This window comes from Acinetobacter sp. AG3 (genome assembly GCF_022343575.1).
Classification (GTDB): Bacteria; Pseudomonadota; Gammaproteobacteria; order Pseudomonadales; family Moraxellaceae; genus Acinetobacter; species Acinetobacter guillouiae.
Genome location: NZ_JAKQZD010000001.1, coordinates 980,418 through 1,095,760, shown reverse-complemented (window position 1 = coordinate 1,095,760; position 115,343 = coordinate 980,418). Strand labels below are relative to the sequence as shown.

Annotated in this window: 74 protein-coding genes and 1 pseudogene (1 of these 75 only partly in view); 16 read left to right on the top strand and 59 right to left on the bottom strand. The window is 39.8% G+C overall.

Translation table 11 applies throughout. The features are described from left to right. The 13 genes in view from L3V46_RS05120 to L3V46_RS05060 are tightly spaced (at most 42 nt apart) and all read right to left on the bottom strand, a layout consistent with a single transcriptional unit that may run on beyond the window. Nucleotides 1-413: the start of a thiamine pyrophosphate-binding protein gene (locus L3V46_RS05120; protein WP_239045107.1), read on the bottom strand. Its footprint begins 1,228 nt before the window's first position; 413 of the gene's 1,641 nt are visible here — the first part of the coding sequence; its start codon is at nucleotides 411-413; its stop codon lies off the left edge, out of view. A 38-nt stretch (nucleotides 414-451) separates the two neighbouring features. Continuing rightward, nucleotides 452-1,918 (bottom strand): aldehyde dehydrogenase, encoded by a 1,467-nt coding sequence (locus L3V46_RS05115; RefSeq protein ID WP_004717613.1) that lies wholly within the window; start codon nucleotides 1,916-1,918, stop codon nucleotides 452-454. Nucleotides 1,919-1,930: 12 nt separating this feature from the next. Further along, nucleotides 1,931-2,722 carry an aspartate dehydrogenase gene (locus L3V46_RS05110; RefSeq protein WP_239045106.1) on the bottom strand — a complete coding sequence of 264 codons (792 nt, stop codon included), beginning with the start codon at nucleotides 2,720-2,722 and terminating at the stop codon, nucleotides 1,931-1,933. Between the two features lie 9 nt (nucleotides 2,723-2,731). After that, entirely contained in the window at nucleotides 2,732-3,526 is a 795-nt protein-coding gene (locus L3V46_RS05105; RefSeq protein WP_239045105.1) for an SDR family oxidoreductase, read from the bottom strand. A gap of 20 nt (nucleotides 3,527-3,546) precedes the next feature. Beyond that, a complete protein-coding gene (locus L3V46_RS05100) occupies nucleotides 3,547-4,359 on the bottom strand; it encodes an alpha/beta hydrolase (protein ID WP_239045104.1) in 813 nt (270 codons plus the stop codon). 42 nt (nucleotides 4,360-4,401) lie between these two features. After that, nucleotides 4,402-4,923 (bottom strand): cupin domain-containing protein, encoded by a 522-nt coding sequence (locus tag L3V46_RS05095; protein ID WP_004717620.1) that lies wholly within the window; start codon nucleotides 4,921-4,923, stop codon nucleotides 4,402-4,404. 23 nt (nucleotides 4,924-4,946) lie between these two features. Next, nucleotides 4,947-6,170, bottom strand: a complete 1,224-nt coding sequence (locus L3V46_RS05090; RefSeq protein ID WP_004823455.1) for an MFS transporter — start codon at nucleotides 6,168-6,170, stop codon at nucleotides 4,947-4,949. Nucleotides 6,171-6,210: 40 nt separating this feature from the next. Then, the gene (locus tag L3V46_RS05085; protein ID WP_239045103.1) at nucleotides 6,211-7,422 is read right to left on the bottom strand and encodes an FAD-dependent oxidoreductase; all 1,212 of its coding nucleotides are present in this window, start codon (nucleotides 7,420-7,422) and stop codon (nucleotides 6,211-6,213) included. A gap of 25 nt (nucleotides 7,423-7,447) precedes the next feature. Then, a complete protein-coding gene (locus L3V46_RS05080) occupies nucleotides 7,448-8,380 on the bottom strand; it encodes a VOC family protein (RefSeq protein ID WP_239045102.1) in 933 nt (310 codons plus the stop codon). A gap of 11 nt (nucleotides 8,381-8,391) precedes the next feature. Beyond that, on the bottom strand, nucleotides 8,392-9,156 hold the full coding sequence (locus tag L3V46_RS05075) for an SDR family oxidoreductase (RefSeq protein WP_239045101.1): 765 nt from the start codon (nucleotides 9,154-9,156) through the stop codon (nucleotides 8,392-8,394). Next, nucleotides 9,149-10,216 (bottom strand): aromatic ring-hydroxylating dioxygenase subunit alpha, encoded by a 1,068-nt coding sequence (locus L3V46_RS05070; protein WP_239045100.1) that lies wholly within the window; start codon nucleotides 10,214-10,216, stop codon nucleotides 9,149-9,151. Before L3V46_RS05070 ends, L3V46_RS05075 begins: the two co-directional genes overlap by 8 nt. Before the next feature lie 17 nt (nucleotides 10,217-10,233). Beyond that, nucleotides 10,234-10,533 carry a recombinase-like helix-turn-helix domain-containing protein gene (locus L3V46_RS05065; RefSeq protein ID WP_004823462.1) on the bottom strand — a complete coding sequence of 100 codons (300 nt, stop codon included), beginning with the start codon at nucleotides 10,531-10,533 and terminating at the stop codon, nucleotides 10,234-10,236. 25 nt (nucleotides 10,534-10,558) lie between these two features. After that, nucleotides 10,559-10,864, bottom strand: coding sequence for a non-heme iron oxygenase ferredoxin subunit (locus L3V46_RS05060; protein ID WP_034615827.1), 306 nt, complete (start codon nucleotides 10,862-10,864; stop codon nucleotides 10,559-10,561). Between the two features lie 258 nt (nucleotides 10,865-11,122). On the opposite strand from L3V46_RS05060, the gene L3V46_RS05055 reads away from it, so the two are divergent. Then, entirely contained in the window at nucleotides 11,123-11,938 is an 816-nt protein-coding gene (locus L3V46_RS05055) for an IclR family transcriptional regulator (protein ID WP_239045099.1), read from the top strand. A 239-nt stretch (nucleotides 11,939-12,177) separates the two neighbouring features. Here the strand turns inward: L3V46_RS05055 and L3V46_RS05050 are convergent, their stop codons facing one another. The 4 genes from L3V46_RS05050 to L3V46_RS05035 all read right to left on the bottom strand — a co-directional run bounded on the left by L3V46_RS05050 (nucleotide 12,178) and on the right by L3V46_RS05035 (nucleotide 15,925). Then, nucleotides 12,178-12,915, bottom strand: a complete 738-nt coding sequence (locus L3V46_RS05050; RefSeq protein ID WP_004823465.1) for a PA1136 family autoinducer-binding transcriptional regulator — start codon at nucleotides 12,913-12,915, stop codon at nucleotides 12,178-12,180. Nucleotides 12,916-13,043: 128 nt separating this feature from the next. Further along, nucleotides 13,044-13,913: a glyoxalase III HchA gene (gene hchA, locus L3V46_RS05045; RefSeq protein ID WP_004823466.1), complete on the bottom strand. Its 870-nt coding sequence runs from the start codon at nucleotides 13,911-13,913 to the stop codon at nucleotides 13,044-13,046. A gap of 469 nt (nucleotides 13,914-14,382) precedes the next feature. Beyond that, entirely contained in the window at nucleotides 14,383-15,243 is an 861-nt protein-coding gene (locus L3V46_RS05040; protein ID WP_096734909.1) for a Vmh family MBL fold metallo-hydrolase, read from the bottom strand. Nucleotides 15,244-15,268: 25 nt separating this feature from the next. Further along, entirely contained in the window at nucleotides 15,269-15,925 is a 657-nt protein-coding gene (locus L3V46_RS05035) for a DsbA family protein (protein WP_239045098.1), read from the bottom strand. A 142-nt stretch (nucleotides 15,926-16,067) separates the two neighbouring features. Between L3V46_RS05035 and L3V46_RS05030 the strand changes: the two genes are divergently transcribed. Further along, complete coding sequence (locus L3V46_RS05030; protein WP_004717650.1) at nucleotides 16,068-16,409, top strand: helix-turn-helix domain-containing protein; 342 nt, start codon at nucleotides 16,068-16,070, stop codon at nucleotides 16,407-16,409. A 177-nt stretch (nucleotides 16,410-16,586) separates the two neighbouring features. Here L3V46_RS05030 and L3V46_RS05025 read toward each other — a convergent pair whose 3' ends face one another. From L3V46_RS05025 to soxR, 4 genes are all read right to left on the bottom strand, one after another. Next, complete coding sequence (locus L3V46_RS05025; protein WP_151802862.1) at nucleotides 16,587-17,126, bottom strand: SUKH-3 domain-containing protein; 540 nt, start codon at nucleotides 17,124-17,126, stop codon at nucleotides 16,587-16,589. Further along, nucleotides 17,127-22,070: an RHS repeat-associated core domain-containing protein gene (locus tag L3V46_RS05020; RefSeq protein ID WP_239045097.1), complete on the bottom strand. Its 4,944-nt coding sequence runs from the start codon at nucleotides 22,068-22,070 to the stop codon at nucleotides 17,127-17,129. 10 nt (nucleotides 22,071-22,080) lie between these two features. Then, nucleotides 22,081-25,014: a type VI secretion system Vgr family protein gene (locus tag L3V46_RS05015; RefSeq protein ID WP_239045096.1), complete on the bottom strand. Its 2,934-nt coding sequence runs from the start codon at nucleotides 25,012-25,014 to the stop codon at nucleotides 22,081-22,083. A 272-nt stretch (nucleotides 25,015-25,286) separates the two neighbouring features. Continuing rightward, the gene (gene soxR, locus L3V46_RS05010) at nucleotides 25,287-25,748 is read right to left on the bottom strand and encodes a redox-sensitive transcriptional activator SoxR (RefSeq protein WP_151957730.1); all 462 of its coding nucleotides are present in this window, start codon (nucleotides 25,746-25,748) and stop codon (nucleotides 25,287-25,289) included. A 290-nt stretch (nucleotides 25,749-26,038) separates the two neighbouring features. Between soxR and L3V46_RS05005 the strand changes: the two genes are divergently transcribed. From L3V46_RS05005 to L3V46_RS04995, 3 genes are read left to right on the top strand one after another with little or no spacing between them, the layout of a single operon-like run. Further along, nucleotides 26,039-26,467 (top strand): DoxX family protein, encoded by a 429-nt coding sequence (locus L3V46_RS05005; protein ID WP_239045095.1) that lies wholly within the window; start codon nucleotides 26,039-26,041, stop codon nucleotides 26,465-26,467. Further along, nucleotides 26,464-27,567 (top strand): efflux RND transporter periplasmic adaptor subunit, encoded by a 1,104-nt coding sequence (locus L3V46_RS05000; protein ID WP_239045094.1) that lies wholly within the window; start codon nucleotides 26,464-26,466, stop codon nucleotides 27,565-27,567. The genes L3V46_RS05005 and L3V46_RS05000 overlap by 4 nt, the downstream gene beginning before the upstream one ends. 12 nt (nucleotides 27,568-27,579) lie before the next feature. Then, entirely contained in the window at nucleotides 27,580-30,669 is a 3,090-nt protein-coding gene (locus tag L3V46_RS04995) for a MexW/MexI family multidrug efflux RND transporter permease subunit (RefSeq protein ID WP_239045093.1), read from the top strand. 234 nt (nucleotides 30,670-30,903) lie between these two features. On the opposite strand, the gene L3V46_RS04990 is transcribed toward L3V46_RS04995, so the two are convergent. From L3V46_RS04990 to dsdC (L3V46_RS04960), 7 genes are all read right to left on the bottom strand, one after another. Beyond that, on the bottom strand, nucleotides 30,904-33,612 hold the full coding sequence (locus L3V46_RS04990; RefSeq protein WP_239045092.1) for a TonB-dependent receptor: 2,709 nt from the start codon (nucleotides 33,610-33,612) through the stop codon (nucleotides 30,904-30,906). A gap of 78 nt (nucleotides 33,613-33,690) precedes the next feature. Then, entirely contained in the window at nucleotides 33,691-34,155 is a 465-nt protein-coding gene (locus tag L3V46_RS04985) for a YbaN family protein (RefSeq protein WP_034615503.1), read from the bottom strand. Further along, the gene (locus L3V46_RS04980) at nucleotides 34,152-34,736 is read right to left on the bottom strand and encodes a biliverdin-producing heme oxygenase (protein WP_239045091.1); all 585 of its coding nucleotides are present in this window, start codon (nucleotides 34,734-34,736) and stop codon (nucleotides 34,152-34,154) included. The genes L3V46_RS04985 and L3V46_RS04980 overlap by 4 nt, the downstream gene beginning before the upstream one ends. Before the next feature lie 67 nt (nucleotides 34,737-34,803). Next, on the bottom strand, nucleotides 34,804-35,784 hold the full coding sequence (locus L3V46_RS04975; protein ID WP_239045090.1) for a FecR family protein: 981 nt from the start codon (nucleotides 35,782-35,784) through the stop codon (nucleotides 34,804-34,806). A gap of 7 nt (nucleotides 35,785-35,791) precedes the next feature. Further along, on the bottom strand, nucleotides 35,792-36,277 hold the full coding sequence (locus L3V46_RS04970; RefSeq protein ID WP_239045089.1) for a sigma-70 family RNA polymerase sigma factor: 486 nt from the start codon (nucleotides 36,275-36,277) through the stop codon (nucleotides 35,792-35,794). Between the two features lie 270 nt (nucleotides 36,278-36,547). Beyond that, complete coding sequence (locus tag L3V46_RS04965) at nucleotides 36,548-37,354, bottom strand: hypothetical protein (protein ID WP_004823491.1); 807 nt, start codon at nucleotides 37,352-37,354, stop codon at nucleotides 36,548-36,550. Nucleotides 37,355-38,333: 979 nt separating this feature from the next. After that, on the bottom strand, nucleotides 38,334-39,266 hold the full coding sequence (dsdC, locus tag L3V46_RS04960; RefSeq protein WP_004717679.1) for a DNA-binding transcriptional regulator DsdC: 933 nt from the start codon (nucleotides 39,264-39,266) through the stop codon (nucleotides 38,334-38,336). Between the two features lie 220 nt (nucleotides 39,267-39,486). On the opposite strand from dsdC (L3V46_RS04960), the gene dsdX reads away from it, so the two are divergent. Next, the gene (dsdX, locus tag L3V46_RS04955) at nucleotides 39,487-40,824 is read left to right on the top strand and encodes a D-serine transporter DsdX (protein ID WP_239045088.1); all 1,338 of its coding nucleotides are present in this window, start codon (nucleotides 39,487-39,489) and stop codon (nucleotides 40,822-40,824) included. A gap of 17 nt (nucleotides 40,825-40,841) precedes the next feature. Next, nucleotides 40,842-42,182: a D-serine ammonia-lyase gene (locus L3V46_RS04950; RefSeq protein WP_239045087.1), complete on the top strand. Its 1,341-nt coding sequence runs from the start codon at nucleotides 40,842-40,844 to the stop codon at nucleotides 42,180-42,182. 124 nt (nucleotides 42,183-42,306) lie between these two features. Here the strand turns inward: L3V46_RS04950 and L3V46_RS04945 are convergent, their stop codons facing one another. Next, nucleotides 42,307-43,059 (bottom strand): SDR family oxidoreductase, encoded by a 753-nt coding sequence (locus tag L3V46_RS04945; RefSeq protein WP_004823497.1) that lies wholly within the window; start codon nucleotides 43,057-43,059, stop codon nucleotides 42,307-42,309. A gap of 123 nt (nucleotides 43,060-43,182) precedes the next feature. Here L3V46_RS04945 and L3V46_RS04940 point away from each other — a divergent pair, with 123 nt between their 5' ends. Further along, nucleotides 43,183-44,079: a LysR family transcriptional regulator gene (locus L3V46_RS04940; protein WP_239045086.1), complete on the top strand. Its 897-nt coding sequence runs from the start codon at nucleotides 43,183-43,185 to the stop codon at nucleotides 44,077-44,079. 66 nt (nucleotides 44,080-44,145) lie between these two features. Here L3V46_RS04940 and L3V46_RS04935 read toward each other — a convergent pair whose 3' ends face one another. The 5 genes from L3V46_RS04935 to L3V46_RS04915 form a co-directional block, all read right to left on the bottom strand. Further along, nucleotides 44,146-44,835, bottom strand: coding sequence for an oxidoreductase (locus L3V46_RS04935; protein ID WP_239045085.1), 690 nt, complete (start codon nucleotides 44,833-44,835; stop codon nucleotides 44,146-44,148). A 1-nt stretch (nucleotide 44,836) separates the two neighbouring features. Further along, nucleotides 44,837-45,610, bottom strand: coding sequence for an SDR family NAD(P)-dependent oxidoreductase (locus L3V46_RS04930; RefSeq protein ID WP_239045084.1), 774 nt, complete (start codon nucleotides 45,608-45,610; stop codon nucleotides 44,837-44,839). After that, complete coding sequence (locus L3V46_RS04925) at nucleotides 45,607-46,287, bottom strand: glutathione S-transferase family protein (protein WP_239045083.1); 681 nt, start codon at nucleotides 46,285-46,287, stop codon at nucleotides 45,607-45,609. Before L3V46_RS04925 ends, L3V46_RS04930 begins: the two co-directional genes overlap by 4 nt. A 171-nt stretch (nucleotides 46,288-46,458) precedes the next feature. After that, entirely contained in the window at nucleotides 46,459-46,896 is a 438-nt protein-coding gene (locus L3V46_RS04920; RefSeq protein ID WP_004717695.1) for a PaaI family thioesterase, read from the bottom strand. Between the two features lie 30 nt (nucleotides 46,897-46,926). Further along, nucleotides 46,927-47,793 carry a metal-dependent hydrolase gene (locus L3V46_RS04915; RefSeq protein ID WP_239045082.1) on the bottom strand — a complete coding sequence of 289 codons (867 nt, stop codon included), beginning with the start codon at nucleotides 47,791-47,793 and terminating at the stop codon, nucleotides 46,927-46,929. Between the two features lie 665 nt (nucleotides 47,794-48,458). On the opposite strand from L3V46_RS04915, the gene L3V46_RS04910 reads away from it, so the two are divergent. Then, nucleotides 48,459-50,687: a phospholipase C, phosphocholine-specific gene (locus L3V46_RS04910; RefSeq protein WP_239045081.1), complete on the top strand. Its 2,229-nt coding sequence runs from the start codon at nucleotides 48,459-48,461 to the stop codon at nucleotides 50,685-50,687. A 107-nt stretch (nucleotides 50,688-50,794) separates the two neighbouring features. Here the strand turns inward: L3V46_RS04910 and L3V46_RS04905 are convergent, their stop codons facing one another. The 5 genes from L3V46_RS04905 to L3V46_RS04885 form a co-directional block, all read right to left on the bottom strand. After that, the gene (locus L3V46_RS04905; protein WP_239045080.1) at nucleotides 50,795-51,538 is read right to left on the bottom strand and encodes an ABC-type transport auxiliary lipoprotein family protein; all 744 of its coding nucleotides are present in this window, start codon (nucleotides 51,536-51,538) and stop codon (nucleotides 50,795-50,797) included. After that, nucleotides 51,528-53,195 (bottom strand): MlaD family protein, encoded by a 1,668-nt coding sequence (locus L3V46_RS04900; protein WP_167468956.1) that lies wholly within the window; start codon nucleotides 53,193-53,195, stop codon nucleotides 51,528-51,530. The genes L3V46_RS04905 and L3V46_RS04900 overlap by 11 nt, the downstream gene beginning before the upstream one ends. Nucleotides 53,196-53,206: 11 nt before the next feature. After that, entirely contained in the window at nucleotides 53,207-54,013 is an 807-nt protein-coding gene (locus L3V46_RS04895; protein WP_239045079.1) for a paraquat-inducible protein A, read from the bottom strand. Next, nucleotides 54,010-54,651 (bottom strand): paraquat-inducible protein A, encoded by a 642-nt coding sequence (locus L3V46_RS04890; protein ID WP_239046750.1) that lies wholly within the window; start codon nucleotides 54,649-54,651, stop codon nucleotides 54,010-54,012. The genes L3V46_RS04895 and L3V46_RS04890 overlap by 4 nt, the downstream gene beginning before the upstream one ends. A 241-nt stretch (nucleotides 54,652-54,892) precedes the next feature. Next, a complete protein-coding gene (locus tag L3V46_RS04885) occupies nucleotides 54,893-55,786 on the bottom strand; it encodes a LysR family transcriptional regulator (protein WP_239045078.1) in 894 nt (297 codons plus the stop codon). A 100-nt stretch (nucleotides 55,787-55,886) separates the two neighbouring features. Between L3V46_RS04885 and L3V46_RS04880 the strand changes: the two genes are divergently transcribed. After that, entirely contained in the window at nucleotides 55,887-57,227 is a 1,341-nt protein-coding gene (locus L3V46_RS04880; RefSeq protein ID WP_239045077.1) for an MFS transporter, read from the top strand. Next, complete coding sequence (locus L3V46_RS04875) at nucleotides 57,220-57,612, top strand: hypothetical protein (protein WP_239045076.1); 393 nt, start codon at nucleotides 57,220-57,222, stop codon at nucleotides 57,610-57,612. The genes L3V46_RS04880 and L3V46_RS04875 overlap by 8 nt, the downstream gene beginning before the upstream one ends. A 178-nt stretch (nucleotides 57,613-57,790) precedes the next feature. Here L3V46_RS04875 and L3V46_RS04870 read toward each other — a convergent pair whose 3' ends face one another. From L3V46_RS04870 to L3V46_RS04830, 9 genes and pseudogenes are all read right to left on the bottom strand, one after another. Beyond that, nucleotides 57,791-58,099, bottom strand: a complete 309-nt coding sequence (locus L3V46_RS04870; protein ID WP_239045075.1) for a hypothetical protein — start codon at nucleotides 58,097-58,099, stop codon at nucleotides 57,791-57,793. A gap of 191 nt (nucleotides 58,100-58,290) precedes the next feature. Further along, complete coding sequence (locus L3V46_RS04865) at nucleotides 58,291-58,914, bottom strand: hypothetical protein (protein WP_239045074.1); 624 nt, start codon at nucleotides 58,912-58,914, stop codon at nucleotides 58,291-58,293. Then, nucleotides 58,904-78,583 (bottom strand): ESPR-type extended signal peptide-containing protein, encoded by a 19,680-nt coding sequence (locus L3V46_RS04860; protein WP_239045073.1) that lies wholly within the window; start codon nucleotides 78,581-78,583, stop codon nucleotides 58,904-58,906. The genes L3V46_RS04865 and L3V46_RS04860 overlap by 11 nt, the downstream gene beginning before the upstream one ends. Before the next feature lie 70 nt (nucleotides 78,584-78,653). Further along, nucleotides 78,654-80,399: pseudogene (locus L3V46_RS04855) on the bottom strand (ShlB/FhaC/HecB family hemolysin secretion/activation protein). Nucleotides 80,400-80,620: 221 nt separating this feature from the next. After that, on the bottom strand, nucleotides 80,621-81,853 hold the full coding sequence (locus L3V46_RS04850) for an HlyD family efflux transporter periplasmic adaptor subunit (RefSeq protein WP_004817233.1): 1,233 nt from the start codon (nucleotides 81,851-81,853) through the stop codon (nucleotides 80,621-80,623). A gap of 79 nt (nucleotides 81,854-81,932) precedes the next feature. Further along, on the bottom strand, nucleotides 81,933-84,116 hold the full coding sequence (locus L3V46_RS04845; RefSeq protein ID WP_239045072.1) for a type I secretion system permease/ATPase: 2,184 nt from the start codon (nucleotides 84,114-84,116) through the stop codon (nucleotides 81,933-81,935). Nucleotides 84,117-84,162: 46 nt separating this feature from the next. Beyond that, nucleotides 84,163-85,371 carry a TolC family protein gene (locus tag L3V46_RS04840; protein WP_239045071.1) on the bottom strand — a complete coding sequence of 403 codons (1,209 nt, stop codon included), beginning with the start codon at nucleotides 85,369-85,371 and terminating at the stop codon, nucleotides 84,163-84,165. A gap of 269 nt (nucleotides 85,372-85,640) precedes the next feature. Next, the gene (locus tag L3V46_RS04835; protein WP_239045070.1) at nucleotides 85,641-91,646 is read right to left on the bottom strand and encodes an Ig-like domain-containing protein; all 6,006 of its coding nucleotides are present in this window, start codon (nucleotides 91,644-91,646) and stop codon (nucleotides 85,641-85,643) included. Nucleotides 91,647-91,720: 74 nt separating this feature from the next. After that, nucleotides 91,721-92,650, bottom strand: a complete 930-nt coding sequence (locus L3V46_RS04830) for an OmpA family protein (RefSeq protein ID WP_239045069.1) — start codon at nucleotides 92,648-92,650, stop codon at nucleotides 91,721-91,723. A 370-nt stretch (nucleotides 92,651-93,020) separates the two neighbouring features. Between L3V46_RS04830 and dsdC (L3V46_RS04825) the strand changes: the two genes are divergently transcribed. After that, nucleotides 93,021-93,944: a DNA-binding transcriptional regulator DsdC gene (gene dsdC, locus L3V46_RS04825; protein ID WP_314340592.1), complete on the top strand. Its 924-nt coding sequence runs from the start codon at nucleotides 93,021-93,023 to the stop codon at nucleotides 93,942-93,944. A gap of 225 nt (nucleotides 93,945-94,169) precedes the next feature. Here dsdC (L3V46_RS04825) and L3V46_RS04820 read toward each other — a convergent pair whose 3' ends face one another. Continuing rightward, nucleotides 94,170-95,453, bottom strand: coding sequence for an OprD family outer membrane porin (locus L3V46_RS04820; RefSeq protein WP_239045067.1), 1,284 nt, complete (start codon nucleotides 95,451-95,453; stop codon nucleotides 94,170-94,172). Between the two features lie 32 nt (nucleotides 95,454-95,485). Next, the gene (locus tag L3V46_RS04815; RefSeq protein WP_239045066.1) at nucleotides 95,486-96,832 is read right to left on the bottom strand and encodes an MFS transporter; all 1,347 of its coding nucleotides are present in this window, start codon (nucleotides 96,830-96,832) and stop codon (nucleotides 95,486-95,488) included. Between the two features lie 645 nt (nucleotides 96,833-97,477). Between L3V46_RS04815 and L3V46_RS04810 the strand changes: the two genes are divergently transcribed. Further along, nucleotides 97,478-98,554: an aromatic ring-hydroxylating dioxygenase subunit alpha gene (locus L3V46_RS04810; RefSeq protein WP_239045065.1), complete on the top strand. Its 1,077-nt coding sequence runs from the start codon at nucleotides 97,478-97,480 to the stop codon at nucleotides 98,552-98,554. Nucleotides 98,555-98,566: 12 nt separating this feature from the next. Further along, nucleotides 98,567-99,511 carry a PDR/VanB family oxidoreductase gene (locus L3V46_RS04805; RefSeq protein ID WP_239045064.1) on the top strand — a complete coding sequence of 315 codons (945 nt, stop codon included), beginning with the start codon at nucleotides 98,567-98,569 and terminating at the stop codon, nucleotides 99,509-99,511. Nucleotides 99,512-99,576: 65 nt separating this feature from the next. Here L3V46_RS04805 and L3V46_RS04800 read toward each other — a convergent pair whose 3' ends face one another. The 5 genes from L3V46_RS04800 to pobA form a co-directional block, all read right to left on the bottom strand. Further along, nucleotides 99,577-100,257, bottom strand: coding sequence for a GntR family transcriptional regulator (locus L3V46_RS04800; RefSeq protein ID WP_004717728.1), 681 nt, complete (start codon nucleotides 100,255-100,257; stop codon nucleotides 99,577-99,579). A gap of 380 nt (nucleotides 100,258-100,637) precedes the next feature. Beyond that, nucleotides 100,638-100,994, bottom strand: a complete 357-nt coding sequence (locus L3V46_RS04795) for a hypothetical protein (RefSeq protein WP_239045063.1) — start codon at nucleotides 100,992-100,994, stop codon at nucleotides 100,638-100,640. Between the two features lie 432 nt (nucleotides 100,995-101,426). Beyond that, a complete protein-coding gene (locus tag L3V46_RS04790; RefSeq protein ID WP_239045062.1) occupies nucleotides 101,427-101,891 on the bottom strand; it encodes a hypothetical protein in 465 nt (154 codons plus the stop codon). A gap of 129 nt (nucleotides 101,892-102,020) precedes the next feature. Beyond that, on the bottom strand, nucleotides 102,021-102,587 hold the full coding sequence (locus L3V46_RS04785) for a hypothetical protein (protein ID WP_239045061.1): 567 nt from the start codon (nucleotides 102,585-102,587) through the stop codon (nucleotides 102,021-102,023). Nucleotides 102,588-102,796: 209 nt separating this feature from the next. Continuing rightward, nucleotides 102,797-104,029: a 4-hydroxybenzoate 3-monooxygenase gene (gene pobA / locus L3V46_RS04780; protein ID WP_239045060.1), complete on the bottom strand. Its 1,233-nt coding sequence runs from the start codon at nucleotides 104,027-104,029 to the stop codon at nucleotides 102,797-102,799. Between the two features lie 137 nt (nucleotides 104,030-104,166). Between pobA and L3V46_RS04775 the strand changes: the two genes are divergently transcribed. Beyond that, the gene (locus L3V46_RS04775) at nucleotides 104,167-104,976 is read left to right on the top strand and encodes an IclR family transcriptional regulator C-terminal domain-containing protein (RefSeq protein ID WP_239045059.1); all 810 of its coding nucleotides are present in this window, start codon (nucleotides 104,167-104,169) and stop codon (nucleotides 104,974-104,976) included. Nucleotides 104,977-105,113: 137 nt separating this feature from the next. On the opposite strand, the gene L3V46_RS04770 is transcribed toward L3V46_RS04775, so the two are convergent. Beyond that, nucleotides 105,114-105,416, bottom strand: a complete 303-nt coding sequence (locus L3V46_RS04770) for a hypothetical protein (protein ID WP_239045058.1) — start codon at nucleotides 105,414-105,416, stop codon at nucleotides 105,114-105,116. Here L3V46_RS04770 and L3V46_RS04765 point away from each other — a divergent pair. Further along, a complete protein-coding gene (locus tag L3V46_RS04765) occupies nucleotides 105,415-106,476 on the top strand; it encodes an alpha/beta hydrolase-fold protein (protein ID WP_239045057.1) in 1,062 nt (353 codons plus the stop codon). The two genes, L3V46_RS04770 and L3V46_RS04765, sit on opposite strands and share 2 nt — an antisense overlap. Nucleotides 106,477-106,650: 174 nt before the next feature. Here L3V46_RS04765 and bamE read toward each other — a convergent pair whose 3' ends face one another. The 3 genes from bamE to L3V46_RS04750 all read right to left on the bottom strand — a co-directional run bounded on the left by bamE (nucleotide 106,651) and on the right by L3V46_RS04750 (nucleotide 114,950). Beyond that, a complete protein-coding gene (gene bamE, locus L3V46_RS04760; RefSeq protein ID WP_004717738.1) occupies nucleotides 106,651-107,067 on the bottom strand; it encodes an outer membrane protein assembly factor BamE in 417 nt (138 codons plus the stop codon). Nucleotides 107,068-107,168: 101 nt separating this feature from the next. Then, nucleotides 107,169-109,550, bottom strand: coding sequence for a YadA-like family protein (locus tag L3V46_RS04755; RefSeq protein ID WP_239045056.1), 2,382 nt, complete (start codon nucleotides 109,548-109,550; stop codon nucleotides 107,169-107,171). Between the two features lie 39 nt (nucleotides 109,551-109,589). Further along, entirely contained in the window at nucleotides 109,590-114,950 is a 5,361-nt protein-coding gene (locus L3V46_RS04750) for an ESPR-type extended signal peptide-containing protein (protein WP_239045055.1), read from the bottom strand. Between the last annotated feature and the right edge of the window lie 393 nt (nucleotides 114,951-115,343).

Sequence of the window (115,343 nt, the reverse complement as noted above, 5' to 3'; positions counted from 1 at the left end):
GGGCTGGTAATACGAAATGCAGCTTTGCTTGACGCACGTAAGAAGGTCAGTTGATCTTTGGTTTCATGGATAAAGCTAGCATCACGATCAAGATATTCACGTTCAACTTGCCCAGTTAAATGCAACACAGGGCTCCCAGCATTCATCGCTTCAATCAATGAACCTACTGCATTGCCTGCCCCTGCACCGGTACTGGTCAAAGCAACCCCTAAACCTTTAAAGCGTGAGTGACCATCTGCCATGGTGACTGCACCTGCTTCGCCACGCGCTGCCACAAAACGAATCTTTTCACGACGCCCTACGGCATCTGCAATTGGTAGGTTATGAATCGAAATCACCCCATAGATACTTTCCACTTGGTGTGCTTCTAAAACACGCGCGATTGCTTCGCCTACATTTACACGTTCTGTCATTGTTTATTCCTCAAAAACTTTTTCATTCCATGAATTTATTATTCACACCAAGGATTTGGCTGTTCGCTTAATCCCATATAAATACTTTTTTGCTGCATATAAGACAAAATACCTAAACGCCCTTTTTCACGCCCGATACCACTTTCTTTAAAGCCACCAAACGGTGCCGAAATAGAGAATTTTTTATAGGTATTAATCCAGACTGTACCGACTTCCAAAGCACGCGCAATTTGCCAAGCTTTACGGTAATTTTCAGTCCAGATTCCTGCTGCAAGCCCAAAACAACTGTCGTTGGCTTGGGTGATTAAATCAGCTTCATCGTGATACTTCATCACCACCAAGACCGGACCAAAAATCTCTTCTTGACAGGTTTGTGCAGTATTATTTAAGCCCGTGATGATGGTCGGTAAGTAATAACTTCCTTTCGCCAAATCACCATCCGTCAGCGCTTGACCACCCACTACAACTTGACCACCTTCTTGTTTGGCCAATTGCACATAGGCATCGACAGAAGCCAAATGCTTTGGATTAATTAAAGAGCCCAAATGTACACCCGCTGTTTCTGGATGTCCCACTCGTAAAGCTTTGGTAATTTCAACCAAACGCTTAAGGAACTGATCGTAAATACTGTGATGCACGAAGAGTCGTGAACCTGCAATACAGGCTTGTCCTGCGGAGCTAAAGATCCCATAAGCCACACCTTTAGCAGCCAATTCAATATCTGCATCAGGCATAACAATCGTAGGGGATTTTCCACCAAGCTCTAATGAGGTGGTAATCAATTTATCTGCGGCAAGATGAGCCAAATGACGCCCTGTAGTGGTTCCGCCAGTAAATGAAATTTTGCGGACCAAAGGATGCTTTACGATGGCATCACCAATTACAGAACCACGCCCCACTAAAACACTGAGTAAGCCTTTTGGCAGTCCTGCTTGTTCAAAGATTTTGGCGAGTTCCAAGGCAATTAAAGACGTTGCCTCTGCCGGTTTAAGGATCACCGCATTTCCAGCAGCAATCGCAGGGGCTAGTTTTTGAACTTCACTGGCAATCGGTGAATTCCACGGTGTAATCGCGGCCACCACACCGACAGGTTCATGCACACTCATGGTCATAAAGTCAGCCGCACGTTGTGTGGTGAGTTCATCATTCAGCGTTTCACATGCTGCGGCAACATAGCGTGCTGTAGCGGCAGCACTCATCACTAAACCACGTGTTTCAGCCAGTGGCTTACCATTATCACGGGTTTGTAATTTTGCAAGCTCATCTACACGCGCTTCAATAATCTCTGCCACTTTATACAAAATACGCGCACGTTCATGTGGCATGCTATTGCGCCAGCCTGCTTGTCGCCATGCCAAATCTGCTTTTTCAATTGCTTCATTGACATCATCTAAACTCGCTGTAGAAATTTCAGCATTTACAGATTGATCTGCTGGAAACAGACTTTGAATCGTATTGCCTTTACCTAATCGCCATTCACCTGCGATATAAATTTCCTTTACCATGATCAAATCCTTTTAAATCTGAATTGCTTCAACGCTATTGCGACATGCACGAATCACGCTAAGCGCAGCCAAAGTTGAGGTTTTAGGATTGCTTGCCAAAGGCACACCTACCAATTCAATGGTCATTTCACCAAACACGCCTTCTGCCACAATGGTGTGCTTGTTTTTATTGGTTTTTGGATCAACCGTAAGCTCAACCATGGTTTCATCCATGCCTAAACCTGCGAGTGCTATGGTTGCTGCAACATTGGCATTGGCTGGAAACTTCAGTGCTGCTTCTCTGGCTGTACCACGAAAAAAAACCATAGCTTCACTGACCTGATCGAGATCAACCAATTGTTCAGCATAACTGCCACGCCAACTCTTCGGACTTTTACAGCCTTTATAGGTGACCTTTTCCAAACCACCTTCTTTTGCCGCAGAGATACCATCGATCCCCGCAATCGCACCCGCTAAAAGATGTAGATGGGCATCGTATTGTTCCGCAGTCTGTTTCAGTTGAGAGAAAAATTCGCTATCGGCTAAGGTTCCCACTGAAATCAGACCAATGGTCCAACCTTTCTCTAACACCTTTTGGGCATGTTCTTTTACCGCCGCTTGGCCTGCAACTTCGATTACATAATCAGGCGTGCCAAGGCATTGATCAATCGAACTAATTACCTGTACCTGAGCGGATACTTGTGCCTGTACTTTTTCAACACTGCGTGCAGGCACCACAATCCATTTAAGCTGTAAATCTTGTGGCATATGTGCGTACACTTCTGCTGCCATTGCACCGAAACCAATCATCATCAACTGTTTCATGGGCACACCTTATAAATGTTTGTTAAATCCACCAGAGACATCCAAGGCTGCACCCGTGGTATAGGATGCCAATGGTGAAGCCAAGAACACCAAAGCGTGTGCTGGTTCTTCAGGTTTACCTAGACGTTGCATTGGAATACCACGGTTTTTTGCAATATTGCCTGTCCACTGTTCCCATGACGCTTGGCTATCTGAACGTGTTTCAAAACGGCGTTTCCACTGTGCTGACTCCACCATGCCCAATAAAATTGAATTCACCCGAATCCCATATTGGCTAAATTCATGCGCTAAGGAATGAGTTAAATTCAGCAAAGCGGCGCGTGCCGATGACGTCGCGATCATGTGTGGTTCAGGTTGCAAGGCCAGTAAGGAATTGACATTGGTGATTGATCCACACGCCGACTTTTTTAAATCATCTAAAAATGCACGAACAGGATGCAAGACACTGAAATACTTCAATTCAATTTCTTTCATCCAATCTTCATCTTGGGTGTCTTCAAAATTGGATACACGCCCTTGACCTGCGTTATTGATCAACATGTCGACATTGCCTAAATTTTGATTGACCTGTTGTGCAAAGCGTTTTACATCTTGTTTGTCTAAAACATTGCAGGCTTGAGTAAAAATATGGGCTTGCGGATACTTTTCCAAAATATAATTTTTTGATTCTGCTAGACGCTGTTCATCCCGACCACACCATGCCACTTTGGCACCTTCTGCAACTAAAATTTCGACAGCAGCCAAACCAATGCCTGACGAGCCACCTGTTACTACTGCTACTTTTCCTTCAACTTGGAAGCTCATATTTTTCTCTCGTTTGAGTCTTAACGTGCCGATAAAATAATGTCGTTAAACTGTTGTGGTTGATCGACATAACTCAGATGACCTGCATCTGTAATCAGATGACATCGGCTCAATTGCATTTCTGCGGCAAGGTCTTGAATACCTTGTGCAGATGTAATTTGGTCCTGATCGCCTGCAATCACGACGCAAGGAACACGAATATCTGTTAAATAATTTCTAATTTCGTCATAGGCCAGCAAATACGATGCATGGGTAAAACCGTCTAAGGTCAAATCCTGCATCACCGCTGTGACCAAAGCCAAAGCTTGAGCATCTTGTTTATAAATTAAATGCGGTCCACGACTTGCCGCCATGCCCGCATGACCTAAGCTTTTCAACAACATCGGTCTTTTTTGATAGACTTGTGATTTGCTTTCCTCATCTGAACGTTGATAACCTTGTGCCACATTGGCAATCAGCAAAGTCTGTACACGTTCAGGATAAAGATGAGCAAAAGCACTGGCCTGTAAAGCCCCAAGGGAATGACCAACCAGAATGGCTTGCGAAATTGCCAAAGCATCGATTAAACCCAACAAACGTTGTGCATAATCTTCTGCATTCGGTTGCGCTGTATTTAAACCTTCTGATAAGCCATAACCCGGTGCATCCCAAGCAATCACACGAAAAGACTGACGCAGTACATCGAGCTGGTTGATCCATGAAGCAGAACCCGAACTAATCCCATGTAGCAAAATCAACGGCTGGCCTTGACCTGCCTCACGATAGGCGTGTACTTGACCATCCACTACAATGGTTTTGACTGGATATTTGGCTAATCGATCAAGCAATGTCATGGCTGGATTCCTTTGCTGTAGGGCTGGGCTTTGTCGATTCAATCAACGTTTGATTTGCGACAATGGATGTTCTGGTGGATAGTTCGGAATGGTCGGTTTACCCGCACCTAACATCACACACATCAAGGCATCTTCCTGACCCGGATTAAACAAGCCACGGTAAATTCCAGGTGGAATTGAAATCAGGTCTCGCTCTTTAAGTTTGGTTTGAAATTTCTCACCGTTATGTTCGATAAACAGGTCAATCTCACCACGCAACATAAAAAACACTTCCTCAACATCATGATGAATATGCAAAGGCCCTTCGCACTGCGGAGGTAAAACCATGGTTGAAAAAGTGAAGTTTTCTGCTGGAACAGTGTTGCCATCATTGACTACACCTGTTGCACCCGTGCCCATATAACGCATTTGGGCACGGCGATATTTGGGGTCATAGTCCGCTTGGAACTTCAAGGCATCAAAATCATATTTACGTGTTTCAAAACGTGCGATACGGGTATTTAACCAATCTTGTAAGCTTGTACCTTCAGGCTGTGACCATGATTCGAATTGTTGAGTAGTCATGTTTAACTCCTAGATATCTTGAATTAATAACGTTTTAGTAAAGGAACCAAGAAGAACGATCCAATCACAGCAACTGCTGCTAAGAAGGTAATTCCTAAATTAAAACTGTGGGTTTGCATCACGATGTAACCGATCAGAACGGGTGCAATTGCACTGGCAAAATTACCCAGTCCATTAAAAATCCCACCCGCAGTCGCGCCCACATCAGCGGTGGTCACACGAGCAAGTAGTGCAAATATTGCTGCGACACCAAAGCCCCAAGCCATTGCGCTGAGAGACATTGCTACAATCACTAAAATTGGATCTGTCATAATGACCATGACATACATAAAGATGCCGGCCACCAGTAAGCCACTGAATACCTGAATGGCACGACGACCTAACTTGTCAGAAAGAAATGCACCAATCACTTCACCAATCAACATGGCGATAAATGGGAAGCTTGAATAAATACCAAACTCTTTAAGGTTAAAGCCCTTGTCTTGAATCAGGTAGGATGGAACCCAACTGTTTAATCCCCACAGATAAGTCATCAGTGCAATATTGAAAATACACACCAACCAAAAAGAACCGTTCTGTAATAACACTTTGGTGTTGTGGATATGCCCTTTAAAATTGACACGTTTACTGGTCGATTCCAGCTCAATGGTTTTCTTGAGTTGTAAATTACGTAAGCCAAACACAATCGCAATCAGTGCAATCACAGTTAAACCAGCCATCACAAAGAAGGTGGTATGCCAATCATGCTTTGCGAGAACAGCCGCGGTAATTGGAAAACCCAAGAAAGCACCGATCGGTGTACCCAACAAAAACATGGTGGAAGCACGTGCTTGCTGACGATCTGTATAAGTTTGTTTCACGATGGTATAAGCCAAGGCAAATAATGGGCCTTCAGCTAATCCAAGCAGAACGCGGAGAATTAACATCCCTGTATAGTTGGTGGTAAAACCCATACAGAACATGAGTATTCCCCAAGATAAGACGCTCCAAAACAGCATTTTTTTAGGACTAAAAATATCGCCTAAGAAGCTTAAAAACACTGAGGAAAAACCATAAGCCAATAAAAAGCTGGTCATTAACCATCCAAGTTTTGCTTTGTCTTGGGCAATCCCCATCGCCCCCTGAAAGTGCGGGTCCGCAAATAAGACTGCGATACTAATTTTGTCGAAAAATGCCAGAACGACACAGATCATCAGGACAAAAGCAGGAACCCAATGCTTCAATCCACTTTTTTCTTCATTACTCATATTTCATTCCTTCGATTGAGTCATGAACCGGATTTAATGTTTATGGTTTTAATTTCATGACATTAAATTCAGGGTCTGCTAATAATTGGGGGTCTAACACGGTATTGGATTGCATCCAGCGCTTTGCCAGTTTGACCAGTTTTGAGTCATTGATCGCAATCATATTGATCAAACAGTTTTGCTCATCCAGATAAAGATAACTGCACTGATCTGCTGCGTTTTGACGTAGCACAATCTGCTTGGTTTTTTCAGGTTGGTAAGTCCCTAAAATCTGAATATTGTAGTGATACTGGTCTGACCATAACCAAGGAATATCCAGATATTCCGTATCCATACCTAACATTGACTTTGCCGTGGCAATGGCTTGATTTTGCGCATTGGCCCAAGACTGAATGCAATAGCCCAAACTTGGATGTATCGCCACATCACCTGCGGCATAAATGTCTTGGTCTGAAGTTTGTCCAAAACCATTGACAACAATGCCATCCTTAACGTCTAAACCCGCACTCACACCCAGCTCTTTGGCAATATCTGCACCTGCACCCACCACCACACAATCAAACAGTTCACTGGCATTTGGATGATTCACCACTTCAACTTGTTGTTGACCTGCTTCAATCAAATGCACATTTTTACTATTCAAATGGATCTGAGTACCTTGTTGTTGATGCATATTTTGCAAAAATTCAGATACATCAGGGCTAACGCTACGTGCACAAAGTCGATCACCGTATTCAAAAACATGCACTTGTTTGCCTTGTTTCCGTGCCGTTGCTGCAATTTCTAAGCCGATCCAACCACCACCAATTACTGCTAACTTTTGCGTATGTTGTAAGATTTCGGCTAAACGTTCGCAGTCTTGTACATTACGTAAAGTCACCACATTGGGAATAAATTGCCATGTATTGACTGGTACACGTGCTCGGCTTCCTGTTGCAATCAATAATTTGTCATAAGGCAAAACTTGACCGCTTTCTAAAACCACATGTTTTTGTTGGCGATCCACTTGTGTTGCCACAGCGGGTTTGTGCCACTCAATGTTAAAATCTTGCATCTGTTCAGCAGAGAACAGATGCAAACTGTCATAACTGGCTTCTTTGGAGAGGACTTGTTTTGACAGGGGTGGGCGTTCGTAAAATACCCGTTCCTCATTGGATACCACATGAATTTCACCTAGAAATCCATGTTGACGGAGTGTGCTTACTGCCCAACCCGCAGCTTGTCCTGCGCCAACGATGACTATTCTTTGCATAGCTTAATCTCCCTGTTCCAACTGCTTATACAGGTTTGACTTGGCGACGAGTATGGTCATCTAAACCACCTTCAACCGCCCACTCAGTAAAGAGTTCTAAACAATGTTCTTCAACACGTGGTTGCCATTCTTCCGTCAAATAATCATCATTGGTGTAGTATTCAAATGCACCACCCAAAGGTGAGTTGACATACCAGAAGTAAGCCGAAGAAATTGGATGACGACCTGGACCAATAAAAGTAGACCATTCAGAACGGTTCATGTTTAAGCCACCGCCAATCACTTCATGAATATCACGCACCACAAAGGCGACATGATTGAGTCCAGCAGGTTTATTGGGTACCGAAAGCAAAAACAAATCATGGTGATAGCCTTTGCCACGACAACGTAAAAAAGCACCACGATTACGATAAGCATCCGATAAGAAGAAACCGAGCTTTTCGATATAGAACGATTCTGTTTTTTCTAAATCTGGGGTAAAGAACACGACATGTCCAATCGCAACAGGTTGCCCTTTTTCATACACTGGACTGGCTGCATTGACACGAGTGATACTGCCGTATTGATTAATCCCTTCTGTTTTTAACGCAGGTAGCTCTTGGGTAAAGCTGGCTTGAAAGCGAATGGTCATCCCATTTGGGTCTAAGCATTGCAGCATGTCAGCCGTGGCTTGATAACCATCTACATCTTTCAGGCGAGTCGCTAAATCAGCCAAATCCTGTGCTGCATCATCCAAGCCCCAAGTCACTTCACGTAAAGTTGAGCCTGACTCGATGGCCTGTGGTAGACGCGGATCATCACAATCAAATAAATAAATTTTACTGCCGTTCTGGGTTTGATAAAGATCCGTACCCTCAATATCTGATTGGCTTAGCTTTAAACCAAAATCTGCCAAAAATTTATTTGAAGCAGCCCGATCCTCAACGCCAAACTTTAAAATCTCAATCCCTGTAATCATGAAACAATTCCTTAATTAAAGACAAAACCACCATTTACGGGAATATTCTGTCCAGTCACAAATGAGGACAAATCCGAAAGTAAATAAAGTGCTGTTCCGTTCAGATCCTGTGGTAACTGCTGACGTTGAATCGCACGACCATTTACATATAAATCATGACGATCTTGCGGTACATATTCTGTTGCTTCAACCAGCGTCAATCCTGGAGAAAGCGTATTGATACAAATATTAAATGGCCCTAACTCTCTTGCCATCGAACGGGTCATTGCCAGCAAAGCACCTTTACTTGCAACATAAGCCATCAAGTTAGGTGCGCCCCATAAAGCCGTATCCGATGCCACATTAATTACCTTGCCTGCATCAGACTGCTTGAGATATGGCACACATGCTTTGGTGACCAACCACGTCCCTTTGACATTGATGTTCATGACCCGGTCCCATAGATCGGCGTCATAATCCATCAAGCTTTTACCACCCACATTGGTCGCAAGTGCAGCGCAATTCACCAAACCATCTATTCCAGCTAAATGTTCAGCTGCTTGCTGAACAGCCTGTTGAATCGAATCAGCATCAGCCAAGTCAATCGTGACCGCAGTCACCTGTAGACCCTGTGCCTGCAATACTGCTGCTTCTTGTTGCACAAGATCTGTCAAGATATCCGCCATGACCACTTGAGCACCTGCTTCGGCAATGGCCTGTGCAAAGTCTCGTCCCAAGCCTCTTGCTGCGCCTGTAACAAAGACTTTCTTGCCCTGCAACAATGCGACATTAACCATGAACTTGTTCCTGCATTTCAATACGGTTTGAGCTATTCAAGCTCGCAATTTTCTTTAACTGCTTTTCCGCTTCTTTTTTCATTAAACGGCGTAAGCGCGATAAACCGACATCATGTTGATAGAGGAATTCATGTTGACGTGCGTTTGGCGCAAGATTTTCTAAAATAATTCGATCTTGTTCCAAGACATCCCAATGCAGTTTTTCTAAATGATTGCGATAAAGAAAACGCCAAACATTACGTTGCCAACCACTGACTTTACGACAACGCCAGAAGAAAACACGGGTATTTTGAGCATCAATCGGTGTGGCATAACCCACAATCCAAAACTCACCGCCTGGACCAAAATCTTTACGATAAGGAATCGAAAGACGCAACCAACTTGCACCAGTATTGGCATATTCAACCCAGTCAAAATTGACCCCTGTTTGCCCTTCTTTTTCGAAGACAAAACCATTTTCAGTTGAGCGGTGTTTCATTTCTGCAGTACGCTCACCATCCGCCATTGAGTGCGAGGTACAATGCAAATAGGTGCCATGCATTGGATCCATTACATTATCAATCGCATATTGATGATTGACCTTCCAATCCGCTTGGCATAGGAATGAACTCCATTCCTCACTCGCCAATTGTTCAGGAAAATCAAGTGGTTTAGCGACTTCATTTGGATCAATGCCAAACCACAGGAAAATTGCACCATGTTGCTCAATCACTGGGTAGCTTTTCACACAGGTTGTGCCTTTCATTGGGCATTCATGTACTGCGGGTACATCTTCAACCTTGCCATCATGGCGAACTTCAACGCCGTGATACCAACATGCCACGCGATTACCTAAGTTCCAACCTAAAGAAAGACGCGCACCACGGTGCGGACAACGATCTTCTAAAGCATGCACCTGACCTTGGTCATCACGCCAAACCACGATATTTTCACCTAAACGGGTAATACCCACAGGATTGGCTGCGACTTCCCAACTTGCCAGTACCGGATGCCATTGATCACGTAAACCTAAATCTAAATACTCCTCAACACTCGGAGTCACTGTTACTGCTGCATTCATCACTGTTCTTCCTTGAATCAATAACCTAAACGTTGCATTTCTTCAGAAAATGTTTCAGAAGTCCAAAGTTCACCAGACTCGCAACGAAAACCTTGTTGATTTAAAGATTGAACCAAATCAGTAAGTTCTGTTACGCCTGAAGAAAAGGCTTGAATTAAATGTTGAACAAAATCCTGCTCATAGACTGTTGGCACTTTATAGCGTGTTTGCCAAACCAGAAGTTCTGGCTGTCCAGGTATTTGAATATTGTTGATCCCTGCTTCGGTCGCTGGCGTGGCATGAATCCAGTTCGCTAGCTTCTCATTAAATGTTTTCATGAGATTCCATCCTTATAAATAAGACTTATAGTTGAATTTGAACGTCCTGCCCTTCAACACGTACGGGATAAGTACACAAATCACGACATCCCGGTCCACTCTTTAGCTCACCTGTTTGAATATCAAAAATTGCCTCATGTAATGGGCATTCCACGGTTTGATCTTCAATAAAGCCTTCTGTTAGCAACGCAAAGGCATGTGGGCAAACATTCTCGATCGCAAAATAATTGTCATCGATAAAAAAAACACCAATTTTCTTACCCTCGACTTCTATGGCTTTCGGCTCGTCTTCGGTAATGTCATCTTGCTGACAAACTGAGATCCAACTCATTTTTGCATCCTTATTTGTTTTATATATAAAACTTAATTTAGCATTTAAAACACAATGAATAGAATAAGCTTTGATCATTTTGCTTGTCAAATACTATATTTTTATGTTTTTCAATGAATTAATAAAAAGTTATAATTTTAGATGTTTCTTAATCAAAAAAATGTTTTATATATAAACATTGAGATTAGAAAAATTGATGATTACTATAGTGGTATTCCATGTGCAGGAATTGCAAAATAAACATAGGGCAACTTGGCAATGAACTTAATAAATGATGCTCTCTTGGAGCAAAATGCTGAACCCAATAATGATGAGCGTTATTTAGTACCGGGTTTGGTGCGTGGCTTAGCCATTTTAAAATTATTTGATCAACAGCATCAGGAAATGACCATTTCTGAAATCGCAGAAAAATTAGATGTAAACCGTTCGAGTGCTTTTCGTTTAATCCACACTTTAGAGTTTTGTGGTTATTTAAGAAAAATGTCGCAAAAGACTTATGCACTGAACAGCAACGTGATGGAACTTGGTTTTAACAGCTTATCCAAATCATCGCTGACTGATCTGGCTAGCCCCATCATGCGTGAATTACGCGATAAAATTAAAATCGCTGTGCATCTTTCGATTTTAGAAGGCACCGATATTGTCTTTATCAGCAATGCCCAATCTATTGGTTCATTTACCAGTAATGTGCATATTGGTACACGTTGGCATGCCCATGCCACCGTAATTGGACAATTAATTTTATCTCGCCTTTCTGAGGCTGAAGTGATTAAACGCTATGAACATTTTACCGATTGGAAAGTCTATTCTGATCGTACACCACGTGATTTGGCGAGTTTATTAGAACGTTTAAACTATGTCCGCAGTCAGGATTTTATGATCAGTTGGGGGCATTTTAATACTGATATGGCTGCCAGTGCTGCACCGATTTATAGTCAGGCAACTCAAGAAATTGCTGCCATATTATCTGTAAGCTGCCCATTGAGCACCTATACAGAAGATTTATTTAGAGGTGAAATTTCTCAAAATGTGGTTGAGTATGCTGATAAAATTTCAAAATTTATTTATTTTTAAGCATTGATAAATCTAATTACTTCAATTTGGGTATAGTGAAGACTAACCAAATTTTCTACACATACACGCCAAATAAGAAGTCCTTCTGGTTTTTATTTGGCGATCATTATTATTTTATTTCTTTTCTTCTTTTTTTGAGGGGGGGCTTAAAATCTCAATGCTCACGCTATGCTTCGTAAAAGAATCGCTGCGCTTTTGGCTAAACCTGAATGTTTAAAAGTCGTAAACATTGGGCTGCTTTATAATTCAATTTCTCTACTAATGATGGCAGAAGCAATTGCTTGAGCAGTAGATTTTACTCCTAAGCGCTTTCTTATACTGCGTAAATGATTTTCAACAGTTCTCTCTGAAATTTTTAAAATGTCGGCAATCTCAAAATGCTTTTGACCCACTGCTGCCCATTTTAAAACCTCTTTTTCACGTTTGGTCAGTATTTTTTTATGCGCAATTCTATGCTTTTGTTTATGTAAAATTTCACCAAAGGCAATATTACAAACCATCTGTACTGTGAGTTTAAAATCAGCACCCATATCCGAAATCTCACCCGCAAATGAAATTGCACCCTCTAAACCTGTTCGACCAAATACGGGCACTTGTATTCCATTGACCTCACCAAGATGCAGAGGGCTTTTGATAATCCGATAGGTTTCTTTTGCAGTTTTTTTATGCGAGCTCTTTGCCCAAAAAAAGGCTTCATCGTATTCAAAAATATGCTTGGTGATTGGGCAGCGGCGTAAATAAACTTCACGCTCTTCGATATTGCTTCGATCGACCCAATTGCCATGGACAAAGAAAACTTCATCAATCCATTCATGTTGGTTTTGAGGTGAAACACTACATACAATAATCCGATCAAAATTTAGCTGAGCAGCAAATCCCACCAGAATTTTAAATAGACTTTCGAGGTCCCGTGCTTGTCTCAATTGGTGAACGGTCTGAAACAATAAATCGGCCAATTGATTGCTTGCAAGTCTCATAAAGCCGTCTTCTCACTAAACTGAACACTTAAAACTAAAATATTGGAGATCAGCAGCAGATCGCCTCTAGATCTCCAATATTGAGATAAAAAATTGCGTCTAAATAGAAACAACCTCTTGATTGATGCTTATACCAATTCAGGATCAGCCAATAAGGTTTCAGCGGCTAACTTACCTAAATTATGCGATGCCAAAGGACTGTCTCCAGTCAGAAGTTTTCGGTCTTTATGGACCTGCCCTGTGATACCTTTATTTAGGATTTTAACGCCTAATTTATCGAGGTTTTCACCCACCAACCATTGTAATGGTCCTGGCATATAACCAATTTCAATATTTGCGCCTTTATCTAAAAAGTCAGGAAATACACAAATTTCATAATCTTTAAATATATAGTTTTCTGGTTTTTCATCGACGGCTGCGGCAAGTAAAGCTGCGGGTCCATGACACAGTGTAATCACATATTTATCATTGTTTATCGCCCATTCTAAAACTTTTTTTACACTTTTACTTTCAGGAATTTTCGCGAGTACACCATGACCACCGGGAATGAAAACCCCTGCATATGGCGAGTTTCCAGCAATGATCTCGTCCAAAATATCATCAAGCTTTAACGGGTTTTTAAGTTTTTCAGCATACTTTGCATAAGTATCTAAAACCACTTTATCTTCATTCGGCATCGCCCACATTTCCAACTTGGCAGGATTGCCTGAGAGCGTTGCAATATCAAACTCAAAGCCTGCATTGTCTAAATGAAATACCGGAAGTAACATTTCAACTGGATGATTTCCTGTAGAAAAGAATTTACCGTTCTGCATCAGGATATAGCGCTCATCCGTTGCAATCATCAGAATTTTTTTGTCGCCACGATATGGCTTGGGATAAGTCGTACCGTCATAATCTGTTTTCGATGCGGTGTACTGGCTTAAAGAATAAGGGGATGGAAAAAATGCATTATCTTCAGCAGTATCTGGTGTAGGTATTTTACTTAATTCAGTCATTTTTTACTCCAAGCGTTCTTATAGAGGATATATTCAACATGCACAGTATATTCTGCCCTAAAAAGATTTTTGAATGAGGGAAAACCCCTATTCCTACATTTTTAAAACATATGCTGAATTCAATTTTAATCACGCTATCGCTGCCAATAAACCCTGTTTTATTAAAATTAAGTATCTGATTTTTATTTAATTAAATTTTAAGAAAGTTTTATATTTTCTACGATCCATACTCACGCTCGATACAGAAATACAACGTAGAGATGAAATGAAATACTGTGAGAGATTTTTTAAATGTTGATTGTGTATTAGACTTTGAAACTCAAAATTCCGCTTAGAAAAAATCAATGGCTTCAATGATGAAACTTAACCGTGATCTTAGATTAAGTTTCACCTGATTAGATTAACCGATTATCCTCGTTCACAAACAATGACGAAGTTCATGAATTTAAAACAATAGGTCATTGTTAAATTATTTCCATTCCATCTCACCCGTCAACACTTTAGAGCTTAACTCCAAAGAACTTTCTTCAGCCAAGTTCGGGTATTTTTCTTTTAAAGCAGCAATCACTGATGCTGAATCTTTATGATCTTTTAAAACTTGATCAACATCCACAAGATATTGATAAGTAAAGTCGATTGCTTGAGTTCCTGTTGGAATATCACCAATATAATGTCCAGGAATCACTGCACGCGGGTTTAAACGATTCATTTGTTTTAGCGTTTTTCGCCATTCGTTACGTTCTTTTTCAGTTTGTGCATCTGCTGTCCACAGATGAATTCCTGAAGATAAACCTACACCACCTAGAATTGTACGATTGCTTGGAACCCATAGATAAGATGCATATTTACCCGGTGATTTGATCTCAATTTTTTCACCTTCTAGCACAATTGTTTTATCTTCACTAGCACTCGGTACAATCACTTGAGATGGCGCACCATTTTTTAAGATAGGTCCCCAATAAGCAAACTTGCCTTCTTTGGTTGCTTCAATATGTTTAACAACTTCTGGGGTTGCAATCACTTTTGCATCTGGAAATGCTTGAACCAGTGGCTCTAAACCAAAATAAAAATCTGGATCACCCGCTGTAATCACAATATATTTAAGGTTTTTACCGCTGTCTTGAATGATTTTAACCAAGTTCTTTGCATCGTTAACACTGAATTGCGCATCGACCAGCACTGCATCTTTTTCACCCGAAATAAGTGTAGATGTAACTGGAAAAATGCCTTGTGCTTGTGGGTTATAAACTTTATAGCTTAACTCTGCTGCAAATGCAGAAGCACTCAACATCACTGAACTTGCAAGAAGTGTTTTTAAAAATAATTTCATATTGTTGGCTCTCTTTGGAATTAAATTAAGATTTAAGTAGTTGTTGATCTAGAAAACGTACAAAATCCTCTGATTTATTATAAAAACCATGAAGCGGTATTTTGCCCATTTCACCATGTTGATTTTCATACACCAATGTTGGAAAACCTTGTCCTCGAACATGGGATAATAATTGGCGTGCATGCTGAATATATTCATCTTGTTGATCTTGATCGATCGCATCTAAATATTTTGACCATTGGTCATTATGCAGTCCTAACTCGACAGCAAATTGCGCCAGCACACTATATTGTGTGACATTTAGACCTTTTTGATAGTAGCCCTGTTGTATTAAATTTAATAACGATATCATCGCGCTATGCCCTAACCCCTGCTGAATACTCAGTAAAGCATGAGTTGCAGGGATAGAGTTCATGATCAGTGTGCTGTCTTTAAGCAAACCATTTTTATAATCATCACCAAAATCAACACCTGTGAGTTGATGGATTTGTTCATCATAGTGAATGATCTGTGTTCGCATTGCTGCTGTCATTTGTGGTTGATGATCTTCACTATAAAGTCCACCAAAATGTAGACGTTGTAGATTTGGAAATTTTTCTTCGACTGCATTAATTAAAGGCAATGCACCATAACTCCAGCCGCAGATCGGGTCGATAATCCAGTGTAGAATTGGAGAAGCCATAAATTAACTCTCATCTATAAATATATGATTCAAAATATGTGAAAAGCCACACAGTTTTGCTGATATTTGTTATAGTAAATAATAAACTTACTTTTTGTAAGTACTTACAAAAAAGTAAGTGTTTTTTAGTCGTGGAAAGTTTATGAATACTGATGAATCTTGTTTAGCCGCAAATGTGTTGTCAAAGAATTGCCCCTCTCGGGTTAAGCTTATGCATTTAACCAATCGTTGGGGCGTTTTGGTCATGTTCTGTTTAAGAAGAGGAACACATCGTTTTAGTGAGTTAAGACGTAGAATTGATGGCATCAGTGAAAAAATGTTGACTCAAACTTTACGTGATTTGGAAAATGATGGTTTTGTGATTCGTAAGGAATATCCAATTATTCCGCCACATGTAGAATATTCTTTATCTGAAAATAAAGGAGTTGAAGTCGCTGAAAAAATTTATGATTTGGTTCAATGGATTGAACAAAATGAAAATTAATTTGGAATTGTTATAAGTTTTCTATTTAAGGTTCTTTATTTTGGGGGGAAAGGCTTATTCATTTATAAATAATATTACTGAATAAGCCTTTAATGATAGCTTTTATGCAACAAAGCCATTCAGTTAGTATTTTTAAAACAGACAAAAATATATTTTTAGGTCTATTTTCAAAAACAATTAAATATCATTAATATGATATTTTTCTTGTGTTTTTTCATTAAGAAAAATACCATTTCCTAATGCTATATAACTTACCCCTTGATTATATATGAGATTATAAAGCCCTTCATAAAAACTTCCACCTAAATAATAAAGATCTCCAGAATCAGGTACTTCATAGATTCGCCCATCTATATCAATTAAAACATCACGCCCAGCTTTCGTACAAAAACATACTAATTTTTTATTACCACCTAATAACTCTATATATTCACCATTAAACTCATCACTGCAATCATAATTAGCTAGTTTTGTACTTATTTCACCAAATATATAATACGTATTTTGTAAGTCTATATCATCTAATGGCTTATTAAAATAGAACTTTTTCTTTACAAAAGTAATATACCATAGCGACCTTAAAAATAATTCAACATTAGGCTCAAATTCTTTCAAGTCAAATGGTAAGCTATCTAATAATATATCTCTTTCTGGATACCACCCTGCAAAATATAATAACTCATAAAATTCAGAACTAATTTGATGTGGAAACTTCATTTAAAACCTCAATCTACCATTTGATTTCACAGCATCTAGAACTTCAAAACTTGTTAACGCTCCAGAACATGACCCACAGGCAGGAATATACTGACCATTATCAACACGCATCGCTACTGAGACTGCCTGTTTCAGTCTTTTTTTGGAATTTACCCCTTGCCCTAGAGAACAGACTTCCGCACAATTCCCATGCCCTTTTCCTCTGTCCCCTAACTCAACATCATCATAAGCTTTTTTAACAGAATTTGGAGCTTTATCTAATAAAGTATACCCTGTTACATTCGTTCTATTATTGATACCTGTTAAAACATTACCATCTTCAGTTACGATTGCATTTACTACTCGTGCTCGTTGTGAAGCTGGTTTAGCTAATTCCTGAGCTCTAAGCCTATTAGCTGCTAATACTGCTCTGTCCTGCTGTTGACTTAATGTTAATTTTTTATTTAAACCTAAACTATCTATCCATGCTACAGGGTTAGGTGCATACGCATAAGAATTATTCCCCCCTAACAATCCAATCGGATCTTTACTTACAAACCGCCCCACATAAGGTGAATAATACCGATAACGGTTGTAATGCAACCCTGTCTCTTGATCAAAATATTGACCTTGAAAACGGATATTATTTGAAATAATTTCTGAGTTTTCAAAGAAACTGGATTTAGCTTTTTCAGACTTACCACTTCGAGCATAGCTCTCGTCTTGCGCTCGTGCAAAGCGTTGCTTTGCTGACACGAGCTCACCCCATGCCTTATATTGCGCCTTCCAAATGATTGCACCTGTATGGTCACTCATTTCCTGTGGTGTACCCAAATGGTCACAATGGTAGAACCATACATCATCAAAGCCTTTGCTTTTCTTGGTGGTTTTCCATAACGGATCACGATAAATGCTATAAGGTTTATTACTCCAATCTACACTTTGATGTACTTCTACCTCACCCAAATAAACCGCTTGAACTAAAGGAATAAAACTGCCCTTTTCATAAATATAATGTTTGGTGTAATCTTCAGTAGATTCAAAAGCAACTGTATCTCCATCCCATCCATAAAACACATTCTGTTCAGCACCTGTATGATGATGTTTACTATGTTTTTGAATGCGACGACCTAAAGCATCATAACGATATTCTGCTGTGTATTGGCTGTTGCGGCTTTTGATCATTCGACCAAATACATCCCACTCAAGATGTAAATCACCCTGAGCGTTCTTTTGTCGAACGAGCTGCCCAAATTCATCATACTGATATTGTTGTTCTAAATATTCTTTGACGACATTATTGACCAGACGGTTATAGCCATAATGTCCTTCTTCTGTATTTTGCTTAGATGACTTATCAGAAGCCATATTGTAAGGGTCGATAATATTGTTGGCTGGGTCAAAACGGAATGTTTCCTTGCCTAGTTTGCTCGTTGCGTCCAATAAACGTCCTACAGGGTCATATTTGTAGTTAATATTCCCGCGACGTGTATCTTGAATACCTGTGAGCTGTCCTGTTTTATTGTACTGATATAAACGCTGAATCAGTTGCTGGGTTTCATTGATTGCATTATTTTGCTGTTGGGTAGGAGATTGATAACCAAATTCATGACCATTGACAATTCTTTGCTGTGTTAAGCGTCCAATATCATCATATTTCTGTTCTTGGCTAATTCCATTGGCATAGTGCCGTGCGGTTTCTCTGTGTAAATCATCACGCTCAAAGCTAACAACATCTTCACCATTCAAGATCAGGCTTTGAACATGACCACTGCCATAAGTGAGCCAGTCGATATTTTGCCCATCAGGTCGAATCGTCTGAATCCGCACATTCAGCTCATCGTAAGTATGTTTCCACACGGCTGTTTTATTGGTTTTTAAATCCTGATGATGTTCACGGATTTGATTACCAACCGCATCATAGAACCAGTGTGCAGCACTGTCTGCATTTCTTGCTAAGACAAGTTGCCCATTGCTGTCATAGGCAAACTCTTCTATTTGTTGCTGTTCAACTTCATGAGAGTCGTAGCCATAACCTGCAGTACGCTGTTCAAGTCGTCCCATGCTGTCAAATACAAATTGCTGTATCCTGTCTTTCTGTGCAACACGGTCTTTTAAATCCTGACCATAAGCAGATGCAACTTCGATACTGGTTGTCAGTTGTTTAGTTCTGTCATCGTATTTATAGACTGTTTCTTTTCCATCGAAATCAATTTCTTTCAACAAACGCCCCATGACGTCATAGAAGAACTGGTAACTTGCACCATTTTCATTAATTAACCTCTGCAGGCGACCAAGCTGATCCCATTTGTACTTAAGCTTATGACCTAATGCATCTGTTCGCACAGTGATTAGACCCGACTCATCATACTCGTATCGGGTTTGTTGTTGATTTGGATCAAGGTGCGCAAGTAACCGCCCTTCGGCATCATGTACAAAATGTTCTTCAGTGCCATCAGCATGTTTGATTTTTTCAAGTTGCCCTAAAGCATTTAATGGAACACCTTTAATAATGGCCGTTCTTTGTTCAAGGCCTGATCCAGAATAAAAGTATTCAACTTTTTGTTTTAATGCATTCTCGGCAAACTTAACCCGACCACGCTCATCATATCCCCATTTGGTTTCTTTGCCTGAACAATCCTGATAACTGAGTAAATTACCCTGTGCATCATATTTAAATGATTTCGAGCCACCTTTGGCATCAATAATACTGGTCGGTAATCCTTGAGCACTATAACTGTATGAAGTTTCACGCTGTAAGGGATCTATTTCTTTGATCAGCTGATCTTTATTATCATATTCATTTTTCCAGATAGCTCCTTCAGCATTTTTAATTTCTACTGGATTACCATTTTCATATTTATATTCGACTGAACTGCCATCGGGATTGATAGATTCTAATAAATCACCCTGATCGTTATACCGATAAATATAGACTTCGCCAGTCGTTGTAAAGTGCTGAGTGATTTTTGAATTACTATCACGGATAAACCATTCTTCTAGTTCATCAGGGTAAACAATACGATAATTATAACCATCAATATCATAATGATACTGAGTTACATTACCCTCGCCATCAATTACTAAGGTACAACGCTTATCATCTAGCCATGCTAAAGATAATTCTTGGCTACCGTCATCTGCCCATTCATGAAATGCTCTGGCTTCATATGTTTCACCATCCCATTCTAGATTTATTGCTCGATTGGTTAAGTCCGTATAACGGGTAAGTAAATGTTTATGATAAGAATAGTGATAATTCGCATGATCTCGAGTGGTTGCCTGTATTAAATCACCTTGCTGATCATAAGAATAACTTGCTATATCCGAGCGCTTACCATCTTTGTTGAGAATCAGCTTTTCAATTTTTTGATTTGAATTTTTTATGCATTCAATATAACAGTCCAGTTTTTTATCATTAAAAAACTCGATCTTATTTAATATACCTTCTTCATGCCCAATAAGTATGGTGCTTTGATCAGGTTTTACAATTGCTTTCAGAATGTAGTGATCTTTATATTTTTCAAATAAATATTGTTCCTTATTTTTATACTCAATGACCAAACTATTACCAAGATTGGTAATATACAAATTTTCAGCAACAGATAAATAAGTTGTATTTTCAGCGAGTTTAGGAAGATGGATAATTCGCCCTGTCTCATCGACAAATAAAAATTTGTCATCTTCAACAAAAATTTTCAGTGTCCAAGGTGTAAGCCATCTTGCACCAAACTCACTCTTATCATAGCCTTCCAAATTAGAAGCGTAGCTTCGAGTTTGGAAAATTCCTCTTGTTGAAAATATGTCAGCATCAAGATGAGTGAGAGATTCAACACCAGTTATGAAACTAATACTTTTTTTACTTGCGACAGCCCCACCACAATTACATGGATTTGGATCTTTTTTAGGTTTTGTAACTTTTGATTTACTTTCCAAAGGCGCCGCGGGTGTAACGCTTTTAACTTGTGTTGTTGTGTTTGGTTTTACAGCACCACCTTTTGGTCTTCTTTTTAATACTGATTTTAATATTTCAATAAATTTTAATAGATACGTCTTTGCTTTTGCCTTAATTGCTTGAGCAGCTTTTGCACCAAATGTTTTTATTTTAGTTGCAACTGCTAAAAGCGCCGCTTTCCCGGCTGCCCCCAATCTTGCCAAGATTTTTTGTAAAACTTGATTTGCAACTTGTCCCACTTGCGCTGAGGCAGATAAGGTGAGTGCTTTAAACAAGTTATCAAAGGTATTTTTAGGATCTCGGATTAAACTACCTGTAGTCACCTTGCTAAAACTTTTCTGTGCATCTTTTTGAGCATTTGCAATCGCTATAGGGTTAACAGCCTGACCATTTGCAATATTGATTAAGCCCGATGAAAAATCATTAGATATTTTCATCGCATAATCCGAACAGCCATTGATTAAAGTATCAATTTGCCCTGTCGCTTTATCTACGAAAGGTTGTATTTGACCCGCAAGAGCATCATTTAAACTAGCTTGTATTGCACTTTCCACAGCCAAAGCTAAAGTTGTTTTACCTGTAGATACTGCATTTCTTGCCGCCATGACCATCGGCCTTAGGGTCATACGAGCTGTATTCATTCCTGGAGGGACTGGAATAACACCAATCAAATTAATACAAAGATCTACCCAATCTAATATGGCTGGATTTGGATTGTTAACCAAATTGATAATACCTTCGACCACATCAACAAGAGCAATAATATTACCTACTACAGGGATAACGCCTGCAACTTGAGCAAGAGTATTTAAATCAAAATCAGGACTAATATTTTGTTTTAGCCAATCATTGATGCTATTTCGACTTGATACAATATCTTGAGGTGCAATACTTTGAAGTGGGGCAACCACTACTTGTGTTTTTAAACTATTTGCTAATGTTACTATTGCTTGTTTTTGTTCTGGAGTTTGGTTTCCTGGCTTTGAAGGAACCATGCCTAATAGACCCATGTTTTATTCCTTATTTTTTTAATTTATGAAGATTAGCTACCAAACTTGAAGCATTACTAAATGCCTTAGACACATCTGATCTTGTATTTTTCATTTTTGAAATTGAATTAAATATCATATCTGGATTAAAACCTTGCAATTGTTGTGCTGTTGGCCATTCAGCTTGTCTTTTTAAATCGCTAGTTTCAGCCCAAGGGTCTCTTTGATCCCCCTCAAAAAATACTTTAACTGAGCCAGGAACAATACCTGTAACACGTGCAAAACCTTTATCATCAAGCACGCCTTGATACTCTTTACCCTTAACATCAACTACTTTAAATTTCCCTTGTTTTATCGCCTCACCATGAATATAGCTATTGAAAAGCTCCAACACACCTTTGGCATTATTTGACTTCAATGATTGCTGTGAAGCATTGATATGCGCTCCAGGTTTAAACACATGCTGCCCAGCATTCACCTCAAACTTCCCACCTGTTTTTGGGAAAATTCCTGAATTATTCAGTGCAATTTGCGATGAACCACCTGTAATCACAACCTCTTTAGGACTACTAATCACAACTTTGTCATCAGTAGATGAAATGTTAATTCCCAGTTTGGCAAATACATCTAAAGCATCTGACTGTGCTTGAATTTCAACTTTACTTTGCGCTGCAATGGCTTTAATGCCACCTTGTGCAGCAAATAAACTGAGTTTGTTTTGCGCGTGTGCAATCAAATTCTTTTGCGTACTCAAGTTGATGCTATCGCCTGCAATTTGATTGATCTGCGAATCTGCGGAGATATGAATGTCTTCAGGAGTACTTAGGGCAATCCCATCTTGTGAGCTTAATAAAAGCAAGGCTTTATTAAATTTAGCAATTTTTTGCTCGAGCTGTTCCGTAAATTCTTTGAGTTGCTCAATCGATTCTATTTCATCCGTCTTTTGATTCTTGGCAATATCGCTTAAGGCTTTACTGTTGGTCTGGCTACCTTCAAGTTGCTTTTTGGCAAGCTCTGAATCAAGGTGGTCACCTTTGGCTTGGTCTTGTTTATAGGTCGAAAGCAGTAAACCTTGCCCTGCGCGAAGTGCTCCCCATTGGTCAGTTCTCAGCTCAAAGCCTTCACCACGATCATCACTTTCCGCTTTGTCTTTAGGATGACTCAGTTTGCCCAAGTTAAGTTGGCTGGCGGCATGACTACTTTGTAACTGGCTGCTGATTTGGCCAGTAGTATCGTCAAACCTCAGTTGATTGTAACCACTGCCTTGATACTCTCGACTTTTTATTCCTGCCAGCTTCTTGGTGTCAGGCAGTTTACCTTTGTCATCAAACTTGCTTGGATGACGTTGTGCTTCATGGATGCGCCCAACCACAAATGGACGGTCAATGTTGCCATCAAAGAAATCAATAACAACAATCTCTCCTATTCTCGGTAAGAATCGCGCCCCATAGCCTTCACCTGCCCATGGAGTTAGAACATCGACCCAAGCTGAATCTGTATCGTTGTCATTAGAACCCGCACCGCCATCATGGGTATTGTCTTCATTACGGCTAAACAGGAAGCGAACTTTAATACGTCCCCATTCATCAACATGGATTTCTTCTCCACTTGGCCCCACTACTTTGGCCCGTTGTGGTGATGCAATCGGTCGGTGTTGTAATGGGTTATAGGCTGGAACCGTGCTGATATTACGACGTTGAATGGTTAAATTGCTGGCTTGATGTTCATCACTCGTGTTGCTGCTGATTTGGGTCGCTTGCCAATTGCTTTGTTGGACTAAAGCGGTGACTTGATCAGTGAGATCTTTGGGTAAGTTATTTTGGTTATAAAAGCTTTTAGCCGTGATTAAAAATTCTTTGTCTGCACCTGAGTGTTGATCTATCTCAGGGTGTTCATTTAGTTCAAACCAATAGCCAACATGTGCATCGCGCACTGTTGACGTTGCTGTAAATTGTTTGGCTTGTGAATCGTAGTAGTTGCTGATGTTTTGGTTAAATTTTTCAATCTGACTGTTGCCCGATGGCGTTGCGCCATCTTCACCATTCAAGTCTTGAATCCATGCAGGGCTAAAGTGCCATGCTTGTTCTAAAGCTAGACTGGCATTGTCATAATTTTCACTATGGCTGTGTTTACTTTGGACACTGCCAGCGCCTTCATCAATATCCAATACATCAGCTTGCCAACGCTGGATATGTACCGAAGTCGGTTGAATGGAACGCTGACCAATAAAATTGGTAATTGAATCAGTTTTTTCTACGGCGCTGCTTCTATGGAAGCGAATATTACGGCGTTCTAAGGCACTAAATTGCGAATTATCATCAATTAAACGAAGCTTTTGTGCTTGGATTTGTTCTGTTGAACTCGACACTTTAAGTTGTGCTTCATCGATCAGCCAGTTAATCCCTTCACTTCTCATCAAACGGGTCAGGAAGTCAAAGTCGCTTTCAGATGCCTGCATAATGAATGGGCGTACATCATAGTCTTTGCTTAAACCACTCTTGTCCAATGTCAGACTTGAAGCAAACAGTGGACTGCGTTGTGCCCATTCTTGGAATACGGTCTGGATCACATCCACAACCGACTTATTCATAAATACTCGAGAGTTTCTACGGTGTTTCCAAAGTGCTGTTGGGTCTTCTACAGTCAAACGATAGATGGTAAGAGAACCATCAGATGCGCCAATATCGGCTTGGGTCACAATTCCTGAAATACGGGTTAACTCGGATTTATCTGTGACGATATCAATCGCAGCTTGAGTTCCAATAAAGCTTTTTAAAGGAATACTTGCTGACGTTGCAAGACAGATGAGTTGGAGCCGAACACCCTCATTGATTTGATGTATTCCATCGATACGTTGTAGGAATACTTGCTGGCTCAACGCTGAATTAGAAAATTGTACGTGAATCGCACGTTTTTGTGCTGATAAGCCAAGCTGCTCCAAAGCAGCATAAATATTGTTAGACATGCATTATTATTTAATTTTAAATTGTGATGTATTCTACTAAAAAGTTAGGCGGACTGTCTATACAGACCTGTCTATTTATTACTGGTTATTTACACAACACTGACTAGGTTTTGAATATGCCCTTTTTAGCTCAATATCATTATTGATAATGATCATTTGCACTGATTAAAAGCTTGAAAGCGTGCTTAGAGTTTTTTCACCAAACATAAGTGATCAACAGCCCAAGATAAAAAGCTAAAATATCAAACGTATCCAATATTAATATTGGGTTCTTATTCACGCTCTAAAATACGGGGACCAGATCCTTGGTGTCTTAATATATCTTCTGGATTACGTAAAGGACATTGTTTTAGAGATAAACAACCACAACCGATACACCAATCCATTTCATCTCTTAAACGTGTTAGTTTTTGAATACGCTCATCTAAATCCTTACGCCAATGCGATGATAACACTGACCATTGTTCTGCGGTTAATTTGCTTCCCATAGGATAAACACTTAATGCATTTTTAATTTCTTCCAGAGAAATTCCGACTTTTTGTGCAACCTTAATAATTCCAATATAACGTAAGACAATTGATGGAAAACGACGCTGATTTCCATTTGTTCTGATACTTTTAATTAGCCCTTTCGACTCATAAAAATGCAAGGTTGAAACAGCTACACCACTCCGTTTAGCCACCTCTCCTACTGTCATCATTCGATTAAAATCAATTTTTTCTTCTGCCTGCATTTTGATATTTCTCAACATTACTTGATGTTTTATAATTCAGCAAAGTACATTTGTCAATTGATCTTAGCTGCCATGGCTTTTCATCATTACAACTCAAAATACAAAAAACGTTATCGCCAATTTAATCCATTGTAAAAATCTTATCCCTCTACAAATTTTCTGATCAAAGCCCATTGACCTAAATATAACTTGAGGTTTTAGACTGCTTGCCACAGCTGTTATGAATAACAACAAGCTATTCATTTTAAAGGTTTTAATTATCCAGTCTTATTTCTTCAGGAAATATTTTCATGCCATATTTCATTAAATTAAGTTTAGAAAGCCAATGGCTGTGGGCCATCAGCAGATGTTGTCTTGCGCTTCTATTTCTAAGTTCAGGACTTAGTAAAATTCTTGCTGTAGAAACAGGATTTTTGGAAATGCAGGCGGCTGGTCTAGAGCCTGCGTGGTTATTTAATTATGCTTCTGCGTTGATTCTACTTGTGGGCGCCTATTGTATTTTATTTGAGCGACATATGTGGTTTGGCACACTGATTCTTTCCGTATTTTTAGCACTGACAATTGTGATTGTGCATCACTTTTGGAGCATGACTGGTATTCAAGCCAATATCCGCTTTTACTTTGCACTTGAACATATTTCAGTGATTGGTGGTCTTTTAGCGCTGACCATTGCCAGTCATTTTCGACAACAACTCCGTAACCTTGGAGTTGTTGCATGAAAAATAACAAATGGCTCTTTCTAATCGCGATCACTTTAATTCTCGTGGGTGTCGCAATCTATTTTTATTTAAATTCTCGTTCAAGTGAAACGCATCAATCTGGCGCTTATCCTCCAGTCAAAGTGGCCTTGAGTACAGTAGTCGAACAAAATATTCCACAAGTGCTTTCCAGTATTGGTGAGTTGGAAGCAATCCGACAAGTCAAAGTGTCAACAGAAACAACAGGTATGATCAAACAGATTTATTTCCAATCTGGACAAGCTGTTCAACAAGGTCAAATACTGATTCAACTCAATACCGATGTTGAACAAGCTCAATTAGGTCGCTTGCAAGCCAAATTGAAACAAGCCGAAATGGCCTATCACCGCAGCAAACTTTTGATTGATAGTCATGCGATTTCACGGGCAGAAATGGATACGGCATTGGCTGATCGAGATATGACGCGTGCAGAAATCCAACAGCTACAAGCCAGCATAAAACAGAAAGCAATTCGTGCCCCCTTTTCTGGTGTCATAGGAATACGCCAAGTGCATCAAGGACAATATTTAGAGGCAGGCACTGGTATTGCTAATCTGGTCGACTTTCGACAAATTCTTGCCAATTTCACATTGGATGAACAATTGGCATCGAGGTTAAAAATCGGACAATCTGTACAACTCAAAATTGATGCATTTCCTGAAAAGTCCTTTACAGCTGTGGTAAGTGCAATCGAACCGATGATCACAACATCGCGAACTGTGCAGGGGCAAGCAATTTTAAATAACCATGATCAACAGTTAAAACCGGGCATGTATGCCAAATTAGACATCCAAGAATCTGAACGCCCAAGCGTGGTCGTTCCTGAAACTGCAATTACCTATACGGCTTATGGCAATACTGTCTTCCTTGCAAAACAAGACCATAACAAGCTGATTGTTCAACGTGTGGCGGTAGTGCTCGGTGAGCGCCATCAAGCCAAAGTTGTGGTCAAATCTGGGCTCAAAGCAGGTGATCAAGTTGTTGTATCAGGACAACTTAAATTAAGTGATGGTATGCAAGTTGAACCGAGCGTAAATACACTTGAGCATCCCCAATCTTCCTCGATCAAGCCCAAAGTCTAGGGAGATAAGCAAATGAAATTTACTGACCTTTTTGTAAAACGCCCAGTATTGGCCTTGGTCGTCAGCACCTTAATCTTGCTGGCAGGCTTGTTTTCCCTAAATAAACTGCCTATCCGACAGTATCCTTTACTTGAAACCTCAACGATTAGTATCAATACAGAATATCCCGGTGCATCTGCTGAACTTATGCAAGGTTTTGTCACCCAACCCATTGCTCAAGCAGTGTCTTCGGTGGAAGGCATCGACTATCTCAGTTCTTCTACTGTGCAGGGTCGCAGTGCTGTAACGTTACGCATGCAATTAAATCGAGACTCAACCCAAGCCTTAACAGAGGTGATGGCAAAGGTTAATCAAGTCCGTTACAAACTACCAGAACAGGCATTTGATCCAGTCATTGAACGTTCTTCAGGTGAATCTACCGATGTTGCCTATATCGGATTTTCCAGCGAACAACTGTCCTTGGCTGAATTAACCGATTATTTGTCTAGGGTGGTAGAGCCCATGCTGTCTACAATTGATGGCGTTGCCAAGGTACAGACCTATGGTAGTCAGCGTTTGGCTATGCGGATTTGGTTGGATGCAGATCGTTTGGCCAGTCGTGGGGTAACTGCCGCCGATGTCGCCAATGCGATCCGTCAAAATAACTATCAAGCCGCACCGGGTCAGGTCAAAGGCGAATTGGTGGTTTCAAATGTCAATGTTTCCACAGATCTCACCAGTATTCAGGACTTTAAAAATCTGGTGATACGCAATGATGCTCAAAATCTAATTCGTCTACAAGATGTGGCAACAGTTGAACTTGGTGCTGCTTCGACAGAAACAAGTGCCTCTATGGATGGTAAACCTGCAATTTTTGTCGGTCTACAAGCGACGCCTACAGGCAACCCCTTGGTGATCGTACAGGGAATTAAAGATAAATTGCCTGAGATCCAAAAAACCTTACCGCCGGGGGTTACAGTCAATCTTGCCTATGAAACAGCCCGTTTTATTGATGCCTCTATTGATGAAGTTTTACATACTTTTATCGAAGCGCTGATTATTGTTATTGCTGTGATCTATCTGTGTTTAGGTTCTTTACGTAGTGTCTTGATTCCTGTAGTGACAATTCCATTGTCAATGTTAGGTGCCTTGGGTTTAATGCTGTTATGTGGCTTTAGTATCAATTTACTCACACTTTTAGCCATGGTACTCGCCATAGGCTTGGTTGTAGATGATGCAATCGTGGTGGTTGAAAATGTCCATCGACATATTGAAGAAGGATCATCCCCAGTTGCAGCAGCTCTGATCGGGGCACGAGAAGTCGCAGGCCCTGTAATTGCAATGACCATTACACTGGCCGCAGTGTATGCTCCGATTGGTTTAATGGGTGGATTAACTGGTTCCTTATTTAAAGAATTTGCTTTTACTTTAGCCGGCGCAGTTTTGGTTTCAGGGATTATTGCCTTAACCCTATCTCCTGTTATGAGTTCATTTCTGCTTCAATCCAAACAGCAGGAAGGTAAAATGGCAAAAGCAGCCGAATGCTTCTTTGAACATTTGACTCAGCTTTACAGTAAATTGCTCAATTTTTCCTTACATCATCGTTGGATCACTGTGGTTTTTGCGATCGCTATTTTTATTAGCCTTCCATTGCTTTACCAACTTCCTCAAAAAGAATTGGCGCCCAATGAAGATCAAGCCAGTGTATTGGCAGCCATCAAAGCACCACAACATGCCAATCTCAATTATGCTGAACACTTTAATCAAAAACTTGATGAAATCTTCTGGACTTTCCCCGAAACCAGTACCACGTGGATTATTAATGGTACAGATGGGCCTGCATCAAGTTTTGGTGGAACAACCCTTTCCACATGGTCTGAGCGAGTGCATTCTGCGGATGAAATTCAACAGCAACTTCAAGCCAAAGTTGGTGATGTAGAAGGCAGCAGTATTTTTGTATTCCAAAATCCTGCGCTTCCCGGTTCAACAGGTGGTTTACCCGTACAAATGGTGTTACGTAGTGCACAAGACTATTCAACCATTTATCAGGCGATGCAGAACATCAAGCAAAAAGCCCGTGAAAGTGGCCTTTTTGTGGTGGTCGACAGTGATCTCGACTTTAATAACCCCGTGATTCGAATCGAGGTTGACCGGGCCAAAGCCAATAGTCTGGGTATTCGTATGCAAGATATCGGTGAAGCCTTGGCGACATTGGTTGGTGAGAATTATATCAATCGTTTTAGTATGCAAGGTCGTGCCTATGATGTGATTCCTCAAAGCATCAATACACAACGTTTGACAGCTCAAGCACTGACACGACAGTTTATTCGTACCGACCAAGGTACACTGATTCCCTTATCGACTGTGGTCAGTCTAAGTGAACAGGTAGAACCCAATAAACTCACTCAATTTAATCAACAAAATGCTGCAACTTTTCAAGCAATCCCTGCCGCTGGGGTTTCCTTAGGTCAAGCTTTAAGTTTTCTGAAACAGGCTGCATCTGAATTACCGACTGGATTTAGTTACGACTGGCAAGCCGATGCACGTCAGTATGTACAGGAAGGTAACGCTTTGATGTTTGCATTTTTAGCCGCGCTGATTGTGATTTATCTGGTTTTAGCCGCTCAATATGAAAGCCTAATGGATCCATTTATTATTTTAATTACGGTTCCGCTGTCGATCTGTGGCGCATTAATCCCCTTGGCTTTTGGACTTGCCACAGTCAATATCTACACTCAGATTGGTTTAGTCACACTGATTGGACTGATCAGTAAGCATGGTATTTTAATGGTTGAGTTTGCCAATGAATTACAAGTTCATGAAGGTTTAGATCGGCGAGCGGCCATTTTAAAAGCTGCTCAAATTCGTTTACGTCCAATTCTGATGACCACAGCGGCAATGGTGTTTGGGTTGATTCCTCTCCTTTTTGCCACAGGAGCTGGTGCACATAGTCGCTTTGGTCTAGGGCTTGTAATTGTCTGTGGTATGTTGATCGGGACCTTCTTTACGCTTTTTGTCTTACCTACTATTTACAGTCTGTTGGCTCGTCAACACAATCAAGACCTTCATTCTAGCCGTTTACGAGAGCTACAACAGATTGACCAACATGAGCAAAAATCATGACGTTGAGTGGGCTGAACAACCAGCATGCTGCTGTCTAAGCTTCTGTGTATGATCAGATCGCTTGAATATAATTTTTTATTGATAAAGTTCTATATCTATAGAACTTTATCAATTTTTTAATGCGTGATTCTAACCACTGATTTAGAGCTACTGATTTAGAGCGACTGATTTTTCACTACTTTGTTCACTCATATTTTTACAGTTAGGTTTTGCCGATTTGATTGTTTTATAATTCTAGAATCTCATTTCAAACCCAGCTTTGATGGTACGGCCGGGAATCGGCATACCGATCACTGTACCAGGATCAAAGTTATAACGATTGGTTAAGTTATCAACATTAAACGAGAGATTTAGATTTGGATTCAGTTTATAGCTCGCAAAAATATCAACTAAGGTTTCCGAAGAAATTTCAGTCACCGCACGCCCACTCACCCCTGTACCCTGTAACCAACCTTTAGGATTTTTCTTTTCAGAATGATATCTGGCACGTACCCCCACATTGAGTTTATTTTCAAACAAACTTTTGCCTAAACTAATATTAAAAAGTTTACGTGGTGGCAAGCGTGTTGAAATCAGACTCCAAGAATCTCCGACCTCATTACAATCATCTTTCGTCGCTGGGCATACTTTCGGTGCTTGATATAAAGTTCCGTTCATGTTCACAAAGAAACTTGGATGCTGGTAAGCAAGATTAAACTCTAAACCTTTCAATACAACTTGCTCATAATTTAGAAAAGTATATGAGGTGGTATAAGGCAAAATAAAATCAGGCGTAATCTCATTAACAATATCTTTACGTTGTACTCCTTGGGTAAGGAAATTTTGGGTTTGATTACGGAAATAATTGATATTGAATTTTAACTGATCTGCTTCAGTGAATACGTTATCGTTGTGCCCAATAAAGCCAAACTCAACGAGACGAGAATTCTCTGATTTAATCGGCAAATCTGGATCATAACTAAAGGTTTGTTTGGAAACTGTCGATTCAAACAAACTTGGACTGCGATACATATTGGAAAGTTTTGCATAGACATCAATACCATTCAGCAACTGATAATTCAGCTGCGCCATCCAGTCGATCTTTCCGTCATAATCTCGAAGCGCATAGCCTTTGTCATTTAAATCGGAATTGGCGACCGGTCTCATTGCGACATACTGGTCTCCATAATCCTTAACTTTTGCCTTATGCCATTTACTGCCTAAACTCAGGCTAAAATCTTTAAAGATATAATCGCCATTGAGAAATAGAGAGGACTCTTGACGTAATCCATCACGTGCGATTTCAGTATCAATAAGATTTTGTGGCTTCATCCGTTGCTCGTCATATGTCAGACCATAATTCAAGGTTAAAGCATCAATTTTACTGGTGTTTTCTAAATTAATCCCACTACGATAGTCTTGAAAACTTCCCCAGTATTGGTCGCCATAATGTGAATTGGCGATGCCAAGCATGCCATTGTGCTGGCGATATTTGGCATTGGTATGCCAAATCCCTAACTCTAAATCAAACCACTGATTATTCTTGGGCTTATAGGTATAGTTGGCACTGAATGCATTAATCGCTGCGGTTCCAAGGGACCATTGTGGCATGGTATATGCACCCTCTATATATTTGGGTAGAACATAATCACCATCGATGTATCCCCAAGGTGGAGAGTTGGGATCAATCACTTGCGATCTATTCCAATAAAAAGCCATGACCTCACCCGCTTTTTGTATATGGCGGCGCATATTCACTTCAACACGATGTTCGTCTGTAATATTCATACCCGCTTTGATGATGCCTGAATCACTTTTATAACTGGTGTTTACCACCTCTTGACCGGGTCCAACATCAACAATATCTCGCGCTTCATAATAATCAATGCCATGTTTTCCAGCATAGTAATTACCGACTTCGCGTTTACTATAAGCAGCCACCAGATCGAATACATCATTCCGATAAGCAGCAGCGATTGTGCCAGCGCCATTTTGAAAATTATTCGAGGACAGTTTATTACGAAGCAGATAAGACATCTGCTCACGCTCATTATCTGAGGTCTGTGGTGCTTTGTTATTGTTATAAAAACTGCCTTTTAGCATGACACCTGATTGACGATTAGGCAGCAAAATATCGTTTGCACTGAGTGTACGCATTTTCACGATTCCGCCAATACCGCCCACACTAAATTTCGCTCGCGATGCGCCTTTTTCGACTTCAATCTGACTAATCAAATCCATATCGATATAAGTTCGGTCACTCTCTCCTTGATAGCCTCGAAAGGTATGGCTGGATTGTAGGCTACCATCAATAATTACAGGAACACGCCCCTCACCTTGTACTCCACGGATGCCAATATCAATTGCACCCGCTTCGTTACGCAGGCTATTGACTTGTACACCAGCGATATCAGAAAACACATCACCATTCCCCGTGCCTCTAAATCGGCTAATGTGTTCACGATTCAGCTGTGTTGTATTGACCTTTTGTTTTTGTTGTACAGCATTGACTTTAATCTGAGGAAGCGTAACAACGTCACTGTCCGTATTATTGAAAAGTGAAGGGTTATTTAACGGAGTGCTTGTATTTGCAATCGCAGTGTTTTTCTCTGTATTCGGTTTAGCTGAGCCAGATTTAGCAATTAAGACATAAGTCGAACCTTGCTGCTCTACCCGAAAAGGGTGATCTGTAAGCAAATAATCGAAGCCTTGCTTTACACTATAATGCCCGGTAATTCCTTTACTTTTCAGCCCTTTTAAAATATTTGCATCATAACTTAAGGCAATACCCGACTGTGCTGCAAAACTTGATAATACATAGCCCAACTGATTCTCTGAAATTTGATAATATTTTTCTGGCGCTTTTTTCGCTGCCATCGAAACATTGGGAGTAATTTGTGCATAAACACCACTGATGCAAAAGCACTGTATTAACATGGCCAGAGTTTGTTTTTTAAACTTCATAGGAACGCCCACACTTGTGAATGATTTTCATTTTCAATAATCATTACCCAGTGAATTGTTAAAACATGACATGAAAATTTATATTTTTTCTGGTCTGGTCCAAATCCAGATCAACCCAATCAGCAAAATGACCAACAGACTAAGTTTTAAGTGCAGATGCAGTGAAGACACCATTAACATTGTCGTACCGAATAAAATACTCAATGTCATCATCCATTTACGTGAACGCGAAATCTGTTTAAAACCGCCATGATATTGTGCGAGCAACATTGCAATATAACGATTTTGATGTAACCAACGATGCAAGCGTGCTGAACCTTTTGAGGCAAAAATTGTTGCCAAAAAGAGAAAATCAAAAGTTGGAATCCCTGGCAATACAATGCCCACCACAGCGAGAACAAGACACAAAATTGCCAAGATGATGCAGATCACACGCACCACTGAGGATGAATGTAAATTTGCGGATGGCGTTACTGGCAAAGACGCTAACAGCGTTAAGTCTTTGCCTTGTGTGTGATTGCTGACAGAAGACGCTTTCTTCATGTTGAATGAATGTCTTTTAATAATGCGCCAAAATAATCAAAGGCTTGTTGAGCAGCGTAAATGACACGATCTTGCTCATCTTGAGTAAAGTCAGCCTGATCAAGTTCCTCAATAAAGTGTTTCCAGACTTTGGCCCGCCCTTCTGGATAAGCAGCCAAATTTCTCGCAGCAAAATCTGCGGAAAACCCCAAACTTTGTTGCGCTTGTTTAAATAAGAATGCTGCACCCATCGTAGAACCTTCTGATACATAGATCCAACCCAGCGCTTCAGGAAAGCCGATCGTTTCAGTAACCAAGGCCAACGATTCTGGTTCGATCTGAAGGTCTTCTAGGTCTAAGTAAGCTGCTTGCGAACGTCCACGAATATCTAAATCAGAAATCAAGGCTGCAACCTTGGGATGTTGAAATAAATATTCGACATTTTTTTGAAAATAATACTGTGACAAAGTAAATTTTGCATAATGTGCGACATCTTTAAATACTTGGGCTTTTTCCATTAATTGATGCATATATTCATGTTGACTGGCTGTCTCTGTTTTTAAACGAGATGCAAGGCGGTTGAGTGTGAATGACGTGCTCATCAATTTTCTCCAGTTTGTTTGGTTTAACTGTATTACCCGCCTTGTCTGTAAAAACTGACATCATTTCTTAATTATTTTTACTTTTCTGATTTTCAGCTTTAGGCTGAATGCTCAACACACGATCCCCGAAATAACGTTCTACTTTGATTGGATAGCTGAATTGCAATGCTGTTTGTAAGGTGCCAAAGTCATTGACTGGATATGAACCTGAAACTTTTAACGACTTCAATTGAGGGGCAATATCTATATATTGGTGTTGATAGCGCCCAATTTCTTGAAGCAATTTTTCCAACGGCATTTCAAAAGCCATGACCATGTGGTTTTTCCATGCCAATACATTCGGATCTAAACTTTGTAATGCTTTAAAATTGCGATCATCAAAGCAGAGCTGCTCACCAGCATGGACAATTTTAGTGTGTTTGGACTGGTTCAAGCTGACTTTCACTGCGCTTTCTATGACGCCTAGACAGGTTTGATTTTCACTGTTATTTAAATACTGAACATTAAATACAGTGCCAAGCGCTTGAAGATTTGCCGATTCAGTTTCGACCAAGAATGGGCGATAAGCATGATTTTTTTCTTTGGCCGTACGTATTTGTATTTCGCCATAATGTAATTTTACAATACGTTGTTGCGCTGTATAACGCACGTCCAAAGCCGTATGGGTATTTAATTGAAGTTGTGTCCCATCTTCCAGCTCAACCTGTTTCTGCTGACCCACCGCAGTACGATAATCCGATAACCATCTATAGCGATAATCCGAGTTCCATAACATGACACTGCCAAAACACAGAAAACAGGCAAGCACCAGTTGTTTGTTTAAATTAAATTGGGCATTTTTCTTGCCTTGCTGAATCAGCTGTTGCCCATCTTCGGGAAATTCCTCAAGGCTATACAATAAGCGTTCGGCTTTAGACCATGCAGCTTGGTGTTGGGAACTTTGCTGTTTCCATTGTTCAAATTCAAGCTGTTCAGTTTCATTCAATGGTGCGTGTTGGATTTTAATGATCCATTGCGCTGTTTCTTGATAAATTTGATCATGCAACATGCAGACATTAATCCATAACAGCTAAACATTGACTCAGTACTGAAACCAGATCACGCATCACGGTTCGGGTAGAAATATTTAAGCGTGTTGCAATTTCCTGTTGAGTCAACCCTTCTAATTGTGACCAAATAAAGACCTGTTGCTGGCGCTCAGGCAATTGATTGAGTAATTGATTAATCAAACATAAAGATTCAATTGCCGATATTTTTTGCTCAGGTGTAATTTCATCATATTCAGGTCTGCTTGAAAGCGCCTCTAAATAGGATTTTTCAATCGCTTTACGTTGATACCAATTAATCAAGATTCCCTTGGCAACAGTGGTTAAAATTGCACGCGGCTGATCAAAATACAATTCATCTTTACGCTTTAAGATACGCAGAAAAGTATCATGGGCTAAATCAGCGGCATCTTCACTATGGTTGAGGCGACGTTTTAACCATTGATATAACCAAGAATGGTGATGACGGTATAGTGTGCTAATAGGATCAGACATACTTAAAGAGAATGAGAATTATTAACAATATCTTAGCAAAAAAATAAAGAAAATGAGAGCTCAGTTTGCCCTTTTAATTGAATTTTTTAATTTATCCAACTCATTTATAAGACTACACAACATACTCAAATGGGACATATGGTAAATCTTAAACAAAATTTAATTCAAAATTATTATAATTTTATCAAAAGCTTATCGCTTTAAAATAAAAAAATTTCTCGATCATCCTCAAGATGACCGAGAAACTGTTTATCACTTATTGGCGATAATTTATTGACTGATCGCTTGATCCATATTTTTAGCAAATTGTTGAATATCACTGGCTTGAATTGTTGTTTTACCTTTGCCAATCACTTGAAATTGTTGTGCTGCCGTTTCCTGCATTTTGACTTTACCTGTTGCGATATTGGCATCAAAACGTTGCATAAACTCATCCACATATTCCTTCTCAGTGACAATATGATCACCATTCGCATCGGTTGCAAAATATTGTTTGTCACGCGCTGTGAGGTAATCTCCAAGCGTTACATAGTTTTTCCCTTGACCATATTGGCTAATAAATTCGTTGATGTTACTTGGCATGGGCATTGAAATTGGTAGTTTCACGCGGAATCCATCATGCGTTGCATTACTATTGCCCGCTAATTTGGCATCTTCTGCATTTACTAAACCATCCAAGTTTTTATCAAACTCATTAAAGGTTTTTAAACCTGTCTCCTGAAATTCCTTTAAAGTCAGTTTCTGGTCTTTATTATTATCGAGAATGCCATAACGTACATGCGCCTGTTTTTCTGACATTTCACGGCGCTGTTTAAGTAATGGCTCTAAACGTGCTTGCTCGTATTGAACAAACTGCACTTGATTGACTTTTTTATTCGCCTTAAACAATTCGGCATAGTCCTGAGTATATTGCTTAATTAAAGTGCTACTGTTCTGCTCTTTATTATTAGGATGATAAAGCACATATAATGCATATGCCTGTTGATAAGCATTGGATTGATCGACTGTAGCAGCAACCGCTGATCCAGCAGTTGCCATTGCAGTTAAACTGGTCATCCATAGCGCCAATTTTTTCATGTTCGTTTCCTTGGAGGTGAATATTTGTTGAATTAAAAAATTCTTTCCATTTTGCTATTTAAAAAATCAATATTTAAATGCGATACTTGTTATATCGATTACCCTCATCATGCCCCTATTCATATAGCTCAACAGGGTTTAGATTGATGAGGGAGAAATCTTATTCAATGATATTAATCATCATTAAATGTGTATATTTCAGGTCATCCAGTATCTTCAAATCAGAAGTAAAAATATGGATTACAAATATACACACACAATCAACAAATGAGAATAATAATCAATTACAATTTTATTTACAATAACAATGTTGCTAGATCTGCTTTTTAACCTTCAACAAAATCCATCAAAATATTGAAAAATAATAAATATTTATAATTAAACTTCACTTTTTTATAAATATTTGAACATGACTTTAGAGGGAGAATCTGTATTTTTGGATGATCTTACTGTCTTAAAATTCGTATATTTTGTTGTTGTTTATATTTTAAAATGTCATTTTCAGTTTAGCTTTTCCACCTCAATCATCCTATTGTTAATATAAAATTTATTGCATCTTTCCTTTTTATTTCTCTTTAATTTCTCGTTATATTTAGGTTTGTTTATTTTTTATTCTGATTGGCGTTATTAAAATATAAACACTCAAATATTAAAGATCTTTCATACATCAAAAAATGATCATGTGAAGTAAAGCATATTGGTATTGAAAATTCATTCTCCCTTTGGGAGAAGGCTAGGATGAGGGCGCTTTTATGTTTATTTATGGTTTTAAAAAGGACTTATGAAAGAAGTCTATTCACCATAATAATCAAGTATTATAAAAGCTCTAACAGCAAAAAATATTAATTTTTAGGTTTTAGCATAAAATTGATTTCGTGATTTTTTATTCAAGGCTTGCTCGGCTTTTTCTAGAGTTTAGGCTTTTTCTAGAGTTTAGGCTTTTTCTAGAGTTTAGGCTTTTTCTAGGGTTTAGAGTTTTTCATTGATGCCCTATTTCTGAGTTTGCTCGTGCTTTTATCCAGTCACTAAATGCTTTAACTTTAGGTAATTCATTATTTTTCAATGATGTAATATAGTAATGCTGATCACATTTTAAATACATGTTTTTAAATGGCATTACCAGCTCACCACTTTCTAAGTCTTTTTCTACTAGTTTTTTACGTCCCATGGTAATACCCAAGTGATTTTTAGCAGCAATCAAAGCCAGATCAGATCGGTCAAAACTCATCTCTGAAGAATGATCCATATTTACATTAAAATGCTGCGTCCAACTGTTCCATTCATCTGCGCCTGTGCCGTTACTCCATGCTTGGCAGTCATGCAGCAATGTGCAGTTTTTTAAGTTGTCTAGATGATCGTAGAGGTTAAATTTTTCCGCATATGCAGGACTACATACCGGGATAATATATTCGTCCATTAAATACTGATAATTCAACTGAAAAGACGGCTGATTGTCAAAATAAAGCGCAATATCAATTCCGCTACGTTGAAAATTTACATCCTCATTGCCCGTTAAAACTGAAAGTTGAATCAATGGATAGCGTTGGATGAAATCAGGCAATTGAGGAACTAACCAACACTGAGCAATCGATGGTCTTGCATAAATCGTGAGTGAGCCAACAAGTTGCTGATTTTGCAGTGCCTTAATTTCAACGTTTAACGAGTCTAATGAAAATTGTAAAGCAGCTAAAATCCGCTGTCCCTCAGTGGTTAACTTTACTTTACGATGCAAACGTAAAAACAGTTTGATATTAAGTTCTTTTTCTAACAAATTAATTTGGTGACTTACCGCACTTGGGGTTAAAGACAATTCTTCAGCAGCAAGTGCAAAAGACTCATGTCTAGCCGCAACTTCAAATGTATACAGTTTTGAGAGTTGAAAACCGGTTAGATTTTTGTGTGCGTTGGTCATGCCTTTTTCCTTTTTGCTGAAACAAAATGATTGATCACATGCTTCTTGCTGTCCTATGCCCATATAAATAACGTATAAATCATTTAAAAATCAAAATTTATTTAGGATTTATTTTTCAAGTGAATTATTTTAACCCGTAGATCAAATATGATCATTTGACGGATTTCTCTGGTTTAACTTCAATAGACAAAGAATAACTTTTGTCACAGAGATATATGGTATGGAAACCAATTTCGTGGATGTCGGTATATTATTAACCAGTATCGGGTTAATAATTTTTACTATTTTAAAATTTAAACTGCATCCCTTTTTAGCTTTGCTTCTGGCAAGCTTCTTTGTCGGTGTAGCAATGAAAATGCCATTACTGGATATGGTCAATGCAATTGAAAATGGGATTGGAAGCACCTTGGGTTTCCTTGCCACAGTCATTGCACTGGGTACCATTCTCGGCAAAATGATGGAAATCTCTGGCGCTGCTGAACGTATCGCCCTGTCTTTGCAGCGATGTCACTGGATATCCAGTGATGTGGTCATGGTGTTGATTGGGCTATTTTGTGGCATCACTTTATTTGTAGAAGTTGGTGTGGTGTTATTAATTCCCTTGGCTTTTTCTATAGCGCAGCATACCAAAACCTCTTTGTTTAAATTGGCTATTCCATTATGCACAGCATTAATGGCTGTACATTGTGTGGTACCGCCACACCCTGCCGCACTTTATGTCACCAATAAACTAGGGGCTGATGTCGGTACCGTGATTATTTTTGGCTTAATGGTGGGTTTAGCCGCCGCACTGGTTGGTGGCCCACTGTTTTTAAAATTAGTTGGTCAACGTTTACCGTTTAAAGCAGTACCTGTCGAATTTTCAAAGCTTACCTTAAAAGAAGAACACAACTTACCTTCTTTAAAAATCACCTTATTTACAGTTTTTCTTCCAATCGGATTAATGTTAATCAAAACTGTGGCTGAATTAAATAATCATACATCCACTCAGCTTTCACACATTTTAGGCTTTATCGGCAATCCGATCACCGCCATGTTTATTGCGGTATTTGTTGCCTACTACACCCTTGGTCTACGCCGTAATATGCAGATGGGAAGCTTATTAAAAGCCACAGAAGACTCATTTTCTTCAATTGCCAACATCTTATTTATCATTGGGGCTGGTGGTGCATTTAACAGTATTTTAAAAGCCAGTGGTTTAGCTGACTCAATGGCAGTTACGCTTTCCCATTTGCATATACATCCAATTTTACTCGCTTGGTTGGTTGCGCTGATTTTACATGCAGCTGTAGGTTCTGCCACTGTTGCAATGATGGGTGCAACTGCAATCGTTGCGCCAATGTTACCGCTCTATCCAGATATTAGTCCTGAAATCATGGCGATTGCGATTGGTTCAGGTGCCATCGGTTTTACCATTGTGACCGACTCTCTATTTTGGTTAGTCAAACAATACTGTGGTGCTACATTAAACGAAACCTTTAAATATTATACCTCTGCAACTTTTCTTGCCTCGCTCACAGCATTGGGCTGCACCTTCCTGCTTTCTCATTTTATTTAAGCCTTTAGGAGTATTTTATGAACGCTCAACAGATTAATCAACTGATTGCCCAATATCCGATTGTTAAAGACCTTATCGCACTCAAAGAAGTGGCGTGGTTTAATCCCAATTTTACCTCACTGGTAGAAGGGCTGCCCTATGTCGGGTTGGACCAAAAAGATATTGATGATGCCAGTGCACGTTTGACACGCTTTGCACCCTATTTGATGAAAGCCTTTCCAGAAACAGCGGCATCTCAAGGTATTATAGAATCCGAACTGGCAGCGATTCCTCAAATGCAGCAACAGTTGGAACAGTATTTTGGACAATCGATCCATGGTCAGTTATGGCTTAAAAAAGACAGTCATCTTCCTATATCGGGTTCAATTAAAGCCCGTGGTGGCATCTATGAGGTACTTTGTCATGCTGAAAAGCTTGCGATTCAAGCACAACGCCTAAACCTTGAAGATGATTATGCAAAACTGGATCGTCCAGAGTTTAAACAGTTTTTTAGTCAATACAGTATTGCGGTCGGTTCTACCGGAAATTTAGGCCTTTCTATTGGTATCATGAGTGCAAAATTAGGCTTTGATGTGACTGTGCATATGTCAGCAGATGCACGTCAATGGAAGAAAGATAAGTTACGTGCGCACAATGTCACAGTAGTTGAATATGCTGAAGATTATGGTGTTGCCGTAGAACAAGGCAGAAAGGCAGCATTAGAAAATCCAAACTGCTTTTTTATCGATGATGAAAACTCACAAACCTTATTCTTAGGTTATGCAGTTGCTGGGCAACGTTTAAAACAACAATTAGAACAAAAAAATATTTTGGTTGATCAACAACATCCTTTGTTTGTTTATTTACCTTGTGGTGTTGGCGGAGGCCCCGGTGGCGTTGCATTTGGCTTAAAAATGGCCTTTGGTGATCATGTACATTGTATTTTTGCCGAGCCAACCCATTCACCATGTATGTTACTCGGTGTTGCAACGGGTTTACATGATGAAATTTCAGTTCAAGATCTGGGTATAGACAATATCACCGCTGCTGATGGCCTCGCTGTTGGGCGAGCATCTGGCTTTGTGGGTCGAGCAATGCAAAGATTATTAGACGGTTTTTATACATTAACGGATGAAACCATGTATGTACTCTTGGGCATGCTCAATGATGCAGAACAGCTTAAATTAGAACCTTCTGCGCTGGCGGGTATGCTTGGGCCAATTTTGACCAATCAACATCAAAACTATGCCGCACTACATCACTTTAGCCAACAGCAACTGGAAAATGCCAATCATATTGTCTGGGGGACTGGAGGAGGAATGGTTCCAGATGAAGAAATGGAAAAATACATAACCCAAGCGAAAGCCTATAAAAAATAATTTGTATAGCCTTGATTCGCACAGGTCTTGATCTCATCAAAATTGGGGGCGATAGCAGATAAATAAAGTGATTATCCTCTATCGACCCCAATTAAATCCTTGGGTCAGGATTTTCCCAATGGAATTAAACGATCCCACCATTGACCCGAAGGACTTGGGCATTGACCCAATTACTCGCTTCATTTACGGCGAAATCCAACACTGCGGCAATATCTTCTACAGTGCCTAAACGCTCTAAAGGTGCAGCTTTGCTCAACTGAGCAATCAATTCATCACTTTTGCCTTCAAGAAAAAGTTCAGTTGCCGTAGGCCCAGGTGCAATTGCATTTACCGTAATATTTTTTCCTCTTAACTCTTTGGCTAAAATAGCTGTTAAGGATTCAATGGCAGCTTTTGATGCAGTATAAACACCATAGGTTTCGAGTTTCATCCCCACCACACTGCTGGATAAATTAATAATTTTACCGCCCTTTTGCAGTCGCTTAGCAGCTTCACGCATGGTATATAAAGGGCCTTTAATATTAATTGCTAAAACTTGATCAATACTTTCATCGTCTAATTGTTCAATCTTACTTAATTTCAAAATCCCTGCATTGTTGATCAGCACATCCAATCGACCATAGGTTTGAATTGCATAATCAAATAATGCAGTCACTTCATTAGAATGGCTGATGTTGGCTTTAAATAGACTCGCTGTTCCGCCTAACGCTTGAATACTGCTCAAGACATGCTCCGCCTCTTTATCGTTACTGGCATAATTGATAATGATTTTATGGCCTTGTTGTGCCAATAAGCTGGCAGTAAATGCACCAATCCCGCGAGAAGCGCCTGTAATTAAAATCACTTTTTCTTGCTGTGTATGACCTGTTGTATGCATCGTGATGACCTCATGGAATAAAATATACCTCTAATCGCTTCTATGATACTGTTCAGATAAAACCAGATAATCTAGTTAAACCTGACATCTTTATCCGAATAAATCGAACAATTGGAATGGCGTATGGATAAACTCAATGCAATGTCTGCTTTCGTCAATGTGGTTGAACAACAAAGTTTTACCAAAGCAGCACAGATCTTAAATTTGCCACGTTCAACACTGACCGATGCAATTAAACAATTAGAATTCCAACTCAATACGCGCTTATTGTTGCGTACCACTCGTCAGGTAAAAGCAACCGATGAAGGTCATATTTATTATGAGCGCTGCAAATATATCTTGGGTTATATCAATGAGTCTGATCATGATTTTCTTGATGCAAAACCTCAAGGGCCTTTAAAAATCGCAGTTCATGGTATTTTTGCTGCGCATTTTATTCTGCCAAAATTAAATGATTTTTTAGCTGAGTTTCCACAGATACAGTTGCAACTCACCGAAAGCGACCGTTATGTAGATCTGATAAAAGAAGGCATTGATTGTGTCATTCGTATAGGTCAGCTCAATAATAGTGAGTTAATTGTCAGGCATCTGGGTGATATTCAACAAGTGACATTAGCCAGTCCCAAATACTTAGAAAAATATGGCACACCACAGCGCTTAGAAGATCTACAATCACATTTTATGGTCGGATTTTATTCTTCTGCTCGACAAAAGCCACTGCCGCTTGAGTTTCTGACAGGGAAGAAAACACAGTTTTTTGAGTTGCCGTTAAAGATTCAAGTCAATGGTGCAAATACCTATGCAGCAGCAGCCAAACAGCATTTGGGGATCATCCAAGCACCGCGTTATGGTTATTTATCTGAGCTAGAGCAAGGCACACTTTGTCAAATTTTAACTGACTATCCTGTTCCATCCCTGCCTATTTCTTTACTTTATCCATCAAAAACACTGGTTTCACCACGACAAAAAGTTTTTATCGAATGGATTGTACGATTGTTTCAGGATAATCGATTGCTTTGAAGTTTCAATCACGCTGCTTGATGGATATGATTAACTAGCGCTCTCTCGCATTGATCCCCATAGTATTTATACGCCAACACTCAATTCCTGACTCCAAGTTGAATCAGGTTGTTGATAAAGATGCCAACACATATTTTTAACCGCATCCATCAAGACAACATTCTGACTATGCCAGCTTTCCAACATACAATAAGTGATATGGATGCCTTTAGGATGAAACTCTCTTGCCAAAGATTGTGCCAATGCCCGAATACTGGCAAACATACTCTGAGTTAAGCCATTATTTTCAGCGATCAAGTTGGGCTGTGTTCCTAGAAAGATCAAAGTTCCTTGTGACTTTATCAACATCTGTCGAATAATCGCTTGGGCAATATTTACCGCAGCCAAACCAGTATTTTGCCAAAGCTGTTCGACCTGTTGGGCTGAAGCATCGGAATTCGACAATGATTTTGAAAAATCAGCTTGGAAAATACACAGTTCAATTGAATGCCCTGTTCGTTGAATATAGCCAACTAAATTTTTTAAAGCAGTCGGATTGATCAGATTCAAACGAACCCGCTTTAATCCTGAATCTTGTTGCTCAATCTTTAGATTGGTTTGCATAGGATCATGCTGAACTTGATATACAGGCATTGTACTATTGTGTGCTTGATCCACAAAAAGCTGGCTGAGCGAGTGGGTTTCGTTGCCAATAACAACAATACAGCCCTGTAGTTTGGATTTTTTTCTCAGCAATGGAGGAATTAAATTGTACATATTAGAATTTCTCCTGATAAGGACGTAAATCCAGCTCATGGGTCCATAAATCACGCTTTTGTTGATAAAGCATCCAATAATTCTCAGCAATCGCTTCGATATTTAATCCACCTGTGCCTCGTGTAAGTCTCAGTAAGCGCCCTAAACCAAATACCGCCTTATTGACACGATCACCATCGACCATACCATCAACAATAATATGTGCAACATGGATATTTTGAGGCTTATACATCTGGGCGAGATGCAATGCGTAATTACGTAATGCAGATTTGCCCATGGTAAATGCCGCAAAAAAAGGTTTACCACGAAGAGATGCACTTGCCCCGGTAAAAATCAGTGTGCCATATTGCTGTTGTTCAAAGATTTTTAAGGCTTGTTGTGACACTAAAAAAGCCGATAAAAAAGTAGAACGCCACATTTGAGTAAAAAACTGAAGAGAGGTCTTTAAAAAAATTGAGGGAATATTGCCCCCCACATTATGAATAACAGCGACGAGATGCTCCTTTTGCGCATTCCTCTCCGCAAAAAAAGTCTGCACTTGTTGTTCATTTTCAGCATCCAAAGCATGTGCTACGGCGTGTCCACCTTGCGCATTGATTGAATCAGCCACGGCTTGCACTTTCGCTAAAGTACGCCCCACAACATGTACTTTTAATTTTTCTTGAGCAAAACGACGACAAACTGCTGCTCCAATTCCTTGTTCAGCACCTACGCCCATAACAACCACACATGGAAGTGTTGCTATATTTTGAGATGTTGCATTCTGCGTATTCATAGCAAGTCGATCCATTGAGCAATAGAAGGATAAGCTTTAATTTTAGTGCCCCAAATTTTACTGGTGCGGACAATCTCTAAAAGCTGCGAACCAACCGCAATATCAGCCAGTGTTTTACCCTCGCCAACCAACCACCCTGTTTGCGCCAACACCAATTCGATACGCTCTAAATGACGAATAAATTCCGCCTCAATATCCTGCGTGGCCATACGACCTGTACCCTGCATTTTAAGTTGCAGGTTTAATGTTGCTTTGAGCAAGGGTTTTAACAAATATATTTCATGTTTGGGGCGACCTTTTGCACTCATTTCAACCGCATGATCTAAGGCATCAGCATCACTGACACGAAAGTGCACCTCATAAAAATATAACAACTCGTCTGACCAATCTTCCCAAAGTTCAACATAGGCCTTTTGCAAAGGATCAGCAGGATATAATCGTGGTAAGTCTGGGTAAGCATCATCAAGATAACGTGCAATACGGGTACTGTCCTGAATACGTTGACCATCAATATCCAGAACAGGAACCTTGCCTGCTTTACTGAGCATTGGCACTTTTGCACCCAGTACACCGTTATAATCCACAGTCTGATAAGCAATCCCTTTAAATTGCAGCATCCTGGCAACTTTTTGGCAAAAAGGTGAGATTTCCCATTGATGTAATACAACTGAATTCATTTTATATTCTCAGCTTAACGTTGGGTCGATTGATATTCGATGAACTACATCACAGGATCAGCACTTAATACATCAACGGCCTGATTCAAAGGCGATAAATCAAAAAATCTGAATTAAAAGCCATGATCCAAAAAATTCTGGCTTAAAGCCATGATGCAGAAATAGAATCTTTCAACGACGGATAATCATATTGGTTGCTGTTGCATGTGCATACAATTTTCCTTCTTCATCTCGAAGATAGCCTTCTGAAATGACTAAGTTTTTCCCTACGTTGATGACTTTACCTTCAGCAATTAACTTTTTATTAAACGGCATTGGACGACACATTTTTATCGCAAGATCAGTGGTTCCATAGCCCTCACCCGCAGCCAAGACGGTATGTGTGGCACACCCTGTCACTGAATCCAATATCGTTGCGGCAAAACCACCATGTACTCCACCCAATGGGTTGCTATGACGTTCATCTGCAATGGCCATAAATACAATGCGACCATATTCAACGTCTCCTACTTCCTCCATCCCCATGGTTTTTGCAATACCAGGCGCTGGCACCAGTCCTTTTTGGAATGCTTGCATAATTTCCAGACCAGTCATATTGAGTGGATTCATCACTATTTCCTATTTTGATAAATAAAATACTTATTGGAGAAGGGTTGATTGTTCAGGAGATAAGCCAATTTTTACTTTAGTTTGTGCGACAATTTCGGATTCATCGGTATCATTCGGATGAAAATCAAACTGATAATAAGAGAAAAATTGCGGTACCAGCTTACGATAGGCTTGCACTGTAAACCCAGCAAACTTAGTCCAAGACTTAAGGTTTAATAATTGTTTATCTCTCGACATTAACACCACTTGATATACATTAGAAAATAGTGTGATCAGCACAAGACTAAATGTAAAAATCGCCACGCGAGGAATGTAGGCATCTAAGCCCTTACCATATAAGTATTCATACATGTCATAAGCCACAGCCTTGTGTTCGGTTTCTTCAACACTGTGCCATAACCATAAATTGCGAATAGTGGTATCGGTCATTAACTCATTGACATTTTTCATCATCTCTACCACCAACACTGCGGTGTAATGTTCCAGACCCACTGTGACCAAGAGATTCCATTTTTTAGGAAAAGCACGTTCTACCGCTTTTAATATGATCCCCGTGGCTTTTTCTAAGGATTCAGGATCTAAACCATATTGTTGTGCACTGAGATGAAAAGCATGATGTTCTTTAGAGTGCATGGCTTCTTGCCCAATAAAAGCACCAATATCACGATCTAATTGTGGGTTGTTTTTAATTTTTCCACGTAAAGCGCGCACTGAACGGACAAAGTACGATTCACCTTCAGGAAAAAGCGTCGATAGACCTGTGAAGTAGTGAGTAAAGGTTGGTTCGTCATTACACCAATACTTGGGCATATCCTGAAATTCATAATCCATACGACGTACTGGAAATGATGCAGGTGTTTTTTGCTTTGATTTTTCTTTCACCGCTGATATAGACATGGTTCACCTCAAGAATTTATCTTAAAATAACAAGTTCCAAAAAAGAACTTGTAAAATTAAAATAATGGTCCACGTTGATCTTGTCAATGATGTGAATACGTTAAAGCTTCAGGTTGTCCTTAAATGACAGTATCATTCCTATAAAGACAATCGATCTAAGCCAAAAACTTAAAATCTGTTTTCACCCATCGCATTTTGATCAGATGCATGATTATTCATCCCATAAAAATATAACCAATAAAATTAATTATTTAAAAAAAATACTGAATAAATATCTTAGATCTCAACAACAGTTCAAATTAAAATTAAACATTCCTCTCTAATCTCTCCATCAAAACCGATTAAGCTTTTCCAGTTTTATTTTCTATTTCTATCTAGATTTCTGTCTCGATTTCTAGCGCTATTGCCATGTCAATGATTTGTCATAAAGGTGACACCTTGCTGTCACAAGCGCTGTCTAATGTGTGGGCATCTTTATAATGGATGAAACACATGTTAAGAAAATCGAAACAATGGCTATCCTACATTTATATTTTCCCCATTTTACTGGCACTCACAGCTTGTAATGATTCAAATGATGATAAGACCAGCACACAGCCTGATGGATCTAAAAAACCATTAATGCGTTGCGCACCATAAACATAAAAATACCAAAGGGAAATATTGTGATTAATCGTCGTCAATTTTTAGCAAATACACTTAAAACAAGTTTTGGTGCTGCTGCCTTATCTACATTTCCAGCCAGCATTCAAAAAGCATTGGCTATTCCTGCAAATAATAAAACAGGAACCATTCAGGATGTCGAACATGTGGTTATCTTGATGCAGGAAAACCGTTCATTTGACCATTATTTTGGTACATTAAAAGGCGTTCGTGGTTTTGCCGACCGCTTAACCATTCCTTTGCAAAATGATCGTACTGTATGGCAACAACAACGAAGTAACGGTGCCTTATTAACCCCTTTTCATTTAGATGGATCCAGTAATAATGCACAACGTGCACCCGGTACAAATCATACTTGGGTGGATAGCCAAAAAGCTTGGGACAACGGCCGTATGTCAAATTGGCCTACCCATAAAACTGATTATGCAATGGGTTATTTTAAAGAGCAGGAAATCCCTTATCAGTTTGCTTTAGCCAATGCTTTTACCATTTGCGATGCATATCACTGTTCAATGCACACGGGTACAGATGCCAACCGTTCATTTCATTTAACTGGCACCAATGGCGCAGTACCGACCAGTACTGCGTTTGTGAATAATGAATGGGACTGGATTGATGGCGATCCCCAAAATGTAGATATCGGCTACACATGGAAAACCTATGCTGAACGTTTAGAAGAGGCAGGTGTTAACTGGATTTGCTATCAAAATATGCCGGATGAATGGGGCGATAACATGCTCGGTGCATTCCGTACCTTTAAAAAAGCCAATATTGCTTCAGGCTATCCAGTTTCAAGTGGTGGTGCGCCAAATAGTCCATACAATAAAGCAGCGCAACCATTGCCTTATAAAGCTTATGATGCCACAACCGATAATGCTAAAAATCCACTGTATAAAGGTATCGCAAACACCCTGCCCGGCAATAAACCCGAAGAGTTTTTAGATGCTTTTAAAAATGATATCAAAACAGGCAAACTCCCCCAAGTGTCTTGGATCAATGCACCTTCTATCTATTGTGAACATCCAGGTCCATCAAGCCCAGTACAAGGTTCTTGGTTTATTCAAGAAATCTTAGATGCTTTAACAGCAGTGCCAGAGGTTTGGAGTAAAACCGTTTTCTTGATCAATTTTGATGAAAATGATGGTTATTTTGACCATGTTCCGTCTCCATCAGCGCCGACCTTACAAGCAGACAATACTTATGCGGGTAAGTCCACCCTCAGCCAAGCTGATATGCAGCATGAATATTATCTACATGACGCGCCACTAGGCAGCAGTAGCCAGCCTAAAAAAGACAATGGTGTTTATGGACCGGGCCCACGGGTACCACTCTTTGTAATTTCACCATGGAGTCGTGGTGGTGTAGTTAACTCTCAAGTGTTTGATCATACGTCAGTATTAATGTTTTTAGAACAACGCTTTGGGGTAAAAGAAACGAATATCAGTCCTTATCGTCGTGCGATTTGTGGTGATTTAACCTCAGCATTTAATTTTAAAACCCCAAATGAAGATGTACTGCCAGAATTAAATGGTAAACAAACCCGTGAGCAAGCAGATCAACTTCGTTCAGCTCAGCAAAAGTTGCCCAATGTTCCGATTCCAACCAATTTACAACTTCCAATTCAAGCCAGTGGTATTCGCCCATCTAAAGCATTGCCTTATGAATTACATACCAGTGCACGTTGTCAAAATGATGGAACAGTCAAACTCTTGTTCTCGAATACAGGGACTCAAGGTGCAGTTTTTCATGTCTATGACAAGTTAAATCTCAGTCGTGTTCCGCGTCGTTACATTGTAGAAGCGGGTAAAACACTGGATGATGTTTGGAATGTGAAAAAGGATAATCAAGGCTTATACGATCTTTGGGTAATGGGACCAAATGGTTTTCATCGCCATTTCAAAGGTGATTTGAATCGTAATCAAACCCTGCAAATCAATCCTGAAATTCGAGTGTGTTATGATATTGCCAATGGTAATGTTTATTTAGACCTGACCAACACGGGCACAAAAGATGTTGAACTGGTCATTAGCCCAGTCGTCTATCGTAGTGACGCAGCGTTAAAAATCAGTGTAAAAGCAGGTCAAACATCAACGCGACATTGGGAATTGAAAGATACATGGCAATGGTATGATTTTGCCGTAACCTGTACTCAGGACACTAAGTTTTATCGACGCTTTGCAGGACGCGTTGAAACAGGTGCAGATTCTGTCAGTGATCCAGCGATGGTTTAATATTTAAAGAATTTTGAATATTCAGTTTTTTAGATTGTTAACACTGAATCAAATTTAACAGCACCCCAGATTTATTTAAAACTGGGGTGTTTTTTTATAGCGCTTGCTTAGGAACACGTCACCCCTTCCATCACCACAGCTTTATTGGCTTCTGTCGCCACAACAGAAGCGGCAATCGCTTCGACCACCTTACTCAATGACTGCCGTGAAACACTGACAATATCAACAATTTTATTGCCATCTGCACCAACTGCATCGGTAAATGCCATTCGACAACTGAGTTGTCGGTTAGGCAAAACTGCATTTTGTACACCTGTTGGCTGATTTAAGGGTCTGGCTGGATCATCACGTTTAATAATCCAAGCAACTGCCACCTCAATATCCCGATTCATCGAACCCATTAACGAACGTGTGTCGGAGTGTTCAATAATATCAAAGCGAGAAAAGTCGGTTGCAATACGGTAAGAGACTTTACCACCTGTCATACCACTGCTGTAACGATCGACAGCACCTAATTTCTGTTGCAAACCCGCAGACAATCCATCACGTAACTCTGCCCCCAATGTGGACGTCCAGCGTTCGTTATCCAATACATTAGATTTACCACTGCTGTCCTGTAAGACCAAAGGCGCCCTGTTTAAACGGTCGGGTAATCCCACTGGCAGGACTTCAATCACCCGTACATTTGAACTCACCAACGGTTTAACCGTTGGCGTCAAACTATAGTAGTTTGGTGTAGGCGAACTGGAACAGCCAGCTAAACCCACAATGGCCAGTAACAGACCACAACCTGCTCGACTAGACGGCGGCAAATAGGACAAAAAATGTGAGCTATTTTTTTTATTTAGCATTCTTAACCTCAGGCGTTTTCCCACGAATGAGTGATTCTGGGTGTTGTTCAATATAGTCAGCCATTAACTGTAAAGATGCGGCAGCACGTGTCATTTGCTGTAAAGCACGGCGGACATCCTGTTGCATTGGCGCATCACTGGATAGAATGGTTTCAGTAGAGCGCATGGTTTTACGTACATCATCCAACGTCGCCTGTAGTCCTGGCGCGACTTTCCCATCCAACTGTTTCACCAGTTTATCTGTAGAGCTAATCGCTGAATTCATATTATTGAGAGTTTTACGTACATCCTGCCCAATTTCCACCAATGGGAATTTATTCAGTTTGTCTGCAATTTGCGATACTTGTGCTTGTAATCCCTTCAACTCGGTTGGTGTGGTTGGAACCTCAATCACACCATTTGATCTGATGATTAAGTTTGCTGGTTTTGCTTTAGGGAATAAATCAAAGGCGATATAGTTCTGCCCTGTCAGTAGATTTCCAGTGCGCATCTGAGCACGCCAGCCTCTTTCGATAAAGCGTTTAAAAATCACACCATCAGGATCAAGTTCTTTGCCATTGGCTAAACGAGATGGATAAATGACCCCCTCAGCGCGCATCCGAATCTGAGTATAATTTGCATCAAACTCCGCATTAATCGACTGAATATTACCAATTTCAATCCCCATAAAGTCAATCGGTGCACCTGCCGACAAGCCACGTAAAGACTGATCAAAATACATAATGATACGATGTGGATTTCCATCTGGCTCTTTCAAAGCTTCAGTACGAGAATCCCATAAATTAAAACGACTTTGATCCGAAGCAACAGCAGCATGTGAATTCTCAGGATAACCGAAAGCAATCCCGCCAGCGATAATACTCACCAGAGACTGGGTATCTAGCTTAAATCCTGATGCACTTAAGCTGACATCGACACCACTGGCCTGCCAGAAACGCGCATCTGTGGTCACAAACTTATCATAAGGTGCTTGAATAAAGGTCTGTAACTCAACACTCTTACCATCTTTGGCCAACTGATAAGCCGTGATTTGACCCACATTGATCTGACGATAATAAATAGGAGAACCGATATCCAGTGAACCTAGGTTATTGGCTTTGAGGAAAAAGATTTTACCCGGTACATCTGATGAGATGACTGGAGGAACTTCTAAGCCAGTGAACTCATCCTGTTTTTGTTCTGCCTTACCGCCATCAACTTCAATATAAGCACCCGACAATAAGGTATCAATTCCGGAGACACCACTGGCACCAATGCGTGGGCGAACCACCCAGAAGCGTGAGTCTTTTGCAGCAAAATTACTGGCATCCTTACGCAGTTCAATTTTGGCAATGACATGTGAATGATCATCGGCAAGATCAATTTGGCGAACAAGACCGATATCCACTTGTTTAAAACGAACAGTCGTCTTACCTGCAACCAGCCCTTCAGCCGTTCTAAAAGCAACATTAATGGTCGGACCAGTATCTAATACCGCTTTGACTGCCAACGACAGTCCTATCAGCAAGGCAATAAACGGAATCAGCCAGATCAACGATGGTCGCCAGCGTCCTTTATTTTTCTCAGGTTCAGGCAAAATCTGCTGCGTTTCATCTACAGCATGAGGATCCTGATGATCTGAGCTTTCGTTATTGGTTTTATTTTCAGACATACACACCCATCATTGTTTTATTGACTGGAATTGGATAAATCATGATTCAAGGGAGCATGATCCACGTGAATCACATCTGAGCCTTGCAGGGAAAGCCCATTCTTGTTGTGCGTATTCTGGGCAGCAGAATAATTATCCCAAATAATACGCGGGTCAAAACTCAGTGAAGCAAACATGGTTAAAACCACCACTGCACCAAAAGCAACCGCGCCCGGCCCAGCGAGAATAGTTGCCAGTGATTGAATCTGAATCAGGGCGGTCAATAAAGCCACCACAAAAACATCAATCATCGACCATCGACCGATAAACTCGACAATCCGATAAAGCATTGAGCAATGCTCAGGTGAAAAATGCAAACGTTTAGAAGACTGCATTTTTACTGCAATCAACAGAAAACACAGAATTAAAAGTTTTAACATGGGAATAAAGATACTGGCCATAAAAATAACAACAGAAACCAAATAATCCCCATTCTGCCAAAAATAGATCACACCACTCATGATCGTATCTTGCTGACTGCCTAACAAAGAATCTGTGACGGTCATCGGAAGTACATTGGCTGGAATATATAAAATACTCGCCGCAATCACCAAAGCAAGGGTTCTGTCTAAGCTCTTTGGTTTACGTTGATGCAGCACACTATGACATTTCAAGCAATGTGAAGCGTGTTTTGTTTCAGCCTCTGGAACCTGTTTATTGAGTGTTCCACAGCAATGACAAAGCACCAAAGACAAATCTTTGGCTCTTGGGTATTGCAACGAATTTTTATTGTCGATATTCGCTGAGTATTTTGAAAAATTAGCCTGAGACTGTTCAGTTTTCATGAGAGTCTCCTGTCGATCTCATCCCAAAGATCTTTGACTTTTACTGAGGCAATATAAACCAGCAACACACTCAGTATGGAGAATCCCCATAATGCAACGCCCGGAATCACCACAACCATCCCGACCAGTTTAACCAAGGTGACCAATACCCCAATCAAAAATACTTCAACCATTCCCCATGTTCTAAATAAAAACAGGGTACGAAATGCTGCAACTAAATAGCGAGGCCGAACTTTAAAAAAATGAACTGATGAAAGTACATAGAACAGCAGCAATAAATCCAATAGAGGCACCACGAAAGTCGTGATAAGAATCAACACACCTACTGGCCCTTGCCCGGCATGAAACATTGCCCATGCTGCACCCAGTAATGTTGTCTGGGAATCATTCCCCTGCAATTCCACCTTAACAATCGGAAAACTATTGGCAATCACAAATACGATCAGTGATGTTGTTACCATTGCCAGTAAGACACTAAATGGTTTGCTTTGCCGATAAAGCTCAGCACCACAACAGAGACAATAAGCACGCTCACCTTGGGTCAGCTGAATTCGATGATAGAGCGTGTCACATTCCTCACAGGCAACCAGCGTTTGCGGTGCAATATCACCATTTTGAATCAATGCTTGCTGATTCATAGGGGTAGAAACTGGCGGACAGGAGGACGGTTCACGCATAGAACATCAACACCATTTTATAAATTCTTTTTAGACCGAAGCTCATCTTGCTATATTTTACTGAGCTGTATACAGATGAGTTGTGATATTTTTTGATGATATCCTGTTGGTTTTATATAAACAATTGATCTGGCGAAATCTAGTCTAACAATTGACCATGCATTTTATCTATTTGCAATAGCAAGCGCCAATTTTGACATGATTAAAGACACAGTCGTTGCACCAAAAAATCGATAAAGACACGGGTTTTTGCTGGCAAGGTTCCCGTATTCGGATAGAGCAATTGGACATTTTGTACAGGTAAATCAAAATCAGCTAACACCCGAGTTAAACGATTTTGCTGAATATCTTCATCGACCAACCAAGCTGGCGATATCGCAACGCCCAATGAAGCAAGTGTCATCTGATGTATCGCTTCTGCCGAATTAGATTCATACTGACTTCTAACAAAAGGCAATGTATGTTTTTCACCTTGATCATTTTGTAAAACATATTGCGCATCCTGCCAATTCAATAAGCGATGACCAATCCAAGGAACATGTGCTAAATCAGCAATGCTATTGATTGGATAACGTTGTAAAAATTCAGGGCTGGCAACCAAATAAATCGGATATTCAGCAATTTTTCGTGTCCGCATCGATGAGTCTTTTAAGTTTCCCAACCGAATGACCAAATCTAATTTTTCAGTGACTAAATCATCTAAGGAAGAATTAAATGAATATTGTAGTTGTAATTGAGGATATTGGCGGCAAAACTCACCCAGCAAAGGTAAAATGAATTTCCGTCCAAATTCATTGGTCGATGAAAAACGCAATATCCCTGTGACACTTGTGGCTAAGTTTTGACTGCGCTCAAAAGCTTCTTCGATTTGCAATTGAATGTGTTTGAAATCCTCATAAAAGCTTTTGCCTATTTCAGTCAGTGCGATATTACGCGTATTACGAATCAGCAAACTCACATTTAAATGCTGTTCTAAATGCTTGATATCAATACTCACCATCGATCGACTTAAACCCAAAATCTCTGCTGCCTTGGTAAATGATCCTGAATCAACCACTTGCAGAAAACTGATAATCTGTTTTAGGTTTTTTTGCATAATCACACTGATTGTTTGAAATTATTAAACAATGATTTTACTTCGCATGCATCGACAATAAAAGGGCTGAATCGTACCCTCCTGCATCTTGGAGGTCGCTATGTCATATCGCTATAAAATAGCAACAGTGTTTTTACTTGGGTTCTTTATTGATTGCATCAATATTTTCATGTCTGCAATTGCCTTACCCGATATAGCAACAGCTTTCTCAGTCAGCCCATCGATGGTTGCATGGGTAAGCAATGCTTATATTTTAGGTTTGGTTTTAATCATGCCCATGAGCTTATGGTTAGCAAGCGTATTGGGTGATCGGAAATTGCTATGTTATTCAATGCTGCTCTTTTCCGTCAGTGTTTGGTTGATTGGCATGAGTGAATCAATCCATAGTTTAATTTTTTGGAGATTTGTTCAGGGTGTAGCTGGTGGATTATTAATCCCTGTCGGTCAAGCATTGGTATTTGCACTGTTTCCAAATCATGAGCGGCAACGTATCTCCACAATGATCATGGCAATCGCATTAATTGCACCAGCCTTTTCACCAACGATTGGCGGCATAATTATTGATGCTTTATCTTGGCGTTGGGTGTTTTTCGCCAATATCCCCTTTACCGTGATCACTGCTTTTTTAGCGTGGCGATGGATCAAAGAAACTCAAGCTAAAACGTCTGGGAAACCTGACTTTTTAGGCCTGTTTATGGTCAATGTCAGCCTGTTGTGTTTGTTACTCTCTTTCTCATTATTTAATGATTACCATAGTGTTGTACTCGCGATCAGTAGCTTTCTGCTTTCCGTCACAATGCTTCTGATTTATCTCAAATACGCGAAAGGATCTGCTCATCCGATTCTTAATTTGCAATTGTTAAAAAATTATAATTTACGCAATGCATTTATCGTTTATTACGCAGTACCTGGTATTTTTACTGGTGTGAATTTACTGAATATCTTTAATTTACAACGTAACCTTGGGTTTAATGCAAAACAGACTGGCTTATTTATGCTGCTCTATGCAGTAGGTGCATTGGTATCGATGACCAGTGGTGGACTTCTCTATCGCCATCTCGGTAAAAAGCAGCTTTTTATAATCGGTATTGCGCTACATAGCTTAGGAATTTCACTGTTGTTCTGGGTCTCAAATGCCAATGATTTAAGCATCTTGATTGTTGCTTATCTACTGATGGGAATGGGGGGTGGTCTAAGTGCCAATACTGCCCAAATCAGTGCCCTCATCGATTTTAACGGCCAAGACTTATTACAAGGCAGTGTGCTGTGGAACATTAATCGACAAGTCGCTTTTAGTTTAGGTACAGTTGTCCTTATTTCAATCTTTAGTCTGTTGCCTGCTGCAAGTGACTTAATACGTTATCAACAAACTTTTTTGCTTGCAGCTTTGCTGTGCCTCTTATCATTAATTTCCATTTTTAAGGAGAAAACCCATGTCTAATCCTATGGACAATGCATTAAAACATGTCATCGATTTACATATTTTGATTGAAAACGTATTTACAGGTCAAAATGCAAAAGAAAGCCTAAATCAACTCTTAGCCAGTTTTGACCCAAATTTTAAAATGATTACGACGCAAGGCAATGTCATTGGTTTACCCGAAATAAATGCCTTGTTTAGTCAAAATGTAGGTAATAAACCTGCGTTAAAAATTAAAATCTTGAATACGCGTGCTTTATTTGAAGCAGACAACCACTGCTGGATTCAATATCAAGAACTTCAACAAAGCCATGAACCTGATACATTACGCATATCGACGGCTTGTATCAAAGTTGAATCAGGTCAATGTTATTGGGTTTATCTACATGAAACATTGTCAATTTAGCGTAATCGAGTTAAATTGTGTGAAGAGTTTATTTATACAAAAAGTCTAAATTGCTATTCATTGTTCTTGCAATTAATAGCAATAGAATCAAAATTAGCTTTATCTTTGTAATTATGATTATGAATTAACTTTAAAAAATAAAAGTCATTTCTTTTTAAAAGCATGGATAGGCTTCTAATTAAATACCATAAACTCGTTTAAGGCGTGGTATAAGATCAATAATCTGTTCATTATCCTCTGGATTATATTCAGCATATGCTAATGCTATTAATTCCAAAACCGAGGCAAAAACTTCAAATGGCACTTTACCATCAAGTTCATCATAAAAATAAAATTCTGCTGAATCAACCACATGTCCTTCATCCACAACACTATTCATGAGTAAATAAGTTGATGTCTCTTGGAGGCTATAACCTTCACTTCGAATAGCATTTTTAAGGATATCAATAAAAGTATACCCTCCAGCACATGTAACAAAATAGTCCATAAAGAAAGACAATTCAGGGTCTGCTTCTGGATATTTTTGTAAGATATCATTTCGATTGTTTCTTAATCACTCAATCATATACTGCATCATAAAATCTCTGATATAAGTTCTGTTTTAATGATATCCATAGCTTATGGTGTGTCAGGGATAACAGAAGATACACCTGTTATCTTCCCTTTGTTACCATTACTTTATTTTTTGATCAAAGAATCTAAAATACCACCTCTACTTAATGTAGCAATACCACCAATACAATTCAACTCAACAATCATATTACCATTTAAATAATATTTATAATGCGATCTATCCAAGCCTTGAAGATAATATTGCTCATTTTCTAAAAAAAATTTCTCGACATCTTCAATTTTAATATTTTGATGAACTTCTTCAAATTTTTTCCTTGCCCATAATGCATTTAAGAAACAATAAAATAAAAAAGCATTTATACTTTCATATTCCAACAAGTCCTTTTCCATATCATTATAAATAAAAATACTACCTGTTAAACTTTCTATACATAATGTTTCACTAGACCAATCAGCTCCAAAATAAACTGTCCCGTCAGGTAAATCGCCTGCTAAAGCTTCATTAAAACGGCTATATACATTTTCAAATTTAGCGTAAGTACAATTTAGAAAATACCCTAAGAGTAATTCATCACTATTGCCATACTCAAGAATAAATGCATGATGATCAGGCCGTAAGGTTAAACGATGCTGATGTAAAAAATCATTCAACACCTTTTCGTTTACACCTAAAATAATTCCTGTACAGCTTAATTTTAAAAAATCAAAAATGTGCTTACTATTTTGCATTCGGATTAATTCCAATAACTTTATTTGGTTGATTGCTAGCTTGATTATATATGCTTTGATTACTTGGTAAATTACAAGTTGGACAAGGACTCATTTGATTTGAGCTAAGTTTATTAGCATTTGTACCTTTATATGGATGTGGATTTTCTCCTACACCTCTCCATAAAGTTGCAAATCCTGTTACAGCGCTAGAATTTTGACCTGCTGTGACAGCACATTTAGGTTCACTACAAACCCCAGGAGCATTTCCAGGTTTTGGCTCTAATACACGTACTAAACCATGATTGGTATCATCTAAAGTGGTTATACCTACTCTATATTTACCGGGATCAGATTTATCCAATTTTTGCTGTAGATTTTTGATGCGATCAATAGTGCCTTTCGCATTTAAATTTCCTGATATTCCCACACTCACGGTTCCATCTGAATGAGTCATTACAGTTACAGAAGAAGCTTTTTCTTTAGAAACCACCCCCTTCATCGCTTGAATAACATAATTACCTTCAGCATCAGCAAAATTCGTTCTAAATTTATCATCGAAAATATTAACATCTTTTTTAACGAGTAGTTCTGCTTTTGCTGCTTGATAACTCCAAATATCATTATCAACATTAGCATTATTTTCAACTACTTGTCGCTTTTCTAGTTTCTCCGCTGCTTTAGCTTCAGCACTTGCCAGTTTTACACCTTTAGTCGCAGCTCCACCAATTGCCATTAGTGCTACATCTGTACCACTTTCTGGAAATAGAATTTCTGTAGCGACATAGCCTATACCAGCAAGATAGTAACTCGCTCCAGATCTTGGTTTTTCTCCAACGATATAATCCAATACTTTAGATTTTGCAGGAATTAATATATTTTCCGCAGCACTGCGATGACTAATTGTATATTTTGTACCACAGTCACCATAGCTCATACCTTGGCAATTTTTTTGAGCATACTGCAAAAACTCTAATTGCTTAAATAATTGAGGATCAGCTGCTTTAACATCATAATTAGAGGCGAGTCCAACATTCGTTGATCCTAATAATTGTTTTAACTTATTATCATCAAATTGTTCAGCTGCCCAAATTTGTTGTACATTTTTCTCCATACAAGCAGATTGACCAGATGCTTTGCAGGATTTATATACTGACAAATTATCAGCACTTATTTGCTTTATCTTAGCAACAAGTTTATTTTTATCTGCTTGACTACAGCCATTTGCGTTTGGCAATGATTTGCAAATTTCTAAATACTTCTGCAAATCTGCAAATCTTTTATTCGTCAAATGCTCATCAAATTCATCATTATTTGCTATCTGTGACTCGTATTTTTCTGTATTGGCTTTTAATAAATCCAGTTGTGCTTGAGCATCATTAACACCCTTAACTTCAACTTTTGGAACATTCTGAATCTGGGTTTTAGCAGTATCAATATTTGATGAGTTTACCCAACTATTGACATTAAATGCGGCTTCTCCCATCCAACCTAAAGCATTCGCCGACTTTTCACCGAAACCTGCCTGATGTGCATCTTCATGTGTCACCAAATTTACACTATTTTTCTGAGCGTCCTTATCAAGATAAATATCTGTTTTATTGGTGATATTCGTCGTTGCATCCGCTTTTAAATAATTTTCATTGAATAAACCTTCTACCAAACTAACATCTGTATTTTTTATAGATGTTCCTTTGGTCAACTGATCATTATATTCATTGATCAGTTTTTGATTATCCACAATATTATTGGATATTCCATCTTGAATGAGCTGTAAACCTGCCGCCATTTCAGCATTATAAGCTACATTTGCATTATTTTTAGTTAATGTTGTTGCATCTTGTACTGAACCTTTTTCATCCAACAACCCAACAATACCAGAGCCTAAAATTAATCCGCCTGTCGCAGTCGAACCTGCAATAATTTTTCCATTCTGCGGTAAATCTTTCTGCTCTTGAATAATCTGAGCACGACCATTCTCTGTCAGTAAACGATTATCTACAGTCACTGAACCATTCAATAAACCTGTCACTTGGTCTCGGGTGATTTCTTGAGTATTGTTGATATCACGGTTACTGGTCGTTGTAGTGTTGGTTACACTGCCTTGACCCATCGTCGCTTTGGTTAACTGCTCTTTTTCATTCCCTGTACTTTGTAAACCAACCGTTGTACTACCATTTGGATGAAGAGAACTCTCCTTACTCTCTCCTTTGATAGATTTACCCACACTGGTCGATACATTGAAGCCTCGATTACTTTCAGAACTGTGATCTTGTAAATCTTTAAGCTCAAGTGCCCCTGTATAATTCAGTTTGCCATGATCTGTTAAAGTTCCATCAACATTCTTACTTGCATTGGCGATCACACCACCAATATTACTCACCTTGTGCACACCCATCGCATCGAGGTCTGCATCATTTTGAGCATTGCCGATAAGCAATTTGCTGGTTTCATTCACCCAAGCTTTGTCGTTTTGACCTTTGGCTTGGTTATAACTTGCCGTGACATTGCCACCACCTGAACCAATGCCTACACCAACTGAACCACCTTTACTGCTACTGTTGCCTGATGCTGTATCTTGTAAGCTTTCAACATGGATTTGATTGACTTTTATATCACCACGATCTGCAATACTGACCTCACCACCTTGAATATTTAACTTATTTAAAGATCCAGATACTGTGTTGAGATCAACCGTACTGTTTACATTCGTTAAACTTTCATTATGTGATTTCGATGTTTGTTTACCTACTGAGGCACTTCCACCACCACCATAGGTATAGCTCACACTTTGGTTGTTGGTTTTACTGCTGGCATCTTGTTGACTCTGTTCTTTCCCAGCACTTACATTTAAGTCTTTGGTACCCTCAAAAGTGGTTAAACCTGTTGCTGTGAGACGACTACCTTGAACATTTACATCCTGATTTTCAGACTTAAGCGTGAGGTTATTTAACTCTAACTGACTGCCTTGCCATTTACCTTGAGTGGTGTTTGTGGTGGTGGTGGTTTCGATACGTTCACCATTTGCACCAATGGTAAAGCCATAAGTTACTGAACTTGCTGCTGCGGTTGCTGCTGCCGAACCTACAGCAATCTGTGCATTGGCAAGATTGGCTGTCGCCATTGCGACATTGGCTTTGGTATCATCCAGTGCTTCTTTGGTGATTTTTCCTGATGCATAGTCACGCTGTGCCTGACTATACTGATCTTTGGCTTGTTTAACTGCCTCGGCTGCATCTTTGACCGCACCTAAAGCAAGTGCCGCATCCAAATAGGCATTTCGTACCCCGACTTCAGTACTGATCGTTTCTTTATGTGTCTTATCTTCAACAGTAGTTTTATTTTCATAACCACCGATATTTAAATCACCTCGACCATGATCAATAACTGTATCACCTGTCGCTTTGATATTTTGACCGAGTATGTCTACCCCTTCAGCACCTTGTATTTTAAGGTTTTCAGTCTGGATTGAACCTGTTTTATGGGTTGTTTCTGTAGTTTTAGTACTTTGCGTGGTATCTTCTGACACAAAACCACCTAAACGCACGCTATCTTTGTTGAGCTTAACGCCTAAGCCTTCAATTGTTTCCTTACTGTGTGAAGTGACTGAAATGTTTTGTTCTTCAGCAGCATTCAATGTCACCTTTTGACCTGAAAGTATCGTATTCTTTGCAGTAATATCTGCACTGGTCAGTATAGTTTGACCTGTTGATCCAACATAAACATTGTTCGCTGTTAAATTTGTACCCGTTTGCTTGATTTGCTCTTCACGTTTGCTGTTGGACTCACCAACTGTAAGTTTGGTATCCACTTTAACGCCAGGGAATAAAGATTGAACGCCAGCCAGACCGACTTCGGTGACTTTCATTAACTCTTTAACAACGCCACGATAACCTTTCTGTTGTTCATCCCACTGCTGATCTTGTGTTTCCAGCGTAGTTAGTTTTACATTTTCAGGCATCAATGATCCGTCAGCAGATTTCAATGTCCCATCGACTTGACGTTGCATCAAAGTATTGCCTACAAAGATACTTTGTCCAGCAGTAATATCGTTGGCTTGTAGCTCAATATTTTTAGCTGCATTGATATCAATATTTTTTCCGGCAACCAACTGGGTTTGGGCAACTTCTTGATCAATATAACCCTTTTGACGATTGTTATAGGTCGCAAAGTTAGATTTTGAAGATGTTTCGCTTATGCTTTTTTCATTGATTGTTGAGAGTAGGTTGACATTACCTTGTAAAGCTTGAATCTGGATACTATCGCCAGCACTTGCTTGTAAATGTGTAGCAGTGATATTGCCTTGTTGGCTATTTAAAATAATATTTTTCCCAGCATTTAGCTGATTGGCGATTGAAGTGGTTGTATTCTCATCATAAGTTGATGATTTCTTACTACCAAATGAACCTTTTGAATGAAATTGGCTAGACATAGAACTCAGGTCTAACCCATTCTCAAGTAAAATATTGTTTTGGGCAGAAAGCTGAATACTGCCTTGTTTGCTGTTCAGGTCAACCGCTTTACCACTAATATTCTGGGCATTTATCAGCAACGAACCTTCACTATTGATTTGACTGCCTATGTCCTGTTGCTTTTTATACTGGTAACCATTTTTTGAATCAATTTTCAATTGTTCTGTTTGACTTGTAGTTACTGTTCCAATATCAAGATTGCCCAATGTATTAAGGATGGTCGTGCCATTACTATTATTGATTTGAGCAGCTTTTAAGTTGGTATTCCCCGCGACATCTATAAGCAAAGTAGTTTGGCTTGGATCAAGCTTTTTCTGACTGCCTGAACCAACATAAATTCCCGCCTCACGATCAATACTAGTTTGTGATGAACTAAAACCACCAATTTTCGATTCCGTTGAAAGCGTTGTTGATTCAATATTCAAATTCCTGCCAACTTTCAATGCCATAGATTCTTTGGCACTAATTTGACCACCGATGTTGTTCAAATCTTTTTTGGTTTCGATAGCAACTTGATTACCATGAATCCGTCCATTTAAATTTTGGACATTATCAGCAGTAATTTGCACTGCTTGGCGACCCGCAATCGTTGCACCATTGATCAAATCACCACCTAACTTAAACTGAATGGCATCACCAGAAAGTAAGGTACCATCTCCTTTTAAGTCACCCACTCGTGCTTTAACATATACTTGTGGAACAAGGGCTTGAGTCTTTGTGCCATTTGGTAAGATCACAGTTTGTTCAACGAGCCAAACAATATCACTGGTCAACTGTGCTGTCTGAGCAGCAGTTAATGCAATTCCAGGACGAAGACCATACAACATGGCGAAACTTACCCCATTGTTCATGAGTGCTTTATATTGCTCATCATCATTGGCATAACCTTCTAGGAAGCGATAACCTGTTAGGTTCGCAATCTGATCTTGCACCAAACGTTGTTCATAAAGACCATCGGCTAGACGCTTTTGTTGCAAAGCAGGATCCAGCCCAAGTGCATCCAACATATAGTCAGAAGATAACCAAGTTTTATAATTGGTAAAGCTCGGATCTGTTTCAACTAAATATCCAGCTTTACTGTTTGCATTGACACGATATAGAGCACTATTTGGAACTTTTAGCTCACTTGAATTAAGCGTTCGTATTTCATATTGTGTTGATTCATCGGTTTCACTAGGTGCATTGGCCTGTTGAGTAAAATTATTGGCTTGTGCTTGACCAGCAGTATCACCTTGTTTTTGCAATGTTTGCCCTACAGAAATATTTAAATCTTTAGACTGTAATGAAGATGAATTCTGCTGTAAGCCATTCACTTGACTACTATTATCAACTTGCTTTGTATCAGTAAACTGTTGGTTTTGGTCATTCACTTGTCCTGCTTTTGATAAACTTACATTTTCATCAAGCAGATTTGCATTTAAATCTTTTGATTGTTGTGATGGCTGATTGAGTTGACCTGTCTGAGTCTGGGTTGTATTTGATAAATCAGCTGTATGACCCGTTGTTAAATTTTTGCCATTGGCCTGTTCTGCTTGCAATACATTGACATTTACCCCTGAAGCATTTACATCCAAATCTTTTGATTGTAATGAAGCTTGAGCCCCTTGACCCTTCTGAGTCTGGATGCTATTGGTGATATCAGATGCCTGACCAGTAATCAAATTTTGCGCATTAGCATGTTCAACCTTTGATACCGTAACTTGTGACCCTGAAACATTGGCATCTAAATCTTTTGATTGTAGTGATGGCTGGTTCTTCTGTCCTGTTTGAGATTGTATGCTGTTCAATACATTCCCAGCTTGTTTTACAGTTAAATTCTCTCCTTGAGAGTTTTGAGCTTGCTCAACCTGTGTCGAATTATTGGTATCTTTTAATCCATTTAGATTGGTTTGCTGAGTTTGACTTGATTGAGTGTTATCTCCACTTTGATTGTTAGACACCAAAGTTGTCACAATTTTATTTTGGTTAAACTTCTGGTTGCCCAAAGCTTGACTGACCGCTAAATCAAATGTATCTGTTTGAGTATTTGTAAAAGATTTATTTTTGGTTTTACGCTTCTTCTTCCCCCAACTGTTGTACACAATTTCAGATAAACGCTGTGTACCAGTTGCCACAACCTTTCTAATACCTTTAGTATCCTCAAGATCACCAGATGTGATACTCCCGCCTAAATTAGAAAGCACGCCACCTGCCAAGATTTGGCTTTTATCATTGAGGACTTGAGCACCATCAAGATTTAAAGCACCACCCGCTTTAATTTGACCAGGCGCGGATTCCATGACTCGCGTCTCAGAAGTCACTTGGCTATAAGTATATTTGGCCCAATCTTCCTTTTTATCTTTTCTTGCAATAAGTACCCCATCAAATGTTTTCCAATCACCCTGATAAAATTTTTCAAGATTATCCTTGCGCTCAATTTCAACCATTTGGGTCTTAAAGTTCTTATTAATATTGTTGATTTGCTTCGCTGACAAATGCATATTGCCTAACGATTCAATCGTCGCACTTTCATTATTGATCACTAAGGCTTGCCCGACAGTCTTGTCATTGGCGTCTAATCCACCACCGAGATATAAGTTACCAGCACTAAAAATCAATGATTGGCTTGCATAGTCAGCTGTGTTTGCCAAGTTATTCAAAACCTGAACACCCAAATACATATCACCACGTGAAGCAATCACTGGAGCAACACCAGCACTATTAGGTTGATTATTTAAAGTATTTGCATTGATCGCAAGCGTTGTTCCATAAATACGTCCCGTACCTTGATTGTTGAGTGTATTCGCTTGTAGGCGAGTATAATCACCATTGATTAATCCGGTATTATTCAACTCATTTTGTGCAGTCAAGCGGGTTTCATGGCTTTCAATTTTAGCATCAACCATATTGCCAATATTGACGGCATTTATATCCAGTCGATTACCTGAATTGATCGTTCCATAGTTAATGATATTGCCTTGAGTAATCAGGCTTAAGTTTTGATTGGCCTGTAATTGAGCACCTACACCATGAGTATAGCTCTCTTTTAAGTTCACTTGAGCATCACCCAAACTTAAAACTTTGCCATTCCCTGAAAGGGATTTCGCTGTCAAATTCAGTCCAGTGCCTGATAAAATTTGCCCTTTTAAGTTATTAATTTCTAGTTGATCGCCCACAATGATCAGTTGTTTTTCACTGCTGATTTGACCTGATTGATTATTCAATATTTGACGAATATTCAAATTTTGGTTACCACTACTGCGGATAGCACCTGTTTGGTTATTTAAAATATTGGTCGTGATATTTAAATTATTTGCATCAATCCCCTGAATTGATGTGTCAGTTGGACTGGTTGTCAGTGTATTTTGATTATCCAATTGTTGTGTAGTGATATTTAAGTCACCTACTGCCATGATATGACTATCAGCATCACTCGGCTTTAACTTACCATTGTTATTAATTCGATCAATATTGAGTGTCATTCCCCCCATAGACAACAATTGCCCAGACTGATTATCCAGTAGTTGGTTTTGTTCTGTTCCCCAAATATTTAATTGTTTCCCTGCGAGTATTGTGCCTTGTTGATTCAATACTTGATTGACTTGGATACCTAGCTCTTTAGCACTTGCAAGATATCCCTGTGAATTATTCAACGTTTTAACATTACTTAGCTGTATATCACCTTGACTCAGTATGCCTCCTTGTTGACCACTATTGGTGTTTACAAGATCCTGATTGTGAGTATCAATCTGGATGTTATGCTGAGCCTGAATCAACCCTTGATTATTGTTTAATCGTCCAGAGTCAATTTTAATACTTTCAGAACTTAACGTTCCCTGACTGTTATCTAGTAACTGCCCTTGGCTATTGAGTTGTAGTAAATTTTTACTATTGATTTGCCCCTGAGCGTTATTCACACCATTCGCGACAATATTGATCCCTTGACCAGCTTGGATTAGCCCTTGTTGATTTTCAAGACGGAATTGTCCTGCATCCAGTTGAATCTGTCCTTGAACACTGCCGATTTGTCCTGCATTGTTATTTAGTCCCTGACTCTTTAATGTCAGTTGTTGGTTTGAAGCAATTACACCACTTTGGTTATTGATCTCTTTTACCGTGCTGATCGCTAAATCTGCTTGGCTGTTGATCTGTCCCTTGTTGCTGTTATCGACTTGGCCTGCATTGAGCGTTAACGCTTTGCCTGACAACACCACGCCTGCCTGATTGCTCAATAAGCCATTGCCTGCATTCAGATCAACATCACCCTGTGCACTTCCGATCTGACCTCGGTTGTTATTTAAACCTTGGCTGTTGAGTTTTAACCCCAAATCCGCTGCAATTAAACCTTCTAGATTGTTGATCGCCTGTTGGCTGTTCAGTTGCAGTTGGCCCTGACTGTTCATTTGACCAGACTGGTTATCTATACTTTGTGCTGTAACACTTAAGTCTTTCTTCGCTTGAATCGTCCCCAACTGGTTGGTCAATGCGCCTTGCCCAGCTTGTAAAATCACCTGATCTTGTAAGCTGCCGATCTGTCCTTGAGTATTGTTGAGCCCTTCGCCTTTAACCTGTAATAATCCATTGGCAATCAGTTTACCTGTCTGGTTATTAATCTCAGCTTGGCTCTGAATGCTAAGCTGTCCCTGTGCAGTCATTTGACCCTGTGCACTGTTATCAACACTTTGGGCTGTGATCTGCTGGTCTGCCCCACTGTGGATTTGACCTGTCTGGTTGCTTAATGCGCCACCCAACTTAAGATTTAGATTCGACTTCTCTCCTGTCTGGATCAATCCTGACTGGTTACTTAAGTCATTTGCTGTAATCTCTAACTGACCATTTGAAGCAATTTGACCGCCATCATTATGAATATCACCCTGACTATCAATATTGAGTGTATTTAATGCACTAATTACACCGCTGTTCGTTAGACCATTACTGCTGATATTAAGTGTCTTAGCTGACTGAATTTGTCCTGTAAGGTTGTCTAGGCCTTTCTGACCAGTCTGAATCTTCAAATCTCCCTGTTCAGTACCAATCTGACCTTTATTATTGTTTAAACCTTGACTACTTAAATTTATATTTTGTTTAGCAACCATGATGCCTGCTGCATTGTTTATGTCTTGCACACTGGTAATACGAAGATCACCCTGAGTACTGATTAAACCCTGCTGGCCATTCTCTAATTGCTGTGCATCAATCTGCGTATGACCGCCACTAATCAGTTGCCCTGATTGGCTATTGTCCAATTTGCCAATCAGTTTAAAACTTAAGTCTCGACCACTTTGCAGTAATCCACCCTGATTATTTAAATCTTGGCCTGTTAAATTCAGGCTTTCACCTGAGATCACTTGCCCTTTATTATTTTTTAACCAGTGTTGTTGTAATTCAAGATGGCCTTGGGTCGCGATTAAACCTGACTGGTTATCAATCCCTTGTGCATTCAAACTCAGCTCTTGTTTAGACTGCAGTTTACCTTGTTGGTTGCTGATTACACCTTGACCAGCATCTACCTTCAGTGTGCTTTCAACACTACCGATTTGACCAGCATTATTATTTAAGCCCTGACTGTTGAGCTGCACCGATTGATTTGCAATCATCTGTCCTGCATTGTTATCAATCTCTTGTTTAATCTGTGCTTGTATCGAGCCTTGCGCATTGATTAAACCTGATTGGCTATGTAAGCGCTCTGCTTTAATCTCAATGTCTTTCGCTGATTGCAGTGATCCTGATTGGTTACTCAGTAATCCTGTACCTGCATGAATACTTAATTGCGCTTTGATACTGGCAATTTGACCCTGATCATTGTTCAGTCCCTGACTTTGAATAGTCACCGCATCGTTGGCAACGATCTGACCCGCACTGTTGTCTATGCCTTGGTCAATGCTGAGTTCAATACTCTTCTCTGAACTGATCTTACCTAAATGGCTATTGAGTTGTTGAGCCTTAAGCTGGATATCATTCTGTGCCTGTATCACACCAGAATTGTTATCAACAACTCCTGAACCACTATCGACTACAACGCCTGCATGAATACTGCCGATCTGTCCTGCATTGTTATTGAGTCCCTGACTCTTTAAGCTCAGTTGTTGGTTTGAAGCAATTACACCACTTTGGTTATTGATCTCTTTTACCGTACTGATCGCTAAATCTGCTTGGCTATTGATCTGTCCCTTGTTGCTGTTATCGACTTGGCCTGCATTGAGCGTTAACGCTTTGCCTGACAACACCACGCCTGCCTGATTGCTCAATAAGCCATTGCCTGCATTCAGATCAACATCACCCTGTGCACTTCCAATCTGACCTCGGTTGTTATTTAAACCTTGGCTGTTGAGTTTTAACCCCAAATCCGCTGCAATTAAACCTTCTAGGTTGTTGATTGCCTGTTGGCTGTACAGTTGTAAGTGTCCCTGACTGTTCATTTGACCAGACTGGTTATCTATACTTTGTGCTGTAACACTCAAGTCTTTCTTCGCTTGGATCGTCCCCGACTGATTGGTCAAGGCGCCTTGTCCAGCTTGAACAATCACCTGATCTTGTAAGCTGCCGATCTGTCCTTGGGTATTGTTGAGCCCTTCGCCTTTAACCTGTAATAATCCATTGGCAATCAGTTTACCTGTCTGGTTATTAATCTCAGCTTGGCTCTGAATGTTAAGCTGTCCCTGTGCAGTCATTTGACCTTGTGCACTGTTATCAACACTTTGGGCTGTGATCTGCTGGTCTGCCCCACTGTGGATTTGACCTGTCTGGTTGCTTAATGCGCCACCCAACTTGAGACTTAGATTCGACTTCTCTCCTGTCTGGATCAATCCTGACTGGTTACTTAAGTCATTTGCTGTAATCTCTAACTGACCATTTGAAGCAATTTGACCGCCATCATTATGAATATCACCCTGACTATCAATATTGAGTGTATTTAATGCACTAATTACACCGCTGTTCGTTAGACCATTACTGCTGATATTAAGTGTCTTAGCTGACTGAATTTGTCCTGTAAGGTTGTCTAGGCCTTTCTGACCAGTCTGAATCTTCAAATCTCCCTGTTCAGTACCAATCTGACCTTTATTATTGTTTAAACCTTGACTACTTAAATTTATATTTTGTTTAGCAACCATGATGCCTGCTGCATTGTTTATGTCTTGCACACTGGTAATACGAAGATCACCTTGAGTACTGATTAAACCCTGCTGGCCATTCTCTAATTGCTGTGCATCAATCTGCGTATGACCGCCACTAATCAGTTGCCCTGATTGGCTATTGTCCAATTTGCCAATCAGTTTAAAACTTAAGTCTCGACCGCTTTGCAGTAATCCACCCTGATTATTTAAATCTTGGCCTGTTAAATTCAGGCTTTCACCTGAGATCACTTGCCCTTTAGTATTTTTTAACCAGTGTTGTTGTAATTCAAGATGGCCTTGGGTCGCGATTAAACCTGACTGGTTATCAATCCCTTGTGCATTCAAACTCAGGTCTTGTTTAGACTGCAGTTTGCCTTGTTGGTTGCTGATTACACCTTGACCAGCATCTACCTTCAGTGTGCTTTCAACACTGCCGATTTGACCCGCATTATTATTTAAGCCCTGACTATTAAGCTGCACCGATTGATTTGCAATCATCTGTCCTGCATTGTTATCAATCTCTTGTTGAATCTGTGCTTGTATCGATCCCTGTGCATTGATTAAGCCTGACTGGCTATGTAAGCGCTCTGCTTTGATCTCAATGTCTTTCGCTGATTGCAGTGATCCTGATTGGTTACTCAGTAATCCTGTACCTGCATGAATACTTAATTGCGCTTTGATACTGGCAATTTGACCCTGATCATTGTTCAGTCCCTGACTTTGAATAGTCACCGCATCGTTGGCAACGATCTGACCCGCACTGTTGTCTATGCCTTGGTCAATGCTGAGTTCAATACTCTTCTCTGAACTGATCTTACCTAAATGGCTATTGAGTTGTTGAGCCTTAAGCTGGATATCATTCTGTGCCTGTATCACACCAGAATTGTTATCAACAACTCCTGAACCACTATCGACTACAACGCCTGCATGAATACTGCCGATCTGTCCTGCATTGTTATTGAGTCCCTGACTCTTTAAGCTCAGTTGTTGGTTTGAAGCAATTACACCACTTTGGTTATTGATCTCTTTTACCGTACTGATCGCTAAATCTGCTTGGCTATTGATCTGTCCCTTGTTGCTGTTATCGACTTGGCCTGCATTGAGCGTTAACGCTTTGCCTGACAACACCACGCCTGCCTGATTGCTCAATAAGCCATTGCCTGCATTCAGATCAACATCACCCTGTGCACTTCCAATCTGACCTCGGTTGTTATTTAAACCTTGGCTGTTGAGTTTTAACCCCAAATCCGCTGCAATTAAACCTTCTAGGTTGTTGATTGCCTGTTGGCTGTACAGTTGTAAGTGTCCCTGACTGTTCATTTGACCAGACTGGTTATCTATACTTTGTGCTGTAACACTCAAGTCTTTCTTCGCTTGGATCGTCCCCGACTGATTGGTCAAGGCGCCTTGTCCAGCTTGAACAATCACCTGATCTTGTAAGCTGCCGATCTGTCCTTGGGTATTGTTGAGCCCTTCGCCTTTAACCTGTAATAATCCATTGGCAATCAGTTTACCTGTCTGGTTATTAATCTCAGCTTGGCTCTGAATGTTAAGCTGTCCCTGTGCAGTCATTTGACCTTGTGCACTGTTATCAACACTTTGCGCTGTGATCTGCTGGTCTGCCCCACTGTGGATTTGACCTGTCTGGTTGCTTAATGCGCCACCCAACTTGAGACTTAGATTCGACTTCTCTCCTGTCTGGATTAATCCTGACTGGTTACTTAAGTCATTTGCTGTAATCTCTAACTGACCATTTGAAGCAATTTGACCGCCATCATTACTGAGATCTCCATCACTCACTAAGCTGACTTTGCCTAAACTATTCAGTGTACCTTTATTGTTGTTCAGCCCCGTACTCTGTACGTTTAAATCACCTGTTGACTGTAGCGTACCAGATTGATTAAGCAGTGCGCCCTTGCCTGTGTTGATCGTCACCTGTTCTTTGACACTGCCAAGTTGGCCTTGGCTATTGTCTAGTCCTTGACTCTGAATTTCGACAAACTTGTTGGCGGCAATGATACCTGCATTGTTATTGACGTCTTGCTGAGTCCTAATGCTCAAGCTGCCTTGTGCATTGATTAAACCCTGCTGGCCATTCTCTAATTGCTGTGCATCAATCTGCGTATGACCGCCACTAATCAGCTGCCCTGATTGGCTATTGTCTAGTTTGCCAATCAGTTTAAAACTTAAGTCTCGACCGCTTTGCAGTAATCCACCCTGATTATTTAAATCTTGGCCTGTTAAATTCAGGCTTTCACCTGAGATCACTTGCCCTTTAGTATTTTTTAACCAGTGTTGTTGTAATTCAAGATGGCCTTGGGTCGCGATTAAACCTGACTGGTTATCAATCCCTTGTGCATTCAAACTCAGGTCTTGTTTAGACTGCAGTTTGCCTTGTTGGTTGCTGATTACACCTTGACCAGCATCTACCTTCAGTGTGCTTTCAACACTGCCGATTTGACCCGCATTATTATTTAAGCCCTGACTATTAAGCTGCACCGATTGATTTGCAATCATCTGTCCTGCATTGTTATCAATCTCTTGTTGAATCTGTGCTTGTATCGATCCCTGTGCATTGATTAAGCCTGACTGGCTATGTAAGCGCTCTGCTTTGATCTCAATGTCTTTCGCTGATTGCAGTGATCCTGATTGGTTACTCAGTAATCCTGTACCTGCATGAATACTTAATTGCGCTTTGATACTGGCAATTTGACCCTGATCATTGTTCAGTCCCTGACTTTGAATAGTCACCGCATCGTTGGCAACGATCTGACCCGCACTGTTGTCTATGCCTTGGTCAATGCTGAGTTCAATACTCTTCTCTGAACTGATCTTACCTAAATGGCTATTGAGTTGTTGAGCCTTAAGCTGGATATCATTCTGTGCCTGTATCACACCAGAATTGTTATCAACAACTCCTGAACCACTATCGACTACAACGCCTGCATGAATACTGCCGATCTGTCCTGCATTGTTATTGAGTCCCTGACTCTTTAAGCTCAGTTGTTGGTTTGAAGCAATTACACCACTTTGGTTATTGATCTCTTTTACCGTACTGATCGCTAAATCTGCTTGGCTATTGATCTGTCCCTTGTTGCTGTTATCGACTTGGCCTGCATTGAGCGTTAACGCTTTGCCTGACAACACCACGCCTGCCTGATTGCTCAATAAGCCATTGCCTGCATTCAGATCAACATCACCCTGTGCACTTCCAATCTGACCTCGGTTGTTATTTAAACCTTGGCTGTTGAGTTTTAACCCCAAATCCGCTGCAATTAAACCTTCTAGGTTGTTGATTGCCTGTTGGCTGTACAGTTGTAAGTGTCCCTGACTGTTCATTTGACCAGACTGGTTATCTATACTTTGTGCTGTAACACTCAAGTCTTTCTTCGCTTGGATCGTCCCCGACTGATTGGTCAAGGCGCCTTGTCCAGCTTGAACAATCACCTGATCTTGTAAGCTGCCGATCTGTCCTTGGGTATTGTTGAGCCCTTCGCCTTTAACCTGTAATAATCCATTGGCAATCAGTTTACCTGTCTGGTTATTAATCTCAGCTTGGCTCTGAATGTTAAGCTGTCCCTGTGCAGTCATTTGACCTTGTGCACTGTTATCAACACTTTGCGCTGTGATCTGCTGGTCTGCCCCACTGTGGATTTGACCTGTCTGGTTGCTTAATGCGCCACCCAACTTGAGACTTAGATTCGACTTCTCTCCTGTCTGGATTAATCCTGACTGGTTACTTAAGTCATTTGCTGTAATCTCTAACTGACCATTTGAAGCAATTTGACCGCCATCATTACTGAGATCTCCATCACTCACTAAGCTGACTTTGCCTAAACTATTCAGTGTACCTTTATTGTTGTTCAGCCCCGTACTCTGTACGTTTAAATCACCTGTTGACTGTAGCGTACCAGATTGATTAAGCAGTGCGCCCTTGCCTGTGTTGATCGTCACCTGTTCTTTGACACTGCCAAGTTGGCCTTGGCTATTGTCTAGTCCTTGACTCTGAATTTCGACAAACTTGTTGGCGGCAATGATACCTGCATTGTTATTGACGTCTTGCTGAGTCCTAATGCTCAAGCTGCCTTGTGCATTGATTAAACCCTGCTGGCCATTCTCTAATTGCTGTGCATCAATCTGCGTATGACCGCCACTAATCAGCTGCCCTGATTGGCTATTGTCTAGTTTGCCAATCAGTTTAAAACTTAAGTCTCGACCGCTTTGCAGTAATCCACCCTGATTATTTAAATCTTGGCCTGTTAAATTCAGGCTTTCACCTGAGATCACTTGCCCTTTAGTATTTTTTAACCAGTGTTGTTGTAATTCAAGATGGCCTTGGGTCGCGATTAAACCTGACTGGTTATCAATCCCTTGTGCATTCAAACTCAAGTCTTGTTTAGACTGCAGTTTACCTTGTTGGTTGCTGATTACACCTTGACCAGCATCTACCTTCAGTGTGCTTTCAACACTGCCGATTTGACCCGCATTATTATTTAAGCCCTGACTGTTGAGCTGCACCGATTGATTTGCAATCATCTGTCCTGCATTGTTATCAATCTCTTGTTGAATCTGTGCTTGTATCGATCCCTGTGCATTGATTAAGCCTGACTGGCTATGTAAGCGCTCTGCTTTGATCTCAATGTCTTTCGCTGATTGCAGTGATCCCGATTGGTTACTCAGTAATCCTGTACCCGCATCTAAATCTAATCTGCCCTGTACAGAACTGATTTGACCTTCACTATTATCAATACCCTGAGATTGAATTTGAACATCGGCATTTGCTGCAATTTGCCCAGTTTGATTGTTAACCTGTAACTGGCTATTTAATTTAAGATTTTGTTGAACATTGATTTGACCTTGCGTATGGTTATCAATCGAACCTGCCTGAATATTGGCATTATTACCTACATAAATTTTACCTGAATGACTATTGTCTAAAAGCCCTTTAACCTTAAGGTTCAGATCCTGTCCCTGTGCTGTACTAAGTGTTCCACCCTGATTATTTAATGCCCCCGTATCCATATTCAATATTGTCTGGCTTTGGATAAAACCCAACTGATTATTCAGTTGTTGCTGTATCGCTAAAGTCAGAGGGCTCTGCTTACCACGCTGGATAAGCTGTCCTTGCTGATGATTTAATTGATTCGCTTTCAGGATAATGTGTTCAGCTGAAGTTACACCCTGACTTAAATCAAGAATTCCTGCTTGTAATTGTAATTGACCATTACTGAGTATTTTTCCTTGATTACCCTGTAACTGATCAACCTGAATATCGAGTTGTCCTGTTCCTGCATGGATAAGTTGACCTGCGGTATTATTTAATGATGTCGTATTGAGATTGACCTGTGCTGCATTACTACGAATCTCACCTGACTGGTTATTTAGGATCTGACTAAAATTCAAATCCAACTGATCAGTTCCAGTATGTAAGATATGACCTTGACTATTATCTAAACTATTGGCATTTAGCTTAAGGTCTTTAGCACTTAAAGTACCTTGCTGATTATTAATAACATCATGACTATTCAATGATAAGTGTTCTGCAATCACCTGAGCTGAATGCGTCGAGATATTGCCTAACTGACTACTTAATTCAATATTTTTGGATTGAAGTTGCCCTTTACTCGCATCAATGTGATTTTGACTTTGCACATTAAGATTTTCACCTGCAAAGCTTTGTCCATGTAGCTCCACCTGATCTGCAATAATCTTAAGATTACCTGTTGTACCTAATTTACCTTGACGGTCCAACCCTGCTGCGATTAAGCCAGACTGCTGATGTTGCAAGGTTTCGCTCTTGAGCTGAATTCCCTGTCCTGCGCTCAAAGATCCGGTATTTTGTAAGTTTTGCCCTATGATATTCAGATTTTGATCGGCATAAATATTGCCACTGTTATTCAATTGTTTATGTTCAAATTCAATATTATTAGCTTGAATCTGCCCCTGATTATTATCAAATTGAATGGCACTACTGATTAGGTTTTGTTTTGCAACAATGGATCCTAGAGTATTATCGACTAAACCATGTTTTTGCTGAATATTTTCAGCTAGAATTTGACCTGAGTTGTTATTTAAGTTTTGGCTATTCAGATCCAGCTGGGTTTTCGCTTGAATAATACCTGATGTGTTATCTAATGCTTGTTGAACGTCTAGACCAATATCTTGTTGCTCAGAATAGAGTAGGCCAGATTGATTATTAACTTGTCCTGCCTGAATACTCAGCTGTTGTCCGCTCGCAATTTTTCCTTCGCTATTATTTAACGAGTCGGTGATATTAATATCAACTTGCTCAACAGCTTGAATGGTGCCTTTGTTATTATTCGCACTTGTTGATTGAACCTTTAAGCTTTTATTGACTGCAATCTGACCTGATTGATTACTCAAGATTGTGCTGAGAATATCTGCCTGTTGAACTGTTAATTGACCTTGATCATTATTAAAGTTTTCGCCCTGAACTTTAATATGACCTAGATTCAGCTTACCCTCTTGATTCGCCAAAATATTATTGGTATCCAAATCAATTACACCACGGGCAATAATCGCGCCTTGATCATTATTCAACTGTTCCTTGACATGGATATAACCCTTTTCATAGTCTTTTGGAACATTTGTCGTAGAACTGTCCTTGGCAATCTCAACACTGCCACCATCTTGAGCTGGATTGTTCGGTTTTACTGCAGTTGAACCTGAACCACTTGTTTCACCTGCACTTCCTCCATTATTAACACCAGTGTCACCTGATGTTGCTGAGTTTTTAGCAAGACCAATTCTGCCGCCAGTATTGCTTATTGAGCCTGAGATTAAATCTAGTGATTGCGCCCCAGTCTGCTCAATTGAGCCACTGTTTTTTAAGCTATTGGCATCCAGCACAATACGTGCAGCGTTTAATACTCCTGCATTGGTTAAAGTTTTTTGTTGGTTTAAATACAGTTCGTCTGCACTGCTGATTAAACCTGAGTTATCCAAATTTTGGCTATCCACTCTAACTTGTGAGGTAGCACTACTGATGTTTCCTGTATTTTTAATATTTTCTGCATTTAATTGCAGTTGATCTTTATTGGCAATCATATTGCCTGTATTGGTTAAGTCACCATTGGCATTTAAATACATTTGACCTGTCGTGGCATTGAGTGAGCCTGCGTTACGCACCCCTAAACCTTTTTCAGTACCGACCAAATAGATTTTTCCAGCATACATGCCACCTAATTTTCCAACATCAAGAGCAAAGCTCGGTGTAGGTGAAGACGTGGTACTTGTCGTTGCAGTAATCTTTACTGAATTCTGATCTTGAACATTGATGTCGTTTTGACCCAACACGGTTTTTAGTTCATTGGCATATAGACCCGCATTGACATTTAAAGCACGTGCATAAATATCGGTATAAGGGGTTAAGCTTCCATTTAAGCCTTTCCCTTCAATCGTGACTTGCCCTTCACGTACGCGGAATGAATCAAGATAACCTTGATGCATTACTGCTTGACCTGTGGTTAAGGTAAAACGATCTGCGTTAATCACCCCACAACCATCACAGATCAAGCCAGATGGGTTGGCAATCACCACTTGCGCTTGTTTACCCGCAACCTCCAAATAGCCTTTGAGCTGGCTCGGATTACTGCTGTTTACTTCATTCAGGATCACCTTGGCTTCACCTTTGGCGAGCCATGGATTGCCTTGTACCCAGCCACCCAATTGGGTTTGGGTATTATTTCGTGCGTTATTTAGAATCGCACCTTCCTGACCCACATCAAACTGGGTATAGGTATTACGTGATACACCACCTGCACTTGGGGTTTGAATATTGACTTGGGTCAAACCATTGCTGCTGTTGAGAATGGTGGCTTGTTGAGAGTTTGGTGCTGATCGATCTGCCACAATTTGACTTTCAGCGATGGTTGCCATCGGCAAGGTGTAAATTGCTGCACCTAATAGGCTCACCACAGCAAAATTGACAGGATTGAGTTTTTTATAGGTGATTGAAGATGCACCCGTCACATCCTCTATTTCGATTTCACCAATGCTATATGATTGCCCCGCTGTTTTTGTACGGCTTTTTACAATCTCAGCAACCGCAATAAACATGCCACGTGCTTGACTAAAAATAACGCGATAACGATTCTTATTCATAATGTTTTACCTAAATGTTTTAATATTTTTTCAAGATTGAATGTTGCATATGGGCATGGGATCTAATGGATTAATACATCCAGTTCAGGCTAAATCCTGTCGTCACATTGTCTGTTTTAAAGTGGTCTGGTTTTTTTAACGGCGTCCCAACAAAAACGTCATAATTGACCGATTTTAAGACTTGCCCTCGTAATCCAAAGGCAGCGCCCATTAAACTTGTTCCCAGCAATGGATTCGGTTCATGTGCGGTTTTACCCCCCACTTCACCATAGTCAATTCCTGTGTACCATTGCATCGGAAGCTTAAACATCGAGCCACTGATTTCATTACGGACTAAAAAGCCATTATCTGCCAATAAAGTTTGTTCACCATCAAACCCTCTTACGGTATAGCGATTCCCAATCGAGAATCGATCTTGTGGGGTCAGTGGTTTTTTACTGTACTGTGTTCGCCATTCAGCAAGATACTGTAGCGATTGATTACCGACTTTAAATGGCACTTGCAGACTGGCATTGGCTTGTAAAATACCCACATGGGTATAGGCTTCGCCAAATTGCTCTTCAGGTGCATGCATTGCATTAAATGCACCTGTACCGCGTTTATAGGTTAAATTGCCTGTTAAAGTCGCATTGGCTAGATATTCTGTATGATCCAAACTGGCTTTCCAGCCACCGGTTTTTCGACGTTGTACTTCAATTTCTACATCATTGATGAAGTTTTGTGATTCCCGATACCATCCTCCCACACTGGCGGTGGTTTTTCGTTTGGCATCACGGTAAAGTACCCGAGATAAATCTGCCCCAATCAGTTTGCTTTTGCCGCTATAGCTATAACTTTCACTGGCACCTGCAACCGTTTGGTTATAATCAGACTGGCTATAACTGGTGCTAAGCAGCCAATATTTGAGTGGAATGCTATAACTTAAGTAATAGCCATCTGTTCCGCGTTTACCTTGATCTCCCCCACCCAAATCATGGTTATAACTGCCATAAAACAAGTCATTTGCAGTAAACAGATGGTCTAAAGATAAGGTTGCTGTGCCTTGATATTTCCCAGTTGAATCTGAGCCTGCATCATCAACACCTAAATGAATCCGGTAGGGTTTTGATTGTTGCCATGCCAACTCTAAATCACTATAGCCAGGTTGGTTACGCTGTTCTGATGGTTTGATTTTAAAGTCAGCCTCAACAGTCGGCACACGTTTAAAGTTTTCTAAGCCTTGTTCAATATCCCGAATATTTAAAATATCCCCAGACCGAACAGGCAAGGCATTCAATTTGTGAGCACGCTTAGATGTCCCTTGAACAAATTGAATTTGATCCACTTTCCCAGCAATCACTTGAAGTTTAATTTCACCTGAAGCAATGTTCTGTTGAGGTAGCAGCATGCGTGTGGTGACATACCCATGACTAATAATACTGTTTTGAATTAGATCTAAGGCTTGGTTTAAGCCTTGTACCCCAATACATCGGCCAATGAGATTATGTTGACCTTGCGTGACGGGGCGCATCGCAAAAGTAAATTGACGTGCATCTTCCCCAATCAATACAAATTTTTTAATTTCAAAACACACATCTTCGCTGTTTGATTTTAGATATTGCAGTTGTGCTTGGGTTTGAAGTTGTTTTTCTAGTCCCGTTTGCACTACAGCTTCGGGCTGTAATTGCTTCTGTAATGCTTCATCACGTTGTTGCTGGCGCTAAACAGCATCTATTTCTAACTCTGGGCGTAATTGTGGATCTGCTGCGTTTGTTACTGTACCCAAAAGCGTTAAAAAAACGGCTAAAGTGGTTCTTTTATAGATGAAGTTCTGCATGTCAATAATAATTATGATAAATTTCACGTTTTATTATTTCGAAATTATGACATTTTGTAAATAATTAATTCAGATTTTTTCATCATAGCTCTAAAAACAATAAATATTATCGTTCTATAAAAAATCATGTCCCCCAATATTGACCTATCAACGACAAGGTCATATTTGGGGGATAGATAAAACATGAAATGACTCTAACTTAACCGTTTAAGTAAGTGGCTTTATCTCTCTTGTAAAGCTTGTTTCATCCGCGTAATCGGTTTAATCAAGTATTGAAATACGGTCTTTTCACCGGTCTTTACATCAACAGTGGTCACCATGCCGGGAATAATCGGAAGCTTTTTCCCTTGTTTATCCACTAAACTATTTGCATCGGTTTTGACCAAGATACGATAGTAGACTTCATTTTGGTTTAATTTCAATTCACTATTACGTTTGTCATTGCTCAGGGTATCGGGACTAATCAGTGTCACCACCCCCTCTAAGCCACCATAAATCGAATAATCATAGGCACTTATTTTAACAACAGCAGGCAATCCGGGACGAAGAAAAGCCACATCCTGTGGGCGTATATAAGCTTCAACCAAAAGTTTGTCATCTAAAGGAACAATTTCTAAAATATCTTGTCCTGCATTGACCACACCGCCCACTGTATTAATTTTAATATTTTTCACAATACCGCGAAGTGGTGCTTGAATAAATGAACGGTCAACAGGATCCGCACGCATCGCCATATTTTCTCGCGCCTGTGCCAATTCAGCTTCTGTTTTTACCAACTCATTATTCGCATCGGTTAAATAGCGATTTTTCCGATCTAAAATTTGCGCCCCCAAATCTGCGGATTGTCGTTGCATACGCAATACTTCCACATTTGAAACCAATCCCTGCTGTGCCAGCGGTTGGGTAATCGAAATCTCATGATCCAAGAAACTTTTACTGGCTTTTAATGCTTCGATCGCATCGACCATCGACTGTCGTCTTACCGTATAAGCCTGATATTCTCTTTGCTTTAATTCGCTTGAAATCTCTTGAGGAAATATCGGCTTCGTCTCTGTAGTTTCCGCTTTCAGTCGTGCTGCAATTGCGGTTAAATTTTCAACCTTAGCCTCGCTCTCTCTTAAAATAGCAGAACTGCGAGTATCATCCAGTTTGAGTAGAATTTGATTTTTTTCAACAACATCCCCTTCTTTCACTCTCATTTCCATGATAATGCCAGGGTCTAAGCTTTGAATAATTTGCTCACGACTACTAGAGATAATACTTCCTTGGCCTCGCGTCACCTCTTCTAAGGTACTGTTATACGCCCAAATTAAAAATACGACGATTAACACGAATAGCAAAACAATTACCGCGAAATAGCCATAATGTTTTTCTTGCTGTAAAGCGCCATTCAAATCATTTAACAGCTTCAAATCAGATTGGCTGATTGGGGGCTGTTTAGTTTGTTTTTTCATTTCTTTCACTTACTTAATCTGCATAATCATAACAACATCGTTTCTCATCCGACCAAATTTTGACGTTTAAAACATCAGGTTATTTACGGATCCGAGCACTGACACTCACCCGATGAACTTTGGGTTTTACAGAAGGAATATTTGGGGACTGTTGTTGAACTAATTTGGCAAGAATCTCTGCTTTAGGACCGTCCATCGTAATGGCACCATTTTCCATCACAATAATACGATCAACCAATGCAAGGACTTGAGGACGATGGGTAACCACCAATAATGTTCTTTGTTTTGCCCAGTTTTGAAGCGCATCTAAGGCAGATAATTCTGTTGCTTGATCTAGTCCAGTGGTGGGTTCATCAAGCAGTACAACTTGTGGATCACGTAAGGTTAATCTTGCTAAAGCAATGAGTTGCTTTTGCCCGCCAGATAACCCTAAGCCGTTTTCACCGAGTTGCATGTCTAAGCCTTGCGGATGCTGATTGATCACCTTATCGAGGCCAAACTGATGTAAGACCTGCATTAACTGTTGATCAGTTGAAAAATGATCAGTTCTTGCCAATTCGAGATTGTCCCTAAGCGTACCCAAAAATAAGCGAGGACTTTGGCTAAGTAAACTGACTTTGCTTCGTAAATCACTTGGGTCGATTTGACGTATATCAATATTGTCTAAAGTAACATGACCTGCATTGGCCTCATAAAGACCACTTGCGAGTTTTAACAAGGTACTTTTTCCACTGCCAATATGTCCCAAAATGGCAACTTTTTCACCTGAGTTAATATTTAGGGTTATGTCTTTGACTGCTGGTGCTGCATCTCGTTGATATTGAAATTGGATATGCTCAAAAGCGATCTGGCCTTCGACCGATGCTAAACTGATATATTGACGGCTAGGATCGCGTTCAATAGGTCTTGCAACAATATTATTAATCCCTTGTAAGGCCAATTTAGCTGACTGAAATTTAATCGCTAAACTGGCTATTTGGGATAATGGCGCAAGTGCTCGACCAGATAAAATCACCGAAGCAATCAAAGCCCCCATGGTAATTTTATAATCGGGATTACTGCTGTGAATTAAATAAGTCCCGAATACCACCAAGAAGACAGTATTTAACTGCTGCATACTTGCGGCAAAATTCACCACCAAATTACTTAAATTTCGAACTTTAATCGAAGATACAGAAGTTTTTGCAGTGAAATTATCCCAACGTTGCTGCGCCCAATTTGTGGCATTATTGGTTTTTAACGTCTCGATTCCATCAATTGCTTCAACTGCCAAGCCTTGTCTTTGAGATGACTCCTTCATAGACTCATTGATATAGCGAGCCAATGGTCTTTGCACAAAAAAGCCCACTGCAATCATAATTGGGATTAAGGCCAAGGGCACAAAGGCCAGCTTGCCACCGACTAATCCAATCACACTGATAAATAAAAATAGAAAAGGCAAATCAACAATGGTCAGTAAACTCGCACTGGTCATAAACTCGCGAACTGCTTCAAACTCACGTAGATTATTGGCATAGGCCCCAGCCGAACTTGGACGATCGACCAAACGTAACTGCATAACGCGTCTAAAGAGTGCCGAGCTAATAATTAAATCTGCTTTTTTACCTGCAATATCAGTTAAATAAGAACGAATTAATTTAGAAATAAACTCAAAACTAATCGCGATGATCACACCAATACTTAACACCCATAATGTTTCAAAAGCTTGGTTTGGAATAACACGGTCATATACATTCATAACGTATAATGAACTTAATAAAGCTAAAAAATTAATCATCAATGTTGCCAATACAACTTGATAATAATATTTTCTAAATCGCCAAATCACCTTCCAAAACCAAGCTTTAGGCAAATGATATTCTGGTAAATCAGAACGTAAATCTGATTGAACTTTTGGCTTAATAAACCAACAAAATCCTAAGTACAATTGTTCCAACTGCATTGCAGTGATGACTTTGGTCATCCCATCTGTTTGCAATAAATGATAAGTCCGTTCGTCAGCATGATATGTAACCTCGGTGATCACCGCAGCTTCTTCATTTTTTAATAAGATCGTGGCAGGTAAAGCAAGTGTTGGAATATCTTGTAAAGATCGCTTCAACAATTGGTTATCAAAACCATAACTCCGTAAAACTTCTGTGAGCGTGCCATAATCAATCTTTAAATCTTGATCACGCCCAACCCGTTCCAATAAAGCAGCTTCACTAATCGGACTACCTAATAATTTAGTCGTTAATGCGATATGTGAAATAATAGATTTCATGTTGTTCTACTTAAATAAATACTTTGAAAATAATCGGGAAACCAAGTTAGTTTGTGACACCAGCCCACTGACTGATTTTGGCTTGAGCCAATAAATACTCTAAAGTCGCAGCTCTAAAATCATTACGAGCTTCCACTTCTGTTGCTTCAATATTTGCAAGCTCGTTATAAGCATCGAGTACATCAATTAATGTCCGGCGAGAGATTTTGAATTGTTGTTCATAAGCCCAAACGACTTTTTGTTGAACATCAATATATTGATTCACTAATTTAACGCGTTGTTCATTTTGAGACATATCGAACATGGCTGTTCGACTACGCTCAATGGTATCGCGTAAGCTTTGTTGCATACGCGATGCTACAGCGATTTTGGTTTGATTTTTCTGTGAGATCTTATGCTTTGAACCTTGGTTAAAGATGTCCCATGACATTCTTAAATAGATTTCTTTATTATCTGGACTTGCCGTCCCTTCTAAATTAATACTTGGCATTTGAGCCGCTTTAGACACTTTAATATCTTCAAGTGCACTTTCATGTTCTGCTTTTTGTGCTAAATAACTGGGTATTTGATCAACCTCAGCACGATGGTATTGGGTAATAAAATCTTGAGATGCCATTCCATGAAAAGGATCAACAATCGTATCTGGTGCTAAAAAATCTTTTGTGTAGACTTCTAATCGACTCACAGTTAAACCTAAAGTACGTCGTAATTCAGCAATACCTGTTTCTACTTTTAGTCGACGTGCATGAGCTTGGGCCAACTCACTGAGCCGACCTGAATCATGTTGCACAATAATATTTAAATCATGCAGCATTTTATCGTGACGTTTTAAATTTCGTTCTGCAACAACCAAAGACTCTTTGGTCCTTAATGCGGTTAAATACAATGTACTGATTTTATAACCAAGGTCTTCTCTGGTTTGTTCAGCAGTATATTGATAATAAGCTTCTTTTTTCTTATCTCGATCAACGGCTGCTTCAATCCCGCCCCAAGCATAAACATTGACTGTCGCGCGTAGACCTGGAGCAAAATGCGTTTCTCGCGCATTACTTTCATATTTATGTTGTTGACCGAGCACTTGAGTCCCTATAGCACTGACAATCGGATAATGTTCAGCCTTAGTCGTCTGCATCGTACTATGTGCAAAAGACACATTTGCCTGAGCCTCCTGTATCACAGGATCATTGACCAGCGCTTGTTTGAGTATCTCTTTTAACATCGCTGCATGTACCAATGGGCCATGTATTGCCAACATCCCTATAAAACACAGAGATATTGACCGTGTCAGTTTTCTATTCATTTGCATTGATGAGTTCTATCGGCTACCAGAAATACAATCAATGGCTATAAAAATATAACCATTTGTTTTAAATGTATTTTTTAATAAATTTGCATTGAAGTATTATTTAAATGTGGTATAGCACCATCACGTGCGTGCCAAACCACACTAAAAAACCCAGATAAATATACAAAAAGCATTCGCTACAGGATGTAGAAAATGCTTTTTGTGCGGTTTAATTAGACTTAAATTAAGTTAGGCTGCTCAACACTGAGTTGCTCTAAATGTTGTGAGACATTGATATGGTTTGTATTCACAACTTCAGCTGGATTTGGCGTATTGGCAAAGCCATCTAAAGTATGACCAACTGCATTAAAAACCTCTAAATGATCCAACTGATTACTCATGCTTAGTGCTGTTTTACTGGCACTTGCTTCAGGAATTAATTGAATATCAATGAGCAATTTATCACTAGATTTATCGCCATCTTTATCGACAAGTGTAAATGTAAACTCTTCTTGGGTTTTACCTACAGGACGAGTCGGAGCTGGGTTATAACTAAAGTCACCAAACTTATCTGCTGACATATTTAATTTAAAGCTACCACCGATCTCTGTTTTCACCATCAGTACACCATTACCAGCATCTTGCCAAATACTCGCATTGCTATTGCTACTGGTGATTTGGTTTGTTGCATAGTCATAAGTATAGTCATACCCATCAATCTGAATGATTAACTGACCAGCACCATCGGCACCGAAAGATGAAACAATATTGCCCACATCATCCGTACGGATAGACCCCTGAGTATCAGTAGCTTCTGGAACCAACTCAGACATAATACCGCCGAGATCAGACATATCTTTCAAAATAATAATGTCACTCGAACCATCTTTGTTGGTGCCTTTTTCGCCATCGAAAGCAATTGGTTTTAAGAAATCTGCCCCCTCATCCATTTGAGGACCAATACCAATCGCAATAGATTTTATGTTTTGTTCTTTTAAGAACGCTGTCCACTTATCTTCACCGATATCGATATTTTGATTGCCTGGTTCATAATTTGATGGTGACGTTGGTTGGATACCACGTACTCCATCAGTGCCATTACCAAAGTTTGGAATACCATCACTGACAAAGAGCAAACTATTGTTCACCTTAGCGCCGTCCACACCGACAACTGGACCAGCACCTTGATTATTCAAATAACTATGAATAACTTCTTGTAAAGCCGCATCGTAGTTGGTATCTACACCAATATCTTTTGGTCGAGTGCCAAAATTATATAATCCTTTCACAATTTTCTTGGCGTCGTCTAATGACACCCATGTATCTGTTTGACCAGGTAGCGAAAGATGCTTGGCTAATTTTGAGAAGCCAATGATATTCACTTTCACGTCTCCATTGCCTGGGGCTACACTGTCAAGTTGCTCCTGATACTTATCTAGCATCGTTTCGATCGCTTCGACAGCTGCGTTCATACGCATTTTCTCGCCACCATTTACTGGATCTGGAATACCGCTATCTCTTGCACCCATACTGCTAGAGAGATCCAGACTAATGATCACGTTCGCATAAAAAGTCGTCTCACCATCTGCAACTACAGATATTGGCGCTGCTACTGATTTATCATCTTCCACAGTAATAATGAGGTTAGCATCGCCAATATTGGTATTGATACCAAAATCAAGATCTAAACGCTCACTGTTCTCACCAACATGATCCACTGGTGCTTTAAGACCAATTTCATAAGGAATTGTGGTTTTCCCATTGCTGGTCACTGGTGTACCCAAAGTAATCGACATCACTTCTTGACCGCTTGGTGTGGTTCCAACTAAGCCACCATTTGCTGTTTGAGTCCAGTTTATTGTCTCACCACCAGAAGTGACATCCACTGTTGGCAATGTCATTAAAATATCGCTAATGTCAGCATTACTAGGGTTATCTAAACTCAATTCACCATTTACAACAGCGGCTGTTGAACCATCTCCTAAATCAGCTTCTTTGAGTATCTCGGTTAAGGTACCTGTAGGGCTTATATCTAAAGTTACGTGAGCTGGATCCGATACATTGCCAGCCTTGTCTTTGACGGTATATTCAAATGCATCAGGACCAACATAACCTTTGTTTGGAGTATAGGTTACTTCACCAGTGATTGGATCAACGCTGACCGTACCATGCTGTGGTTGTTTCGTGATCACCACAGTGCTTGGATCTAAGTCACCATCTTTGTCAGTATCATTTGCAGTCACATCAATGATGATTGGGGTATCTTCTTTGGTTTCAGCACTGTCATCAACTGCAACTGGATTGGCGGTGATATCAATCACTACAGTTGCAGGATCAGAAACATTGCCAGCCTTGTCTTTGACTGTATATTCAAATGCATCTGGACCAACATAACCCTTGTTTGGAGTATAGGTCACTTCACCTGTGATTGGATCAACGCTGACCGTACCATTCTGAGGCTGTTTAGTGACCACCACCGTACTTGGATCTAAGTCACCATCTTTATCGGTATCATTTGCAGTCACATCAATAATAATTGGGGTGTTTTCTTTGGTGTTAGCACTATCATCAACTGCAACAGGATTTGCACTGACTTCAACCACTACCGTTGCAGGATCAGACACATTGCCAGCCTTGTCTTTGACGGTATATTCAAATGCATCTGGACCGACATAACCCTTGTTTGGGGTATAGGTCACTTCGCCTGTGATTGGATCAATACTGACAGTACCATGTTGTGGTTGTTTCGTGATCACCACCGTACTTGGATCTAAGTCACCATCTTTGTCACTATCATTTGCAGTCACATCAATAATGATAGGCGTGTCTTCTTTAGTTTCAGCGCTATCATCAACCGCAACAGGATTGGCGGTGATATCAATTACCACAGTTGCAGGATCAGAGACATTGCCCGCTTTGTCTTTGACGGTATATTCAAATGCATCTGGACCGACATAACCCTTGTTTGGGGTATAAGTTACTTCACCTGTGATTGGATCAATACTGACAGTACCATGTTGTGGTTGTTTCGTGATCACCACCGTACTTGGATCTAAGTCACCATCTTTATCAGTGTCATTTGAAGTCACATCAATAATGATTGGGGTGTCTTCTTTAGTGTTAGCACTATCATCAAGCGCAACAGGATTGGCGGTGATATCAATTACCACTGTTGCAGGATCAGACACATTGCCCGCTTTGTCTTTGACTGTGTATTCAAATGCATCAGGACCAACATAACCTTTGTTTGGCGTATAAGTCACTTCACCTGTGATTGGATCAACGCTGACAGTACCGTTCTGAGGCTGTTTCGTGATCACCACCGTACTTGGATCTAAATCACCATCTTTATCAGTGTCGTTTGAAGTCACATCAATAATGATTGGGGTGTCTTCTTTAGTTTCAGCACTGTCATCAACTGCAACTGGATTTGCACTCACTTCAACCACTACAGTTGCAGGATCAGACACATTGCCAGCTTTGTCTTTAACTGTGTATTCAAATGCATCTGGACCGACATAACCCTTGTTTGGGGTATAAGTTACTTCACCTGTGATTGGATCAACGCTGACCGTACCGTGCTGAGGCTGTTTCGTGACCACCACCGTACTTGGATCTAAGTCACCATCTTTATCGGTATCATTTGCAGTCACATCAATAATGATTGGGGTGTCTTCTTTGGTGTTAGCACTGTCATCAACCGCAACTGGATTTGCACTCACTTCAACCACTACAGTTGCAGGATCAGAGACATTCCCCGCTTTATCTTTGACGGTATATTCAAATGCATCTGAACCAACATAACCCTTGTTTGGGGTATAAGTCACTTCACCTGTGATTGGATCAACGCTGACCGTACCGTTCTGAGGCTGTTTCGTGATCACCACCGTACTTGGATCTAAGTCACCATCTTTATCAGTGTCATTTGCAGTCACATCAATGATGATTGGGGTGTCTTCTTTAGTGTTAGCACTATCATCAACCGCAACAGGATTGGCGATGATATCAATCACTACAGTTGCAGGATCAGAAACATTGCCAGCCTTGTCTTTGACGGTATATTCAAACTGGTCTGGACCAACATAACCTTTGTTTGGAGTATAGGTTACTTCACCTGTGATTGGATCAACACTAACAGTACCGTTCTGAGGCTGTTTTGTGATCACCACAGTGCTTGGATCTAAGTCACCATCTTTATCGGTATCGTTCGAAGTCACATCAATAATGATTGGGGTATCTTCTTTGGTGTTAGCACTGTCATCAACTGCAACTGGATTGGCAGTGATATCAATTACCACCGTCGCAGGATCAGAAACATTGCCCGCTTTATCTTTGACTGTATATTCAAATACATCAGGACCAACATAACCCTTGTTTGGGGTATAAGTTACTTCGCCTGTGATTGGATCAACACTAACAGTACCGTTCTGAGGCTGTTTGCTAATCACCACCGTGCTTGGTTCTAAGTCACCATCTTTATCAGTGTCATTTGCAGTCACATCAATAATGATTGGAGTGTCTTCTTTGGTGTTAGCACTGTCATCAACTGCAACTGGATTGGCAGTGATATCAATTACCACCGTCGCAGGATCAGAAACATTGCCCGCTTTATCTTTGACTGTATATTCAAATACATCAGGACCAACATAACCCTTGTTTGGCGTATAGGTTACTTCACCTGTGATTGGATCAACGCTGACAGTACCATGCTGTGGTTGTTTTGTGATCACCACAGTGCTTGGATCTAAGTCACCATCTTTGTCACTATCATTTGCAGTCACATCAATAATGATTGGGGTGTCTTCTTTAGTTTCAGCACTATCATCAACCGCAATTGGATTGGTGGTGATATCAATCACTACAGTTGCAGGATCAGAAACATTGCCAGCCTTGTCTTTGACTGTGTATTCAAATGCATCTGGACCAACATAACCTTTGTTTGGAGTATAGGTTACTTCACCAGTGATTGGATCAACGCTGACCGTACCATGCTGTGGTTGTTTGCTGATCACCACAGTGCTTGGATCTAAGTCACCATCTTTGTCGGTATCATTTGCAGTCACATCAATAATGATTGGGGTGTTTTCTTTGGTTTCAGCACTGTCATCAACTGCAATAGGATTTGCACTCACTTCAACCACTACAGTTGCAGGATCCGATACATTGCCAGCTTTGTCTTTGACTGTGTATTCAAACTGGTCTGGACCAACATAACCCTTGTTTGGGGTATAAGTCACTTCACCTGTGACTGGATCAACACTAACAGTACCGTTCTGAGGCTGTTTCGTGATCACCACCGTACTTGGATCTAAGTCACCATCTTTATCAGTGTCATTTGCAGTCACATCAATGATGATTGGGGTGTCTTCTTTAGTGTTAGCACTATCATCAACCGCAACAGGATTGGCGGTGATATCAATCACTACAGTTGCAGGATCAGAAACATTGCCAGCTTTGTCTTTGACGGTATATTCAAACTGGTCTGGACCAACATAACCTTTGTTTGGAGTATAGGTTACTTCACCAGTGATTGGATCAACGCTGACCGTACCATGCTGTGGTTGTTTGCTGATCACCACCGTACTTGGATCTAAGTCACCATCTTTATCGGTATCATTTGCAGTCACATCAATAATTACGGGTGTATTTTCTTTAGTTTCAGCGCTGTCTTTTTCTGCGATAGGAACATGCTGAGGATGTTCAATTACAGGAGATTTTTTATTGTTATCATGACCTTGACCAATAGCCACTGCCGCTATCGGAACCAAAGCCAATAACCATAATGGATTAAAGGCCCACAATGCTGCAACTTCTTCACCACCTAAAGCCTGACCAGCTTCAACTTGATCCGCAAGCAAACTTACTGCATCACTTTTTTCTGCACTTTCTGGGACATAAGGGTAATATTTGCCATTTTCATGCTGACCGATCAGTAAGTTAGACTCCCCTTCTGAATAGCCCAACTCACCATTTGCAGCATAATAGTTTTCAATAATCAGATCTGGCTGATCAACATCTCCACCTTCGAAACTAATCCACAAATCCTTATCATGGCGTTTAGTCGCAATATTTTCTGGCCCAAATGAAGTCTCTTTATCGGTAAACTCATAATGAACATTTGCTTTTGCAGCAATTTTTAATGGTTTCCCTTGAGAACCACGACCAAACTCGCCCCCTTCAATATTCAAGGTATCAAGTGTTGATTTTTTAGCATTAATTTTGAGAACAATATTCTTTACAGTCACGTTTATTTCCTTAATTTCAATAATTAAGCATTAATTAATAGAATCAAAATACTAAGTTTTGAAATGAAGCGTAATTACGGCTGAGTACCATAAAGAAGGATCTCAACTCGACGATTGGGCTGATTACATGCCAAACGCGCAGTACGATTTTGAGTGTGTTTTTCAGAACAATCTGTGATCAATAAATTTGTTTTACCACGGCCTTCTGCAGCAATTAAATCAGCAGATAAACCATAATTTACCATCATATTTTTTACACTTTGCGCACGATGCGCTGACAACACTTGGTTATAACTTTCCGTACCGTCTGGATCTGTATAACCAATAACATCTATATGGCTAATCTCGGCTGTTTCATTACGAATGGCATCTGCAACATCCTTAATTTCTTGTTTACCCTGAGTTAACATATTTGCTTCATCTGATTTATCAAACTGAAACAAAGCGCCAGCTTGTAATGTAAATTTCTTCAACATTTTAACGGTAGGCTTACACTTTAAATCGCGATCAACACGTGGCAAGGTATGGACTTGTTCTTTTAAATGCTGCTGAGCTTCTTTAATTTCATCCTCATTCATTGCTAAGAAATAAGTCTGCCCATTCTGATCCAGACTCACACGTAAGTAGGTGGTTTTTTCGAGAGGTAAATTATAGTATTGCCCGCCTTTTTCTTTGGTTGCATAGCGATCTTTGACATCCGTTTCAATTGCAACCAACTTTTGGTTATCAGGACAAACTTCAAACTCTTTATAAGCATTGGGTAACAATGAAGCCAAATATTCTCCACCTACAAAAATATTTACCGCTTTTCCCTCAATTTTCTCATCACGAACAAAAACAACATTTGCTTTATTTTTATTTACTTTTTCATTAATTTTTTGATTTTCAAAGTTATGCCACTTTTCAACAGCCGTACCATTACTACCACCTTTCACAGCACATCCAGACAAGATTGAGCTGAGGAGTAGTGTTGTGACCAACAAGCCTTTATTTGTGACCATCATTAAAATTTGTTCCTTACAGAATTTAAAAGTAAAAAACCTCTACAACGAAACGTTTAAGCTTCGTAGAGGTTGCACATAAAAACCTTTTAGACAGCGAGACCAATACTTTAAATTTCAGTAAGGCTGCCTAAAAACACGTTTTTTCGTGACATATTTCACGGTTTAATATTTAAGGTACGCAAAAATAATGAATTAAGATTCATACGTCAAATGATAAAAATTTGCCTTTAGGTTAAAATAATTCACCTGAAAAAACATAAGGTTAAATATTGATCTTTAAATATATTTTGATTTAGAAAGCAGTATCTATTTTAAAATTTTTATTTAATATTTCACATGAATTATAAAATATATGACAGCGAGCAATAAAGTGATGAACTTAGATAAGTCATTAACAGGTTTTCAATTATCTAAACTTCATACATTTGAAGTAGCTGCAAGGCATGAGTCTTTTTCATTAGCGGCAAAAGAGTTATGTTTAACGCCAAGTGCTGTTAGCCACCAAATCAATTTATTAGAGAAAGAACTCAATATAAAACTATTTTTACGCTTACACCGTAAAGTTGAACTCACGGCTGAAGGCAAGCACATTTTTTGGGCATTGCAGTCTTCTTTAGGCCATCTCAATACTGAAATTAAGGCCATCCAAAATCAAACTTTATCTGGACCACTCACAATTTATGCTAGGCCATCGATTACACAAAATTGGTTGGTTCCCAAACTGTCTGACTTTATACAGCGCTATCCTTTTATTGAATTGTCCATTTTGACTGGCAATGAAAATGTTAATTTGCAACGAGAAGGGATAGATTTAGCACTTTATTTTGATAACCAACCTTGCCCGCAATTGAATTATCAATACTTAATGGATGAACATATTTTACCTGTATGTAGTCCTGAGTATGCTGAAAAATTCAACCTTGTAGACAATTGGCAGAATTTAAACCAGTGTACTTTACTTCATGACAGCCATGCATGGTGCAATAAGACTGGAACGGGGGAATGGGACAGTTGGGCCGCACATTTTAATATCAATATTGATACCCCTTCAGCGCTTTACTTCAACCGATCAGATCTCGCTTCTATTGCTGCCAAAAATAACCTTGGAGTGACAATGGGGAGAAAACGATTGGTTGAAAAAGCCATTAAAAATGGCGAACTAATCGCACCATTCCCCGATCAGTTTTTACTCTGCGAGCAACATTACTATATCACTTCACTGAAAGATCGCCACTGGCCAAAAATTGAGGCCTTTAGTCTATGGCTCAAAAATCAAACCATGAGTCACGACTAAAATGATTTGCTAACCAAACATAATTAAATCAATGCTGTACTCATTTATAAATCGAGTACCTTCTGCTTTTAAATGGGTTTATATTCACATACTTAAAAATCGTCAGAAAGATATCCTTGATCCACTCTGACGAAACATAGATTTTTTATAAAAATTCTCTTCACCATTAAACTGACTTTTAAAACGGTTCTTTAAATCAAAGAACCGTTTCGTAATACAGAACCCTTAGAACTTAAAGCTATAATCTATATTTAAACGAGTTTCATTGGCTGAGTGAAAGACCATATTGGTTGGCATATCATTTCGGTAATGAGAAAAACGTGCTCGCATGCCTAAGCCTTTTAACTTCCCTCCTGGGATTTTATAAGCTAAATCCAGCTCCATTGATTCTTCTTTAAATCGCTTATCGCCATAACTAAGTAAATCAATATCTTGCCCTTTGGCATAGCGGGCCATAAAACGCAGCCCATTGAGAGAAATATCAGCTAATTTTACATTTTTAAAATCATATTCATAACGCAGTGAATAGACTTTCTCGTCTTTATTGGAATAATCCGAGCTCATAAAATCAAGCACCACTGGACTTTCTGTTCCCGATAAAAATGGTAACCCGGTCGAACCAAATGCCTGCATATAACCCAAAGACAGGGTATGGTTTTGATAATTTAAGCCAAATAATCCACTTAAATGCTGGTTATCTACATGACCGATTTTTTGTCTACCTGCCTCCTGACTATTGAAAAATCGTACATCGCTTAAAAAAGTTAACTGTTCATTTAAAAGCTGTTTACCATTGAAACCTAAAAATTGCTGTTGGTAGATATCATGCAGTTCAGCCTGATAAGCACGGATTCGATATGCATCATTGAGTTGATAAGCGCCACCAAAACTATAGAAGTAATCTGTTGTTGCTGATTGATCAAAACGGCGATTAATATTGTCCGTACCGACATCACTATAATGAATCGAATCACGCTGTCGCACTTGGTCTACATAAAAACCTTCCAATTGTAACTTTGGAATTTCATTGGAAACAAACCGAGCACCTCGATAAGTTTGAGGGAACAAACGCGCAGGTGAAGAAAAAATCGTGGGCAATCGTGGAACCAAATCTCCCACAAAAAGCTCATTTTTCTTAAATTTTGCTTTGCCAGTCAGCCCTATTTTCCCATAATAATCATCTCTTGAATTATCTGCATTTACAGGTAATAAGTTACTCCGTGCATAGTCATCGGCTCGATCTCCAATTAAGTTAAATCCAGCCATTGCCAATACATCAACACCAAAACCAACTGTTCCATCGGTATAGCCCGATTGACCATTAAAGATGATACCTTGTGCCCAATCGCGCGCAGCAGTATAAGGATATGGATCTTGTTTATAGTCTCGGTCAAAGTAAAAATTTCTAAGCGTTAGCTCTGCACTGCTGTCTGTTACTAAATCGGCATGCGCCAGAGCACTAAATAATGGGCAAAAGTATACCCACACCCACAAGGATGTTTTTTTCATTTTTTTATCTCAACTATTTAATTTTTAGAGGATTAAGTTGTTGTTTTAAGCGTATAGGCTGCTTCATTTTTATGTCGATAAAATGCATTACCTAACATTAAAATAAGTACAATTGCCAAAATAAATACCACCCCGTAATATGCATAAAGCGTGGCTGGCGCTAAACCTTTATCTAAAAAAACGCCTGCTATAGTTGGTGATAAAATGGCACCAATACGTCCAAAACCGATGGCATAGCCTACGCCACGGCTACGAATATCGGCGTCGTAAATTGTAGGTGAAATAGAATATAAACCAGCAATACAGCCATTAATCAGCGTTCCAAGTAATAGGCCAACAATCAATGCCACGCTCACTTGGGCCGAGACAGCCACGAATAAAAACACACATGCGGCAGTTAGTCCTAGAAATAGACTTAAGGCATAGAAGATTTTGATACGGGATGCCAGCAAACCAATAATTGCTGCACCAAAGATCCCGCCAATACTAATTAAAATACCTGTGGTAACCCCTTGTTCAGCCGACATTCCCATTGAAATTAAAATTTTCGGTGTCCAACTCATTACAAAATAGAAGCCAAACATTACGAGAAAGAAAGCACCCCATAGACACAATGTTTGAAAGCCCTGCTGCCCACCAAATAATTTGGCAAAATCTCCGCCACTCTTTGCATCACTTTTTGCATAATCAGGTAAGGCATCTAGATGAGTTAAGCCCATACGCTGTAATACTGAGTTCATTCGCGCTAGCGCTTGTTGTGGTCTTTTTGCCAACAAATAATCTAAGGACTCAGGCAATAACCATATACTCACCAACAGCATTGCAATGGTTGTGATCCCACCTGCAAGGAAAATCGAGCGCCAGCCTAAATGTTCAATCAGTGTCAGTGACAATATCCCACCAAGTGTGGCACCAATCCCATATCCTGTAGACATTAAACTTACCGCAAAACTTCTCCAGCGCGTATTGGCATATTCACTGGCCAAAACATTGCTACTGGCAAGAATACCGCCAACCCCAATCCCTGTGACAAAACGAAGCATGGCCAACATGCTATGACTATTGACAAAAGCACATGCCAGCATGCTGATTCCAGCAATCACCAAACAAATTAAGATCAGTAAACGGCGACCAATTTTATCGGCAAGTGGTGCCAGAAAAATCGAACCAGCAGCCATACCAAATAGACCAGCACTTAATAACAAACCGATTTGAGCACCAGAAAGCGACCAATCCGCTGAAACTGAAGGTGCAGTAAATGCCATGACCATGACATCAAAACCATCAATAATATTAAGGAAAACACAAATCAAAATCACAAACCATTGATAGCGGCTCATCTTATTTTGACTTATCTCACCAAGCACATCTCTTTCCATTTGTGTATCTCCCAATCTGGATAGGATATACACACGACATTGCTGTGCTGCGTCGTTGGGTGGTTATGCATATCCGTATCCATAATTACCTAGAGGAATAATTTAATTTTTAAAACTCGTTTTTGAACAAGAATATTTTTTGGAGCGTCCTGCTCTATTTCATCTTGATTAATTGGATCCAAAAAATCAATAGTATTATTAAAAAATATTTACAAAGTTAGATTAAAACCCATAAAACATATGATTTTAATCAATATATTTAAATTAAAAGAATTAAAAACGAATATACATATTTGAAAATTACACTAAAATGGATCCATTTGGTTTATTTAACCTCTTCTAGTCAGTGACCTTATTGAGGATATTCAAAAAGCCCACCCCCTTATTTTTAAATATTTCAGTTTTCGCAATGTGATAGGTATTCAACAAAAATACAAATTGGATCCAAAATATAAATAAAAGCACAAATAACCACATAAATCTCGTAGAGATATTTTTTAAATAAAAACAGTAAAATACCGATAAATACAAAACAAACAAGCCCAAATCAAAGACTTTAATGATCAAAAATGATCATTTTATCGATTGACCGTTTACTTGTGTTGATATAAATTGGATCCAATAAGTGATAAGGAGTCATCACAAATGTTTATAAAAAATGCATGGTATGTTGCTTGCTATCCTGAAGATATCCAAGACAAGCCGCTTGGTCGCACCATCTGTGGTGAAAAAATTGTTTTCTATCGCGGCAAAGAAAATCAAGTTGCTGCTGTTGAAGATTTTTGTCCACATCGTGGCGCCCCATTATCATTAGGCTATGTTGAAGATGGCAATTTAGTTTGTGGTTATCATGGTTTAGTCATGGGATGCGAAGGAAAAACCATTTCTATGCCAGCTCAACGTGTAAACGGTTTCCCCTGCAATAAAGCCTATGCAGCCATAGAGAAGTTTGGTTTTATTTGGGTTTGGCCTGGAGATCAAACTTTGGCTGATGAGTCCAAACTCCCAACACTAGAATGGGCAGATCATCCTGAGTGGAGCTATGGCGGTGGTTTATTCCATATCCATTGTGATTATCGTTTGATGGTTGACAACCTTATGGATTTGACCCATGAAACCTATGTTCATTCGAGCAGTATTGGGCAAAAAGAAATTGATGAAGCCCTTCCTGTCACCAAGGTCGATGGTGATCATGTCATTACTGAGCGTTATATAGAAAATGTCATCGCTCCCCCATTTTGGCAAATGGCACTTCGTTGTAATAACTTAGCAGATGATGTTGCCGTAGATCGTTGGCAACGCTGCCACTTCGTTGCACCAAGTAACGTACACATTGAAGTGGGTGTCGCTCATGCTGGACATGGCGGATATCATGCCCCCAAAGATAAAAAAGTGTCATCGATCGTGGTTGATTTTATTAGCCCTGAAACAGAAACCTCACATTGGTATTTTTGGGGAATGGCACGTAATTTTCAACAAGATAACCCGACCCTCACTGATCTCATCCGCGAAGGTCAAGGCAAAATCTTTACCGAAGATTTAGAAATGTTGGAACAGCAGCAACAAAATATTTTGCGAAATCCCCATCGCCAGTTACTGATGCTGAATATCGATGCTGGTGGCGTACAGTCACGTAAAGTGATTGACCGATTACTGGCACAAGAAAGTACACTCACGCCTGAAACAACAAGACACAAGTTTCCAAATATTCGGGTGATTTAAAGGAGAATAAACATGGACGTTGTTATTGATAAAATTCATCAACTTACACCATCAATTCGAGCCTTTGAATTGATTTCAAGCAATGGTTCTGCCCTTCCAAGCTTTGAGGCAGGTGCACATATTGATGTACATCTCAAAAATGGTTTAACACGCCAATACTCACTTTCAAACTGTTGTCGTGAAAAACATCGTTATGTGATTGGTGTTTTGCATGATGAGCATTCCAGAGGGGGTTCTCGTTGCATGCATACCGAGTACCGTGAAGGTGATCAATTACGTATTGGCGCACCACGTAACTTATTTGAAATTCATCCTCATACCCAAAAGGCAATCTTATTTGCAGGTGGTATCGGCATTACCCCGATTCTTTCAATGGCATATGGGCTTAAAGCTCAGCGGATCCCATTTGAATTGCATTATTTTGTACGTAGTCATGAAATGATTGCTTTCTATGGAAATTTAACCGAACACTTTGCAGGTCAGATTCATTTTCATATTCAAGGTCAACCAGAAACTCAATGTGATATGTCGTCCGTCTTGGAACAGAATTCATCCGATAGACATTTATATGTTTGTGGGCCAGCAGGTTTTATGGCATTTGTGATGGAGTCAGCTCAACACATGGGCTGGCAAGCAGAGCAGCTACATCAAGAACACTTTGTCGCACAAAAGTCAGAGGTATCTAACAATGCGGCGTTTACCATTGAAATCAAAGGCACTGACCGTCGAATCGAAGTACAGCCTCATCAAACAGCAACCCAAGCCTTACTTGAAAATGGTTTTGATGTCCCTGTTTCTTGTGAACAAGGTATTTGCGGAACCTGTATCACGCGTGTGCTTGCAGGAATTCCAGATCACCGTGATGTATTTATGACTGACGAAGAACATGCATTAAATAACCAGTTTACCCCCTGCTGTTCTCGAGCAAAATCTACAAATTTGCTGATCGAATTCTAATGAAAAACAGCCCTTTGATTCGATTAAAAGAGCTGCTTAGGGTCTGTTGATATTTCTTTTCGGTTTTATTGAGACAACACGTTTCTTAAGGTCTCGCCCAAAACCACAACACTACTATGTTCCCGCATCAATGTTTCAGCACGTCCAGCTTGTCTATGCATTAAAGCATCGTAAATTGAACAGTGTTGTAGATGGGCATAATGTAAGCGACGATATTCTGAAAGTGCTTGAGTTTGGTCATAGGTAATGGCTTGGGCCGAGGCCATGGGCAATTGATTGTTTTTGGCTAAGGCTTGGATCAATGCAACATTTTGCGCGCCTTGAATAATGGTATCGTGAAAAATCACATTAAAGTGATGGTAACGTTCCAGTTCATGATCACCAAACTCAGTTTTTCCATCAAAAAGTTTTTCAGTTTCGACAATGCAATTTTGTAGTGTTTTTTTCTGTTCTTCCGTCAAACCTTGTTCTGCAATGGTTTTAGCTGCCAGTCCTTCAAGGATGCCACGTACTTCAAGTGCGTCATTGATCAGTTTTTCTGAAATTTCTCGAACTGTATAACCGCGAGTCGGATTTTTAATCAGCAAGCCTTCTTGCTCAAGCAAACGAAATGCCATACGCACAGGCTGTCTGGACACCCCAAGCAACTCAGCCGTTGGGATCTCTGCCACTCTGGCACCGCCCTCTAGCTCCCCAGCAATAATCATTTTTCTAAGTTTAATTAAAACTTGTTGACCTGAAGACATTCACTGTCACACGCTATCAAAAATACCCTTTGATGCTAACAAGTTCATCTATAAAATGAAAACAAATTTTCGATTTGAATCTATTTGGTTTCAAGCTTCAAAAAAAGCCTGAACAATTTTTGGTGTTTGAGGGCCACCGATACGCCCATTCCCAACTACTCATCCAGTTAAGAATAAGCATAAAGTCATCAGAAATATTTTCTTGTTATGCTTATACCACCTCAATATTTAATCAGCATATCCCCCAAAGTGATCTTACTTACGATTTCTAGGCCAAATCAAGCTATAAAAGTTAGGGCGGAAGAAGCTTATTTGATTACTTAAATCCCATATTGATGGATGTAGTAGCCTCCCGACTATCTTACAACTAAATTCAGAATTCATCTTAAAAGGCATGCTGGGTATTGACTTGGTATTTCACCCTCACAGGTCCCCGTATATCGATAACCTTTTTCCATCATGCAATACTGCAAACCATTAAACTTCTTTTTACTTACCTGACGCAACTCTCCACTTGCTATATCATCATCAGTCAAATTATAACTTCCATTACTACTTCCACCACATTCACTCCAGTCCTTTCTCACTTGCTCCAGAACCATATCATCTTTAACCCAATAGTCACTAAGTGCGGGTATATTCTTTCCAACCGAAGGGTTACCATTCATCCAGAACCCACCAAGTCCACACCCTGACAGCGAACATAAAACAAATACAAGCGATGGAATCTTCAGCATCTTTTCAGTCTCCTTGTTTTACCGAATCTAAAAATTCATCTTAAAAGACGTGCTGGGTATTGGCTTGGTATTTCACCCCTACAAATCCCCATGTATCTATAGCCCTTTTCGATCACACAATTTTGCACTTTATAGAAATTACTTCTCCATGCTTGACTGCGGTCTTTTCTGGAAACCTCATCATCAGTGAGGCTGCGATAGCTACCGTCAATATCTCCACCACAATCGATCCAGTCTTGCCTCCTGATTTCTGTTACCTTATCCCCCTTTATCCAATAGTCACCAGGTGGTTCAGGATGTAACAACCGCCTGTTAATCTCAGAATCACAATTCGCAACTGGTGTTTGATGTCCACAAATATGTCCATTCTTTATCACACAGCCACTAGATAAGGCCAAAAGTCTACTTATTTGATCATGCTGATATCCTGCTTTAAGGAAGACATTCTGGGCGTGGATTATTATAGTCTTCTAGATCACAAGCATCTGGATGTCGTGCATTCAGCTTACAATATTGATAGTTCGTATTTTTTTTGCAATATTCACTATTCAATCTCCTGTGAATATCAGGAGTGGGTATTTCTGCCCCAGAAGCGCAAACGGGTAAAACTCTGTCCTTTTCGTATTTACATAATGGATATTCGTCCTTGTCACTAAAGCCCGCATGTACCATGCAAAGCGAAATGGATACCTGCGCATTCCTATCAAGTTGCTGATATGCGCGACTCTTACCAGAGGGTTCAGGCATACCACACTCAAGTAGCTTTTTCTTAACATCAACAATACTACTGTTTGGAGCAATCCATTCTAAAAAATCAGGTGGTGGTGGTTGAAACATCTTTTCAGAACATCCAGATGTTAATATGCCAATCGAGGCTAGAAAAAATAGATTTCTCATTAAGCAGTCCTTCCCTTAATTTTAATTATCCCCGTCTTCCCCCATCCGTACTCAACCACGTAATCACAAGAAAGTATTAAGTATCTTAACCATTTTAATTTTAATAGCGAATACTCATAACAGCATGCTTTAACGAAGACATTCTGGGCGTGGGTTTACATAATCATTTTTATCGCACAATTCAGGAAATCGTGCGTTTTGTTTGCAATATTGATAATTCGATTTTGTTCTGCAATAGTGGCTATTCAATCTCCTATTAATATCCGGAGTAGGTATTTCTGCCCCAGAAGCGCAAACGGGTAAAACTCTATCCTTTTCATATTTGCATAATGGATATTCGTCCTTGTCACTAAAGCCCGCATTTACCATGCAAAGCGAAATTGATACTTGTGCATTCCTACCAAGTTGCTGATATTCAGGACTCTTACCAGAGGGTTCAGGCATACCACACTCAAGCAGCTTTTTCTTAACATCAACAATACTACTGTTTGGAGCAATCCATTCTAAAAAATCAGGTGGCGGTGGTTGAAACATCTTTTCAGAACATCCAGATGTTAATATGCCAACCAAAACGAGAAATAGCAGATTCCCTAGTTTTTTGGGATACCTAGTCTGCTTATTCACTTTTTCTTCAGCTTTAAGATTTACTAAAACGCTACTGGGTAAAGGTTTTCTTGTTATATTTGATCTTTTCATTTTGGCGCCCCCTTGAGTTCAATAAGATGCAAAGGATACCCGCTAGGATACAAGGCTTATTCTACTATGACCAGTTAGGCCCACTACCTAAATTAAATAAACCAACTTTGTGGACGATGGTCTGGTTGTTTGTATAAAAAAGAAAACCACCTATATTTAATTAAGATTTAAAACCTTGCTCAAAATAGGTAACTTTCTATTTTTCAAAATTAATGACTAAGCAAGTCTGAACGACTCCCCTGAACCTCATTAAATGTTTTAATTTCATAAGGTAAACCCACATAGTTTTCAGCCAATGTGGTTAAACCCGCATGTGAATCTAAAATATAACTCAATTCAGCCTGCTTAATTTTATGATCAAACTCACTTTCCGTTTCAAAACGATGTAGTAAATGCGTCATCCACCATGAAAAACGTTCTGCTTTCCACACACGTTTTAAGCATTTTTCAGAATATTCCTCGATGCCTTGTTCTGAACCATTGAGATAAAATTCAATTAAGGCATTTGACAAATAAGCGATATCAGATGCAGCTAAATTTAAACCCTTTGCCCCTGTCGGTGGAACGATATGTGCCGCATCTCCTGCTAAAAATAGTTTCCCAAATCGCATTGGTTCAGTCACAAAACTGCGTAAAGGTGCAATACTTTTTTCAATTGAAGTGCCTGTAACCAAATTTTTACGAGTTTCGTCATCAAGGCGATTTTTTAACTCATCCCAAAATCGTTGGTCAGACCACTCATCGACATGATCCGTCACAGGAACTTGTAAATAATATCGGCTACGGGTTTTTGAACGCATACTACATAAAGCAAAACCACGTTCTGACTGCACATAGATCAATTCATCTGAAACAGGTGGAACATCTGCAAGTACACCTAACCAACCGAAGGGATAAATCTTTTCAAAAGTTTTGATTTTATCTTGTGGCACGCTTGCACGACAGACCCCATGATATCCATCACAGCCTGCAATAAAATCACATCTAAGCTGGTACGATTGACCATTTTGCTGAAAGCTAACATACGGGTTTTGCTCAAAATCATGAATTTGCACATTCTCTGCTTCATAGTAAGTGCACAAACCTGCCGCTTCACGTGCATGCATTAAATCTTTTGTGACTTCCGTTTGTCCGTAAACCGTAACTTGCTTACCCTGAGTTAACTCAGATAAATCCACACGATGCTTTAAGCCATTGGTTAAAATTTCAATACCATCATGCGCTAAGCCAAACTTGTTTAGATTTTCATCCACACCCGCTTGCTTCAATAAATCAACCGATACTTGTTCAAGTATCCCTGCTCGAATACGTGCAGCTACATATTCAGCACTGCGTTGCTCAATGATCACGTGCGAGATACCTGCTTTAAACAACAGTTGTCCAAGCAATAGCCCTGCTGGGCCTGAACCAATAATCGCCACTTGTGTGATTAAATTTTCCATAACATTTTCTCCATATCCTGACCATTAAATTAATTTTTTTGATCTCTTTTTGATATGGTGAAAACTGGATAATCGCCGTATAGTAGCAACAATGACCGTATATCGGCCATAAAATTATAATCGGGAATGGATGAACGATGAGATACGATTTAATTGAGAACGAGGTTTCAGGTGAAACCATTAAGCAAGACGATTACATCGCTGGACTCGCCAAAGGACTGAGTTTGCTTGAAGCCTTTGGAGTTGATCGTCAAAAACTCAATTCGACTCAAATTGCAGAGCGCACAGGATTGAGCCGTACAGCGGCACGAAGATATTTACGAACTTTAAAATATTTAGGTTATTTAGAAACTGATGATCACTACTTTTGGTTAACTCACAAAGTATTACGCTTATCAAGCTCCTATTTAAGCTCTGCTCATCTGCCTAAAGTTGTGCAACCTATTCTCAATCTGTTAAGCGCACAAACCAGCCTGACTTTTTCGCTGGTGGTTTTAGATGAACATGAAGTCGTTCCGATTGCGCGAAGCTACTTACCTCAACACGATAATTTACGCCTCAGCCCGTATGGGATGCATTTGGGCAATCGTTTGCCTGCACATGCAACCTCAACAGGCAAGGTTTTATTGGCAGCATTAAATTTAGAAGAACAAAAACACTGGGTAAATAAATATAGTTTGAAACGCCTCACCGCTTATACCATTCAAGATGAAGTCCAGTTTTATCAAGTATTGGCAAAGATTCAAAAACAAGATTATTGTCTATCAAAAGAACAACATGAATTAGGGGTTATTGCGATTGCAGTTCCAGTATTAGATGCACAAGGCAAAGCCGTCGCTGCATTAAACTGTATTGCACAAACACATCGTGTCACTGAAGAACAGCTGATTCAGCAAGTTTTGCCTTTACTGAGAAATACAGCCTATGAGTTAAGGAGTATGGTTTAAAACACGCTGAATAAATTTTAATGGGAACCATAGTGCTTAAAGGCTAATTTTTTTAAACGCATAGCTTTTAACTTGTTCATGACAGTGCAAAACAACATAAATTTATAAAACATAAAGATCCATATTGATTTTTACCATTAGCTTAAAAGATAATAATTATTATTCGCATATTTATAAAAATCAATTTTATGATCCAATCTATTCTTATTCAGCCAATAGCAAATCGCGTACTCAGCTCTATGACTTTGGTCAGTTATAAAAATACAAACAGATGCTGCAAAACCCCTATTTCTGCTAAAAGCACTAACAGCCAGCAACAAAACCTGAACTGAATTTAATCTTTTTTTTATTTGTAAATCATCACTACCCATACTTGAGCAATCAATAAGTTTCTCAATATGCGTAATCACATCACTGTTATCGAATAGGTCATTTTTCATGTTGAAGAAAACTTCTCTCTACTTGGCGCTAGGCGTGTTGATCATGCAAATCTCAATACCTAGTTTTGCCGATAACAGCATTCGTATTGGAGAAACACAAAACATATCTTCCGCTATTTTAAATGAAAAAAGACCAATCCAGATCTATCTCCCTGCGACATATGGCAAATATCCCAAGCAAAAATATCCTGTGATTTATCTATTAGATAGCGAAACTAACTTTCATTATTTGACAGGAATTGTCGAGAAATTATCGAAGTCACCTTATCCCTCGATTCCTGAAATGGTCGTTGTGGGCATCGTCAATACAGATCGTGCTCGAGACTTAACCCCAACCAAGCAAAAGCCTGAAATTAATGAAGGACGTGTAATTGAAGGTGAAACTGGCGGAAATGTCGCATTTTTTAAATTTTTAGAATCTGAGCTCATGCCTGATATTGAGAAAAAATATCGTACGAATGGGTTAAATATATTGATTGGTCATTCTTTCGGAGGTATTACCGCACTCAATCATATGCTCAATGGTCAACAAAATATCCAAGCCTATATTGTCCATGACCCTAGTATTTGGTGGGATGATGAGATCATGTTGAAACGTTTTAAGGAAGCGAACAATCAAGATTTTCAGCATAAAACTTTATTTTTAACCCAAGTTGGTGCCAGTGAAAATACAGACAGTTTAGACAACCATTACAAGGGTATCAAAAAGTTCAATCAATATTTAAGTCAACAGCCTTTTACTCAACTGAACTATAAATATGTCCAGTATGAGGGTGAAGATCACGGTACTGTACCAATCAAAGGTAATCTTGATGGTTTGCGTTATATTTTTGAAGGTATGCGAGTCAATATTAAAGCGATCCCAGAAAATCCCAATCTTATAAAACAACATTATGCTCAATTAAGTCAAAATTTAGGCTTTGAGATACAACCCAGTGAGGCTTACTTAGATCGTGTTTTAGACTATTTAAAACGTTCAAACAATCCAAAAGTAATACAACAATTTCAGGACTATATCCTTTCGATCTATCCTCAATGGCGTGTTAAAACATCATCATAAAAACGTATATGATTTAAATGTGCCACAACGATATGACCGCTTATTTAAAGTGTTCACATCGATGTGGGTTTTCTCTTTACACACTGTTGTTTGAGATTGAATTTTTCTACACGCAAAAAATTAAATGCTTAAAGTATACAATTTTAAAGCCTTCAATCATCTACACACTGATTGTTACTTTAATTCAAGAGAGGGAGGGCAGAGGCCATCTTTAGGCTGTATCGGATTCCAGTAAAAGCTTCTAGCGATCTTTTCTTGGTCAAATAAAATTTTAAACTGACATGTTGTAATAGTGTCATTGGTACGGTCTGCAGTCGTGAAATGGAACAAATAATTCCATTCTCTAGCTCTCCAGCCATCCTCATATTGAGGTCGACCAATCAGCGCGTAAAGTTGATCTTTGGTCATTCCTGCTCTGACTTGATTCAAGTTCTGTACATTTGGGAATGTTCCCGCTTTTTTATTTAAAATGACATCATCCACCTTGTGCCATTTCGCTTGCTCGGTTTTACCCTCTTTAGAAATAATGGTTCCTGTGGCACAAGCACTCAATGTTACGGCAATTAAACTCAATATTAATAAATTTTTCATATGTCGACTCTCGCATAAATTCTTGTTCTCGTTAATTTGAATCCAAAAAATGGTAAGCTAAGACACTGTTTACATGGATAAAATGCCTTAGCTTCCCTAAACTACCATTGGATCCCAGTACCTACAGTTCCCCCAAAATCACCACGCGAGTTACCACTTCCACTCACCTTAAACACCCATCGGCCATTATCTGAAATTGATGACATCCCGATCGCATACCCACTTTCGCCACGGTAAGTCCCCCCACTGATTGCCATCATACTTTTGCCTGGAATATAAGCTTGAGGTAAACCTGCTGTTGCAAGTGCTTGCGCATTGCCTGCACTGGCTCTTTTCTCTAAATCATCTATGCGACCATTGGTGTCATAAAATACTTGCTCTAAACGATCGCCTAGATTGGTAATTTTATTACCTAAATCAATATCAGCCTGATTAAGCGCACCTAAGGCATCACCCACATTATGATATGAGCCGTTATTTACATTGTAGGTTGGCGGAGTGAACTGACCATTTTCATATTTTGCGCCACCGCCTAATGATGTGGTGATGTATTGGTTTGATGTATTGAGTTGTGAACCATTAACCGCATCTTTTGAAGTGCTGGATACTTCACCTGCTGCAACATTGGTGATTTTTTTATTCCCAGCATTTATTCCATTTTGATCTATTGCAACATCACCCACTTTGACTGTGTTTGCTATGACATTATCTGCAGTAACCGTATTTGCGGTAACTGTGTTAAATTTTACGTCATCCGCTGTTGCAACCTTATATTCCTTACCTCCTAGGCTATTGGTTGTTTCAGTGACCGTCATATTCTGCCCAGCAATAACTGTAGCATGTTGCCCAGCTTTTTGGTTGATTGAGCTAATCGCATCATTAATGTTGGTTGCACCTGTCCCACCGATGTTGGTAATGGTATTACCATCTCCGCCTTGGAATGCACCGTCCCCAATAATATTGTGGATCTGGCTTCCATTCACCGCATCTTTACTACTCTGAGCAATACTCCCCTCTGCAACATTGGTGACTTTATTGCCCGCAGCGTCAATACCATTTTTAGTCACACTTGGCCCACCAGTAATGCTAAGACCATCATTATTGATTACGGTATTGCCTGCAGTCACACTGTCAACCTGGATATCTTTGGCTAATTCAACACTGACATTATTGGCATTGTTACTGATATTAATATTGCCATCTTTGTTACTAAAATCGACCGTATCGCCTGATTTGACTGGATTACTATTGGTTCCATTGGTGGTCAAATTCCAACCTTGGTTTGCTGTTTGAATACGATCGCTCACCGCTTTAAGCTGATCCTCTGTCGCAGCTTGACCACTGACAAAGTTATTTGGATTAAATGTTTTATTGGTCAGCCCACCAATAGTCCCTGTTGCACCATTCACAGTTACAGGGTTTGCACCGCCCACAATAATTTGTGTTGGTCCCATTTGGGTTTGATAAATACCATTACTTAGATTGATACTGCCTGCACCAATCCAACTACTATTTTTATTTGCATCACTCACCAATGTACCATCGACGGTACTGATATTCGATTTAGCACCATCTTTCAGTTCGACTTTGCCATCGCTGATTTTGCTTTTACCAACCGTTAAACTGCCTGCAGAAGTAAGATCAATATTTTTTGCTAACTCAACCTGTACTTTTCCAGCTGCCACCTTGGTACTGATATTACTGTCAGCACCAATTACATCAACGCTTTCACCTAATTTCTTGTTTACTGTATTGCCATCCTGAGCAGTTAAAGCAAAACCAGCATCATTCAGTCCAGTTTGGATTTCTTTAAGCTGTTCTTCTGTGGCTGCACGACCTGTGGTAGCAAAATCTTTACCTGATGTAGTCTTATTGGTTAAACCTTCTAGTGTGCCTTTATTGGCATCAAGTACAACTTGATTGACCGTATTTTTGACGCTGATCACACCAGAACTGATCACACTTTGAGTGCTACCATCTTGTACGGTCATACCATCTTTATTTAGTATAGTGGAATCCGTTGCGGTACCCGCAGTGACACTATCAATATTCAGGTCTTTATTTAAGCTGAAATCAATGGTTGTCGTTCCATTACTGTCATTTTTTGCACTGACATTTAAATTAGTTTCACCTGTTGCTAAACCAACATCGACCGTATCGCCTGGTTTGACTTGCGTTGTCCCCAAAATAGCATCTGTTTTGACGTTCCAGCCTTTATTGGCATTCTGAGCCACATCACTGACTTGTTTTAACTGCTCTTCGGTTGCAGCTTGTTTTTGATTATAAATTGCATTTGGATCCCAAGTGGTATTGCTTAAACCACTCACCCGTCCTGTTGAACCATTCACGCTAACAGGATTTGCACCACCTACAACAATTTGTGTTGGACCAACTTGGGTTTGATAAGTGCCATTACTGACATTGATATTTCCTGCACCTAACGTACTGCTATTGCTACCATCACTGACAATTGTACTATTCACCGTACTAATATTCGATTTGCCCGCATCTTTTAATTCAACTTAACCATCTGTAATTTTACTGGTACCGACTGTTAAGCTGCCTGCACTACTCAGATCAATATTTTTGGCGAGCTCTATTTCAACTTTGCCACCAGTGACTTTGGTGGCAATATTGCTATCGGCACCAATAACCTCAATACTTTCGCCCAATTTTTTGTTAATGGTATTGCCGTCGCCAGCCGTTAAGCCAAAGCCCGCATCATTGAGCCCAGTTTGCATCTGTTTGAGCTGTTCTTCTGTGGCCGCGCGACCGACTGTAGCAAAGTCATTACTGGATGTGGTTGTATTGCTTAGGCCTGTAATTGTTCCTGTATTACCATTGACTGTTATTGGATTTCCACCTGTGGCAGGTCCAATCTTGACCACTGGCTCAAGCCCAAAGCTAATTCCATTATTGCCTGTGTTGGTAATTTTAATGTTGCCATCGGTTGCACTAAAATCAACATTTTCACCGAGACCAATCGTATCTTTTGCTGCACTGTCAGCATTTGCACTAATGCTAAATCCTTTATCGATAATCTGTTTAATCTGGCTACCATTTACAGCATCCATAGAGCTATCACTAATATCGCCCAATGCAACATTGGTCACTTTATTGGTCCCCGCATTGATTCCTGTCACGGTCACACTTGGTGAATTCGGCACAGCACCGCCACTTGCGTTTACAAAAGTTAAGCCTTTGCTATCGATCACTGTGCCACTTGCATTTACACTATCGAGCTGAATATCTTTAGCGAGTTTAATGGTTAGTTTATTGTCGGTACTGTCTGCAACCACACCGATGTTATTGTCGGTTAAATTACTCGCAACAGATTCACCACCGACAATACTCAAGCGTTGCCCCAATCTACGATCGACATTCACACCGGCATTGTCTCCAGCAAATGTAATTGGTGTTGCCAATTGATCCTCAGTTGCAGCGCGCCCAGATAAATAGTTACTTGGATCAAAAGTGGTATTGGTTAATCCTGTAATCGTGCCATTTTTGCCATTAATGGCAATGTTTGCCCCACCAGGAAGTCCACCCACATTAACGATTTCTGCAAGTTTTAGATCGACATTTGCACCAGTGTGACCAATGGCTAGATTGCCATCACTATTTGAAAAATCAACTGTATCCGTGGCTGCAATATTTGTAGTGCCTGTAACGTCTTTGTTGGTGGTTAAATTCCAACCTTTATTGGCATTTTCAGCCACCTCATTGACTAACTTAAGCTGTTCTTCTGTTGCTGCACGCCCCATTTTGGCAAAGTCTGATTCAGTTAAAGTTTTATTGGTCAGCCCTGTCAAAGTACCTGTCGTGCCACTTAACACAACATTATTGCTCGCATTTTTTAAGTTAATGGTATTGGCATTTGCGCTATTACTGCTTGCCCCATCAGTAATCACTGTCTGAGTGGAGGTGCTGATATTACTATTATTGGCACTGTCTTTAATTTCCACCTGCCCATCTGTAATTTTGGAAGTGCCGACACTTAAGCTTCCTTGAGCGGTCAGGTTGACATCTTTGGCCAATTTTAATTGCAAAGTATCGGTACCATTACTTACAACCCCCAGATTGCCATCTGTAAGTACCCCAGTCGCTCCACCAGTGAGCTTTAATTGCTCACCCAATTTACGCTCTACTTTCGCGCCAGTGTCTCCGGCAAAACTTAATGGCGTGTCTGCTAAATCGGTAATGGCTTGATTGGTTTGATACAATTGACTGCCATTGATTGCATCTGTACTTGAGCTACTGATACGCCCAGCAGCAACATTGACAATGGTTCGTTCAGCCCCGACATCTCCGACACTTACACTAGAAGATGCAGTCGGAGCTCCTGCAAAATTATAGGTTTTGCCATTAATTGTGGCTGATTTGGTTGCCACATAAGCTGCCGAAACTGAGTTATTTCCTAAAACTACAGCATTTTCATGTGATGCTGTTGCAGACTTACCCAATACAGTTGCGCCTTTCGCACTCACCGAAGCACTATTTCCGATAGCGACCGCATCTTCTTGAAGTGCATTGGTTCCCGTACCTACCGCAATTGAATTTAAAGCGTTTGCATTGGATTGTTTGCCGAGTGCAATCGCATTGATTCCATTTGAAGTTGCATTATTGCCTATCGCAGTGGCATCTTTAGCACGACTTACACTGTTAACACCAAACGCTATCGCATTTTCACCCGCACTTTCTGCATTTTGCCCAATTGCCGTGGCTTTTGCTGCATAGCTTTTTGCTTGAGAGCCTATTGCCAAACCATCTTGAGAAGTACTGTTTGCATCTGAACCTATTGCAGTGGAATTCACACCCGAAGCTTTAGCATTATCGCCATAGGCCATACTGTCTTCAGCAGTTGCTGTGGCAAAGCGTCCTAATGCAACACTCTGTGCACCATTGGCTTTAGACTGATAACCAATTGCCGTCGCATTATCTCCCTGAGACAATGCTTGACGACCAATTGCAATCCCTTGATCTGCGGAATTAACTTCAGCGTCACTCCCTACAACGACCGCATAGTTTGACTTGGTTCCATCCGCCTCAGAACCATTCCCGATGACAATACTATCTTCGCCACGGCTTTCTGCGCTTTTTCCCATCGCAATATTATTTGTACCTGTGGCAATCGAAGAATCACCGATTGAAATTGAAGAAACCCCTACTGAACCCGCACCCGCACCAATCGCAACTGATTTTTCTCTTGCTACAATCACATTACTGCCTAAAGCAACACTCCCAGCTGCAAGGGAAGATGTACTGGCACTCGGGCCAATTGCTAAAGAATTGTCGCCATTTGCCCCTGTATTGTTTTTATTATTGATATCCGTGGTATTTACTGAAAAGTATTGTGGACCTGCTTGCGCAACAGCTGTTTTTAATTGCCCAAAATTCACCGCTGAGGACAGATCATTTTCATCGCCTTTTACGTTACGAATGATCGTTCCATCAGTACCGACTAAATTCACAACTGATTTGTCTGAGTTATACAACACAGCATCAGGTACTACACCACCAATTTGTCCTGTACCCAGTAAATCAAAAGCATCTTGAATTGTTGTTGGAAGCTTACTGGTATTTCCTGAAGAATCTTTAACATTGACTTGGATTAGAGGTAAAGTACCGCCACTTCCAATAGTTGCAGGATTACCTTTTGCATCCGTTGCGCCCATCACACGGATAATGTCATTTTGTAAAGCTTTAATCTGATTGACCGTCACCGCATCTTGCAATTCTGAACCATCTGCAACATTGGTAATTCGACGTTGCTCATTTTTATTCCCGACCGAAACAATGTTAAAGCCCCCCACACCACCAGAGACATTGGTGATATAGCCATTTCCAAGTGAGTTGTTTTGCGCAACACTTCCTGAACCTAATGCCACATCACTTTGACCTGCTAAAGAATCCAAGCCAATTGCAACCCCTGAAGTACCGGTCACAATCGAGTCATAACCGAGTGCAACACCGCCTTGAGCAACACTTGCTCGTGTTCCAACTGCAACCCCTAAACTTTCAGTAAATGTTGCCGCACCGATCGCAACTGAGCTTTGTACGGTGGCGTTTCTATCTTTATTGCTGCCAAAACCAATTGAAATATTCTGATTACCCGATAAGTTTGTCCCTGCATCACTACCTAAAGCGATATTGTAATCAGAACTTGTTGAGTTAACTGTTGAATTGCTACCCGCACCGACCCCTATAGCAATCGATTGGTTACCACTAATATTTTGTCCTGCGTTTGCTCCAACGGCGATATGCCCATTGCGGTCAAATGTACCAGAACCAATAGAACCTACTCCTGCTGCACTACCAATTGAAACACCATTAACCACACTAGATTTTGCGCCATCACCCAATGCAATTGAACTCGCGCCTCCTGAAGTCGCTTGATTTCCGATTGCGACGCTCGCAGTTCCACTTGCAGACACTGAATTTCCGATCGCATTGGCATTGGTCGCAGCAGATGCCGAGGTTCCTATTGCATTGGCATTGGTTCCCACGGCATTTGCACCCTGACCAATTGCATTTGAATGCGTTCCTGTTGCTATCGCAGCATCCCCAATCGCAATACTTGAAGGTCCACCTGCTAATGCAGAAGACCCCAATGCAACACTTTTATCGCCAACAGACATATTGGCGCCATTTTGCAAAGCTGTAAGGAATTGATTCACTTGCGTTGCTGAGACAGCAACCCCATTAATTTCAGTAATAGTGCTGGGATCCGTTCCCATTGCGGTGACAGGAATACCATTGATTGCAATCAGTTGCGTATTGGATACGTTATAAGTCGGGGTCAATGCTCTCGCTTGACCACCATTTCCGATAGAGGTTGAATTGGCGCCAAGTGCGCCTGTTTCTTTACCAAAAGCAATAGAATAATCATTGATGGCATTGGCTGTATTTCCGACAGCAATACTGTTGAGTCCTGTAGCATTTGAGAGATGACCGATAGCGATTGATAGTTCACCTTCAGATTTTGCCACAGGGCCTATAGCAAGAGAATTTAAACCATTGGCTTGTGAATCAACAAGCGATGAGTTGGTGTGGAAATATTTGATACCTTGACCACTTTGGAAAAGTAAATCATTCACTTGCCCGCCTGTCACTGCATCTGTAGATCCTGCAGCAATACTACCGTTGGCTAAATTTGTGAGCTTATCGCCACCCAGGTCTAAACCATTTGCTGTACTGGTCAATACAGTATTATTTGCAGTATCACCAATTTTTACCGAGTTAAACTCTGGATCATCCACAGTGGAAATTGAAATATCCGTACCCGCATTGGTTACAGCAATATTTTTACCATTCACAAAATTCACGGTATCTGTAGCTTTTACGGCGCTCGACGTTCCACCATTGCTTTGTATATTCCAAGTTTGATTCTTCAGCGAATTCAAATCCGTCGCAGATGCCTTGCTATTTAATCCTGTGTTTACATCATTGACCTGATTATTCAAGCTATTGAAATCCGACTGTGACACTTTCGTCGCCAGCCCTGTGCTTGAATCATTCACTTGGTTATTTAAGCTATCAAAATCAACCTGTGATACCTTAGTGACCAACCCCGTAGAGGTATTATTAACTTGATCATCAAGGGTATTTAAATCATTTTTTGTTTGATTTAAATCAGTATTTACTGTTGTTAATGAAACACCATTTGCAACCACATCTCCAGTTGCAGTTAAACTACCATTTACATTTAAACTCTCGTTAATATCTTGCGCCAAAATAGCATTTGAATTAACAATAAATAATAAAAACATCGAACCTTTCACAATTTTATTAATTTTCGATTTCTTATTACCTTTTACAATTTCAGAAACTACAACCCAGCTTCCCACTGTAGTATTCCAGACCAATTTATACACTTTATTCATGACATATATACCTGCATTTATAATGATGTTTTGATTTATTAATTACTTTTCAAATAAAATGCACAATATATTTATATTTTTCCATACTGTTTACCAAACGATACACTTTGCTAACACCAGAAAAACAAATATCCAATATTAAAATAAATAATATATTATTTTCAATAACTTATATTAAAATAATCATCAATACAAATACCTTAAAAATATAAAAAAATTTGTTTATTTTTTTTAAATCTATTTTTTAAATAAATTAACTTTTAATAAAAAATTATCAATCATGAAATCTCATTAAAAATAAATAAGCAAGCAAAAGGCACCACAATAATTAAATTATTTCTTATTTAAGCACAATTTAATATTCACCATATTTGGTATATTCTTTAAATAAAT

Excerpts from the sequence above, each read along its gene's own strand:
- L3V46_RS05115 (WP_004717613.1), bottom strand. The coding sequence starts at position 1,918 with ATGGTAAAGGAAATTTATATCGCAGGTGAATGGCGATTAGGTAAAGGC.
- L3V46_RS05110 (WP_239045106.1), bottom strand. The coding sequence starts at position 2,722 with ATGAAACAGTTGATGATGATTGGTTTCGGTGCAATGGCAGCAGAAGTG.
- L3V46_RS05105 (WP_239045105.1), bottom strand. The coding sequence starts at position 3,526 with ATGAGCTTCCAAGTTGAAGGAAAAGTAGCAGTAGTAACAGGTGGCTCG.
- L3V46_RS05100 (WP_239045104.1), bottom strand. The coding sequence starts at position 4,359 with ATGACATTGCTTGATCGATTAGCCAAATATCCAGTCAAAACCATTGTA.
- L3V46_RS05095 (WP_004717620.1), bottom strand. The coding sequence starts at position 4,923 with ATGACTACTCAACAATTCGAATCATGGTCACAGCCTGAAGGTACAAGC.
- L3V46_RS05090 (WP_004823455.1), bottom strand. The coding sequence starts at position 6,170 with ATGAGTAATGAAGAAAAAAGTGGATTGAAGCATTGGGTTCCTGCTTTT.
- L3V46_RS05085 (WP_239045103.1), bottom strand. The coding sequence starts at position 7,422 with ATGCAAAGAATAGTCATCGTTGGCGCAGGACAAGCTGCGGGTTGGGCA.
- L3V46_RS05080 (WP_239045102.1), bottom strand. The coding sequence starts at position 8,380 with ATGATTACAGGGATTGAGATTTTAAAGTTTGGCGTTGAGGATCGGGCT.
- L3V46_RS05075 (WP_239045101.1), bottom strand. The coding sequence starts at position 9,156 with ATGGTTAATGTCGCATTGTTGCAGGGCAAGAAAGTCTTTGTTACAGGC.
- L3V46_RS05070 (WP_239045100.1), bottom strand. The coding sequence starts at position 10,216 with ATGAATGCAGCAGTAACAGTGACTCCGAGTGTTGAGGAGTATTTAGAT.
- L3V46_RS05065 (WP_004823462.1), bottom strand. The coding sequence starts at position 10,533 with ATGAAAACATTTAATGAGAAGCTAGCGAACTGGATTCATGCCACGCCA.
- L3V46_RS05060 (WP_034615827.1), bottom strand. The coding sequence starts at position 10,864 with ATGAGTTGGATCTCAGTTTGTCAGCAAGATGACATTACCGAAGACGAG.
- L3V46_RS05055 (WP_239045099.1), top strand. The coding sequence starts at position 11,123 with ATGAACTTAATAAATGATGCTCTCTTGGAGCAAAATGCTGAACCCAAT.
- L3V46_RS05050 (WP_004823465.1), bottom strand. The coding sequence starts at position 12,915 with ATGAGACTTGCAAGCAATCAATTGGCCGATTTATTGTTTCAGACCGTT.
- hchA (WP_004823466.1), bottom strand. The coding sequence starts at position 13,913 with ATGACTGAATTAAGTAAAATACCTACACCAGATACTGCTGAAGATAAT.
- L3V46_RS05040 (WP_096734909.1), bottom strand. The coding sequence starts at position 15,243 with ATGAAATTATTTTTAAAAACACTTCTTGCAAGTTCAGTGATGTTGAGT.
- L3V46_RS05035 (WP_239045098.1), bottom strand. The coding sequence starts at position 15,925 with ATGGCTTCTCCAATTCTACACTGGATTATCGACCCGATCTGCGGCTGG.
- L3V46_RS05030 (WP_004717650.1), top strand. The coding sequence starts at position 16,068 with ATGAATACTGATGAATCTTGTTTAGCCGCAAATGTGTTGTCAAAGAAT.
- L3V46_RS05025 (WP_151802862.1), bottom strand. The coding sequence starts at position 17,126 with ATGAAGTTTCCACATCAAATTAGTTCTGAATTTTATGAGTTATTATAT.
- L3V46_RS05020 (WP_239045097.1), bottom strand. The coding sequence starts at position 22,070 with ATGGGTCTATTAGGCATGGTTCCTTCAAAGCCAGGAAACCAAACTCCA.
- L3V46_RS05015 (WP_239045096.1), bottom strand. The coding sequence starts at position 25,014 with ATGTCTAACAATATTTATGCTGCTTTGGAGCAGCTTGGCTTATCAGCA.
- soxR (WP_151957730.1), bottom strand. The coding sequence starts at position 25,748 with ATGCAGGCAGAAGAAAAAATTGATTTTAATCGAATGATGACAGTAGGA.
- L3V46_RS05005 (WP_239045095.1), top strand. The coding sequence starts at position 26,039 with ATGCCATATTTCATTAAATTAAGTTTAGAAAGCCAATGGCTGTGGGCC.
- L3V46_RS05000 (WP_239045094.1), top strand. The coding sequence starts at position 26,464 with ATGAAAAATAACAAATGGCTCTTTCTAATCGCGATCACTTTAATTCTC.
- L3V46_RS04995 (WP_239045093.1), top strand. The coding sequence starts at position 27,580 with ATGAAATTTACTGACCTTTTTGTAAAACGCCCAGTATTGGCCTTGGTC.
- L3V46_RS04990 (WP_239045092.1), bottom strand. The coding sequence starts at position 33,612 with ATGAAGTTTAAAAAACAAACTCTGGCCATGTTAATACAGTGCTTTTGC.
- L3V46_RS04985 (WP_034615503.1), bottom strand. The coding sequence starts at position 34,155 with ATGAAGAAAGCGTCTTCTGTCAGCAATCACACACAAGGCAAAGACTTA.
- L3V46_RS04980 (WP_239045091.1), bottom strand. The coding sequence starts at position 34,736 with ATGAGCACGTCATTCACACTCAACCGCCTTGCATCTCGTTTAAAAACA.
- L3V46_RS04975 (WP_239045090.1), bottom strand. The coding sequence starts at position 35,784 with ATGTTGCATGATCAAATTTATCAAGAAACAGCGCAATGGATCATTAAA.
- L3V46_RS04970 (WP_239045089.1), bottom strand. The coding sequence starts at position 36,277 with ATGTCTGATCCTATTAGCACACTATACCGTCATCACCATTCTTGGTTA.
- L3V46_RS04965 (WP_004823491.1), bottom strand. The coding sequence starts at position 37,354 with ATGAAAAAATTGGCGCTATGGATGACCAGTTTAACTGCAATGGCAACT.
- dsdC (WP_004717679.1), bottom strand. The coding sequence starts at position 39,266 with ATGACCAACGCACACAAAAATCTAACCGGTTTTCAACTCTCAAAACTG.
- dsdX (WP_239045088.1), top strand. The coding sequence starts at position 39,487 with ATGGAAACCAATTTCGTGGATGTCGGTATATTATTAACCAGTATCGGG.
- L3V46_RS04950 (WP_239045087.1), top strand. The coding sequence starts at position 40,842 with ATGAACGCTCAACAGATTAATCAACTGATTGCCCAATATCCGATTGTT.
- L3V46_RS04945 (WP_004823497.1), bottom strand. The coding sequence starts at position 43,059 with ATGCATACAACAGGTCATACACAGCAAGAAAAAGTGATTTTAATTACA.
- L3V46_RS04940 (WP_239045086.1), top strand. The coding sequence starts at position 43,183 with ATGGATAAACTCAATGCAATGTCTGCTTTCGTCAATGTGGTTGAACAA.
- L3V46_RS04935 (WP_239045085.1), bottom strand. The coding sequence starts at position 44,835 with ATGTACAATTTAATTCCTCCATTGCTGAGAAAAAAATCCAAACTACAG.
- L3V46_RS04930 (WP_239045084.1), bottom strand. The coding sequence starts at position 45,610 with ATGAATACGCAGAATGCAACATCTCAAAATATAGCAACACTTCCATGT.
- L3V46_RS04925 (WP_239045083.1), bottom strand. The coding sequence starts at position 46,287 with ATGAATTCAGTTGTATTACATCAATGGGAAATCTCACCTTTTTGCCAA.
- L3V46_RS04920 (WP_004717695.1), bottom strand. The coding sequence starts at position 46,896 with ATGAATCCACTCAATATGACTGGTCTGGAAATTATGCAAGCATTCCAA.
- L3V46_RS04915 (WP_239045082.1), bottom strand. The coding sequence starts at position 47,793 with ATGTCTATATCAGCGGTGAAAGAAAAATCAAAGCAAAAAACACCTGCA.
- L3V46_RS04905 (WP_239045080.1), bottom strand. The coding sequence starts at position 51,538 with ATGCTAAATAAAAAAAATAGCTCACATTTTTTGTCCTATTTGCCGCCG.
- L3V46_RS04895 (WP_239045079.1), bottom strand. The coding sequence starts at position 54,013 with ATGAAAACTGAACAGTCTCAGGCTAATTTTTCAAAATACTCAGCGAAT.
- L3V46_RS04890 (WP_239046750.1), bottom strand. The coding sequence starts at position 54,651 with ATGAATCAGCAAGCATTGATTCAAAATGGTGATATTGCACCGCAAACG.
- L3V46_RS04885 (WP_239045078.1), bottom strand. The coding sequence starts at position 55,786 with ATGCAAAAAAACCTAAAACAGATTATCAGTTTTCTGCAAGTGGTTGAT.
- L3V46_RS04880 (WP_239045077.1), top strand. The coding sequence starts at position 55,887 with ATGTCATATCGCTATAAAATAGCAACAGTGTTTTTACTTGGGTTCTTT.
- L3V46_RS04875 (WP_239045076.1), top strand. The coding sequence starts at position 57,220 with ATGTCTAATCCTATGGACAATGCATTAAAACATGTCATCGATTTACAT.
- L3V46_RS04870 (WP_239045075.1), bottom strand. The coding sequence starts at position 58,099 with ATGGACTATTTTGTTACATGTGCTGGAGGGTATACTTTTATTGATATC.
- L3V46_RS04865 (WP_239045074.1), bottom strand. The coding sequence starts at position 58,914 with ATGCAAAATAGTAAGCACATTTTTGATTTTTTAAAATTAAGCTGTACA.
- L3V46_RS04860 (WP_239045073.1), bottom strand. The coding sequence starts at position 78,583 with ATGAATAAGAATCGTTATCGCGTTATTTTTAGTCAAGCACGTGGCATG.
- L3V46_RS04850 (WP_004817233.1), bottom strand. The coding sequence starts at position 81,853 with ATGAAAAAACAAACTAAACAGCCCCCAATCAGCCAATCTGATTTGAAG.
- L3V46_RS04845 (WP_239045072.1), bottom strand. The coding sequence starts at position 84,116 with ATGAAATCTATTATTTCACATATCGCATTAACGACTAAATTATTAGGT.
- L3V46_RS04840 (WP_239045071.1), bottom strand. The coding sequence starts at position 85,371 with ATGTTGGCAATACATGGCCCATTGGTACATGCAGCGATGTTAAAAGAG.
- L3V46_RS04830 (WP_239045069.1), bottom strand. The coding sequence starts at position 92,650 with ATGATGGTCACAAATAAAGGCTTGTTGGTCACAACACTACTCCTCAGC.
- L3V46_RS04820 (WP_239045067.1), bottom strand. The coding sequence starts at position 95,453 with ATGAAAAAAACATCCTTGTGGGTGTGGGTATACTTTTGCCCATTATTT.
- L3V46_RS04815 (WP_239045066.1), bottom strand. The coding sequence starts at position 96,832 with ATGGAAAGAGATGTGCTTGGTGAGATAAGTCAAAATAAGATGAGCCGC.
- L3V46_RS04810 (WP_239045065.1), top strand. The coding sequence starts at position 97,478 with ATGTTTATAAAAAATGCATGGTATGTTGCTTGCTATCCTGAAGATATC.
- L3V46_RS04805 (WP_239045064.1), top strand. The coding sequence starts at position 98,567 with ATGGACGTTGTTATTGATAAAATTCATCAACTTACACCATCAATTCGA.
- L3V46_RS04800 (WP_004717728.1), bottom strand. The coding sequence starts at position 100,257 with ATGTCTTCAGGTCAACAAGTTTTAATTAAACTTAGAAAAATGATTATT.
- L3V46_RS04795 (WP_239045063.1), bottom strand. The coding sequence starts at position 100,994 with ATGCTGAAGATTCCATCGCTTGTATTTGTTTTATGTTCGCTGTCAGGG.
- L3V46_RS04790 (WP_239045062.1), bottom strand. The coding sequence starts at position 101,891 with ATGAGAAATCTATTTTTTCTAGCCTCGATTGGCATATTAACATCTGGA.
- L3V46_RS04785 (WP_239045061.1), bottom strand. The coding sequence starts at position 102,587 with ATGAAAAGATCAAATATAACAAGAAAACCTTTACCCAGTAGCGTTTTA.
- pobA (WP_239045060.1), bottom strand. The coding sequence starts at position 104,029 with ATGGAAAATTTAATCACACAAGTGGCGATTATTGGTTCAGGCCCAGCA.
- L3V46_RS04775 (WP_239045059.1), top strand. The coding sequence starts at position 104,167 with ATGAGATACGATTTAATTGAGAACGAGGTTTCAGGTGAAACCATTAAG.
- L3V46_RS04765 (WP_239045057.1), top strand. The coding sequence starts at position 105,415 with ATGTTGAAGAAAACTTCTCTCTACTTGGCGCTAGGCGTGTTGATCATG.
- L3V46_RS04770 (WP_239045058.1), bottom strand. The coding sequence starts at position 105,416 with ATGAAAAATGACCTATTCGATAACAGTGATGTGATTACGCATATTGAG.
- bamE (WP_004717738.1), bottom strand. The coding sequence starts at position 107,067 with ATGAAAAATTTATTAATATTGAGTTTAATTGCCGTAACATTGAGTGCT.
- L3V46_RS04750 (WP_239045055.1), bottom strand. The coding sequence starts at position 114,950 with ATGAATAAAGTGTATAAATTGGTCTGGAATACTACAGTGGGAAGCTGG.